At 69.5% G+C, this 115343-nt stretch carries 105 protein-coding genes and 1 pseudogene (2 of these 106 only partly in view); 55 read left to right on the top strand and 51 right to left on the bottom strand.

Features of this window, described 5'->3' with window-relative positions:
• From ABD808_RS08235 to pglX, 10 genes are all read left to right on the top strand, one after another.
• Positions 1-266, top strand: the 3' portion of a protein-coding gene (locus ABD808_RS08235; RefSeq protein WP_344892280.1) for a hypothetical protein. 64 nt of this gene lie to the left of the window's left edge; the window shows 266 of its 330 coding nt (coding positions 65-330); its start codon lies off the left edge, out of view; the stop codon is at positions 264-266.
• Positions 266-898 carry a nucleotidyl transferase AbiEii/AbiGii toxin family protein gene (locus ABD808_RS08230; RefSeq protein ID WP_344892277.1) on the top strand — a complete coding sequence of 211 codons (633 nt, stop codon included), beginning with the start codon at positions 266-268 and terminating at the stop codon, positions 896-898. The genes ABD808_RS08235 and ABD808_RS08230 overlap by 1 nt, the downstream gene beginning before the upstream one ends.
• Before the next feature lie 874 nt (positions 899-1772).
• Complete coding sequence (locus ABD808_RS08225; protein ID WP_344892275.1) at positions 1773-3116, top strand: hypothetical protein; 1344 nt, start codon at positions 1773-1775, stop codon at positions 3114-3116.
• Positions 3117-3299: 183 nt separating this feature from the next.
• The gene (locus tag ABD808_RS08220; protein ID WP_344892272.1) at positions 3300-4082 is read left to right on the top strand and encodes an alpha/beta hydrolase; all 783 of its coding nucleotides are present in this window, start codon (positions 3300-3302) and stop codon (positions 4080-4082) included.
• A gap of 4 nt (positions 4083-4086) precedes the next feature.
• Complete coding sequence (locus ABD808_RS08215; RefSeq protein ID WP_344892269.1) at positions 4087-5559, top strand: class I adenylate-forming enzyme family protein; 1473 nt, start codon at positions 4087-4089, stop codon at positions 5557-5559.
• Between the two features lie 21 nt (positions 5560-5580).
• Positions 5581-6225, top strand: coding sequence for a GlgC family sugar phosphate nucleotidyltransferase (locus tag ABD808_RS08210; RefSeq protein WP_344892266.1), 645 nt, complete (start codon positions 5581-5583; stop codon positions 6223-6225).
• A 4-nt stretch (positions 6226-6229) separates the two neighbouring features.
• Positions 6230-6523, top strand: a complete 294-nt coding sequence (locus tag ABD808_RS08205) for a phosphopantetheine-binding protein (protein ID WP_344892263.1) — start codon at positions 6230-6232, stop codon at positions 6521-6523.
• Between the two features lie 167 nt (positions 6524-6690).
• Positions 6691-7446, top strand: a complete 756-nt coding sequence (locus ABD808_RS08200; protein WP_344892260.1) for a hypothetical protein — start codon at positions 6691-6693, stop codon at positions 7444-7446.
• A 220-nt stretch (positions 7447-7666) separates the two neighbouring features.
• Positions 7667-12082, top strand: a complete 4416-nt coding sequence (pglW, locus tag ABD808_RS08195) for a BREX system serine/threonine kinase PglW (RefSeq protein WP_344892904.1) — start codon at positions 7667-7669, stop codon at positions 12080-12082.
• Positions 12083-12137: 55 nt separating this feature from the next.
• On the top strand, positions 12138-15803 hold the full coding sequence (pglX, locus tag ABD808_RS08190; protein WP_344892257.1) for a BREX-2 system adenine-specific DNA-methyltransferase PglX: 3666 nt from the start codon (positions 12138-12140) through the stop codon (positions 15801-15803).
• 68 nt (positions 15804-15871) lie between these two features.
• Here pglX and ABD808_RS08185 read toward each other — a convergent pair whose 3' ends face one another.
• Entirely contained in the window at positions 15872-16297 is a 426-nt protein-coding gene (locus ABD808_RS08185) for a hypothetical protein (protein WP_344892254.1), read from the bottom strand.
• A 552-nt stretch (positions 16298-16849) separates the two neighbouring features.
• Between ABD808_RS08185 and ABD808_RS08180 the strand changes: the two genes are divergently transcribed.
• The 3 genes from ABD808_RS08180 to ABD808_RS08170 all read left to right on the top strand — a co-directional run bounded on the left by ABD808_RS08180 (position 16850) and on the right by ABD808_RS08170 (position 18927).
• A complete protein-coding gene (locus tag ABD808_RS08180) occupies positions 16850-17674 on the top strand; it encodes a helix-turn-helix domain-containing protein (protein WP_344892251.1) in 825 nt (274 codons plus the stop codon).
• On the top strand, positions 17671-18030 hold the full coding sequence (locus tag ABD808_RS08175) for a DUF397 domain-containing protein (protein WP_344892248.1): 360 nt from the start codon (positions 17671-17673) through the stop codon (positions 18028-18030). Before ABD808_RS08180 ends, ABD808_RS08175 begins: the two co-directional genes overlap by 4 nt.
• A 501-nt stretch (positions 18031-18531) precedes the next feature.
• Positions 18532-18927, top strand: a complete 396-nt coding sequence (locus ABD808_RS08170; protein WP_344892245.1) for a hypothetical protein — start codon at positions 18532-18534, stop codon at positions 18925-18927.
• Positions 18928-19084: 157 nt separating this feature from the next.
• Here the strand turns inward: ABD808_RS08170 and ABD808_RS08165 are convergent, their stop codons facing one another.
• On the bottom strand, positions 19085-19237 hold the full coding sequence (locus tag ABD808_RS08165) for a hypothetical protein (protein WP_344892242.1): 153 nt from the start codon (positions 19235-19237) through the stop codon (positions 19085-19087).
• 1130 nt (positions 19238-20367) lie between these two features.
• Between ABD808_RS08165 and ABD808_RS08160 the strand changes: the two genes are divergently transcribed.
• The 6 genes from ABD808_RS08160 (at position 20368) to ABD808_RS08135 (ending at position 25783) form a co-directional block, all read left to right on the top strand.
• Entirely contained in the window at positions 20368-21651 is a 1284-nt protein-coding gene (locus ABD808_RS08160) for a hypothetical protein (protein ID WP_344892239.1), read from the top strand.
• Positions 21638-22087 (top strand): hypothetical protein, encoded by a 450-nt coding sequence (locus tag ABD808_RS08155; protein WP_344892236.1) that lies wholly within the window; start codon positions 21638-21640, stop codon positions 22085-22087. Before ABD808_RS08160 ends, ABD808_RS08155 begins: the two co-directional genes overlap by 14 nt.
• 98 nt (positions 22088-22185) lie before the next feature.
• The gene (locus tag ABD808_RS08150; protein WP_344892233.1) at positions 22186-22572 is read left to right on the top strand and encodes a hypothetical protein; all 387 of its coding nucleotides are present in this window, start codon (positions 22186-22188) and stop codon (positions 22570-22572) included.
• A 465-nt stretch (positions 22573-23037) separates the two neighbouring features.
• Positions 23038-23550 (top strand): peptidase inhibitor family I36 protein, encoded by a 513-nt coding sequence (locus tag ABD808_RS08145; protein WP_344892230.1) that lies wholly within the window; start codon positions 23038-23040, stop codon positions 23548-23550.
• Positions 23551-23607: 57 nt separating this feature from the next.
• Positions 23608-24855, top strand: coding sequence for a NucA/NucB deoxyribonuclease domain-containing protein (locus ABD808_RS08140; RefSeq protein WP_344892227.1), 1248 nt, complete (start codon positions 23608-23610; stop codon positions 24853-24855).
• Positions 24856-24982: 127 nt separating this feature from the next.
• Entirely contained in the window at positions 24983-25783 is an 801-nt protein-coding gene (locus tag ABD808_RS08135; RefSeq protein WP_344892224.1) for a hypothetical protein, read from the top strand.
• A 404-nt stretch (positions 25784-26187) separates the two neighbouring features.
• Here the strand turns inward: ABD808_RS08135 and ABD808_RS08130 are convergent, their stop codons facing one another.
• A complete protein-coding gene (locus tag ABD808_RS08130; protein WP_344892221.1) occupies positions 26188-26826 on the bottom strand; it encodes a hypothetical protein in 639 nt (212 codons plus the stop codon).
• A gap of 347 nt (positions 26827-27173) precedes the next feature.
• Here ABD808_RS08130 and ABD808_RS08125 point away from each other — a divergent pair, with 347 nt between their 5' ends.
• From ABD808_RS08125 to ABD808_RS08100, 6 genes are all read left to right on the top strand, one after another.
• Entirely contained in the window at positions 27174-27551 is a 378-nt protein-coding gene (locus ABD808_RS08125) for an SH3 domain-containing protein (protein ID WP_344892218.1), read from the top strand.
• Positions 27552-27769: 218 nt separating this feature from the next.
• A complete protein-coding gene (locus ABD808_RS08120; protein ID WP_344892215.1) occupies positions 27770-28312 on the top strand; it encodes a hypothetical protein in 543 nt (180 codons plus the stop codon).
• A 710-nt stretch (positions 28313-29022) separates the two neighbouring features.
• Positions 29023-29391 (top strand): DUF6086 family protein, encoded by a 369-nt coding sequence (locus ABD808_RS08115; RefSeq protein ID WP_344892212.1) that lies wholly within the window; start codon positions 29023-29025, stop codon positions 29389-29391.
• A 41-nt stretch (positions 29392-29432) separates the two neighbouring features.
• A complete protein-coding gene (locus ABD808_RS08110) occupies positions 29433-29888 on the top strand; it encodes a hypothetical protein (RefSeq protein ID WP_344892209.1) in 456 nt (151 codons plus the stop codon).
• A 107-nt stretch (positions 29889-29995) separates the two neighbouring features.
• Positions 29996-30244 (top strand): DUF2283 domain-containing protein, encoded by a 249-nt coding sequence (locus ABD808_RS08105; RefSeq protein WP_344892207.1) that lies wholly within the window; start codon positions 29996-29998, stop codon positions 30242-30244.
• A gap of 1808 nt (positions 30245-32052) precedes the next feature.
• Positions 32053-32337 carry a peptidase inhibitor family I36 protein gene (locus tag ABD808_RS08100; RefSeq protein ID WP_344892204.1) on the top strand — a complete coding sequence of 95 codons (285 nt, stop codon included), beginning with the start codon at positions 32053-32055 and terminating at the stop codon, positions 32335-32337.
• A 19-nt stretch (positions 32338-32356) separates the two neighbouring features.
• Here the strand turns inward: ABD808_RS08100 and ABD808_RS08095 are convergent, their stop codons facing one another.
• A complete protein-coding gene (locus tag ABD808_RS08095) occupies positions 32357-32611 on the bottom strand; it encodes a hypothetical protein (protein ID WP_344892202.1) in 255 nt (84 codons plus the stop codon).
• Between ABD808_RS08095 and ABD808_RS08090 the strand changes: the two genes are divergently transcribed.
• From ABD808_RS08090 to ABD808_RS08055, 8 genes are all read left to right on the top strand, one after another.
• Positions 32610-32963, top strand: coding sequence for a hypothetical protein (locus tag ABD808_RS08090; RefSeq protein ID WP_344892200.1), 354 nt, complete (start codon positions 32610-32612; stop codon positions 32961-32963). The genes ABD808_RS08095 and ABD808_RS08090 overlap by 2 nt on opposite strands.
• Entirely contained in the window at positions 32903-33784 is an 882-nt protein-coding gene (locus tag ABD808_RS08085; protein WP_344892198.1) for a NucA/NucB deoxyribonuclease domain-containing protein, read from the top strand. Before ABD808_RS08090 ends, ABD808_RS08085 begins: the two co-directional genes overlap by 61 nt.
• A 69-nt stretch (positions 33785-33853) precedes the next feature.
• Complete coding sequence (locus ABD808_RS08080; protein WP_344892195.1) at positions 33854-34759, top strand: hypothetical protein; 906 nt, start codon at positions 33854-33856, stop codon at positions 34757-34759.
• Between the two features lie 282 nt (positions 34760-35041).
• Complete coding sequence (locus ABD808_RS08075; protein ID WP_344892192.1) at positions 35042-35734, top strand: peptidoglycan recognition protein family protein; 693 nt, start codon at positions 35042-35044, stop codon at positions 35732-35734.
• Positions 35735-35874: 140 nt separating this feature from the next.
• Positions 35875-39783 (top strand): BREX-2 system ATPase PglY family protein, encoded by a 3909-nt coding sequence (locus tag ABD808_RS08070; RefSeq protein ID WP_344892189.1) that lies wholly within the window; start codon positions 35875-35877, stop codon positions 39781-39783.
• Complete coding sequence (pglZ, locus tag ABD808_RS08065; RefSeq protein WP_344892186.1) at positions 39780-42572, top strand: BREX-2 system phosphatase PglZ; 2793 nt, start codon at positions 39780-39782, stop codon at positions 42570-42572. Before ABD808_RS08070 ends, pglZ begins: the two co-directional genes overlap by 4 nt.
• The gene (gene brxD, locus ABD808_RS08060; RefSeq protein ID WP_344892184.1) at positions 42569-43885 is read left to right on the top strand and encodes a BREX system ATP-binding protein BrxD; all 1317 of its coding nucleotides are present in this window, start codon (positions 42569-42571) and stop codon (positions 43883-43885) included. The genes pglZ and brxD overlap by 4 nt, the downstream gene beginning before the upstream one ends.
• Entirely contained in the window at positions 43882-45969 is a 2088-nt protein-coding gene (locus ABD808_RS08055; protein WP_344892182.1) for a DEAD/DEAH box helicase, read from the top strand. The genes brxD and ABD808_RS08055 overlap by 4 nt, the downstream gene beginning before the upstream one ends.
• Before the next feature lie 458 nt (positions 45970-46427).
• On the opposite strand, the gene ABD808_RS08050 is transcribed toward ABD808_RS08055, so the two are convergent.
• A complete protein-coding gene (locus ABD808_RS08050; protein ID WP_344892180.1) occupies positions 46428-46916 on the bottom strand; it encodes a GyrI-like domain-containing protein in 489 nt (162 codons plus the stop codon).
• Positions 46917-47146: 230 nt separating this feature from the next.
• Between ABD808_RS08050 and ABD808_RS08045 the strand changes: the two genes are divergently transcribed.
• Together ABD808_RS08045 and ABD808_RS08040 are read left to right on the top strand one after the other, a co-directional pair.
• Positions 47147-47542, top strand: a complete 396-nt coding sequence (locus tag ABD808_RS08045) for a hypothetical protein (RefSeq protein ID WP_344892178.1) — start codon at positions 47147-47149, stop codon at positions 47540-47542.
• A 277-nt stretch (positions 47543-47819) separates the two neighbouring features.
• Complete coding sequence (locus tag ABD808_RS08040; RefSeq protein ID WP_344892175.1) at positions 47820-48197, top strand: SH3 domain-containing protein; 378 nt, start codon at positions 47820-47822, stop codon at positions 48195-48197.
• Between the two features lie 140 nt (positions 48198-48337).
• Here the strand turns inward: ABD808_RS08040 and ABD808_RS08035 are convergent, their stop codons facing one another.
• The 35 genes and pseudogenes from ABD808_RS08035 to ABD808_RS07865 all read right to left on the bottom strand — a co-directional run bounded on the left by ABD808_RS08035 (position 48338) and on the right by ABD808_RS07865 (position 83977).
• Entirely contained in the window at positions 48338-49279 is a 942-nt protein-coding gene (locus ABD808_RS08035) for a PLL family lectin (RefSeq protein WP_344892172.1), read from the bottom strand.
• A gap of 150 nt (positions 49280-49429) precedes the next feature.
• The gene (locus ABD808_RS08030) at positions 49430-49978 is read right to left on the bottom strand and encodes a DoxX family protein (RefSeq protein ID WP_344892169.1); all 549 of its coding nucleotides are present in this window, start codon (positions 49976-49978) and stop codon (positions 49430-49432) included.
• Positions 49979-50112: 134 nt separating this feature from the next.
• A complete protein-coding gene (locus ABD808_RS08025; RefSeq protein ID WP_344892166.1) occupies positions 50113-51072 on the bottom strand; it encodes a Gfo/Idh/MocA family protein in 960 nt (319 codons plus the stop codon).
• Complete coding sequence (locus ABD808_RS08020) at positions 51069-52442, bottom strand: NDP-hexose 2,3-dehydratase family protein (RefSeq protein WP_344892163.1); 1374 nt, start codon at positions 52440-52442, stop codon at positions 51069-51071. The genes ABD808_RS08025 and ABD808_RS08020 overlap by 4 nt, the downstream gene beginning before the upstream one ends.
• 29 nt (positions 52443-52471) lie before the next feature.
• Positions 52472-53776 carry a lipopolysaccharide biosynthesis protein RfbH gene (gene rfbH, locus ABD808_RS08015; protein WP_344892160.1) on the bottom strand — a complete coding sequence of 435 codons (1305 nt, stop codon included), beginning with the start codon at positions 53774-53776 and terminating at the stop codon, positions 52472-52474.
• 19 nt (positions 53777-53795) lie between these two features.
• Complete coding sequence (locus ABD808_RS08010; protein WP_344892157.1) at positions 53796-54752, bottom strand: NAD-dependent epimerase/dehydratase family protein; 957 nt, start codon at positions 54750-54752, stop codon at positions 53796-53798.
• Entirely contained in the window at positions 54742-55725 is a 984-nt protein-coding gene (gene rfbB, locus ABD808_RS08005) for a dTDP-glucose 4,6-dehydratase (protein ID WP_344892154.1), read from the bottom strand. Before rfbB ends, ABD808_RS08010 begins: the two co-directional genes overlap by 11 nt.
• Complete coding sequence (locus ABD808_RS08000; protein ID WP_344892151.1) at positions 55722-56789, bottom strand: glucose-1-phosphate thymidylyltransferase; 1068 nt, start codon at positions 56787-56789, stop codon at positions 55722-55724. Before ABD808_RS08000 ends, rfbB begins: the two co-directional genes overlap by 4 nt.
• A gap of 63 nt (positions 56790-56852) precedes the next feature.
• Positions 56853-57935 (bottom strand): methyltransferase, encoded by a 1083-nt coding sequence (locus ABD808_RS07995; protein ID WP_344892148.1) that lies wholly within the window; start codon positions 57933-57935, stop codon positions 56853-56855.
• Positions 57936-58315: 380 nt separating this feature from the next.
• On the bottom strand, positions 58316-59704 hold the full coding sequence (locus tag ABD808_RS07990) for an FAD-binding oxidoreductase (RefSeq protein WP_344892145.1): 1389 nt from the start codon (positions 59702-59704) through the stop codon (positions 58316-58318).
• A 258-nt stretch (positions 59705-59962) separates the two neighbouring features.
• Positions 59963-61015 (bottom strand): methyltransferase, encoded by a 1053-nt coding sequence (locus tag ABD808_RS07985; protein ID WP_344892142.1) that lies wholly within the window; start codon positions 61013-61015, stop codon positions 59963-59965.
• Between the two features lie 33 nt (positions 61016-61048).
• On the bottom strand, positions 61049-62557 hold the full coding sequence (locus tag ABD808_RS07980) for an FAD-dependent monooxygenase (RefSeq protein ID WP_344892139.1): 1509 nt from the start codon (positions 62555-62557) through the stop codon (positions 61049-61051).
• Between the two features lie 87 nt (positions 62558-62644).
• On the bottom strand, positions 62645-63046 hold the full coding sequence (locus ABD808_RS07975; RefSeq protein ID WP_344892919.1) for a Rossmann-fold NAD(P)-binding domain-containing protein: 402 nt from the start codon (positions 63044-63046) through the stop codon (positions 62645-62647).
• Positions 63047-63131: 85 nt separating this feature from the next.
• Positions 63132-63200, bottom strand: a pseudogene (locus tag ABD808_RS07970) (hypothetical protein); the annotation flags it as partial.
• Positions 63201-63224: 24 nt separating this feature from the next.
• Positions 63225-63701 (bottom strand): flavin reductase family protein, encoded by a 477-nt coding sequence (locus tag ABD808_RS07965; RefSeq protein WP_344892136.1) that lies wholly within the window; start codon positions 63699-63701, stop codon positions 63225-63227.
• Positions 63702-63767: 66 nt separating this feature from the next.
• On the bottom strand, positions 63768-64598 hold the full coding sequence (locus ABD808_RS07960) for an SDR family oxidoreductase (RefSeq protein WP_344892133.1): 831 nt from the start codon (positions 64596-64598) through the stop codon (positions 63768-63770).
• Positions 64595-65425 carry an NAD(P)H-binding protein gene (locus ABD808_RS07955; RefSeq protein WP_344892130.1) on the bottom strand — a complete coding sequence of 277 codons (831 nt, stop codon included), beginning with the start codon at positions 65423-65425 and terminating at the stop codon, positions 64595-64597. The genes ABD808_RS07960 and ABD808_RS07955 overlap by 4 nt, the downstream gene beginning before the upstream one ends.
• Before the next feature lie 10 nt (positions 65426-65435).
• Complete coding sequence (locus ABD808_RS07950; protein ID WP_344892127.1) at positions 65436-66560, bottom strand: acyl-CoA dehydrogenase family protein; 1125 nt, start codon at positions 66558-66560, stop codon at positions 65436-65438.
• A gap of 12 nt (positions 66561-66572) precedes the next feature.
• Entirely contained in the window at positions 66573-68348 is a 1776-nt protein-coding gene (locus tag ABD808_RS07945) for an FAD-binding oxidoreductase (RefSeq protein ID WP_344892124.1), read from the bottom strand.
• A gap of 2 nt (positions 68349-68350) precedes the next feature.
• On the bottom strand, positions 68351-69856 hold the full coding sequence (locus tag ABD808_RS07940) for an MFS transporter (RefSeq protein ID WP_425548903.1): 1506 nt from the start codon (positions 69854-69856) through the stop codon (positions 68351-68353).
• Positions 69857-69984: 128 nt separating this feature from the next.
• Positions 69985-70581 carry a dTDP-4-dehydrorhamnose 3,5-epimerase family protein gene (locus tag ABD808_RS07935; protein WP_344892118.1) on the bottom strand — a complete coding sequence of 199 codons (597 nt, stop codon included), beginning with the start codon at positions 70579-70581 and terminating at the stop codon, positions 69985-69987.
• Between the two features lie 7 nt (positions 70582-70588).
• On the bottom strand, positions 70589-71860 hold the full coding sequence (locus tag ABD808_RS07930) for a nucleotide disphospho-sugar-binding domain-containing protein (protein ID WP_344892115.1): 1272 nt from the start codon (positions 71858-71860) through the stop codon (positions 70589-70591).
• 9 nt (positions 71861-71869) lie between these two features.
• Complete coding sequence (locus ABD808_RS07925; RefSeq protein ID WP_344892112.1) at positions 71870-72346, bottom strand: nuclear transport factor 2 family protein; 477 nt, start codon at positions 72344-72346, stop codon at positions 71870-71872.
• Between the two features lie 21 nt (positions 72347-72367).
• Complete coding sequence (locus tag ABD808_RS07920) at positions 72368-73900, bottom strand: FAD-dependent monooxygenase (RefSeq protein ID WP_344892109.1); 1533 nt, start codon at positions 73898-73900, stop codon at positions 72368-72370.
• Between the two features lie 19 nt (positions 73901-73919).
• Positions 73920-75356, bottom strand: a complete 1437-nt coding sequence (locus tag ABD808_RS07915; RefSeq protein ID WP_344892106.1) for an FAD-dependent monooxygenase — start codon at positions 75354-75356, stop codon at positions 73920-73922.
• Positions 75357-75545: 189 nt separating this feature from the next.
• The gene (locus ABD808_RS07910; RefSeq protein ID WP_344892103.1) at positions 75546-76337 is read right to left on the bottom strand and encodes a 4'-phosphopantetheinyl transferase family protein; all 792 of its coding nucleotides are present in this window, start codon (positions 76335-76337) and stop codon (positions 75546-75548) included.
• Entirely contained in the window at positions 76334-77293 is a 960-nt protein-coding gene (locus ABD808_RS07905; protein ID WP_344892100.1) for an aromatase/cyclase, read from the bottom strand. The genes ABD808_RS07910 and ABD808_RS07905 overlap by 4 nt, the downstream gene beginning before the upstream one ends.
• Positions 77294-77305: 12 nt before the next feature.
• Positions 77306-78085, bottom strand: a complete 780-nt coding sequence (fabG, locus tag ABD808_RS07900; protein WP_344892097.1) for a 3-oxoacyl-ACP reductase FabG — start codon at positions 78083-78085, stop codon at positions 77306-77308.
• 114 nt (positions 78086-78199) lie between these two features.
• Complete coding sequence (locus tag ABD808_RS07895) at positions 78200-79060, bottom strand: alpha/beta hydrolase (protein WP_344892094.1); 861 nt, start codon at positions 79058-79060, stop codon at positions 78200-78202.
• Complete coding sequence (locus tag ABD808_RS07890; RefSeq protein WP_344892091.1) at positions 79060-79326, bottom strand: acyl carrier protein; 267 nt, start codon at positions 79324-79326, stop codon at positions 79060-79062. The genes ABD808_RS07895 and ABD808_RS07890 overlap by 1 nt, the downstream gene beginning before the upstream one ends.
• 55 nt (positions 79327-79381) lie before the next feature.
• The gene (locus tag ABD808_RS07885; protein WP_344892088.1) at positions 79382-80596 is read right to left on the bottom strand and encodes a ketosynthase chain-length factor; all 1215 of its coding nucleotides are present in this window, start codon (positions 80594-80596) and stop codon (positions 79382-79384) included.
• On the bottom strand, positions 80593-81864 hold the full coding sequence (locus tag ABD808_RS07880) for a beta-ketoacyl-[acyl-carrier-protein] synthase family protein (protein ID WP_344892085.1): 1272 nt from the start codon (positions 81862-81864) through the stop codon (positions 80593-80595). The genes ABD808_RS07885 and ABD808_RS07880 overlap by 4 nt, the downstream gene beginning before the upstream one ends.
• On the bottom strand, positions 81861-82190 hold the full coding sequence (locus ABD808_RS07875) for a TcmI family type II polyketide cyclase (RefSeq protein WP_344892082.1): 330 nt from the start codon (positions 82188-82190) through the stop codon (positions 81861-81863). Before ABD808_RS07875 ends, ABD808_RS07880 begins: the two co-directional genes overlap by 4 nt.
• A 240-nt stretch (positions 82191-82430) precedes the next feature.
• Positions 82431-83249, bottom strand: a complete 819-nt coding sequence (locus ABD808_RS07870; RefSeq protein ID WP_344892079.1) for a hypothetical protein — start codon at positions 83247-83249, stop codon at positions 82431-82433.
• A gap of 17 nt (positions 83250-83266) precedes the next feature.
• A complete protein-coding gene (locus ABD808_RS07865; RefSeq protein WP_344892076.1) occupies positions 83267-83977 on the bottom strand; it encodes a response regulator transcription factor in 711 nt (236 codons plus the stop codon).
• A gap of 697 nt (positions 83978-84674) precedes the next feature.
• On the opposite strand from ABD808_RS07865, the gene ABD808_RS07860 reads away from it, so the two are divergent.
• The 3 genes from ABD808_RS07860 (at position 84675) to ABD808_RS07850 (ending at position 87167) form a co-directional block, all read left to right on the top strand.
• Positions 84675-85154 (top strand): XRE family transcriptional regulator, encoded by a 480-nt coding sequence (locus ABD808_RS07860; protein ID WP_344892073.1) that lies wholly within the window; start codon positions 84675-84677, stop codon positions 85152-85154.
• A gap of 189 nt (positions 85155-85343) precedes the next feature.
• On the top strand, positions 85344-85829 hold the full coding sequence (locus ABD808_RS07855; protein ID WP_344892070.1) for a hypothetical protein: 486 nt from the start codon (positions 85344-85346) through the stop codon (positions 85827-85829).
• Positions 85830-85919: 90 nt separating this feature from the next.
• Positions 85920-87167 carry an MAB_1171c family putative transporter gene (locus tag ABD808_RS07850; RefSeq protein ID WP_344892067.1) on the top strand — a complete coding sequence of 416 codons (1248 nt, stop codon included), beginning with the start codon at positions 85920-85922 and terminating at the stop codon, positions 87165-87167.
• Here ABD808_RS07850 and ABD808_RS07845 read toward each other — a convergent pair.
• Both ABD808_RS07845 and ABD808_RS07840 read right to left on the bottom strand, forming a co-directional pair.
• The gene (locus ABD808_RS07845) at positions 87117-87542 is read right to left on the bottom strand and encodes a VOC family protein (RefSeq protein ID WP_344892901.1); all 426 of its coding nucleotides are present in this window, start codon (positions 87540-87542) and stop codon (positions 87117-87119) included. The genes ABD808_RS07850 and ABD808_RS07845 overlap by 51 nt on opposite strands.
• A 72-nt stretch (positions 87543-87614) precedes the next feature.
• The gene (locus ABD808_RS07840; protein ID WP_344892064.1) at positions 87615-87839 is read right to left on the bottom strand and encodes a hypothetical protein; all 225 of its coding nucleotides are present in this window, start codon (positions 87837-87839) and stop codon (positions 87615-87617) included.
• Between the two features lie 290 nt (positions 87840-88129).
• Between ABD808_RS07840 and ABD808_RS07835 the strand changes: the two genes are divergently transcribed.
• From ABD808_RS07835 to ABD808_RS07800, 8 genes are all read left to right on the top strand, one after another.
• Positions 88130-88612, top strand: a complete 483-nt coding sequence (locus tag ABD808_RS07835) for a carbohydrate-binding protein (protein WP_344892061.1) — start codon at positions 88130-88132, stop codon at positions 88610-88612.
• Positions 88613-88744: 132 nt separating this feature from the next.
• Entirely contained in the window at positions 88745-89494 is a 750-nt protein-coding gene (locus ABD808_RS07830; protein WP_344892058.1) for an SDR family oxidoreductase, read from the top strand.
• Positions 89495-89537: 43 nt separating this feature from the next.
• Positions 89538-89738: a hypothetical protein gene (locus ABD808_RS07825; RefSeq protein WP_344892055.1), complete on the top strand. Its 201-nt coding sequence runs from the start codon at positions 89538-89540 to the stop codon at positions 89736-89738.
• 12 nt (positions 89739-89750) lie between these two features.
• Positions 89751-90713 carry an alpha/beta hydrolase gene (locus tag ABD808_RS07820; protein WP_344892052.1) on the top strand — a complete coding sequence of 321 codons (963 nt, stop codon included), beginning with the start codon at positions 89751-89753 and terminating at the stop codon, positions 90711-90713.
• Positions 90710-91435 (top strand): alpha/beta fold hydrolase, encoded by a 726-nt coding sequence (locus ABD808_RS07815; RefSeq protein WP_344892049.1) that lies wholly within the window; start codon positions 90710-90712, stop codon positions 91433-91435. Before ABD808_RS07820 ends, ABD808_RS07815 begins: the two co-directional genes overlap by 4 nt.
• A 114-nt stretch (positions 91436-91549) precedes the next feature.
• The gene (locus ABD808_RS07810) at positions 91550-92143 is read left to right on the top strand and encodes a class I SAM-dependent methyltransferase (RefSeq protein ID WP_344892046.1); all 594 of its coding nucleotides are present in this window, start codon (positions 91550-91552) and stop codon (positions 92141-92143) included.
• On the top strand, positions 92130-92762 hold the full coding sequence (locus ABD808_RS07805) for a phosphatase PAP2 family protein (RefSeq protein ID WP_344892043.1): 633 nt from the start codon (positions 92130-92132) through the stop codon (positions 92760-92762). The genes ABD808_RS07810 and ABD808_RS07805 overlap by 14 nt, the downstream gene beginning before the upstream one ends.
• A gap of 123 nt (positions 92763-92885) precedes the next feature.
• On the top strand, positions 92886-94874 hold the full coding sequence (locus tag ABD808_RS07800) for an NACHT domain-containing protein (RefSeq protein ID WP_344892040.1): 1989 nt from the start codon (positions 92886-92888) through the stop codon (positions 94872-94874).
• Between the two features lie 118 nt (positions 94875-94992).
• On the opposite strand, the gene ABD808_RS07795 is transcribed toward ABD808_RS07800, so the two are convergent.
• Positions 94993-96150, bottom strand: coding sequence for an FxsB family cyclophane-forming radical SAM/SPASM peptide maturase (locus ABD808_RS07795; RefSeq protein ID WP_344892037.1), 1158 nt, complete (start codon positions 96148-96150; stop codon positions 94993-94995).
• 137 nt (positions 96151-96287) lie between these two features.
• On the opposite strand from ABD808_RS07795, the gene ABD808_RS07790 reads away from it, so the two are divergent.
• The 4 genes from ABD808_RS07790 (at position 96288) to ABD808_RS07775 (ending at position 102731) form a co-directional block, all read left to right on the top strand.
• Complete coding sequence (locus ABD808_RS07790; protein WP_344892034.1) at positions 96288-96482, top strand: hypothetical protein; 195 nt, start codon at positions 96288-96290, stop codon at positions 96480-96482.
• Positions 96479-100246 (top strand): FxSxx-COOH system tetratricopeptide repeat protein, encoded by a 3768-nt coding sequence (gene fxsT / locus ABD808_RS07785; RefSeq protein WP_344892031.1) that lies wholly within the window; start codon positions 96479-96481, stop codon positions 100244-100246. The genes ABD808_RS07790 and fxsT overlap by 4 nt, the downstream gene beginning before the upstream one ends.
• A gap of 22 nt (positions 100247-100268) precedes the next feature.
• Positions 100269-101315, top strand: coding sequence for a hypothetical protein (locus ABD808_RS07780; protein ID WP_344892028.1), 1047 nt, complete (start codon positions 100269-100271; stop codon positions 101313-101315).
• Between the two features lie 183 nt (positions 101316-101498).
• Positions 101499-102731: a cation:proton antiporter gene (locus ABD808_RS07775; protein WP_344892025.1), complete on the top strand. Its 1233-nt coding sequence runs from the start codon at positions 101499-101501 to the stop codon at positions 102729-102731.
• Here ABD808_RS07775 and ABD808_RS07770 read toward each other — a convergent pair.
• From ABD808_RS07770 to ABD808_RS07760, 3 genes are read right to left on the bottom strand one after another with little or no spacing between them, the layout of a single operon-like run.
• Positions 102618-104894 (bottom strand): hypothetical protein, encoded by a 2277-nt coding sequence (locus ABD808_RS07770; RefSeq protein WP_344892023.1) that lies wholly within the window; start codon positions 104892-104894, stop codon positions 102618-102620. The two genes, ABD808_RS07775 and ABD808_RS07770, sit on opposite strands and share 114 nt — an antisense overlap.
• Positions 104895-104899: 5 nt before the next feature.
• Positions 104900-105865 (bottom strand): hypothetical protein, encoded by a 966-nt coding sequence (locus tag ABD808_RS07765; protein WP_344892020.1) that lies wholly within the window; start codon positions 105863-105865, stop codon positions 104900-104902.
• Positions 105862-106692 (bottom strand): hypothetical protein, encoded by an 831-nt coding sequence (locus ABD808_RS07760; protein ID WP_344892017.1) that lies wholly within the window; start codon positions 106690-106692, stop codon positions 105862-105864. The genes ABD808_RS07765 and ABD808_RS07760 overlap by 4 nt, the downstream gene beginning before the upstream one ends.
• Before the next feature lie 310 nt (positions 106693-107002).
• Between ABD808_RS07760 and ABD808_RS07755 the strand changes: the two genes are divergently transcribed.
• Together ABD808_RS07755 and ABD808_RS07750 are read left to right on the top strand one after the other, a co-directional pair.
• Positions 107003-107818 (top strand): SAM-dependent methyltransferase, encoded by an 816-nt coding sequence (locus ABD808_RS07755; RefSeq protein WP_344892014.1) that lies wholly within the window; start codon positions 107003-107005, stop codon positions 107816-107818.
• Between the two features lie 63 nt (positions 107819-107881).
• Positions 107882-108274 carry an acyl-CoA-like ligand-binding transcription factor gene (locus ABD808_RS07750; RefSeq protein ID WP_344892011.1) on the top strand — a complete coding sequence of 131 codons (393 nt, stop codon included), beginning with the start codon at positions 107882-107884 and terminating at the stop codon, positions 108272-108274.
• Between the two features lie 10 nt (positions 108275-108284).
• Here the strand turns inward: ABD808_RS07750 and dacB are convergent, their stop codons facing one another.
• On the bottom strand, positions 108285-109790 hold the full coding sequence (dacB, locus tag ABD808_RS07745; protein ID WP_344892008.1) for a D-alanyl-D-alanine carboxypeptidase/D-alanyl-D-alanine endopeptidase: 1506 nt from the start codon (positions 109788-109790) through the stop codon (positions 108285-108287).
• 75 nt (positions 109791-109865) lie between these two features.
• Between dacB and ABD808_RS07740 the strand changes: the two genes are divergently transcribed.
• The gene (locus ABD808_RS07740; protein ID WP_344892005.1) at positions 109866-110777 is read left to right on the top strand and encodes a universal stress protein; all 912 of its coding nucleotides are present in this window, start codon (positions 109866-109868) and stop codon (positions 110775-110777) included.
• A gap of 6 nt (positions 110778-110783) precedes the next feature.
• Here ABD808_RS07740 and ABD808_RS07735 read toward each other — a convergent pair whose 3' ends face one another.
• Both ABD808_RS07735 and ABD808_RS07730 read right to left on the bottom strand, forming a co-directional pair.
• Entirely contained in the window at positions 110784-111635 is an 852-nt protein-coding gene (locus ABD808_RS07735; RefSeq protein WP_344892002.1) for an SAM-dependent methyltransferase, read from the bottom strand.
• A 92-nt stretch (positions 111636-111727) separates the two neighbouring features.
• On the bottom strand, positions 111728-112330 hold the full coding sequence (locus ABD808_RS07730) for a TetR/AcrR family transcriptional regulator (RefSeq protein WP_344891999.1): 603 nt from the start codon (positions 112328-112330) through the stop codon (positions 111728-111730).
• Between the two features lie 139 nt (positions 112331-112469).
• Between ABD808_RS07730 and ABD808_RS07725 the strand changes: the two genes are divergently transcribed.
• On the top strand, positions 112470-112838 hold the full coding sequence (locus ABD808_RS07725; RefSeq protein ID WP_344891996.1) for an STAS domain-containing protein: 369 nt from the start codon (positions 112470-112472) through the stop codon (positions 112836-112838).
• A gap of 7 nt (positions 112839-112845) precedes the next feature.
• Here ABD808_RS07725 and dmpG read toward each other — a convergent pair whose 3' ends face one another.
• Both dmpG and ABD808_RS07715 read right to left on the bottom strand, forming a co-directional pair.
• On the bottom strand, positions 112846-113874 hold the full coding sequence (dmpG, locus tag ABD808_RS07720; protein WP_344891993.1) for a 4-hydroxy-2-oxovalerate aldolase: 1029 nt from the start codon (positions 113872-113874) through the stop codon (positions 112846-112848).
• A 49-nt stretch (positions 113875-113923) separates the two neighbouring features.
• Positions 113924-114820 (bottom strand): acetaldehyde dehydrogenase (acetylating), encoded by an 897-nt coding sequence (locus ABD808_RS07715; RefSeq protein ID WP_344891990.1) that lies wholly within the window; start codon positions 114818-114820, stop codon positions 113924-113926.
• 96 nt (positions 114821-114916) lie between these two features.
• On the opposite strand from ABD808_RS07715, the gene ABD808_RS07710 reads away from it, so the two are divergent.
• On the top strand, positions 114917-115343 hold the 5' portion of the coding sequence (locus tag ABD808_RS07710) for an IclR family transcriptional regulator (RefSeq protein ID WP_344891987.1). The gene runs 311 nt beyond the window's last position; the window shows 427 of its 738 coding nt (coding positions 1-427); it begins with the start codon at positions 114917-114919; its stop codon lies beyond the right edge, outside the window.

The following is a 115343-nucleotide window of genomic DNA, read 5'->3' as shown; positions in this document are numbered from 1 at the left end:
CGTTGGGAGAGTTGCAGGGTCCGGAGCACGGTGTGGTGGTGCTTCCGCTGGAACTTGCTTGGGGCGGGCGGACCGAGTTCGATCTCGATGACGACTATGACCGGGCGGCCGTCTACAAGATCGTGTTGGAAGAGGGCGGTATGGAGCATCAGCGGCGGCTGATCAACCGCCGGCTGCTGGTGAAGCACTGGGACGAGATCTTCCCAGCACGTCCGGTCCGGGCTCTGTGGGAGCGGCGCTTTTCCCAGCTTCGCCATGCCGCCTGATGGATCGCTTCCAACACCAGCTGGCTGGCCTTGCGCTGGAGGTCGTCGGTGACCGGGGTTTCGTGCTGGGAGGTGGGCACGCCGTTCAGATTCACGGCATGGGCGCGCGTTTTTCGGAGGACATCGACCTGTTCTCTTCTCGGCGTGGCACTCCGGGGCAGGTGGCCGACGACGTCATCGCCGGCTATCTGGGGCAGGGGCTACGAGTTGAGGTGGTCCGGCGTACTCCGGACCTCGTCCAGATGACGGTCGCCGATTCCGATGGCCATGCCTGCAAAGTGGATCTCGGGGTGTTCTGGCGGGCTCATGCTCCAGTGATACTGGAGATCGGCCCGGTGCTGCACCCCGACGATGCCGTGGCCGGCAAGATGGACGCCTTGTTCAACCGCTGGGCGCCGCGCGATTTCCTGGACATCGACGCGATCCTGGCCAGCGGGCGTTACAGCCACGACCGCCTCCTAGCCGTGGTGGCTGAGCACAATCCGGGCTTCGATATCGCGCTGTTCGCCGAGTCGCTCTCCTACCTGCACCGCATCCCCGACCGGGACTTCACCGCCTACGGCGTGCCCAGCGCGCAGATCGAGTCAATGAGAGAGCGATTCGCTGCCTGGGAGCGAGTGCTGTCACCGTAGGCGACACGCTGCTGCCACGCGGACTTGGTGCTGAGAGCGAGCGCTGATTGACTCCGTTGTCGGACGACATGTGACGCTCGCCGCAGTGGAGGGGCCGTTGTGACTGCGTTGACCGGGAACGGTAACCGACGGTAACGGATCCCACGACGATCAGAGGTGTCAGTTATGGGAGATCAGAACTGACTTGATCTTCCATGGAAGGGCTCCAGTGGGAGAGAAGATGTGACTCTGACCTGGCCGGATGCCTGAACCGCTGGTGCCGCTGGGGTGCCCGATCGTGTTCACACCGAAGAGGTCACTGGTTCGAGCCCAGTATCGCCCACCCAGATCAGGGCCACTCTGTTCATGAGTGGCCCTTTTTGATCAACACGGTCCTGGCCGCTCGCCGACTGGGCGGCCTGGTCCTCGCCTGGATCGCCGCCGCGCTCGCCCGTGTGATCAGGTATGCGCGCGGCCGAGGGCTCCGTGTAAGACCGGCCGCGGGCCGCTCGTAGACACGCAGCCGGGGAGAACCGCGGTGCCCGAGTGACCGCATTGGGCGGGCCGGCGGAGGTGCGGCGGTCCGTGCGGTGGGCAGAGGCTTTGGTCGTACTGGACGCCGCCCCCCTGACATTCGCACGGCACAGGGAAGGTGCGTGGCCCCGGCGGACCGGGATTGAGGGGTGCGCGCCCGATGGCGATGCAGCTCCTTGACAGTCCGGGGAGGTACGAGAACAGCCGTGTCGTCGGGTGAATCCGTCCGCCCCGAGCCGGATGCCGAAATGGGCTTTGGCGCCCGAAAACGGTCATGTGTGTCACGCTACCCACAGACTAGCCAGAAGGCCCTGTAAGTACGGGTGGAAAGTGGTGTTTTCACTAGTCGGGAGTCAGCGCGATGTCGGGAGCGGCGGGCGGCACGCAGGGGGGTGACCTCGAGGTCACTCGGCTTGAGCTGCGCACGATCGTGGCCGCGGATCTCGGCTGGGCCGTCGAGACGGAGGCGGCGGACGCGTTCCTTCGAGAGCGAGGACGGCCCGAGTGGCTGCGCACCATCGCGGTGTGGTTCACCGGGCCCGGCGCCGGGTTCGGGGCCCCTCGGGTCGAACCGCCTTCCTACGGCAGGAGCAACGAACACGGCCGCCAGACGTTCTCAGAGGAGTTCAGCGACTCCTATATGCCGCTGGTGAGCAGGCCGCAGTCTCCGGCCGACTACCTCGTCGGCTGTCTGACCTGGCGTCTCGACTGGCTGAAGGTCGGCCCGACCGGGGCTTTCAGTATCTGCGCACGGGCGGAGCTGCGCGGCGGGCCCGCCGACGCGTTGGAGGTGATCGAGAGCTACCACCAGTTCCGCCGGGACGTCCGGGACCGATGGCAGGACCTGGTGGCGGAGTTCCTGCGTTACTGGTCGTCCGCACTGTCGAGCTACCGGCTCGTCGACGACGCCCCCCGAGTCCTGCTCCGCCACACCGAGACCTATGACGTCGTCGATTTCGACTTCACCGTGGATGGGGCCGTCCGCCAGCCGAAGGATCTGTATCGGAGCGGGGAGGTCGCGGCCCTGCGAGCGCTGGCCGGGCTCACCCGGATGTCGCACGTCATGGACCGTTACAGCGAGGAGAAGGTCCGCGCGCTGGAGGAGATGGACCTCGGCAGTCGCCCCGACGAGCTGTGGATCGTCAACGTCGAACGGCTGACTCGGCACCATCCGGAGCATCTCAGTGACCGCGGGAAGCAGCTCTTTCTCGAGGACGTCGTCCGCGCCACCGAGATCATTCTTCATCAGCGGGTGACGCTGAAGTACGTCACCGACTGGGTGCGGCGCACGCGCGCCACCTTCCTGGACCGGCTGACGGCGGAGGAGGACGTGGCCGGTTCGCATTCGGTCATGCGCACCCTGCTTGCCCAGATCGCTTGGTCGAGTGACCTCTACTCCGAGACGCTCGCCGTACATCGCGACAGCGGCAGCTCGTTCTTCCGCACGATCGTCTCCCGGATCGCCGAGCTGAAGGAGGTCGACCTGTCCAGGGACGCGGTCTCCGGGAGCGTGACACGGATGCTGGAGATCGCCAGCGCGATCTTCCAGGAGCGCAGCGCCGCCGCGTCCGCCCGGTTGCAGGAGGTCAGCCTCTCGGTGGGCAGGGCCAGCCGCAATATCGGAATCGCCGCGGCGATCCTGGTGGTGGCCAGTGTGCTGCTCGCGGCCGCCCAGGTCTGGATGGCCGTATCCGGTCACGGCTGATCGAGGATAAACGCCAACTCCCAGCCGCTATTCCGCAACCATAAGACCAATGTTACGTTCCCAGCGCCCTTTGGTGTCCTTGGTCTCCTTGACGGCGATAAATCCAAGAGCCACACTCGTCAGCAAGGATGATATGCGTCGGGCAATGCCGGACCGGTATGAGCGGCGGGAGAGTTCATGTGGGTGAACGACCGGCTGACCAGCCGATACCATGAATCGCTCGCGTTGTCCGTGACCCGCGCGGACCCGGGGGCCCCGACCGTCATCATGTTCCCCGGGTTCACTGGTCTACGACTTAACGCGACCAACAGGGCGCTCACCGCGAAACTGGAGCCATACGGCATACGTTGTGTCGTGGGAGACCTCAGCGGCCATGGCGACAGCGGCGGAACAATCAGACAACAGACGATTGTCAAGGCAAGCTACGAAATCAACGATGTAGTCGATTATGTCCGTGACCGTTATTCGGTTGGACGCCTGGGGCTGCTCGGGAACAGCTTCTCGGGCAACGCGGCGATCCTCGCCGCGGCGCGCGTCGACGACGGGTTGCGCGCGCTTGCGCTGAAGTCCCCCGTCACCGAGTACACCGAGATGCGGCGGAGCCTGCTGCGCGACGAGGGCATGCGTCGCTGGCGCGAACAGGGCTGGATCGAACTGCCGGACGGCACCCTCAGTGACTACCGCTTCATCGAGCACGCCGACTCGGTCGACACCTACCGGGAACTCGCGAAGATCACCGCGCCGGTCCTCGCGATCCAGGGGTCGGCGGACGAGGAGATCCCACCCTCGGCCCGGCGACGGCTGGCCCGGGAGATGACGCAACACGGTAAGCGGTACCTCCTCATTAGCGGAGCGAACCACGATCTGCGCGATCCCCACTTCGGCGAAGTGATCGAGGCGTTAGCCGACTTCCTGACAGACAAGCTTCTTCAGCCGTCGGCCGCCAAGGTCAACGTGCCCTGCTGAGCCGATGGCCCTGTTGACGCCGGATACCGCCCGCATGCGCCGGGCCCCCGTCCTCGTACGGGACCTCCTGGCCCTCGCCGACGAACGCGGTTTCCGCCTGGAGGACGCCGCCGGCCGGGAACTTCCCGCCACCCGGGTGCGGCAGGCCGCCCTTGACACGGCCGGGCGCCTTGAGGACATCGCGGGCAGCGGCGACGGCGACGCCGTCCTCATCCGGGTGAACGACTTCGTGGCCAGCGCCATCGCGATGCTCGGCACGTGGATGTGGGGCGGCGTCCCGGTCCCCGTTCCGCTGACGGCGCCCCCGCCTTTCCTCGCGCAGGTCACGGCGGAGTGCCGGCCCGCCGCGCGTATCACCCCCGCCGGGACGGACCTGGCCGTGGCGGTGGGAGTCCCGGCCGGGGACCCGCCGAGCGCGCTGACATCGATGTCCGCAGCCCATGACATCGCCCTGGTGCTCTACACGTCGGGTTCCACCGGCACCCCGAAGGGGATACTCGTCCCGCCAGAGGCCGTGGACTTCTCCACGCGGAGCATCCAGCGCTATCTCGGCCTCACCGAATGGGACAGGATCGTCAGCCCCATCGTCCCCCACTTCGACTACGGTCTGTACCAACTCCTGCTGGCACTCGCCGCGGACTGTGCGCTGACCGCCGTCCCCGCTCTCTTCGTCGACGACGTCATCGACGTGATCAGGGACCGACACGGCACGGTGCTGCCGCTCGTCCCCTCGATCGCCGGGCCGCTCACCGCGCGGATGGCCGACCTTCGGTGCACGGCGGAGTCCGTCCGCCTGATCACCTCGACCGGTTCGCACCTCGGGACGCCGCTGATCGCGCGGCTCCGCGACGTGTTCCCCCGGTCGCAGGTCATGCCCATGTACGGGCTCACCGAGTGCAAACGGGTCTCCTACCTGGCGCCCCCTCTGGTCGACGGGAAGCCTGGCTCGGTCGGCCGTCCGATGTCGGGCGTGACCTGTCGCGTGGTGGACCCCGACGGCCGGACGGTGCCGGACGGCGAGACCGGCGAACTCGTCGTGCGCGGGCCGAACCTCGCTCTCGGGTACCTCGGCGACGAGCGGCTGACAGACCAGGTGTTCCGGCCCGTCTCCGGCGGTCGCGAGCTGTGGACGGGCGACCTGTTCACCCGTGACGCCGACGGCCACCTCTACCATCGGGGCCGTCGCGACGACCTCGTCAAGGTCGCCGACCAGCGCGTGAGCCTGCGTGAGGTCGAGGACGCGTTGCGCGCCGTTCCCGGCGTCATCGACGCCCTCGCGTGGGTGGACGGCGGGACGTTGAAGGCGTCCGTCGTCGCGGGACCGCCCGCCGGGGACGCTCGCTGGGTCAAGCGCGAACTGCGGCGTGGGGTCCGGCTGCCCGCGATGGTCCCCGCCGACGTCGTCGTGGCCGAGCGGCTGCCCGCCGGCCCTACCGGGAAACCGGCCCGGCCTCGTCCCGCTTCCGCGTACCACTGACCCGACAACCGGATAGGGATCATGTTGGAGGAGCTGTTCGATCCGGCCGAACCGCTGTGGACGGCGCTCGGTTCCGTGGCCCCGTGGGAGTTGCTCCTCGACGCCCCGGCGGTCGTCGCCGCGCTGTCCGCGCGCGGCCGCATGACCGACGGACCCGAACCGGTCATCCATCCGAGCGCCGTGGTCACCGGTTCCTACCTCGGTCCGGGCGTCCACGTGTACGAGGGCTGCACCGTCCGCGACAGCGTCGTGCTCGCCGGTACCACCATCGGCCATGCGAGCGAGGTCGCGCGGTCCGTGATCCTGCCGGACTGCATGATCCCGCGGTTCAACTACGTCGGCAGCAGCCTGCTCGGACGCGGGGTGAACCTCGGCGGCTCCACCCAACTCGCCTCGATGCGGTACGACCGTGCTCCCGTCCGGCTCTGCCTGCCGTCCGGGGAGGTCGAGACGGACCGGGAGAAGTTCGGCAGCCTGCTCGGGGACGGCGCGCGCGTCGCCTACGGCTGCCACGTGAACCCCGGGTCGGTGATCGGACGCGGCGCCCTCATCGGCCCGCACATCGACTGGCGCGGCTACTGCCCGCCGGAGGCCTCGGTCTTCCTCCGCCAGCGCACATTCATGTCACGCGGAAGGGGCGCCGACATGTTCCAGCGAGGTGAATGACGATATGGCGACGATCATGCCTTTCCTGGTGGACTGGGTCAGGGACTGGCGCCCCGACCTGGCGCACACCGAACTGCACGGGAACACCCGGCTGGTCGAAGACCTCGGCGTCGACTCCCTGGCTCTGCTCGAACTGGTGGCGAGTATCGAAGGGAGATTCAACGTTCGGATCCGCAACGAGGAATACCAGTCCAGAAAGACCTTCGGCACCCTCGACGGCATCGGCCAGGTGGTCGCCAGGGCGCAACTGGACGGCAGCGCGGGTAACGGCGGACGCGGCGACGGCGGCTCCCGGTAGCCGTCCGCCACCTACCTCGACGGAAGATGCCGCTGACGCTGGTGCTGTGGACGGCACGGTCGGAGTCCCTCCGGGCGCGTGGACCCAGAGGTAGGTGTAGGTGTTCCCGTCGGAAGCGTCGGAAGCGTCGGAAGCGTCGGTGGCCGGAGGTGCAGTACAGTTCGGGCATGGCCCACGACGAACCGTTCGGTGATTACTATGTGCCAATTCTTTCGGACGGTCACCGTCTTGTGGCATCAAGAAAAAACGAGGGCGCCGTCAGCGGAAATTCGTTCGATGACTCGGGTGCTCTTGGGCGTGTTGACTGGCGCCCCGTCGGCAAAGATGAAGTGCATTCACCAAGCAAGGCCGACACCGTGCGCAACGTGACCGTGGGCGTCGTGATGGGAGTTGTCGTGACCAGCGTCGCCATCAAGGCCGCGCCGCGTATCAAGAGCCGGTGGAACGACCTGAAGGCGAAGCGGAACAGAAATTCCGAAGCGAGTGAGGCTGACGGTCGAGCCGCTACCACCGAAATGGCAGATCTGAGCAGCACTGCGCCTGTGGACTTCCCCAAAGAAGTGGATGTCACGCTCGAAGATTTCAGCGTCAGCATGGACAGCGCAGAAGTTCAGAGACGTCTAATTGCGATTCTCGTCGCTGCGGCGTTCATCGCTGATCAGATGAGAGCACTGTCCAATGCCCGCACCGAAGATGATGGCGCTTCTCTGGACCTGAAGAGCACGATGGAGAAGCTCACAGCTCCGAATATCGTGGGCGGTATGAACCGAATGCTCGCGGCGAATTCTTCGCTGCTCGACGAGGAGACATCGGCCGAGATCATGAAGCTCTTTGGTGGCGGTCGCTTTGTTGACGGCCAGTACGTGCCGTTGCGGAACGCGAAGATCAAAGATGTGCTACGGCTGACTGACGGTGAGTTCTGAACCCGGAGTTCGTCGAACTTGGCCAGGAATCAGGTCAGCGTTGGTGTGGACGACCGAGGTGGTCGGCTGCTCCCGCAGGCCTGTCGAAGCGGTCAGGTGGCGGGTGGCCGGTTTTCGACACGGGGTGAGGGTGAAAGCGCTTCGGCGCGGGGTGGGCGTCGGTAGGATTTAGGCTCGCCCGGACCGCGGCGGGTGCGGGGAGTGTGTGGAGCGGAGGGTGATGGTGGGATCCGGCAGGCCCGTTCCGAGGCCGCCGAGGCCCGTCCGGCGATGGTTCCAGGAGAGGCAGTCCGACTTTCCCTGGGAGCAGGAGGGGCTGGATCACGTCAAGGGTCTGATGCCGGACGTGGAGCCGTACCGCGCCTGGGCCCTGTTCTCTTTCGTCGCTCCGTCGGGGCGGGTCCACGAGTGCGACCTGTTCGTGGCGACGCCCGGTGGGCTCTACCTCGTGGAGCTGAAAGGGCATCCGGGCCGCGCCGTCAACAACGGGGCGACGTGGACGTTCCATGCTCCCGACCGTTCGAGGACCATCCGCAACCCGCTGCCACTGACCGACTGGAAATCCAAGGAGCTGAAGAGCAGGCTGGCCTGGGCAGCGCGGGAGCTGGGTTTCTTCAGCGTCCGGGTGCCGCGGGTCGAGCCGGCGGTGTTCCTGTCCGCGCCGAATCTGGAGTCGGAGCTGGACGAGGTCCAGCGCACGCGGGTGTACGGCCGCGACGACCGGGAGACCGGCCTCGGCCGGATCTGGCACGACCTGCTCGGCCGCCCTCCGGAGAACGAACAGCGAAGGGTCGCGGAAGACTTCTCCAAACGCCTTCCGCAGATGCTGGAGCGGATCGGCATCACGCATTCCACGGCGCATCTGCGGTTCGGGGACGAGTGGCGCATGGAGCCGCGCGTGCTGGAGGCCGGGCCGCGTTGGGAGGACCGGCTGGCCGAACGGCACGACATGGTGCACGAGGAGGGCCGGGTCCGGATCTACCTCGTCAACCGGCAGGCGACGGACGAGGCGCGCCGGACGGTCGACCGGGCGGCCCGCCGCGAGTATCAGGTGCTCCAGGGCATCAACCATCCGGGTATCGCGCAGGCGGTGCAGATCCGCGAGCACCAGGGCGGTTCGGCGATCCTTTTCCGGCACCACCACCGTGACCTCCGGCTCGACTCGTATCTGGACGTGCACGGGGCGTCGCTCACCCCGGAGACGCGGCTCGCACTCGTCCGACAGCTAGCCGAGGCCGTCCGGTACGCGCACAACCGGTCGCTCTACCACCGGGCGCTGTCGGCGCGGTCGGTGTACGTGTCGGCGAAGGACGACGGGTCGCAGCCGGTGTTGCGCATCATCGACTGGCAGACGGCCGCGCGGGATTTCGACACCACCACCCCGATGACGATCGGCCAGTCCAGTCTGGACGCCGAGCTCGTCGACGACGCCGCGCTCGTCTACCTGGCGCCCGAGTTCGACCAGCCCTACCCCGATCCGGTGGACATGGACGTCTTCGGCGTCGGCGCGATCGCGTACCTGATCCTCACCGGCCACCCGCCCGCACCCGACCGCGCGACCCTGATCGACACGCTGCGCGACGCGGGCGGGCTGCACCCGTACGCGGTCGCGGACGGTCTCGGCGACCGGCTCGACCGGCTGGTGTTCGAGGCCACGCAGGGCGTCCCGGCGAACCGGCTGGAGTCGGCGGACCGGTTCCTCGCGGAGCTGGACGCCGCGGAGCAGGACGCCGCCGTCCCTGACGACGTGCTCGCGGGCGGCTGGGAGAGCACCGACCCTCTGACCGCGATGCCCGGCCAGGTCGTGGACGGCGACGCGGACGGGACATGGCGGGTCGAGCGGGTCCTCGGCTCCGGCGCGACGTCCCGGGCGCTGCTGATGCGCCGCGACGCAGACGACGAGGAGACCCCGCGGGACGGTCAGGGCCCGGGTCCGGAGCGGGTTCTGAAGGTGGCGTTGGACGAGGCGAAGGCGGGCCGCCTGGCCGCCGAGGCGGACGCCCTGGTCAAGGTCGGTGGCGGCGCGATCGTGCGGCTGCTGGGCGGACCGCGCCAACTCGCCCAGCGGACGGTGCTGGACCTGGAGTTCGCCGGTGACCGCACCCTCGCCGCCGTCCTCCACGACGACGGGAAGCTGACCTACCACCAGCTCGAGCGGTTCGGCAGGGACCTGTTCCGCGCCCTGGACCAGCTCGTCGCGAAGGGCGTGCGGCACCGCGACCTGAAACCGGAGAACTTCGGCGTCCTGCGTCGCGCCGACCGCACCTGGGAGTTGAAACTGCTCGACTTCTCCCTGACAGACGTGTCGGACCGCGATCCGACCGCCGGGACGCGCGGCTACCTCGACCCGTTCCTCGGCACCCCGAGCCGTCCCGATTTCGACGACCACGCCGAGCGGTACGCGGCCGCGGTGACGCTGCACGAGATGGCGTCGGGCGAACGTCCGCGCTGGGGCGATGAAAGGTCCGACCCGCGCACGGGCGACGACCCGCACCCGTACCTGTCGGCGGAGCTGTTCGAGCCCGCGCTGCGCGACGGGTTGACCGCGTTCTTCCAGCGCGCCCTGCACCGGAACGTGTCGGAACGGTTCGACACGTTCTCGCAGATGGAGGCCGCATGGCAGGACATCTTCCGCCGGGCGGACGCGACGGCCCCCGCGACCACGCAGGCGACGCTCGCGGGTGGCGACGCCGAGTCCGGGCTGAGCCCGGAAGAGCTGAAGGCCGCCCGCGACATCGCGGCGGAGGCGGCGACCCTGGAAACACCGCTGATCGCGACGGGCCTGTCGCCGCGTGCGATGGCGGTCGCGGCGGGCTTCAACGCGACGACCGTCGGGCAGCTCCTGGACGTCCCGCCGTACCAGATCTCGAAGGCGCGCGGCGCGGGCGCGGTCGCGAAGAAGGAGCTGAACCGGCGGCACAAGCAGTGGACGACCGCGCTGCGAGCGCAGCGCGGGCAGGGCCGGGGCACGGGGGACGAAGCGGTCGCGGGCCCACCGTCCGGCGGGGCCCTCGCCGGGACGCGCGTGGACGACCTCGCCGCCCTCCTGGTGTCCGCCGACGAGCGCAGAGGCTCCCGCAAGGGCGAGACGCTGCGGCTACTACTCGGCCTTCCGGACACGAGCGGCTCGATTCCGGACGACCCATGGCCGACGCAGAGCGCCGTCTCCAAAGCGGTCGGCATGACGCAGGCGACGGTGTCGCGGCACCACAACGAGGCCGTCAAGCGCTGGGCGGCGGCCGACTGGCTGACACCCGTCCGCGACGAAGTGGTCGCGCTGGTCCGGGGCCAGGGCGGAGTCACGACGGCCGCCGAGCTGGCGGACCTGCTGCGCGTCCGGCACGGCGCGGCCGACGCGCCGCCCGAGGTGACCGCGGCCCGCTCGCTCGCCGTCGTCCGCGCGGCGGTCGAGGCCGAGGCGTTCACCGGATCGGACGGTGACGACGGCCACGAACCCCGCCTGGACCGGCTGCGCCGGGCACGGCACGTCCTGGTGGCGCTGGAGTCGCTGCCCGGCACCGAGGACCCGACGCCCGCCGAACTGGCCGACTACGCCGCCGAACTCGGCGCCCACGCCGACGACCTGGCCAAACAGGACCCGCTCCCCGGCGGCGCAGAGGTGATCCGCGCGCTGCGCGCCCTCGCCCCGCCGGACGGGATGACCCCGCTGTCGGACACCCGCCTCGTCCGCCTGGCGTCCAGCGTCGCCACGGACGCGCTGGCCTCGCCCACCCTCCAGCTCTACCGGCGCGGGCTCGACCTGGCGAAGGCGCTGCGGCTGTCGCAGGCGGGCGCGGGCGTCCGGTTCCCGCAGGGCGTCACGCTCGGCGACCTGCTGACCAAGGTGCGCGCCCGGTTCCCCGACCTGGACGTCTACACACCGCCGCCCACCTACGTGGACGTGGAGGAGGCCCTGTCCGAGGCCGGGTTCCCACTCCGCTACGAACAGGCCACGGAGCGGTTCTTCCCGCCGACGCCGATCCGTCCCCGAACACCGTCCTCCAGCACCACGGCGACCCGCCTCGGCGCCGGTCTCGGCGCCCTGGACGAAGCCTTCGAGGACATCACCCACGCCAGACTCACCGCCGCCGCCCGGCAAGGCGGATTCGTCGCGCTGACGGTGCATATGAAGCGCCTCGCCGGTGTCGCGGACGCCCTCGCCGCCGCGTACCCGGTCGTCCCGGTCAACTTCGCAGACGTGTTCCTCACCGAGTTCCGCACTCTGACCACCGAGCACGGCACCGACTGGGGACAGGTGCTCCGAGCGGACGAACGATTCACCCGCACGGGAGAGATGCCCGGCGGGCTCCGCTCGTTCGTCGTCCGTGTCCTGGAACACACCGAGCAGCGCCTCCGCGAACGGGCCGCGCCGCCCCGGACGGTGCTGCTCCTGCACAACGCGGGCCTCCTCGCCCGCTACTTCGACGTCGGTGGACACAACCTGCTGACCGGACTACAGAACGCGGCACGCCGCCCATCGGACGCCCCCCACGGCCTGTGGCTGCTGTGCCCGTCCGAAGCTCCGCGCGCCACCCCGAACATTGATGGCCGGACCGTCGAGGCGATCGGCACCGCCGAATGGACCGTCCTGGACAAGGCTTTCCTCGCCCGCCTCCACGGCGGCCAGGCCGCCTGACCGGCGAACAACACGAACACAGACCAAGGGCACGACGAACGAGGGGACGGACCGAGTGAGCGTGGACAAGGCGGCCCTGCTGAAAGACCTCCGCAAGCAGGTCACCTTCCTTGAGGACGACCTGCGTGCGGACACCGAACCCGGGCAGCAGTTCCACGCCAAGCTCAAGGCCGAGTACGACCGCGCCCGCGAACACCAGCGGACCGCGCTGACGTTCGGCCAGTGGCGGGACGACCGGGTCACGCAGGCCGCAGTCGCCTGGATCCTCGCCACCGTTTTCGTGCGCTTCTGCGAGGACAACGACCTCATCGCCGAACCGTGGATCGCCGGACCCGGCGACCGCCTCGCCGAAGCCGACGAACGCCACCAGCAGTTCTTCCGCGACCACCCGGACAAGAATGACCGCGACTGGCTGATCGCCGCCTTCGACCACCTCGCCGACACCAACGAGACCGTCGCGGGCCTGTTCGACCGAGACCACAACCCGCTGTGGGAGCTGGAGCCGTCCTACGAGAAGGCCGCCGAACTGCTGAAGTTCTGGCGCCGCCTGGACGCGGACGGCCAGATCGTCCACGACTTCACCGATAAAGAGGACCTGGACACCCGCTTCCTCGGCGACCTCTACCAAGACCTCTCCGACCACGCGAAGAAGACGTACGCGCTCCTCCAGACCCCGGAATTCGTCGAGGAGTTCATCCTCGACCTCACTCTCGAACCCGCCATCAAGGAATTCGGCCTCGAACCGCCCTGGAAGCACAAGCCCACCGGCTGGCCCGGCGACGAGCCCATTGTCCATGGTCTCCGCACCATCGACCCGGCCTGCGGCTCCGGCCACTTCCTCCTCGGCATCTTCCACCGCCTCCTGGACAGGTGGAAGGCAGTGGACGTCCCCGGCCTGGACGACTGGGGCCGTATCCGCAAGGTCCTGGAATCCATCCACGGCTGCGACAAGAACCCCTTCGCCGCCGAAATCGCCCGCTTCCGCTTGCTTGTTGCCGCCCTGCACTCCGCAGGTGAAACCCGCCTCGACACCGCCCCCGTGTTCCCGATCAATGTGGCGGTCGGAGACTCTCTCCTCCATGGCCGTGGCGCGGAGAGCCAGACGGGAATGCTCTTCGGGGACGATGAGCAGTTCACCTATGCCACGGAGGACGTGAAGGACTTCGTACAGCGTTGCGATCTTCTCGGCGTGAACTCCTATCATGTGGTCGTCGGCAACCCGCCGTACATCGTCGCGAAGGACAAACAGGAGAACGAGAACTACAGGGCGTACAGTGCCGCGTCGGGCAAGTACGCGCTCTCAGTTCCCTTCGCACAACGAATCTTCGACCTAGCCATCCGGACGGGCGGCTTTGACCGCGCCGCCGGATTCACCGGCCAGATCACAGCCAACTCGTTCATGAAACGCGAGTTCGGCAAGAAGCTAATCCCCTGGCTCCACGAGCAGGTGGATCTATCCCACATCATCGACACGTCCGGCGCCTATATACCCGGCCACGGCACCCCCACGGTTATCCTCGCCGGCCGCAACCGCACCGCCCTCAAAGACGGCACCATCCGCGCCGCCCTCGGCGTACGCGGCGAGCCAGCCCAGCCGGAGGTTGCTGCTGAGGGCTACGTCTGGACAGCGATTGCTGACCAATATCGACGCCCAGGGAGCGAGTCGGAGTGGGTAAGTGTCGTAGACGTAGAGCGTTCGGTATTTGCGGTTTACCCATGGTCGCTCGCGGGCGGTGGGGCCGCTGGCGTTTTCGCCCTCGTGGACAACACCTCGCGTAGGCTGAAAGAATTGCTGGACGGGCCGATCGGTTTTGCGAGCTTTCCGGGGCAGGATGAAGCATTTATTTTCCCTCCTCGCTGGTTTGAGCGCATGAACATTTCCATATCCCTGGGGAAACCTCTAGTAACAGGGGATGTCATTCGTGACTGGCGAGAGCGTTGTGTTGAATATGCGTTGACACCGTATGATTCTAACCAGAGTGCTCTACCGTTGGAGTCAGCGAGTTCCTGGGGACGACACCTCTGGAGGCTACGGCGCGTTCTACAGTCAACGACGGGCTTTGGTGGGAAGACTCGAGATGATTCGGGCGAGCCGTGGTGGACCTGGTATCGATGGGTAGCGCAACGCTACAAGTCTCCGCTATCGATCTCGTTTGCTTTCGTTGCGACGCACAACCACTTCACTCTCAATCGTGGCGGCAATGCATTCAAGCAGTCCGCTCCTATCATGAAGTTGCTAAAGGATGCTGACGAACAGCCTTTTTTGAATCTGCTTGGCCTGCTCAACTCGTCCACTGCATGCTTCTGGCTGAAGCAGGTATGTCACGATAAAGGCAGTCAGTCTGGTACTGGCGGCTTCATGCATGATGAGTGGGAGCGTTTTTATGAGTTTACTGGAACAAAGCTTCAGGAATTTCCAATCTTGGTGAATAGTTCCCTGGTCTTGGGTGCTGACTTGGATGCCCTGGCGCAGGAACTTGACACGCTTGAACCACAACGGATCATCGCCATCTCGGTTCCGGAGCGAAGCTTGTTTGATGTCGCTCATGCGAAGTGGCTCAGCGTGCGTAATCGAATGATCGCTTTGCACGAGGAACTCGATTGGCAGGTCTATGGGGCTTATGGACTTCTCGATCAAAGCTCGATTGCAGAGCTGACTTTGGAAGATCCCGCCTCGGCGCCGGAGGTTCGGCTGGGTGAGCGGGCATTCGAGATCGTTCTCGCGCGCAGGGTCGCCGACGGGAAGGCGGAAACCGTTTGGTTTGATCGGCATGGATCGACGCCGGTGGCTGTGATACCGGACTATTGGCCGGAAGGCTACAAGCGAGTTGTTCAGGCTCGGATCGATGTCATCGAAAGAATGCCCAAGGGTATTGGTTTGATCGAACGGCCAGAGTACAAGCGGCGGTGGGCGGCGGGGCCGTGGGAGAAGAAGGAAAGGGCCGCCCTCAGAACCTGGGTTCTTGATCGGTGTGAACGGGAAGACCTGTGGTTCGGACTACGTGATGGGTTCCGGCAGCCGCGCATGCTAACGGTCAGCCAACTCGCCGATCAGTTCAAGGGCGATGCAGACATACAGAGTGTCGCCGCCTTGTACGCGACTGATCATCTCAACCGGCGCGACCTTCCATTGGCGAAGGTACTGGCGGAGATCATCGCAGACGAGCACGTCCCATATCTCGCGGTCATGCGCTACAAGCCTTCTGGCTTGCGGAAACATGAGGCGTGGGAGAACGTTTGGAATATGCAGCGTGAGGAGGACGACACCGGCAAGCGCCTCGACATACCGGTGCCGCCGAAATACGTGACGGGAGACTTCCAAACGTTCTCCTATTGGTCGCAGCGCGGTCGGTTGGACGTACCGAAGGAGCGGTTCATCTCGTATCCGGGGGCTAGTCCGGATGCGGATGACACCTTGCTTCTGGGGTGGGCTGGGTGGGATCACAAGGACCAGGCGCAGGCGCTTGCCAACCTCGTTAACGATCGGGCCGAGGTTGGGGCCTGGGATGCCGAGAAGCTCACGCCTTTGCTGGCTGGGCTTCATGAGGTGTTGCCGTGGGTGAAGCAGTGGCACGGCGAGGAAGATCCCGAGTGGGGTGGCGTTCCGGCTGAGGAGTTTGAAGGGTTCCTGCGAGAGCAGCTTGGTCGGTACGAGTTGGCGGAGCAGGATCTCAAGAGCTGGCGTCCGCCCGCGAAGGGGCGTGGACGTAAGAAGGCATGAGCCTTGGTAGGTGAGGGCCGCGCGGCCGAGGGGTGGGGGCTCCTCCCGGCCGCGCGGCGGCTTTGGGGTTATCGTCGCTTCCGCGTGTTGAGGACTCTCTGGATGAGAGTGTCCGGGTCTTCGGCGTTGACGATCTTCCACTGCGTTCCGCCGGGGACGATCGCCCACCACTCGTAGGTGTAGGCACCCCACCAGCAGACGACACCGGCGAAGCGTCGTTGTAGTTCGGCGATCGTCGGCGCGTGGGATGGGTCCGGCCTGGCAGGGGGAGGGGAGCACCGCTCCCCGGTTGCCTGCGTCTGGTGAGACCGAGCGGCGCGCACCGCCGTCACGTACGGGATCAGGATGCGAGTGACCCGCTTGGCGGCCTGGACTGGCTGGGTGTGTGGCGCGAGGTCCTCGCCTGTGCTCGACCTGTACCACCAGAGGCCCGGCGTCGTTCCGTGGACGAGCGTGACGCTCTCGCCGATGTTCGGCACGTCTCGGTCGAACACGTGGATGAGCGGGTGTGGGCCGTCGTATCGCGGCTCGGCCTGCCATCCTTCTCGGGCGACTTCTGTGGCAAGTCGGTCAAGATGGACCGTTATGGACGAAGCGGGAACGGCGCGGGGCGAGGGCTTGGGTTCGATCCACATAATCATTCACGAACCCACTTAGTGGGTTGGGACGTTGAGTGATGGGTCGCGCGTTTGTGCTCGACGGTTAGCGCCTTGTGTAGCTCTTCTGCGCTGTTGCGTATAAGGGTCGCTTCTACACCGGCCCTTGGGTCGTGCAGAGTGGCGACCCAGTCGCCGAGCTTTCCGTCGTGGCGTGTCGCGCGCCAAATGCGATGTCCCTGGAACTCCTCACGGAGTCGAGACAACGCCTGGTCAGCGGGGTTGACTGGCGTGTCCATGATCCTTTGAACTTTCGTCGCGATTTCTCTCCGTTACGGCTTCCCACCTTCCCGTAATCGAGCTATCTTCTGGAAGGGCAAGAAGCCCATCGAAGGCAAGTCCTCAAGTGTGTTTAGAAAGTCTCAGCACTTTCGGATCTTGGAGGCCACCATGCCCCGCCGTCCCCGAGACCCTGGCGTACCCTCGTCGCCAACTGAGTACTTCGGCGCAGAACTCCGGGCTTATCGTGAGACGTCCGGATTGTCCCGCCCACAGCTGAGTGAGAGGCTCGGATTCACCCCGCAGTGGATCGGCCAGGTCGAGTCAGGCAGTTCAGCCCCCTCAGACGAGTTCGCCATGGCGTGCGACACCTTCTTTGGGACGAACGGGACGTTCTTCCGTATTTGGGAATGGATTCAGGAACTCGGCAAGTTGCAGGTGCTGCCGCCTGGTTTCCGGCCCTACGCCGAGGCTGAGGGCGAGGCTTCCTACGTGAAGGCGTTTGCGCCCTTGCTTGTGCCCGGGCTGTTGCAGACGCCCGAGTACGCGCGAACGGTTCTGGAGGTAGGTCAACGGGTTGGAAAGCTTGAGGAGCTTCTTGCGGTTCGGATGGAGCGTCAGAGTTTGTTGATCAAGGAAGACGCGCCGTGGCTCCTCTTTGTGCTTAGTGAGTACGCTGTGCGCCGAATAGTCGGAGGTCGGGAGGTGATGTGTGCGCAACTCGAACGACTCCTCAGCTTGACAAGCGAATCGCATATCACGCTTCAGGTCGTCCGAGACGATGCCCCTGTCTACCAGGCGAGCGGATTCGTGCTCTTGGAGTTCAAGGAACGTGCCAGCATGTGCTACATGGACAGTGGGGGTGGATACGGGCCACTTCTGGAGAACCCTCGCGACGTGAACGAGCGTGCCGTAGCCTTCGATCAAGTGCGATCTGCTGCACTACCGGCTGGCGAGTCCGTGCGGTTCGTTCGCACGGTCATGGAGGGTCTATGAGCATGGTCAACCTGTCGTCTTGCATCTGGCGAAAGAGTAGCCGCAGCGATTCGTCTGGCGCGGAGTGCGTTGAGGTCGCGTCACTCCCTGTGGATTGGCAGAAGAGCAGGCACAGCGACTCCTCCGGGGGCTCATGCGTCGAAGTGGCGTCCATCGTGCCGGATTCGGGGACGGGGTGGCAGAAGAGCAGCAGGAGCACCAACACCGGAGATGCGTGCGTCGAGGTGGCGGACTTGGTGGCGGCGGTGGCCGTGCGGGATTCCAAGGACCCGGACGGGGCGAAGCTCGTGTTCGGCCCGGACGCTTGGCAGGCGTTCGCGGGCCGGGTCAAGGGCGGGGACCTTGACCTGACCTGATTCGGACCGATCGAGAGCCCTGGCTGTCACGTTGACGGCCGGGGTTTTCCTTGTCCGCACGTTGGAACGGCTGTGGGTCTGGTGCGTGAACGGGCCGTCCGCGGCCGCGGCCCGTGCCGAAGCTGCCGCCTGTGGCGGAAGCGGTGACGTCGCCGTTCGTCATCAAGCGAAAGCCCAACGAGGGGCGCGACGCCCGGTGAGCGTCAGGGGATGCGGATGACACGAGTCACCCCTTACGGGGAGGTAGCTGACCTATGTCCGACCGTTCGGGACCGGCTAGGCGATGAGGATGCGTGTCCACTGGACCGGCGGGAGCTAGACCCGTGTGGGGAACGTCAGGAAAGTCGCCAATCCCGGCTGGTCGCTCACCGTGTCCGGAGTGGGACGGATACGGGGATTTGGCTGCGGGTGGAGGCGGGAACCGTTTGACTGATCCGGCGTGGGCTGGATGAAACATCTTCGGTGCGGGGTCCGGACTGACACGGGTGGGAGGCGTGCGCCTTGGTAGCGCTGCTCCTCGTCCTCGCGCTGCTGATCGTGGTCGCGGTCATCGTCTCGTGCGTCTGGCTTGGCGGGACGGCACTGCGCGAGCATTCGGCGCGGCAGGCCGAGCGCCAGGCCCTTCGGCAGCAGGCTGTGCAGGAACTTCGGCTCCTGGATGGGCGAGACGGCCACCTCGCCTATGTCGAGCGCGTCTATCAGCGTGCCAGGACCGGCGCCAAAGCGATCATCGTCTGGGACGCCACCGGCAACCGGCAGGACGCCTGGTTTCACGACTGGCCCAACGTCCCTGCCGGGACCTACCTGCTCCTCGCCGGAACCACCGGTTACGGCCCGCACAACCACAACCCTCACGTCTACTACGTCCGCCCCAACCAGATCCTCACCATGATCTGAGCGGTACGGACTCCGGGGCCGATGGTGGACTTGCCCGAGCCCGCGCCGCCGGCCAACGCCAACAGCGGCACCGCAGGATCTGTCATCGCGAGCCCCCCGATTCCCGTAAGGATCGTGAGGTCGCAAGTGTCGTGACCGGCCCCCGCAGTATGCGTCTTTACCTGGGGGAACGGCGGTTCTGGGCGTAGGCCGCGGTCGCGGGCAGGACCCCTCCGGGGATCTCGCCTACGCCGGTGCCGAAGGTGTCGCTGGTCAGGGAGGCGGCCGGTGCCGGTTGCAGGACGTGGTGGCTGACGCCAAGCGCAGCCATAACAACAACACGCCGCATGTCAACGGGGGTGGCAGGGAGGTCGCTGCGGGATCAGGCCGTCCATCATGTGAGCTGGGCAGGCGCGGGGACGGGCCCCTTGCTCAGCATGGACGCCATGTCTTCCCGCCAGGCGTGTAGCAACGCGGCCCCGTACGTCCCGGGTAGCCCCCGCCGCCGCGCGACGCCGACCCGCTCTGACCAGCACCACCCCAGGAGCTCCGGGCGTGTCGAGTTGGCGGGCGTTGTGAGGCGGTGGACTGGCGGGGATGGCACGCGGATCGGTTGATTTGTTGGGTTGTGTATTCGGGTTCGTCTCGTTTGCGGTGGTTGTTGGGCGAAGTGGTTGCTTCTGCGCGTGCGGGCCGTGGAGTCGGAGGGCGGGGGCCGGTCCGGCCGGTTTCCGCGTGTGCGAATCGTGCGGGTGCGCGATTTCATAATGGGTGGTGTGTCCGGGATGTCGGCCCCGCGCGTTGTGGGCACGCCTGGCGGACGGTTCGGTCTGGGCCGGGTCGCCTTTCCTGGTGGGAAGGGCCGCGAGCGTGGGCGTGGAGCGGGGCAACGGGACCGACACCCCCACTGAGACGGGCGATGAGTCCGGGGTGTCGGAGCGGGCTGGTGCGCCGCCGCCCGACAATCCGGGGTCGCCTGGGCAGCCGTCGCGGTTGGAGAGCCGGGCGCGTGCGCATGAAGCACAGGCGCGGGGCGAGGACAAGGACCCGCCAGGTGGGGAGCGCGAGGACGAACCGCGAGCCGCCACCGGGACGCGCGAGAGCAGCAGGGACCGTGACGCCGGTAGCGGTGCGGGCGGGTCCGAGAGTGGACGAGTCGAGCGGCCCGCCGGGCGTGAGCGGTCCTCCTGGGAAGTGCCGGGGTCGCCGGGGCCGCCGTCCCGGTTGGAAGGCCGGGCTCCTGCCCGGGAGACACAGCCGCGGGGCGCGGGCAGGGACACCGCCGCCACGGCGGGTCAGGGACGCGACGTCACCCAGGCCGGTGGGCAGGCGCGCGGGGGCGCCACGGACCGTGCGGCCGGTAGTGGTGAGGGCGAGGCCGGGGGTGGGCGGGTCGAGGCGCGTGGGTGGCCGTATCGGGACATGCCGGGGCAGCCGGGGCAACCGTCTCGGTTAGCGAGTTTGGCTCGGGCGCGCGAGGACGCTGCGCGGGGTACGACGCCGGAGAGCGGGACGGGTGGGCGGTCCGAGGAGCCCGGGCGGCGAACCGACGTCGCTCAGATCCAGGCCGAGGACGGTGGCGGCACCGGTGCGCGGGTGACCGGCGGCGCGGCCGGTGGTGGGCGTGAGGGAGCGTCCGGGTCTGAGCGCGACGGTGTGACCGGCGGGCAGGTCGAAACACCCGGGCGTGAAACCGATGTGGGCGACCTCCAGGAGGAGGACGCCACGCGGGACGGCGGCGCTACCGGTGAGCCCGGCCAGGTGGCGGCCGGTGGGCGAGTCGCCGAGGGTGAGCGGTCGCGGGCCGTGGAAGACGAGCCGTTCGCCGGGCAGGACATGGCCGAGTCCGATACCGCTGATCCCCTCGACGAGGCGGGTCCGACCCGGCCCGATCGGGTCGCCCCAGCGGCGGATCGGCAGGAGACGCGGCCGGATACCGCGTCCGGCGAACCCGGGCAGCCCGCCGACCGTACGGCGCGGCCGACAGCGGCCGCCGAACGGTCAACGTCCGCCCCGGACGGGACCACCGGCGACACGCCGTCCCCACCCGACGACCAGGACACCGCAGCTGATGAAAAGACCGGCGGGTCACGGGACGTTCGCGTGGACAGCGACGCCCCCGACGCCGACCGTGGTGGGAAAGCCGAAGGCGACGGCGGTGACCCGGAGCCGACCGAGACCGGCGAGACCGATCCGGCGGACGCCGCCAATCCCATACTCACCGATGTGCGGCTCGACGACGACGGCCGGGTGCGCATCGAACCCCGGTACGGACGGGAACAGGCCGCCGAGGCCGCACCCGCCCGAACCGAGACAAGAGACCCGGCGGGATTACCCACCCGCGAACAGCTCGACCCGGCCGGAGCACAAGCCGAACCCGGACGCGGTGAACTCCAGGACCCGAGCGACGACCCCGCCGACCGCGACCCCCGCGACCGCGACCCCGAGAGAACAACTCGTCGAAAGAATTTTGTTCTTGAGTCCATCAGTAGATCCGGTGACATCGAGAAGGTGGTCAACAAGGCGGCCGAACGCACTTCTGCCAACATGGACAGAAAGCCGCCAACGGGTCAGCCATCCACCGTCCGCGACACGAGTCAGAGCACGGACCCTGCAAATCCACCGGTAAAAGTTGGTAGCGTTACATTCGGATTCCTGGGGGTGGCCATCGTGGCAACCCAGGCTGCGCGTTGGACGGCCGGAAAAGTGAGAGAACTGAGAGGACGACGTCATGCCGGTGACTGACGGCCAGGCGGCCGCGCTCCATGCACTGCTTTCAGGCCAACTGGAGGAACATTCGAGGATTATAGGCCAACTCGACAAGGCCACCATCAACGTCGGGTACCGTGCGCTCCTCGCCGCCGGGTTCTTCGAGGCGGTCGAACGCCGCTTCATCGTTGATGGTGAGGAGGCCGACAATGCCGCAATCATCGACTTTGTCGCCTCGATCCGAGCAAGGACCGACAAAGGTCCTGACGTCATCAAACCGGATGTCGCCGAACGCATGATCTCGCATGTTCTGGACCGGGAGCCCTCAATATCCGATATCGACGGCGATACGGCAGTCGAACATCAGGTAGCCTTGTTGATGGAGTTGATCAACGATGCGCAACTGAGTGAATCCGCGCTCACTGAGTTCATCGCCAAGGTCCGGGCCGACGTCGACGAAATGATAGAATAGTGGACTATTCTATCGTCGAAATTCGTGCGGAGAACATTCTCGGCCTGCGGTCGTTTCTGCTGGAGGGGCCAGGGGCGTGGTAGCCGCTTCTTGGTGGGATGCGGACGGACGAGACCGCGGCAGGCTACATGACGCTGCTCTACGGAGCTTTCTGCGTGGCGGTACGGCGGAGGTTCTCGCCGCGGTACACGGTCGGTGAGATCGTCCGTTTCGTGGCCGATATGCGAATAGCGGCCGACGAGGACGCGGGGATGATCAATGCGCTCGTCGCCGAGGAGATGATCCGCGAGGCCGTCGGCGCACAGCCACTTCAGGACAGCGGCCCCGACGACGTGGAGACAGTCCTTCAAGCGGAGATATTCACTCTGTTCTACCTCCTTGCCGAGGCGGACTACGACCGGGCCGGGTTGGAGCAGTTCATCGACGAGGCCACGGCCTACACCAGGACATGGCTCGCGGCGCGGCGGGCTGTGGCGGGGGGCTGAAAGGGGTGGTTGTGCCGGGTGAGTTGACTTGCGGCGTGTTGTTGTTTTCGCCCTTGTCGCATGTCAGTCCTGCGACACCCTGCGCGATCACCCTGTGACCCGATCCACACCGTCTCACGATCTGAGAATGCGGGCAGCCCTGCCGAGACCCCCTCACAAATCCCTCTGAGGATCTCGTCCCGCCCATGCACACACAACGGCCGGCCGCTTATCCGCAACTCCCGTCAATGACCACCGAGATCATCCCTCGAGTGATGCATCGACCGGTTGAGACCGCCCGCCGCACCGACGCAGAGGTGCGTACACCCCGATGGGTTTACGCCTTTAGGTGGCCAGATGCTGCCCGTCCCAGGTGAGAGCGGAAGTCGCTACTGCCTGGGCAATTGACTCCTTGTTATGCAAAAAGTGTTGATCTATCTTTGAGTGCGAAGAACCCATCCAGTGCTCAACGAGCCAAGGGAACGCATGAGAACCAGCCATGTCACCGGAAAAGTCGCTGTCGTCGCAGGCGCCACTGCTGGCGTTGCGTTATTCGCCGCGCCGGCGCAAGCCACCACCGGCGTGCGGGCCGATGTTCAGTGGAAAGTCGACCAGGTCATCGCAGAGCACCCGGGCGCCCGGCAGACCGCGCCAGGAACAGTTACGTTCGCCGATGGCGTCGTACTGACAATCCCCACCGCAAGTACCGCGGGGGTATGCGCCACCGGCGCTTATTGCTTCTATCAGGATACCAACTACCGGGGCCGAAAGCTCACCTTCAGGGACTGCGCCAACAATGGCCTGTGGCAGTACCTCACCGATTATGGGTTCGGCAACAAGACATCCTCCTGGCAGAACTTCACCAAGCACACCGTGGTCGTGTACGACCAGAACGCCACGCCCCCCGCGCCACTGTGGAACGAGACCCCCGGCGGAGAATCAGTGAATGTCGGCGGCGAAGACAACAAGGCCGATGGCTTCCAGACCTACTGCGGCTGAGGGCAGGCGATGAGACGCAAACGGACGGCCGTGTGGGTCACTTCCCTTACGGTCTGTATGACCCCGACCCTGTCGGCCTTCACGCCAACTCCCTCCGACTCCACCGCCCCCGCGTCTTCGTCGAGTAGGGCGATCTCACAGGAAGCACGCGAAGCGTTCGCCGCTGCTCCGAAGGAGCGAATGCCGAATGCCCCCAACTGCAGCACGGGGCGTGACAAGGACGGCGTGGCGGTACAGCTGTGCCTGGAACCGGTGAACCCGGCGGACGCCCCCGCCCCACCGCCGCTCGACCCCGAGGCCACCGCCGACCCGGTGCCGCCACCGATATGCTATACGAAGCCCGGAGAGGTCAACTACGACCGCTTCCACGCATGCCAGCAAAGCACCATCAGGGTCAAGCTGACGAAGCAGGGGCTCCCCGCGCCGATCATCTCGTGGATCTGGTGGGCGACATGGGAGACCTTGAACAGAGGGAACCGGTCCTGGAAGATGCAAGTGGGCCTGCGGCCCTACGATATGCCGGGGGATCTTGTCCGCGCCAAACCGGAAATCGCCCTGCGGGCACTGTGCACGCAGCACTGCGACCTGCCGGATGCGGAAGAGAAGTCCGTCTCGACCAACAACAAGTACGTCTACTTCGACGGACAGGACATTCTCTCTTCCGGCAACCGTATCTCCTACTCAAGTCCCTGGATCCGCATTGTCTATACCCTGCACGACGTGACAATGAATCCACCGAAACAGACCCTGGACCTGAGCACACCCTTCAACATTCGCTGCGACAGTGAGGCCTACATCGGCAGCAGGGGCGGCTGCGTCCACTACATGGGGCATGATGCCATCCCCATCTACTATCTCGACTACCAGGGCCGTTACCCCGACATCGCCAAGAATGCGCTTTACGGAATGACCGACGGCGACCCGGTCAAACATTACGGAAACATCCAGTACGGCAACCCGCTGACCCGCGAGGACCCGCACCTGATTGATACCCACCGCAACTCGATCTGCACCTCCCGCATCAGAGCGAAGGCATCCGCGCTGGGGCTGTCCTGCGACGAGTATCCATACGCCGCCAGCGAGCAGGGCGGCAGTGGCAACGAGCGATTCTCCTGTGCCTTCGCCGATGAAGATCAGAACGAAGGGCAGGGCAGGGACATGGACGGTCGGTTCTTCGTGCCCAACCGTGTCTTGCCAGCACGCAACGAAGTGGGGACACCCTATATTCCCGGGGACGCCTTCTGGGTGTGGGTGACCAATGCGCCCGACGATCCGCCAGCAGTGAAGCAATGCAGCACCTACTGATGATCCCAGTTCCCGGTCGAAGCTGACCATTGATGGCCAGGGTGCAGCCGAAAACTGTACCCTGGCCGTCCGTCTTCCCGTCCACGGTAAGGGTTTTCCTGTGACGACTTCTCATGAAGCCTGGCCTGTGACCCTCAGCGCGTCTCAGGCCGATTCCGTCATCATGGTCGCTTCAGAGGAGGCTGTCGTGGAGGCCGAACGGGGTGACCCTCGCGGCGTCGGCGACGACTGCTCAGCGATCAGGCGGGCTGTCAGATCGCAACGGAGGCAGAAAGAAGGGCAGGTTGAAGTAGCCCTCACGGCCAGGCAGTGGGACGTTGCCGTCGCGGCCATAGACTGGGCCGTCCTACGGGCGGTGCGGGACGGCGAGGCGGAGTTCGCCGATGCTTTCACCGAAGCTCGCGATGCGGTACTCGCGCAGGCCGCCGAACACCTGCCCGTTCACATTCGGCAGGAGGTCACGGCACGGCACCGGCTCACCGTCGGTGACGCCTACGGATACATTCTCTTCCAGCCTTCTTGGCGCGGATCATACGGCTTCGGGAGGATCGACGAGTCGATGCTCGACGGCTACAACACGCCCTTCCTCGATACAATCGGCGTTGGCAAGGCCGTGGCCGTCCAGGTGCGCACCGGCGAGGTGGACGTCGAGATCCGAGTCCTGCCAGCGGCCCCCGAAGCCGACGACGATTCGTGGGAAACGACGGCCGAGATCACCCAGCAGTGGACCAATTTCCCCTATCCCGAACTGGTCCTCGCGGTCCCAGGCAACGAAGGAACGGTCCTGTGGGACCTGGCTACCGAGCTGTGGCCGCACATCACCTACCGCATGCGGCTCAGCGTCAACTCCGGTAACCGCGACGCGGAAGCGCACCTGGTGCGGATGTGGCCAGACCACGCGGCGCCGCCGACCGTGGTACAGCGATAGCCGTCCAATCGACGTCGCCGAGGAAGTGGCCGCACATCACCGGTTGGCGAACGCGGAGCGCGGCGGCGGGTTCGTCGCCTAGGGCTGAGCGCATTCTCAAATGTTGAGACCGAGGGCGATCAGCGGATGTTCGAAGTCGTCGCGAGCCCAACGGGTTCCTTCGGCGATGTTGGTGAAGCCGAGCAGGCATAGCGCACCGATCGCCTGGCTGCGCATGACGGCCAGGATCGAGAACTTGAATGGTGCGGATCTCCTGGCGGCCGTGGCGACGGTCGTAGGTCATCCAGCCGACCGGGACCTCCTTCCAGCCGACCGGGTTGGAGCAGTTCATCGACGAGGCCACGGACTACACCAGGACATGGCTCGCGGCGCGCCGGGCTGTGGCGGCGGCTGAGAAGGGTCGCTCAGCAGGGATGCCACGTCTTCCCGCCAGGCGCGTAGCAACGTGGTCCCGTGTAGCCGGGGTAGCCTCCGCCGCCGTGCCCCCCGCCGTCTCCGCCACCGCTCGACTTCGACGGGGGTCGCGGTGCCTTCACCGGGCGCTTGGGCTTCGGCTTGGGTTTGGGCTTCGGAAACGCGACCTTCCATTCTCTCGTGCCGTGATGAAGGACCACACTGCTCCCGCTCGCGATCCCGCCCGCGCAGAAGCTGATGCGGCCGGTCCCCTCCTCCCCGGGAAGGAGGTCCCAGTCGATGGTCAGGGACTTCGCCACCGAGCGGACGGCGCCGCCCTTGGCGGTGACCAATCTGAACGGGGAGGGGAATTTGTGGTACGTCCCGCCGTCGAAGGAGGTGTCTCTGTTGTTGGTCACCAGCACGTACGCGATCGCGCAGTTGTCGCCGCCCACCCGCTTACCCGTCACAGAGGTGACGGTGTAGGCGAGAGGCTCCGCGCCCGAGCTGGGTGACGCGGTCGGTGTCGTCACCGCGCTCACGTCATCGCCCGTCGAACTGTCGCCCGCAGTCGCCAGACAACTCGCGAGAAGACCGAAGACACCGACGACCGAGGCGATCAGCGCGAATCGCTCCTTCTCGGAACTCACGCCGCGAGCATAGCGGTCGGCGCCGGGCTCGTCCCGCCGGAAACCAGGCCCTGACCTGGCCGGATCGCGCCTAGCCGCACCAGGACGACCCGCACGTCCACCACTTCGCGGCGATGCCGACGTCCACGCCGGTGTCCGGCCGTGAACAGAGCCCCCGCACAGCAGGTGGAGCTCCCCGCCCCAAGGCCCCCTACCTCGTGATTTGACGCACTGTAGCTGAGTAATCGCGTTAAGTCATGACCGGGCGCGGAAGGGTGCCGCGACCGGCCGGGCAGATCCTGCACCGGCAGCAGCGGAGGCGGACGCCGCCACGCCGCTTGCTGCGACGAGAACACACGGGAGAGCTCATGAAGCAGCACTACAAGATCGCAACCGTGCTGGTGGCGGGCATCACCGCGATGGGCGCCCTTGGCACGCCCATCGCCCAGGCCGCACCGGCCGGGCCGCCTGCCGTGCACGGCCCGGCGGTGCCTGCGGGCGGGCCCGACTTCTATCCGAAGGGGAAGGTCATCTCGCACTCGAGGCTGGCGATCCGCGCCAAGCCGACCACGAACTCGATGAGATACGGCTGGCTGCGTCCCGGGGAGATCGTCGACATCAAGTGCTGGTCCCGTGGGCAGTCGGTGCAGGGCAATCGCCGATGGTACCGGCTGGGCATCAGCACGCCGGAGTGGGTCGCGGGCAAGTACATCAAGATCATCAAGGGCCGGGTGCAGCACTGCTAGCACGAACCGCCGCCGGAACGGTCCGGTAGCCGTGGGCCCGCCGAGGCCAGGGAGACGGCCTCGGCGGGCTCGGCCACCCTCCGCCCAGAAAACCGTCCCGCCCGCAGCCCTCACCTTGCGGTCCGCGAACCCCGGCCGGTCGTCTCCCGCGCCCGAGGCGGGCCGGATGCGGGGATTCGCCTGCGGGATAGGCCAGGGAACCGTTTGACTGATCCGTCGTGGACCCGATGAAACGTCCAAGACCTGCGGCGGCCCAAATTATGACTGATCTCCATTCGCGAACCAGTAAGAGAATATTCGTCACCTATCATACGTACCAAATTCTCGACACCGACCTACCTGTCTATCCTCGGAGCCTTCCCGAGGAGAACAGCCTGGTCGTGGTGGAAACAAACGGCATCGCCATCACTACCGGTCTGCACTCCGGCTGGGTGGCCATCACCGTCGAACGGTGGGCATCGGCCCCCGAGTGCGACCTCGAAGCCTGGGAAGACGTGGTTGAAACACCAGTCATATGGACGAACCCGCAGATGGAACTCTGGGGTGAAGGCGAGGGGGGAATCCTGATCATCCCACCGTCGCAAGCGCCCGGCAACTATCGGCTTAGAGTTCATGCCAGAAATCGGGAACGGCGAGAAATTGAGCGACACGGGGAGTTGCCGGAAGGACATCTCCTGCAACTCTGGCCGTCTCCGCCGAAAGCCTCCGAACTCCTCAAGCTCACGTCCAGATACGGAATCCGGCGACTCGCGAAATCTTGATCAGACGCCTGGACCCAGGGCTATAGCGCTGACGACCCGTTGTCCGCCCGCCCGGAACCGGATGGACAACGAGGATGGGTATCGACCGGCCCAGCGGGACCGAGAAGCGCCTGGACGACATCGGGAGAGTCCCAGCCCAGGACCGTCCGCCGCCCGACCGGCCGGGACAGCCCGGCTACCCGTCTCGGCTGGAGAGCCGTCGCGCCGCTCGCGAAGCCGCGCTCGTCACCCAGCAGGACTCGCAGGACGCGGGCCAGCCACCCGAGGCTGCCGAGAAGTCCGATCATGACCAGCCCACCCAGGCCGAGTCCGCCATCGGGGAGGACGCGGCGGACTGCGCGGGAGTTTCGTCGGAACAGCGACGAACAGAACCGCCTGGAGGGAAAGCGAGACCACGTCGTCGACGACCCGGCCGACCCCCGGCAAGACGATAACTGATATCGACCAGATCGAAAACGGAGTGCTTTGGGAAGAAAGGAGCGCGACCGGTGCCAGCGATATCGACAAATGGACGGGAAAGCATATTGACAAGAAGTTCGCTTCTTATCTCGAAGCCCGTCGGCATCTGGTCGGCTACGAAGACGCGCCGATCGGTTTCCGTTTCACTGATGCTGGCGTCGCCCCCGAATTTTGGCCTGCGGTAGAGTTCGCGGTGGAGCGGCTGCGGGCTTCCCACCGTGAGGTACGCGGATACTTCTGGAGTGGTCATAGTGGGCTACATCTTCGACATCGACGACGAGACCGTGTGGAGCCCGTCGCTGCGTGCGGGCGCGCTCTACGTCAGCCTGGCCGAGGCCATCGCGCCTTCGCTGGGGCGGTCGACGGGGTTGAACGCGATAGCCGAAGACATGTACGACATCAACCTCCCGACCTTTTGTGACTTCACACGCACGCTACTGGCTGACTATTGTTCCACAAATCACGCCGTTATTCATGAAATGGTCCGTGGCGTACTCCTTGCTTCGCTGGTAATGCTGCGCCCTGGCGGTATCAACCTGTCCCCCGACAACGAGGAGCCGGAGAGCATCTGGTCGGCCCTGCCAGGACTCGCCCGGTCAATGCCTACGAACGCGTCATAGGTCTTCCCAGGCGACGGGGACGCGCCGCGTGTGACGTCCTGTTGGATCTGCTGATCGACCGGCTGGATGGCAAGGCCATGGTCTTTTTCGAGCCGCGCGGTGCGGAAAACCTCTACGGCCTTTGTCGGTGCCGCGGTCTACGCTGCGGCGGTGTGAAGGAAACTCAAGTGGTCGATGCGTTCCGCAGGTGGCTGACGTCCGGGGCCTGGACTCTGGTCACGCCGACGGACAAGCACACCGACGTCGAGGCCGTCCGCGGTTCGGAGCGCCTCATCTGTGAAGCGAAGGGCCGCACGTCGGCCGCCGGGCTGGACTGCGACACCGCGTACGGCCAGTTGCTCCGGCGGATGACCGATCCCTCCCCGGCCGTCCGCTACGCCGTGGTGGTGCCCACATCCGCGCTGACCGCGGCGCTGAGAGTCCCTCGATGGGTCCGCGACGCGCTCCGGTTGACCGTGTACGAGGTGCGCGACGACCTCACGGTCGCGACGCACTGACGCCGTATGAGGCCTCCGGTGTCGCCAAGACGTCAAGCCGATTCCCTCCTCTCCGCCGAACTGGGCTGCTGCGATGATCCCAATACCCGTCCCAGCAAGGAGAGCGCGTGGCTGAACTCAAAGTGACTTATGACCAGCAGGCCAACGCCGCTTACATCTACTTCGAGGACCCCGCCCGGCTAGAGCGCCGGGGGCCGATAGCAAAGATGTACCCGTGCGATCCCATCGCCGTCGATGGAATGATCAACCTCGACTTCGACACGGAGGGGCGCGTGATAGGCATCGAAATCCTGGACGCCCGCTCGAAGCTGCCGCCGCACCTGCTCGACGCCGCCGAGCGCTTGGACCAGGGGTAAGCCGTTCGGTGAGAACTTCCTGATCCACGCAACCCCGAGCCCCCGATGCCACAAAAGTGGGAAGCGATGGTACGCAAGTTCACGCGCAGATTCGACCCTCAACAGCCTCGGAACTTTGGGGCCGAGGAATTCGACCCTCATCAGCACTCCTCGAAAGAGCCGATCCCCCGCATTCCCCTGTTCAGGGTGCAGCACCGCCAGCGCGAACAGGCACGGCCGGAGGGACGGCCGCGATCAGAACGGTCCACTGACCGTAGCTCGCCATGGCAGCCGCCTCTGCCCGATCGATGAGGGCGGGCCGATGCCCGCCCTGCCCACAATGCCTCAGCCCATCTCCGAGGCAAGCGGGCCCGGCGACGTCGGTCCGCCGAGCGGTTCGACCCGTGGTCGTGGCGGCATGGCGTCGATGAAGTAGAGGGTGCGCCGCCCGCCGCCCAGGACGAGTACCGGCGCCGCGCCCGCGAACTACCGGGCCTCACCCCGGAGACCGGGTGCCGCCCAGGCGTTCAGCGCCGCCGACGCAAGCGGAGGCAGCGAGGGGACTGAACTCGGGTGACCGTCCCGCAGACTGATGTTCCCTACCCGCCGCCCAAGTAGGCGCCGCGGCGACCCTCCGCACACCCTGGCCGCACCGCCCCATACGAGCCCCGACACCGCAAGGCGAACGGGTGCCGTCCGCTCGGGAGGGCATCCACGTCCGACCACGACGAACGCGACGCGACGACCCACGACGAGTCCACCGGCACCACCGGTCCCCGGACCACCGACACCGCGACGGCTCGCGGCTTGGATACTGTCGTGGGCGCTACGTACGGGTGAGTCCGGGTTGGCGGGCATGCAGGTGCCCCCCCGTCCACGGTCGAGCCGAGCCGACGGCACAGCCCTCACGATTGATTGTGCAGGGACGACCACTACCCTCGCATAAAAGCCGCATTCGCGGTGTCTCCCAATGCGGAGTTCACTTTCAGGACTTCGTGGTTCGGTGAATCGGCTCCCTGCGAGTCTCCCTTTAGGAGACCTGGCCAGGCGGCACAGGCGCGCTCGAAACAGCGAGCCTCGGGCTTCGGCTCTGCCAGTTCGAGAGCGCCGGAACGTGCGCCACTGTGGATCGGACACAGGTCGAAGGCTCCTGCTTTCGGAGGGCATCAGTTGCTGACCCGGTGTCGATAAGCAGGTGTGTGCGGCAACGTGACGGGTGAAAGCGTCGCCCAGATCAGAGATTCGGCTCTGACCGTAATCGAAGGCAGCGCCCGCCGGCTCGGCGGCCCCTCGATCCGGTCCTGCCAATGGTCGGGAGAAGACGGGCCCCGACCTCGTGTAATGCCGAATCCGGATGCGCCGGCGAATGTGGTCGACGGTTGACAGTCTCTCCCGGTTTACCTCTGAGCATGACCTGATCTTGCCACTGTCTCGACACGCGGTATAACTCCAGGTCGTCCGCTTGGGAAAAGTTCATGGAATGGCGACGGTGTTGATGGAATCCAGATATGTACCTACGGTCGGTGGTGCGAGATCATTCGACATTCTGTCCATACACATTCGATTGCACAGAGTAGTTATCGACCAGAGGGAGATACATGAAGACTCGTCAATTCGCTTAGGTCATCGCCATGGGCGCCGCCGCCTGTGGCGCCGTTACCGGCGCATTAGCCGCTCCCGCCGGCGCCGTGACCATCCCAGGGGCCGATGGGACGCAGCAGCAGGTCGATCAGCAGATCGTTCACTACGGAGGAACTCAGACTGCGCCGAACGAGGTCTCCTACCAAGGGGGTAGTGTCAAAGTCGTTTTCCCGGTAGGCGTTCGGGCCATGGCGGCTGCCTGCCCGAGCGGCTGGTACTGCTTCTACGAGTCCAAGAACTTCGGGGGGCGACGGCTCCAGTTCCGTGACTGCGGTGGGACGCAGTACCTGACCAACTATGGATTCGGGAACCAAACCACTTCGTGGCAGAACACCACCAAGCACACGGTGTACGTCTACGACAACGCCGCTACCCCGCCCACGTACATGTGGACTGAAGAACCCACCACGGCAGCGCTACAGGTCGGCGAAACCTTCGACGACCGCGCCGATTCCTTCTACACCGGCTGCTGAGCGGGTGTGCTGTGAGATATCACGCGCGAAAGCTCACAATCGCAATCGGAGCCGTACTCGCGCTGGCGTTGAGCGTGACCGCCACTCCAGGGGCGTCTGCGACGCCGAGCCCCTCGGTGAGTCTCTCGACCACGCCGTCGCCGTCGACCGAGCCGCCCACCACGCCGTCCGAGGAGACGCCCGCTGACTCGTCACGACCGCCCAGCGCTCCGCCATCGTCGCCCGACCCCTCGTCACGGTCGGCAAAGGCGATGCCATCGAAGCCCTCCGACATGGCGCAAACGTTCACGGAGTTGGGCTGTGAGATCCCGAAGAACAGCCGCACCAAGGTCGTCGCCTGTTTCACCAAGGCGAACTACGAACCGGTGACGCCCGCTGCGGGAAGCGCTGCGATGCCGAGTTGTCCGGCGCCGTCCAACAAGGACGAGGTCTACTGGACACGGACATACGCATGCTCGCACGTGAAAGAGATAGGGTTCTTCTATTCCATCACCGATCGGAAGCTCCTCGGTTCCGCGGCCTCCAACGTCGCTTTCGAGGAATGGCTGGATCCCGCATCTCGCGCATGGAAGCGCACGGTATATTATCAAAATATTATCAAAACCTCTACGTTACCGGTGAGCTGAATCCGTACGGTCACACCACGCAGCTGTCGATCGACTGCGCGGCCGTGGGGTGCGGCAGCCCCGGATTCTTCACGTTCGTCGCGAAGAAGAATGTCGTCCAAACGGGCACGCATTTCATGGAGTCGCCTGGTCCGACGATCGCCTACCCGGAGCCGCAGACGAAGGTGCTCGTCAGCTACCCGCGTGCCACGATTGAATGGTCGGGCGGGAAGCCGTGGACGCATGTCGGCCCGCCCACCGGTATCCGCTGCGACAGTCTCAAGGATGTCGTCTCCACGAACAAGCCGGGGTGTGTCTACTATTGGTACACCCCGACCTACGTGGTCGACTTCCTGGGGCCGATGCCGAACATCGCGCGGAACATCCTGTACGGGCAGCTGGCGCTGCGCACCCGACCCGGCTTTCCCGGAACGGACAGCATACCCGGCGGGCAGGTCCTCGTGCGTGGCCCGAGGGAAACCACGGATCCCGACAACCCCACCGGGAAGATCGAATTCGACAAGCTGAGCCGTGACGTCGCATGTCCGAAGAGTATTCCGAGACCGCCGGGACAAAACTGTGACGAGTATCCTTTCGCGTCGACCTGGCAGGGTGCCCACTGGGTTCCGGCGACCGAGTGGACATGCAAGTTCGTACCGAAGGGCGAAAACGATTTCCAGGGAGGCGACATCACCAAGTTCTTCAACCAGAACCGGCTGTGGCGCAACCCCACCGGCAAGGTCATCGACTCGACCGGGCGCAAACAAGGAGCGTTCTGGGTGTCGGTGACGAACTCGTCGACTACGCCGCCGTCCTTCAAACAATGCCAGGATCACATGTGATCGCCCCATAGTGCTCACCCGCGCCATCCGGCGGAAATGTCCGCCGGATGGCGCGTTACCCATACGGAAGTGTCAGCGCAGATGAGCCTCTTGTATCCGATCACGTTCGCTCTCGAAGAACGCCACGTTCTCGTCGGACTCCTGGACAATACGGGCTCGGGTCTTCTGGAGGAGGGGCACGCGGCGGAGGGCGCCGCGTACGGGGCGGCATTCCAGGAGTTGTGGGACCACACGAGCCATCCCACGATCGATCTTCCTTCCGGCACCATCGTCACGGTGTCGCTGACAGCTGATCACTGGGCGCTGCTCGCCGGTTCTCTAGACGTCGACGCGTTCCAGTTCGCCCGGCGTCATCCGGAAGAGTCCGCGCTCGAACTGCGGCTTCGTGACCGCATCATCGAGACGCTCGGCGACGCGATGCCCGCACTGGCACTGCCAACCGCACCAAAACGGGATGATGTCCGCGTTCCAGTCGGTGAGGTGGGTTGGTACCGGCTTGACAGTGCGCTGGATGCCGCTGAAGAGGTCCTCATACTCGGGGAAGGCACGGACTACGACGCGTGGATCAATCAAGGCAACGGGCTCATGGTCGGCTACTGCGTCGTGACCGGCACCCGTGATGGCTCCATCGATGTGACCGCCGAACTGCTGGATGGCGCACCGCCCCTGGAGACCGGGTCATGGGATGACATCGCCGAAGGCTCGCTGTCATTGCGGACCGTCGCGATCCCGGGGCCGCCACCGGAGGCGAACATGCTCGTGGCAGCCGTGCCTGGCCGAAACGCCGTCGCCCTCTTCGAGCTCGACCCTGTCTGGCCGTCCACCTGCATGTTCCGCGTCCGGGTGAGCGTCCGGAACCGTGATGCGGGCACCGGCGAGCACCACCTGATCCAGATGTGGCGGGCGCCGTCCGCGCCCGAGAAGCTGATCAAGGGAACCGACCTGACCGGCCGCCGGCGCCGTCTCGCGCCATGAGCCTCAGCGACGTGGGCAGCAGGGCTGCTTCATGGTTGCCCGCCACGATGGCACGGCCTTGGCGGACGTTCGATCGGCGTTCACCGACGCGCGCGTCGGCCCAAACGGCCCCGGCAACCGGTCCCGGGGAGCCTCAAGTCGAAACGAAGGATGGAAAGGAAGCGCTCGTGCCCGCAGATATCTTTCTGACTCGTCGAAGTGTGCTCGGGGGGCGCGACCATGGCGGTCGGGAGCGCGTTGCTCAGCTCCGTGGCAGTTCCGTTTCCGGCGTCGGCGCAAGTCATGCCACCCATCCACGACCGCGCCGAATGGCAGGCGCGGCCACCGAAGGTGGCCGCGACCGTGCTCGACCGGGCACCCGACAACATCGTCGTGCACCACACGGCGTCGCCCAACTCCGCCGACCAGTCGCTTGAACACGCCTTCGAACTGTCCCGGTCGATCCAAAGCTTCCACATGGACGATCGCGGTTGGGACGACATCGGCCAGCAGCTCACCATCAGCCGTGGCGGCCATCTCCTGGAGGGTCGCAACCGCACACTTGAGGCCATCGGCACCAGACGCCACGTCATGGGTGCGCACACCCTCGGCCACAACGATCACACGATAGGCGTCGAGAACGAGGGCACCTACATGACCGAGGAGCCCACCGACGAGCTCTGGACGCAACTCGTCGCGACCTGCGCGTGGCTGTGCGATGTCTACCAGCTTGACCCGCACACGGCGATAGTCGGGCACCGCGACTACAACCAGACCGCATGCCCCGGCGATACCCTGTACGCGCTCCTGCCGGAACTGCGTGACCAGGTCGTCGGGAGGCCAGGTCGGCGACGCGCGGCGAGCGCCCCGGTCGAACCCAGCGGGCTACCCGGACCGCGTCACACCTTCGACCACGGACCGGCTCTGGGATCCGGGGAGCTCACCCGCCAGCCCCACCGCCCTGGACCGGCACATCGACGGGACCGCGGAGCCTGACCTGCTCCGGTCACGTTCCGGGTGACGTCCGGTGCGGCGCAAACCTCATCGCCAACGGGGTACGGCGAACTCCGCGCGGGACTATCTTTGAGCCTTGCCGATAGGGGCGTGCGCGCTGGTGAGGCGAGGGGAGACGACGGGTGGCGGAACTGTACCTGCGGGACGTCCTGGACATTCCCGAGGAGGTCCTCGCCGGTGACTACAAGGTCGAGCTGACCGGCGGGTTCGACGAGGTCGACCAGCGCATCGACGAGTACGTCGTCACCGACCAGCTCAAGCAGGCGTTCCGCGAGTCGCTGGGCATGGTGAAGGCGTCGGTGCGGGGCGGCAAGTCGAACGCGGCCTACCTGCACGGGTCGTTCGGCTCCGGTAAGAGCCACTTCATGACCGTGCTGTACGCGCTGCTGGAGAACCATCCGACGGCGCGGCGCAAGGTGGAGTTCCAGGACCTCGTCGCCGAGCATGACGGCTGGCTGCGCGACCAGAAGTTCATGATGGTGCCGTTCCACCTGGTCGGCGTCACCGACCTCGACTCGGCGATCCTCGGCGGGTACGCGGCCGAGGCGCGGCGGCTCGGGCTGGCCACCCCGCCCGTCCACCGGTCCGACGCGATGCTGCGGGACGCGCGCAGGCAACGCGAGTTCCTCGCCGACGACGCCATGTTCGCCCAGTGGCTCGGCGGTTCCGCGCCCGCGCGGCCCGAGCCCGACGACGATCTTCCGAACCTCGATCTGGGCGGTGTGGCCGCCGCTCGGTGGAGCACCGCCGAACTCGACAGAGCGCTGGAGGCGCCGCCCGGTGACCCGCTGCGCGCGGCGCTGGAGTCCGCGCTGCTGGACGGGCCGTTCTCCACCTACGCCTACGGGGCGCGCGGCGCCGCCGGGACCTACCTGCCGCTGGAGAACGGCCTCGCCGCGATGAGCAGGCACGCCCAGCAGCACGGCTACACCGGGCTCATCCTGTTCCTGGACGAGCTGATCCTGTGGCTCCAGGCGCACATGTCCAACCAGCAGAAGGTGAACAACGAGGTCAGCAAGCTCGTCAAGCTGATCGAGTCCGGCGACAGCGACCGTCCGGTGCCGATCGTGTCGTTCATCTCCCGGCAGCGGAACCTGTCCCAGCTCGTCGGCGAGGACGTGGTCGGCGCCGACGTCAAGAACCTGGAGGCGGCGGTCCAGTACCTCGCCGGGCGCTTCAAGGTCGTCAACCTGGAGGACCGCAACCTCCCCGAGATCATCAAGAAGCGGATCCTGCGCCCCAGGGCGGGCATGGAATCCGTGCTCGACGAGGCGTTCACCAAGGTCGAGTCGTACAACGCCGCCGTCAGGGACGCGCTGCTCGACGCGCACGGCGCCACCCAGGCCGACTGGAACGACTTCCGTGACGTGTACCCGCTGTCGCCCGCGCTGCTCAACGTCCTCGTCGCTCTGGCCGGGGCGCTGCAACGGGAGCGCACCGGGTTGAAGCTGCTCAACACGATGCTGTCGCGGCGCCGGGACGACCTGCGGCTCGGTGACCTCGTCCCGCTCGGCGACCTGTGGGACGTCCTCGGCCACGACGTCGGCGAGGCGTTCACCGACCACCTCAAGCAGGAGGCCGAGACCGCCCGGCACTTCCACGCCAAGGTCCGCGCGCACCTGCGGGAACGGTACGGCTCGGAGGAGCACAGAGACTTCCGCGCCGACGACCGGATCGTCAAGACGCTGATCCTGTCCGCGCTGGCGCCCGACGTCTCCGCGCTCAGCAGGCTCACCGGCGCCAGGCTCGCCGCCCTCAACCAGGGCTCGATCCAGTCCCGGCTGTCCACGCCCGGCAGCGTCGTCGGGACCCGGCTGCGGGAACTGATCGCCGCCGGGTTCGGGGAGATCCGCGCCGACGGGGACCACGACCCGGTGTTCACGCTGCACCTGTCCGACCTGGACGTCGAGCCGCTGCTGGAGCAGGTCGGCGACCAGGACAACCTCGGCGCCCGCCGCATCTGGGTGAAGAACCGGCTCTGGGAACTGCTCGGCGTGAGCGACACCGGCGCGTTCGTCTCCGAACGCGACGTCGTGTGGCGGGGCAGCAGACGGACGGTCGAATTCGTCTTCGAGAACGTCCGCGACCCGGCGGCGCTGCCCGACGAGCAGTTCAGGCCCTCGGTGGAGGGCCGGATCCGGTTCATCATCGACTACCCGTTCGACGTGCGCGGCAAGTATCCGAGCGACGACGCGGGACGGGTCGACGAGCTGCGCCGCGACGGCTTCGAGGCCGACTCCCTCGTCTGGCTGCCCGACCACCTGTCCACGCACAAGGCCAACCAGCTCGGACGGCTCCTGAAGATCCGGTACCTGCTGGAGCGCGACCGGCTCGACGACTACGCCTCGCACCTGGCCTCGGACCAGCGCATCCGCGTCCGCCACCAGCTCCAGGCGCAGGCCGACAACCTCGCCTCCCAGCTCACCGCCCTCCTCCAGCAGCTCTACGGCATCTCCGGGGGCGACGACGGCAACGTCTCCGCCGAAGTCCAGGACGGACAGCATGTCCTTTCGCTGCGGCCCGGCCACGAGCGGCCCCGCCTGCACGGGGGCGCCGGGTTCGAATACACCATGCTCGCTCTGGCCGACAGCCTGTACTCCAGGATCTACCCCAAGCACCCCGACCTGGACCTGACGCACACGCGCAAGGCCGTCACCCCGGGCGAGCTCAGGACCGTCCTGTCCTGGATCACCAAGGCCATGGAGGACCGCTCGGGCCGGACGGTCGTCGACCGTGACAAGCTCGGCCTGCTCAAGCGCATCGTCCATCCCCTGGAACTCGGCGAGGTCCACGATGGGCCGTTGAACGTCTCCTACGAATGGCGGCGGCGGATCGACCAGCTCGCCGCCCGCCACGGCCGTGCCGGTGGCGACTACCCCGTCGAAGAGATCCGGCAGTGGATCGCCGAACACGGGTGGACGGGTCTCGACAAGTCCGTCTCCAACCTCGTCATCGCCGTCTACGCACTCCTCGCCGACCGTGACTGGGTGCTCAACGGCGGCAGGCCCGAACCATTCCCCGGGCTGGAGGCGGTCGGCAGCGGCTGGGCCCTGCGCGACCAGCCCAAACCGTCCGACCAGCAGTACGCCAAGGCGCGGGCGCGAGTCGCCGCCCTGTTCGGTATCAGCGTTCCCGAGACCCTGTCTGGCCGGAACGTCCGGGGCCTCGCCGAGCACATCCGCGAGAAGGTCCGCGACCTGGAGGCGCCCGTCAACGACGTGCGCAGGGCGCTGGAGGCCCACGCGCCGTCCCTCGGCATCCAGGATCCGGACACGCCGCGCCGCCGCTCCGCCCGGCACGCCGCCGACCTGCTCGCCCGGCTCGCCGCCGTCCAGGACCAGAACACCCCCCTCGTCCAGGCGTTCGCCGACGCCGACTACGACATCTCCGACCCGGTGCTCGGCGCCGCTCTGGTGTCCGCCCCGGCGGTGCTCGGCGCTCTCGGCGGCGTGCAGTGGGGAGTGCTGGACGGCGTGGCCGCATTCGCCGGTCGTGGCGACAGTGTCGGCGAGCGTGCCGAACGGCTCGTCCAGGAGGTCACCGAGGCCGCGCGGGCGGACGAGTTCGTCCAGAGCCTTCCGCCCGCTCTGGAGGCCGCGAACGAACGGGCCGTCGCGCTGCTCACCGAGGCGAGCAGACAGCCCCGGCCAGAGCCCGAGCGGGGCAATTCGGGCCAAGGCAATTCGGGCCAAGGCAATTCGGGCCAAGGCAGTGCGGGGCCGGGCGACGATGTGGGGCAGGGCGCGGGCCAGGTCAGCCTGACCGACCACGGTGACCCGACGATCCCCTCGAGGGCGGACGGCGCGTCCGGCGGTGCGGAGGCCGGTGTGCCGCATCCACGGACGTCCACCGGGAACGCCCCCAGCCACGGCCGCAGGCGCGTCGAGCCCGCGCACCTCGAACGCGCGCTCGGCGAAGCCGTCGCGGGCATCGAGGCGGAAGTACGGGCGTTCGCCGCCGCCAACCCGGGCGTCCCCATCGACATCGCGTGGCAGCCCGCCGACGATCCCGACCGGGAGCCCGGCAGATGAGCACTCCTCCCGTGATCGACCGGAGAGTGCTGGAGGCGCTGCTCGACATCGAACTGCCGAGACGGAAGGCGGGCGACAGCGCCCGGCTCGTCGTCGTCCACGGCCGGTACCGGGAAGGGGCGCCCACCGAGTTCACCATCCGCTTCGGTGATCACCAGCGCCGTGTCCGGGTGAGCGATCAGACGTCCGTTCTCGGCGCCGTGGACGCATGGGAGTCCCACACGTCCGGGGCGACCAACGGCTCCGACGCGATCCTGGTCATCACGACGGGGATGGACGATCACCACCTCGGCGCGGACCTGCGCGCTCACGCCCTCGGCCGCCGCGCGCTCAGCGTCGACCGGGCGGAGATCGTCAAGCAGCGGTTCGGCGCGGCGGACCTTGACCCGCGCATCCGCCAGGAGCCGTGGCTGATCGACGCCCTGCTGGACGCCGAGCCCTCCGACGGCTGGCGCCGCCACCCGGCGGGCGCGCCCTGGCGGCGCAGCGGCGGTTCCGTGCTGACCCGGGACGCCGCCGTCCACGCTCTCGTGAGCGCCCGGCTCGACCTGTCGAGCCTTCTTCTGGGGCTCGGTGAGACCTCCGGTCACAGCGACATCGACGTCGACTCCCTGCTCGCCTGGTCCCGGATGCCCGGCGCCGCCGTCCGCTACGCCGAACTGGTGGCCGGTGAGCGTGCGGGCATCGCCGCGTGGCTGCGCGAGAACGTCGGGGACGCCGCGACCGTCCTGCTCGCACTCGTCGAGGCCGGCAAGGGTGAGGACGCGATGGCCCTCGGCGTCGTCGCCGCCGTCCTCACCGACGCGGCGCGCACGGCCGAGGCCGCGCTCGCCGTCGGTGGCCTGTTCGCGGGCGTCACCCACGACACCGGCGAACTCGGCGCGTTCGCCTCGGCCGTCCAGGGCACCCTCACACGTTGGATCGGAGACGCCGCGTCCGAACGGCGCGGGCACCAGGCCGCCCGCGACCGGGTCATGGCCGTGCTGGACCGTGCCGACGAACTGGCCGCCGACGTCGGGCTCGGACAGGCCGTCGCAGGCCACCCCTTCCTGCCCTCCGGGCTGGACGCCAGGCTCCGCGCCTTCGCCGCCGCGCTCCCCGAAGCCCCGCAGGCCGCCGGTGACGCGCTGAACGCGGTCATGGATCACCGGCTGGCCGACCTGTTCGCGGATCGCTGCGGCGTCGCAGCGATGGCGGCTCGCCTCCGGCGCTGGCTCGACGCGCCCGGCGCCACCGACATCGCTTCCGTCGCCGCGGGCGTCGCCGGACAGGTGACGGAGTGGGGATGGGTCGACCGGGCCCTCAACGTGCTCTGGGGCGGCGACCCTGGAAACGACCCCGTCCTCGGGCGGGCCTACCAGGAGATATACGTGGCCGCGGTGAACCGTCGTGCGGCACTCGACGCGGATTTCGCCGCCCGGTTGTCTGACTGGACTACCACGGCGAGCGCCGAAGCGCCGGGCGGCGCCCTCCTCGTGGAGTCGGTGATGGACGAGGTCGTGCGGCCGCTCGCTCGTGACGCCGCGCCGCTCGTCCTGGTTCTCGACGGCATGAGCGCCTCCGTCGCCGCCCAGCTCGGCGAGGAACTCGCGCGCGGCGGACGTTGGCTGGAGATCTCCGCCGCACCCGGTGCGCGCCGCGGCGCCGTCTCGATGATCCCCTCGGTGACCAGAACGAGCCGCGCCTCCTTGCTGTGCGGGTCTCCGACCGTTGGGGGGCAGGCCGCCGAGCGTACGGGCTTCGACGCCTTCTGGAAACGCCGTCGCACGCGGGCGGCGGTGTTCCACAAGTCCGACATCCCGGGTGGGCCAGGGCAGCGGCTCGCCCGGCCGCTCCTCGACGCGCTCGCGGGCGACGGCGTCGTCTGTGCCGTCCTCAACACCATCGACGACGCTCTCGACCACGACCGGGAAGGTGACCGGACCGGCTGGCGGACGTCCGATATCACCTTCCTTACCGATCTGCTGAACGCCGCCCGGGACTACAGCCGTCCCGTCGTGCTCGTCTCCGACCACGGACACGTCCTGGAACGCGGGGGCAAGGAGCTGACGGCCGCGTCCGGCGCCGGATCGGCGCGTTGGCGGACCGGCGAGCCGGGGAAGGACCAGCCGGGGGAGGGCGAGATCGAACTGGCCGGACCCCGTGTTCTGGAGGGCGGAGGCCGGGTCGTCGTCCCATGGCGCGAGGACATCCGGTACACCCCCCGCAAGGCCGGCTACCATGGCGGTGCGAGCCTTGCCGAGATGACCGTGCCGCTGCTCGTCCTCGTCCCGTCCGTCGACCTGGTGCCCAAGGGCTGGTCGATCCTGCCGCCAGAGAAGACCGTCCCCTGGTGGTGGGGCGACCGGGAGGCCCCGCAGGCTCCGCCGGAGGCCACGACTCCGAAGGCGGCGGCACGCAGAACCCCGGCCCAGAAGGACGTACTCTTCACGGTTGGTGAGCTCGCACCAGCCCCGGCGGCTGCCGCCGTAACGCTCGGTGTCCGGGTCACTCGCTCGCCCGTGTACGCCGACCAGCGGAAGTATCTGCGCAAGGCCCCTGAGGCTCGGCAGGTCGCCGCGGTCATCGACGCGCTCGCGAACGCTGGGGGCCGCCTGTCGACCGCCGCCGTCGGGGCGGCCGCGGCGGCCGCCGGAGGCCGGGCACCGCGCGGCGCCGACCTGTTCATCACGGCCGTACAGCGACTGCTCAACGTCGAGGGCTACCCCGTCCTCGGGCTGAGCGACTCCGGCGCCACCGTCACACTGGAGACGGCACTGCTGCGCGAACAGTTCGGGGTGGACGAGTGACGGACGCACGGATGCAGGCCAGCGCCGTCCGCCGCCGGGAGGTCATCGACGCCCTGCGGCGCGGCACCGTTCCGCGCGGCGGCCTCGACCTGTTCGCCGTCGCCCTGGACAGGTTCGCGGGCGCGCTGGACGCGGAGATCGCCGCGGTCGGCAAGGGAGGCTCGGCGTTCCGCGCCATCCGGGGCGAGTACGGGTCAGGCAAGACGTTCTTCGCCCGCTGGCTGGGGGAGCGGGCCAAACGCGCGGGGCTGGCCGTCGCAGAGATCCAGATATCGGAGACCGAGACGCCGCTGCACCGGCTCGAGACCGTCTACCGGCGCCTCACCGAGCGGCTCACCACCGCCAGCCACCCCGAGGGGGCGCTTCGCGCCGTCGTCGACCTGTGGTTCTACACGCTCGAAGAGGAAGTCCTCGACGCGGAACAGGTCGCCGAAGACGACGCTGAAGGGCTCGCCCTCGCCGTCGACGCGCTGATGGAACAGCGGCTCGCCGACGTCGCCCGGACCACGCCCGCGTTCGCCGCCGCGCTGCGCGGCTACCGGAAGGCGTCTGAGACCGGTGACACCGCCACCGCCGAGGCGCTGATCGCCTGGCTCGGCGGGCAGCGGTCGGTCGCCGCGTCCGCCCGCCGCGCCGCCGGCGTCCGCGGGGACCTCGACCATTTCGGCGCGCTCGGCTTCCTCCAGGGGCTGCTCACCGTGCTGCGCGACTGCGGTCATCCCGGGCTCCTGCTCGTCCTGGACGAGATCGAGACGTTGCAGCGCGTCCGCGGCGACGTCCGCGAGAAAGGGCTGAACGCGCTGCGGCAGCTGCTGGACGAGATCGACGGCGGACGCTTCCCCGGCCTGTTCCTCGTCATCACGGGTACGCCCCAGTTCTTCGACGGCCGTCAGGGGGCCCAGCGGCTCGCACCACTCGCCCAGCGCCTGGCCACCGACTTCACCACCGACACCCGCTTCGACTCCCCACGGGCCGTCCAGCTCCGGCTGACCGGCTTCGACCTGCCGAAACTGGAGGAACTCGGGCGTAACGTCCGTGATTTGTACGCCGTCGGTGGCGCCGCGCGGATCACGGCCCGCGTCGACGACGCCTACATCCGCGACCTCGCCGCCGCTGTCACCGGCGGGCTCGGCGGCAAGGTCGGCGTCGCGCCCCGCGTCTTCCTGCGCAAGCTCGTCGCCGACGTCCTCGACCGCGTGGAGGAGTTCCCCGACTTCGATCCGCGCCGCGACTACGCGCTCACCGTCTCCGCGTCCGAGCTGAACGAGACCGAACGCAACGCCGCCGGAGACGTGCCGCTGGATCTGCCGTGACCGTGCCCGTCGACCGGCTCTCCCCGTCACTGACGCATCACATCGTCAACACTCTCGGCTGGCGGTCGCTGCGCCCCCTCCAGGAGGAGTCCATCGGGCCGGTGCTCGACGGCGACGACGCGGTCCTGCTCGCCCCGACAGCGGGCGGAAAGACCGAAGCCGCCGCGTTCCCGCTGCTGTCGGCGATGGACTCGGGCGGCTGGACGGGGCTGTCCGTGCTTTATGTCTGCCCGCTGAAGGCCCTGCTCAACAACCTGCTGCCGCGTCTGGAGACCTACGCGGGCTGGGTCGGCCGCCGCGTCGCCGCCTGGCATGGTGACGTTCCTGAGACGGCACGGCGCCGCATCCGCACCGACCCTCCGGACGTCCTGCTCACCACCCCCGAGTCGCTGGAAGCGATGCTTCTCAGCGTCAAGACCGATCAGCACCGCCTTTTCGCCGACCTCCGCGCGATCGTCGTGGACGAGGTCCACGCCTTTGCCGGGGACGACCGGGGTTGGCATCTGCTGGCCGTCCTCGAACGCCTCACCCGCATGGCCGGGCGTCCTATCCAGCGCGTCGGGCTGTCCGCCACGGTGGGCAACCCCGCCGAGCTTCTCACCTGGCTCCAAGGCTCCAACCGTGGACCGGCGCGCGTCGTCGTCCCCGAAACGGCGACCGTCCGGGACGACGTCGTCGAGCTCGACTACGTCGGATCGGTGCCCAACGCCGCCACCGTGATCGCCGCACTCCACCGGGGTGAGAAACGCCTGGTGTTCTGCGACTCCCGCCAGCTTGTCGAGGAACTCGGCGCCGCGCTGCGCTCCCGTGGAGTCACCACCTTCCTGTCGCACGCGTCCCTCTCACTCGACGAGCGCCGCCGCGCCGAAGAGGAGTTCGTCGAGGCCCGCGACTGCGTCATCGTCTCGACCAGCACCCTCGAACTCGGCGTTGATGTCGGAGACCTCGATCGCGTCATCCAGATCAACGCTCCGCAGACCGTCGCCGCGTTTCTGCAACGTCTTGGCCGTACTGGACGGCGACCGGGGGCCACCCGCAACTGCCTGTTCCTGACTCTTGACCAGGACTCGCTTCTCTCCGCGGCCGCGCTGATCCTGCTGTGGAGCCGCGGATACGTCGAACCGGTGCAGGCACCCCCAGAACCACGCCACATCGTCGCCCAGCAGTTCCTCGCTCTCTGCCTGCAAGAGCACAAGGTTGGGAACCGGCTGTGGGTCGAACACTGGAATGGGCTGCCACCCTTCGACCGCAGTGCCGAACCGATTGTGCGCCACCTCGTCGAACACGGCTACGTGGAGCGGGACGGCGACTATCTCTTCATCGGGCCCGCCGCAGAGGAGAAGTTCGGCCGCCGCCACTTCATGGACATGACCGCCGTCTTCACCGCGCCTCCCGAGTTCACCGTCCTGTCCGGCCGCCAAGAGATCGGCCGAACTGACCCGATGCTTCTCACTGAGCGCGTCGAAGGCCCTCGCGTCCTCCTGCTGGCGGGCCGCAGTTGGCAGGTCACCTGGATCGACTGGAAACGCCGCCGCTGCTATGTCGAACCGTCCGACCGGCCCGGCAAGGCCAGGTGGTACGGCACGGCCTTCAGCGGATCGAGCTTCGCCCTCGCTCGCGCGTGCCGGGACGTTCTCCTGGGCGCCGACCCCCCCGTCGGCATGACCGAACGAGCCGTCCGCCATCTTGCCAGGACGCGTGAGGCCGCTACCTCCACCGTGCATCCCGGCGGCACCGTCATCAGCCGCGATGGCGACGACGTTCGCTGGTGGAACTGGGCAGGCTACAAGGCCAACGCAGTCCTCACCGCCACCCTTTCCGGGCTGACCGATGAGAACCAACGCTTCGAAGACGAGTGGGTACGCCTGCGCCCCGACCTCACCCGCGACATGTGGAAGGTCGCCACCGCCGACGCCGCCGATCGGCTTTGCCTTCCCGACATCGACGAACGCGCACTCCGCGGCCTCAAGTTCAACGAGGCGCTCCCGGCCCGGCTCGCCGTCGCCACCCTCGCCGCCCGCCTCGCCGACCTGGACGGCGCTCTCATCGCCCTCACCGACCCGGCCCGCTTCATCACGACTTAAGCGTAGCCGGATGAAGAGCGAGGATGACCGCTTCTCACGAAGCGCTCCAATCTCCACAAGCAAGGTGAGGCAAGCCGAGCCACCCGACGCTGGAGTCAGGCCCGCGTGGACCTTTCTAGCTCCCCTTCACCCTTTCGTGCGGCCTGCAACTGGGCATCGAATGCTTGAGGAAACTAAGGGAGGTGGGCGTGGTCACCAACGAGGAGTTCGAGAAGAAGGCAGAGCTGCTCGACCGCGTCTGATCAGCCCGCCGCACGCGAGACGTGCCCGGCCCCTGGATCATTGCTTTGGTGGGCTTGCCTTGGATATTCAGGTTGGCCAAGCGCCTGCGGCGGTGGTGGACTTTGTGAAATCTGCGAAGGTGGGCCGCCCGCTGACCCACGGCCAACTCGCAGACCGTTTCGGCTCGCTGCGGTCATGCGCATCGGCCCCACGGTGTCCGTGGGGCCGATGATGTTTCAGGGGTGGTCGGCGAGTTTGAAGGTGAGCTGGGTCTCCCAGTTGGTGGGGTCGGGCTCCTGGGTGGGGTCGGTTTCGTAGATCTCAAGGCGAGCGGCCCACCGGTCGTTGGTGACGTCCCAGGTCAGTTGTTTGGTCTTCGCCCAGTCCAGTAGCTCGGTGGTTCGGTTCAGTAGACCGTCGGGGTGGCCGGTGTGGGTGAGGGTCGCGTACGGACCGGCGGGGAGCGTTCCGGCGAGGACCTCGCCGTCAGTCTCGACCAGTGCCGGGACCGGGATGCCCGCCTCGATCTCCAGTTCGCCGTTCATGTCGATCACGTTGTACTTGAGGAAGGGCGTTCCGGCTGGAACGATTCCGCGCGCGCCGAGCCAGCCGAAGAGTTCCGGGATCCGATCGGCGACCTCGCTGATGGTCCGCATCGTGACCCGCCGCCTGATCGCCACGTACGGCTGCGCGGCCCGTTCCTCGATGTTGGGTTTCGTGGTCATGGACAAACCGACTGTCCAACCCCACAGAACTCATCGGTCACACCCGGTCCTCATGGGAGGGGTCAGCCTGTGTTGGGGGCCGTGGTGGGTTCTGTCCTTCGTCCGATGTGGGGCGGATGTGTGGATTTGGCTGCGGGGTGGAGGGGGTAGCCGTTTGACTGGCGTGCCGTGGGTTGGATGGAACGTTGTCAGCGCGGGGCTTGGATTGGTGCGGCTGGGAGGCGTGTGGCGTGGTAGCGCTTGTCTTCATTCTCGTTCTGCTGGTCGTGTTCGCGGTTATCGTCGGCTCTGTCTGGCTTGTCGCTATGTCGGTGCGCGACCACTCGGCGCGGCAGGCCGAGCGTCAGGCGCTTCGGCAGCAGGCCGTCCAGGAACTTCGGGTCGTGGACGGGCGAGACGGGCATCTGGCCTACGTTGAGCGCGTCTATCAGCGGGCCAGGACCGGGGCCAAGGCGATCATCGTCTGGGATGCGACCGGTAACCGGCAGGACGCTTGGTTTCAGGACTGGCCCAACATCCCGGTCGGGACGTATCTGCTCCTCGCCGGGTCCACCGGCTATGGCCCGCACAACCACAATCCTCACGTCTACTACGTCCGGCCCAACGAGATCCTTACCATGATCTGAGTGGTGTGGGGCGAATCCCCGCGAAACGGGATCATCTGGGCGTGGGTGGGGCTGTCGGCGTTTGTTGGGGTGTGATCAGCGCCGTCGGTTAGTAGTCGGGCGGGATTTGGCCAAAAGTCCGCCTTCCTTGTGAGCTAACACTCTGTGTCTGGGTAATTGCGGTAAGTCGTGGCCGGGTGCGGTGGGTGCCGGGGTCGGCCGGACGGACCCTTACCGGCAGCCGTGGTTGCGGACGTCGCAGCGCTGCGTGCCGGTCGAGAAGCGCAGAGGAGATTTCATGAAGCAGCACTACAAGATCGCAACCGTGGTGGTGGCGGGGATCACCGGTACGGGCTCGCTTGGCGTGTCCATCGCGCAGGCCGCACCGGTCCAGGCGCCTGCGGTGCACGGTCCGGCGGTGCCTGCGGGCGGGCCCGACTTCTATGCGAAGGGGAAGGTCATCTCGCACTCGCGGCTGGCGATCCGCGCGAAGCCGACCCGGAACTCGACGAGATACGGCTGGCTGCTTCCGGGTGAGATCGTCGATATCAAGTGCTGGGCGCGTGGGCAGTCGGTGCAGGGTAATCGCAGGTGGTACCGGCTGGGGATCAGTACGCCGGAGTGGGTCGCCGGTAAGTACATCAAGATCGTCAAGGGCAAGGTGGAGCACTGCTAGGACGGTTTCGTGATCGCGGGCCCGTCGAGGTCGGGGAGATGGTCTCGGCGGGCTTGGTCGTTGAGGCGGCGGTCTGTAGCGGGCTGTTGGATCGTTCCAAGTTGGGTGGTTGGGGTGAGCCCTGTTGGTTGGTGGTGGGGTTATTGGGTGCTTTGGAGGTAGGCGAGGTGTAGGTCGCCGTCGTGTTCGCTTAGGGAGGGGTGGGAGGTTGCGGCGGGGACGTGTTGGGGTGGGCCCCAGACGATTGCGCGGAAGCCTGTTCCTGCGGTCGAGAACGCGCCCTGGACCCAGCACAGGCCGCCTTCGCGTCCTGGAATGACCAGGTGGAGTCGGCCTTTGTGCGTTCGCATCGCCAGACCGGCGGGGGTGTTCAGGGCTTCGTTGCCCAGCTCGGAGACGGGTGTGTAGCCGGAGCCGTTGAAGTACAGGGTGCGGATCGCTCCGCCGCGACGGGGGGTGGCCAGTAGGAGGTGGTCGTCCAGGCTGACCAGGGCGGACGTGTTGATCGTGTCGATGTGGCGGGCGGGGACGACGCGGGCTTCGTAGCGGTCCGCGTCGGGGAGGTATTCGTTCAGGCTCGCGGTGCTGTCGTTGTGGAGTTCCAGCAGCCACAGTGTTCCACCGTCGTCGACTGTTAGGTCGAGTTCGGTGGCGGGGAGGCCCTTGCGTTTGGACGTTCGCCATTGGCCGTCGGGGGTCAGGTGGGCCCAGCGGAGCATCAGGTCTGTAGGGTCGCAGTAGGCCAGTTGCAGAAGGCCGTTGTGGGAGGCGACGGCCGGTCTGCGCCAGGTGCGTACTGGTTGGTTATCGGCCGTGATTCTGGTTGGGGTGCTCCAGCCGCCCGGCTCGCGCCAGGTGGCGTGGTGCAGGTGGCCGTCGTTGGCGAACACCGCATGCAGCTTTCCGTCGGCGTGGGAGGCCAGCGCGGGTGGGGCGGTGATGTTCCAGCCGGGGTCGGGTAGGTCGGACCAGCGGCCGCCGCGCAGCACCTTGTGCTTGCCGGTGAACGGGGCACGCCACGGGTTCGGGCGCGGCCGTGTGGACGTTCCCGACTCCATGGGCTCGGCGCCGGTCTCGGACACTCACACCTCCAGCGGATCATTCTGATTCGAGCCGTGATCGCCTGTTGATCCTGCCATGCCGGACGTCGCGTGTTGCGGGCTCGATGTTCGACGGGGCCCCGGGCCCACCGGGTGTCAGTCCGTGTGGGCCCGGGCCGGTTCCGAGGTCTTCTAGATCCACTTGATGAGGAGGGGGACCAGGGCCGCACATGTGGCGAGGACGACGCTGCCCGCCGCCCAGGGCAGGCCCTCGCGCTGCCACGGGCGTCCGGCGTCGAGGGAGAAGCGGCCCGGGCCGGTGAAGGCCATCGTGGTGGCGACGGTGGCGTAGAGCAGTGCGGGCTCCCAGCCGGTGGCGGTGAGGAGGCCGCCCTTCCAGGTCTCGGAGATCGCGTTGATCATGGTGCCGAGCATGATGGCGGCGGCGAGCGGGGTGAGCAGGCCCGCCGCGATGAGCAGGCCGCCGGTCATCTCGCTGAGGCCCGCGACGACGGCGAACAGCTTGCCGGGCTCGTACCCGGAGAGGGCGAACAGGGCTCCGGTCTTGTCGAGGCCGAAGCCGTCGAACCAGCCGAACAGCTTCTGCGTGCCGTGTCCGGCCAGCAGTAGTCCGAAGACCACGCGCAGTGCGAGCAACCCGAGGTCGCGTGCGGTGGTGGTCTGGGGTGCCGTGGGGGCCACCACCGGCTTGTTCGTTGTGGGGTGGTCGATCTTTGTCATTTGCTTTTCTCCGGTGTTCCTGGAGAGATCGATACTGTCGGGCATACGCCCGGGACCGCCGACGGATTACCGGTCATCGATCTGTGAATCTGCGTCGGAAATCAGGAGATCTGGGAGCCGATCAAATATGTGGGTCAGGACGATCGGCGACGCAGTTCGTCCAGCAGCGCGGCCTGTCGCGAGATGGTGTCGGCGGGAGGCGTGGCGGCGCGTATTTCGGCGACGAAGGCGGAGACTGTGGCGGTCACCTGGTCGGCGGCTTCGAGAGTGATGCGGTCGGTAAGGGTGCCCTGGTTAAGTTCGATTGCGGGGGTGAAGTCCGCGGGTAGCGTGAAGGCCCGGTCTACTGAGATTCGGCCCTTGCTTCCCCAGAGTTCGTAGCGGGAGACGTAGGCGTTCTCCATGCCGAAGGTGATCTGGGCGGTTACGCCTTCAGGGGCGCGTAGGAGTGCGGCGCCGGAGGTTTCGACGCGGTGATCACGTCTTGTTGTCAGGTGCGCGGCTACGACTTCGAGTTCGGGTCCTAGGAAGTGGAGGGCGGCGCGTAGGGGGTAGTAGCCGATGTCCAGTAGCGCGCCGCCGCCTAGGTCTGGGTTGTAGCGGATGTCGCCGTCGGCGGGGGGTGGGATGGTGAATGCCGAGTGGAATGCCCGGAGTTCGCCGATCGCGCCCTCGGTTACTAGTTGTTGGACCTTGGTGTGTTGGGGGTGATGGATGAACATGACGTTCTCCATCAGGGTTAGGCCTTGATTTCGGGCCAGGTTCAGGAGTTGCTTGGTTTGGCGTGGGTCTGTGGTGAGGGGCTTTTCTGCTAGGACGTGCTTTCCGGCGGTGAGGGCGGTCTCGATCCATTCGGAGTGGAGGGCGGCGGGCAGCGGAATGTAGACGGCTTCTATTTCGGGTTGGTTCAGGAGTTCCTTGTAGCCTGTTACTGCGCGGCAGTCGAAATGGGCTGCGGTTGAGCTTGCCTTGGCTGGTGTGCGGCTGGCGACGGCTACGAGGTCGATCTCCGGGGCGGCGGCGAAAGCCGGGAGCATTCGGCGTAACGCGATGTCCGCGCAGCCGATGACGCCGAGGCGGATCGGTGGTTTCATCGAAGTCCGATGGCGTTGAGGCAGGCCATCAGGGTGCGGGCCTGGACGTTGACGTAGTGGCCGTGTCGGACTAGGGAGGCGAGTTGGGCCAGGGTCAGCCAGGCGTAGCCGGGTGGGGGGTCGATTTCGTCGGCCTCGATCACCAGGTAGCGGCTTTCGGCGTTGAGGAAGCGGCCGCCTTCCTCTGAGTGGACGGCCTCATAGCGGATGCGGTCAGCCTGTAGTGCTGTGTCCAGGAATGGCGGCTGGTCCCTTTTGTCCAGGTGGGCGTAGTTCCCCGGGACGCACTGGACGGTGGGGCCCAGCTCGATGGTGTCGAGGAATCCGGCCTCGACTCGGGCGCTCACCAGGGCGTGGGGGACGCCGTCGAACTCGTGGGTCAGGAAGGCGGTGACGCCCAGGCCGACCGGCTCGAACAGGGGCTGGGACCAGCCGGTGACCTCGCGGTTGCCCGCGACGACGTCCACTCCGACCACCTTGAAGTAGCGGCCCGCCTCGTGTTCGATCGCGCTTTCGCCGGTCTTCCAGCCGGGGAGGTGCTTGAGCGGGACCCGTTCTATGCGGACGTCGTGCCGGGATCGTTCCTCGGTGATCCAGGACAGCAGCTGGGTGTCCGACATGAGGGCGTTCGCGCTGGAGTCTGTATGCGGTGGGCAGGACAGGACTGTGCGCGCGTCCATGTTGATCACGTTGTCGCGGTGGAGGAGTTCGTTGATCTGGCCGAGGGTGAGCCAGCAGAAGTCGTCCAGCAAAGGCACGTCGCCGGTGGCTTCGACGATCATATTGCGGTTGGACTTTCGGAAGAACCACGAGCCGTGTTCTGATTGCAGGACGTCCGCGACGACTCGTCCGCGTTCGGGGCCTACGAAGTATTCGAGGTACTTCACGGCGGCGCCGCGGTGGGCCTTGGTGTAGTTGCTGCGGGTCGCCTGGACGGTCGGCGACAACTGCAACAGGTTCCGGTTGCCCGGCTCCATTTTCGCCTGCATGAGGAAATGTAGTACTCCGTCGAACTCCTTGACGAGGATGCCGAGGATTCCGACTTCGGCCTGCTTGATGATCGGCTGGTGCCAGTCCGCGTAGGGGCCGTCGCCGTAGGGGCCGTCCATCTCGGTGACGTGCAGGCCCTCGACGGTGAAGAACCGTCCGCTGCGGTGGACGAGGTTGCCCGTGGCCTCCTCGAACGACCAGCCGTCCAGGTCGGCGAACGGGACGCGCTTCACGTGGAATTCATTGGCCCGGCCCCGTTCGGCCAGCCATTCGCCGAAGTCGCCGGTGCTGAGGTGCGCGCCCCGAGTGGTGGCGGCCGACAACGCGAAACGGTCGGCCAGTTCCGCGTCGTGGCGCGGCTGCAAGATGGGAGAAGGCATTCGATAACTCCGTATGACCGGGGTGTGGCCTAGCCGCGTGCGGCGACGAACTCCTTGATCGAGGACGTCACGTAGTCCAGCATCTCGTCGGTGAGCGCCGGGTAGACGCCGATCCAGAAGGCGTGGTTGGTGATGATGTCGCTGTTCGTCAGTTCGCCCGAGATCCGGTGCGGCTGGTCGATGTAGGCCGGGTGCCGGGTCAGGTTTCCGGCGAACAGGCGGCGGGTGCCGATCTTCCGGTTCTCCAGGAAGGCCACCAGTTCGGCGCGGCTGAACGGCGCCTCGGGCTCCACCGTGAGCACGAATCCGAACCAGCTCGGGTCGGAGCGGGGTGTCGCCTCGGGGAGGACCAGGCCCGGGACGCCGTCCAGGCCATTCCGCAGCCGTTGCCAGTTGCGCTTTCGGGCGTCGATGAATTCGTCCAGCTTGGCCAGTTGGGTCAGGCCCAGGGCCGCCTGGATGTCGGTCGCCTTCAGGTTGTAACCGACGTGGGAGAAAATGTACTTGTGGTCGTATCCGGCGGGCAGGGTGCCCAGCTGGTATTCGAAGCGTTTGAGGCACTTGTCGTTCTCGCCGGGCTCGCACCAACAGTCCCGGCCCCAGTCGCGCAGTGACTCCACGATCCGGGCGAAGGCCAGGTTCGAGGTCAGGACGCAGCCGCCCTCGCCCGTGGTGAGGTGGTGCGCCGGGTAGAAGCTGACGGTGGTCATGTCGCCGAAGGAACCGGTGAGCTTCCCGTCGTACAGCGAGCCGACCGCGTCGCAGTTGTCCTCGATCAGGAACAGGTCGTGGTCCTCGGCGAGCTGGGCGATCTCGGTGACGGGGAACGGGTTGCCCAGCGCGTGCGCGATGATGATCGCCCGGGTCCGTGGGCCGATCGCGGCCGCGACGCGGTCGGCCGTCGCGTTGTAGGTGGCTAGGTCGACGTCCACGAAGACGGGGACGAGGCCGTTCTGCAGGATCGGGTTGACCGTCGTCGGGAAGCCCGCGGCGACGGTGATCACCTCGTCGCCCGGCCGCAGCCTGTGGTCCTCCAGGGTGTGCGAGGTGAGCGCCGACACGGCCAGCAGGTTCGCCGACGAACCGGAGTTGGTCAGGTGGGCCTTGCGCCGGGTCAGTCGCCGCGCGAAGGCCGACTCGAACTTGCGGGAGCTGCGTCCGGCGGCGATGCGCATCTCCAGCGCGGCCTCCACCAGGGCCGTGCGGTCCGACTCGTCCAGGACCGCGCCGGACGGCCAGATCTCCGTGACGCCGGGGACGAAGGCCCGTTCCTGCGAGACCTCCTGGTGGTACTTGCGGACCTCGTCGAGTACCTGTTCCTTACGGTCGCTCACGGCGCTTCCTCTTCCCCGTTCAGTGTGTGTTGGTCGTGACACCGAGCGGTGGGTGCTCCGCCGGTAACACGTGTGCGAGCAGATCGCGCAGGGAGTCGTCGAGCGTTCGGCGCGGCCGCCAGCCGAGGAGCCGTTCGGCGCGCGCGATGTCCAGGCACTGCCAGGCGACGTCGGTGCGTGAGGGCGGGCCCTCGGCGTCCTCGACGATCGGGATCTCCAGGCCGCTGAGCGCGACCATCCGGTGGATCAGGTCCCGCATCGGGACCGCCTCGCCGCGGCCCACATTGATCACCCGGCCCGTGACGGCATGGCTCGGTGCGGTGGCGGCGGCGATCACCGAGGTGACGGCGTCGCCCACGTCCACCAGGTCGCGGGCCGCGCGCAGCGGTGGGAGCCGCAGCTCGGCGGCCTTCCCGGCGCGTGCCGCCTCCGCGAGATCGGCGGCGACCCGGCCGAAGAGACTGCCCTCCGGGACTCCGGGGCCGATGACGTTGGCGAGCCGGAGGACCACGCCGTCGACGTTCCGTTCGGACGTGGCGTGAAGGACGGCCTGTGTGGCCTGGAGTTTGGTGCGTCCGTAGGGGGTGACCGGGGCCGGTTCGTGGTCTTCGCTGGTGGCGGCGTCCTGCGCGCCTGCTCCGTATTCGTGGACGCTGCCTAGTTGGACAAGACGTATCGGGTTTCCTGACAGCGCCGCGATGAGGCGCTCGACCAGTTCGGCGTTGCCTGCGGCCATCTCCTTCTCGTTTGACCGCCAGGCTCGGCCCGCCGCGTTGACCACCACGTCGGCGCCGGTTTGTTCGACGAGGTTGGCGAGTTCGTCCGGCGGTGTGGTCAGCAGGTCCAGGCACAGGGGAGCGGTGCGGGACACCGGGTGGACGCGGGCGCCGCGCGCCGCGAAGGCCGCGTGGATGTGGCGGCCCAGAAAGCCGGTGCCGCCGAGGACGACGACCGAGAGCCCGGTATCAGGACGCATGGTTGGCTCCGTGCTTGACGGCCTTCCACCAGGCCGGGTTGTCCCGGTACCAGGCGACGGTCTCGGCCAGGCCGTCCTCGAAGCCGATGCGCGGCGCGTAGCCGAGCTGCTCGCCGATCTTGGACTCGTCGATCGAGTACCGCAGGTCGTGGCCCTTGCGGTCGGGAACCCTCCGGATCATCTCCTCGCCCGAGCCGGTCAGCTGAAGGAGCTTCTCGGTCAGGGCGAGGTTCGTGTACTCGTTGCCGCCGCCGATGTTGTAGATCTCGCCGGGGCGACCGTGGTCGAGCACCAGGTGGATGCCCCGGCAGTGGTCGTCCACGTGCAGCCATTCGCGGACGTTGCGCCCGTCGCCGTACAGCGGGACCTCGCGTCCCTCCAGAAGGTTCGTGACGAACAGCGGGATGAGCTTCTCGGGATGCTGGTACGGCCCGTAGTTGTTTGAGCAGCGCGTAACGGACAGGTTCACGTCGTGTGTGCGCCAGTACGCGCGGGCGACCAGGTCCGAGCCCGCCTTCGAGGCGGCGTAGGGGGAGTTGGGCGCCAGCGGCCACTCCTCCGTCCAGGAACCCTCCGCGATCGAGCCGTACACCTCGTCCGTGGAGACGTGCACGACCCGTTCGACGTCGCTTTCCAGCACGGCGTCCAGCAAGGTCTGGGTGCCCAGGATGTTCGTGCGGAAGAACTCGCCCGCGACCTGGAGGGAGCGGTCGACGTGGGTCTCGGCCGCGAAGTGGACGACGGCGTCGTGGCCGGGGACCAGGTCCCGCATCAGGTCGCGGTCGCAGATGTCGCCACGGACGAACACCAGCCGGTCGTGCGACGGGGGCAGGTTGCTCCGGTTGCCCGCGTAGGTCAGCTTGTCCAGGGCTGTGACCTGGGCGTCCTCCCAGCCCGGATACTCGTCCGCGAGCAGTCTCCGGACGAAGTGGGAGCCGATGAAACCGGCCGCTCCGGTGACCAGGATCCTCATGCCACGACCTCCACCCGCGCGTGGTCCCCGACGACCAGGCGGTGATGGTCCGCGCCCCGGCCGGTGGTGCCGACGGACGCGGCGCGTCCGATCAGCGAGTCGCGCAGGTCGCGGACGCCGGTGACCGACACCTCGTCCAACGCGATGGAGCCCTCAAGACGGCTGCCGGTCACCCGGCAGCCCCGGCCTAACGAGGTGTGCGGGCCCACCCGGCTCCTCTCCACGACGGTCCCGGCGCCGATGATCGCCGGGCCCTCGATCCGGGACCGTAGGACGCGCGCCCCCGCCTCGACCACGACCTCGCCGACGAGGACGCTGCCCGCGTCGACGTGCCCCTCGACGTGCCCGGTCAGGCCGTCGAGCAGGTGACGGTTGCAGGCCAGGACGTCCTCGACCGTCCCGGTGTCCTTCCAGTAGCCGCCGTACTGGCTGGCCCGGACGTCCGCACCGGACGAGACCAGCCACTGGACGGCGTCGGTGATCTCCAGCTCGCCGCGTTCACTGGGCTCGATGGCGTCCACCGCCGCGTGGATGGCGGGCGTGAAGAAGTACACGCCGACCAGCGCCAGGTCGCTGCGCGGCTCCCGCGGCTTCTCCACCAGGCGCAGCACCTCGCCGTCGGGGCCGAGTTCGGCGACCCCGAAGGAACGGGGGTCGGGCACCTTGTACACGACGACCTGCGCGGCTGGACGGTGCGCCGCGAACTCGGCGGCGATGCCGGTGACGCCGTCGGGCAGCATGTTGTCGCCCAGGTACATCACGAAGTCGTCTTCGCCGAGGAAGTCGCGGGCGATGGACACGGTGTGCGCCAGCCCGCGCGGCGCGTCCTGGTGAAGGTAGGTGATCCGCAGACCGAGCCGGGAGCCGTCGCCGAGCACGGCCTCGATCTCGGGCCCACGGTCCCCGACGACGACACCGACCTTCGTCACCCCCAGGTCCCGGACGGCCCGCAGCACGTGCACGAGGACGGGCGTGTTCGCGATGGGAATGAGCTGCTTGGGCATCGAGTAGCTGAACGGCCGCAGGCGGGTCCCGGACCCGCCCGCGAGCACCAGAGCCTTCATCGAGAGGTCCTTTCGGTTGGTCGGCGCGCGGTCAGGCGCGCGTCAGGCGCGCTTCGGGCCGCGTCAGGCGGCCGTGGCCTCGATGAGGCAGAACAACCCGTGGGGGCCGCCGAGCCGGGTCACGGACGCGATCGCGAGACCCGCCCGGCGGCAGACGTCGTCGAACTCGGCGCGGGTGCGTTCCCGGCCGCCCCAGTTCACCAGCATGTTGAGGTCACCGAGGTAGAGGCCGACGGACTGGGCGTCGACGGTCTCGGCGAGGACGGGCTCCACGATCAGGACGCGCCCGTCCGCCGGAAGCGCGTCGCGGCAGTGCCGCAGGATCGTGACGCACCGGTCGTCCGGCCAGTCGTGCAGGATGCTCTTGAGCAGGTAGACGTCGGCGCCTTCGGGGACCGACGCGAAGAAGTCGCCCGGCACCACCGAGCAGCGGTCGGTGAGGCCGTCGCGCCGCATGGTCTCCGGCGCCTGGGCCAGGCCGTCGGCGGTGTCGTAGAGGATGCCCTTGAGGGACGGGTGCTCCCGCAGGACGGCGGCGAGCAGCGTCCCGTCGCCGCCGCCGAGGTCGGCGACCGTGCCGAAGCGGCCGAAGTCGAAGGAGCCCGGCAGGACGGCCGCGGTGGCGCGGGTCGCCTGGCTCATCGCCTCGTTGAAGCCCGCGTAGCGTTCCGGGTTGTCCTTGAGGTAGCTGAAGAAGTCCTTGCCGAAGACCTTCTCGAACGAGGTGTCGCCGCTGCGGACGCTGTCGGGCAGGTGCTCCCAGCCCGGAGCCATCAGCCGCTCCATGAACGCGGACGAGGTGACCAGGGACGTCATCGCGCCCGGCTTGGTCGAGTCGAGCAGGGTGCCCGCCGACGTCACCGAGAAGGTGCCCGGCGCCGTCTCCGTGAGGAGACGAAGACCGGCCAGGGCGCGCAGCAGCCGGAGCGTGGCCTGCGGATCCGTACCGGCGTCCACGGCCACGGCGTCTGCGGTGCGTTCCCTGTCGCCGATCAGTTCGATGACCCCCAGCTCGATGGCCGTGTGCACGGTCTGCGCCGCCAGGCTCCCGAACGCGAGCTGGACGATGTAGCCGCGGTCGTCGATCGCCGCCGCCCGGCCCTCGTCGCGCGCCGGGGCGGGCACGGTCGTCGATTCCTGTGTCATGAACGTCCTCCAGAGGAGTTGGGCCCGCGGCATTCGCTGGCGCGCACGGGTCGCTGTGTCACGGGTGTGGCGGGACGGGGGGACGGCGGGCAGCCGGGCACGCAAGGGTTGGCGGGCGCGCGCAAGAGCAGGCGGGCGCGTGCAGGGACAGGCGGGGGGCGCGGGGCTGGGCCACGGGGGATCGGGGAGGGGCGGGTCACGGCGGTGGCGCGCGTGAAACCCAGAAGTGGGGGATGCCGACAGGCGGCATCCCCCACTCGACTGGCTGGGCCGTCGCCCTGGCGCGTCATCTGGAAGAGGATGAGCGCCGGGTCTTCAGGGGCGACGGTTTTCGGTCCTGGCCGACCGCCGGAGCGTGGCTCGGCGCGGCCGGTGGACCCTTATGACGTGGCGGGCACGATGTTGTGGTTGGAGCGGAACACGTTGGTCGGGTCGTACTTCGCCTTGATCTGGGCGAGCCGTTCGCCCGTGGCTCCGGGGTAGACCGCCTCGCGCACCTGGTCGTGGCCCACGTCCATGATGAAGTTGACGTAGGCGTTGGAGTCGGACTGCCGGATGGCGGTCATGAACTCGTCCAGCCAGGCGGCGTGCTGGTCGGCCTCGGCCGGGTCGGCGTAGACGGCCGAGAGCAGGACCATGATCTTGCTCTGCCGGTGCGCGAAGGCCGTGGCGTCGGACGGCACCCGCGCCATGGCCCCGCCGAGCACCCGCATCTGCGCCCCGGCGAGCATCGCGTTCGAGGTGGAGACGCGGTCCAGGATGGTCTCGGCGGTCGCGCGGTCGACCCGGTCGACGAACAGGTTGTGCGACACGGAGATGGGGTGCTCCATGGGGTCCGCCGGCGGGAACATCCCGGGGTAGGGGATGGCCTGCACCATGTCGGCCAGCGGCGGGGCGATCGCCCGGAACCGGCCGATGACCTTCTCGCCCTCCTCGGCGGGACCGGCGTAGCACATCATCGCGAGCAGGATCGGCTTGCCGTGGTACTCGGCGGGCACGAACGGGAACGGCGGCGCCGTCCACACGTTCACGATCGTGGACAGCTCGTCGGGGGCGGCCTCGGCCGCGGCGATGAACGTCTCGATGATCTCGGGCGTCACCGGGAGGATGAGCATCCCGCCGTACACGCCGTCGAGCTCGTGCAGCCGGAACTTGAAGCGGGTGACGACCCCGAAGTTGCCGCCGCCGCCCCGGATGGCCCAGAACAGGTCGGGGTGGTTGTGCTCGTCGACCTGGAGCAGTTCGCCGTCGGCCGTGACGATCTCGGCGGCCAGCAGGTCGTCGATGGTCATGCCGTGCTTGCGGGACAGGTAGCCGATCCCGCCGCCCAGCGTGATGCCGCCGACGCCGACCTGCGTGCCGTCGCCGAATCCGGTCGCGAGCCCGTGCGCCGCGGCGGCTTCGGTGTACTCCCCGGCGGTGAGGCCGGTCTCGGCCCAGGCCGTACGGGCCTCGACGTCGATGTCGAGCGCCTTCATGTTGGCGAGGTCCAGGACGACGCCACCCTCGCAGACACCGTGCCCGGCCGGGCTGTGTCCACCGCTGCGGACGGCCAGCGTGAGCCCGGTCTCCCGCGCCAGCCGCACGACGCGCGCCACCTGGTCGGCGGTCCTTGGACGCAGGATGACCGCGGGCCTGCGGTCGACGTCGCCCGCGTACACGGCGCGCGCGGTTTCGTACTCGGCGTCATCGGGCCTGATGACCTGCCCGTACTGCTCATCGGTGAGCTCCCCGATCGACAGGGGCGCGCGGCCGAGAGGTGCTGTCACAGAGTGACTCCTTAATATTCCTAATACGAGTTGTTGGTCCGTTCCGGCTGATCCGGACCTATCTTGTGGACGTTCGGACTATGCCACCGACACCTTTCCGTGTCAAGCCAGAGGTGAAACGTTCGATCAAACTCTGTCAAGGCATCAAGGCGGCTGTGACGGCGTACGGAAATCTGCGTTTCCGGTGGATTCCGAGACACTCGAATAACGGGTGGACCGGGTGAGGTCGCGGGCCACAGAACGGTCCGCGACTTTTCATTATGATTTCACGAGGGTGAGCACGCGCGCGCCGTAGGCGAGGGCGTCCGAGACGGAGACGATCCGCATACCCGCGGCGTCCGCGAGTTCCTGCCACTGGTCGTGCGTCCGCTCGCGGCCCCCGAAGTAGGCCATCATCCGGATGTCGCCGCTCGTGAATCCCGGGTCCGGCTTGGCGGGCGACTGTTCGGCGCACTCGATGAGGAGCAGGGAGCCGTCCGGCTCCAACGCGTCCGTGCAATTGCGGAGAATGCGCACGGCGTCCTCGTCCGACCAGTTGTGCAGAACGAACGACAACGTGATCAGGTCGGCGGTCGTGGGCAGCGGATCGAAGAAGCTGCCGTCCACGACGGTGATCTTGTCGGCCAGTTCGGCTTTCTCGAACTTCGCGCGCGCCCGGGCCGCCGGTCCGGGGAGTTCCAGCAGCGTCGCGTTGATCTCGGGTCGCTTCGCCAGGACGGTCGCGATCAGATCACCGTCGGCGCCGCCCACATCGAGGATATGCCGTACCTCGGACCATTCGTGCAGTTCCACGGCCTCGTTGAAGATTCGCTGTTGGCCGTGCGCCATCAGGTCGTAGAAAGTGGCGCCGAGGGTCGGGTCGTTCGACACGTCGTCCCAGAATTCAGTGCCGTATCGCGTCTTGTAGACGGCGCCGCCGTCGTGCACGGCCTCGAAGAGGTGAATGAGCGCCAGGTCGGCCCGTCCGATCATGTGCGTCGGGTCGAGCCACCCCACCTGGGTCGCCGGGTGGTCGTGGGCCAGCAGCTCGCCGAGCGCGGTGGGCTCGAAGTGATTCGGCGCGGACTCGGCCAGCACCTCGACGGCGACCAGGTGGCGGACCAGCCTGGCGAGGGTGTCCCTGTGGGAGTCGGTCACCTTCGCGAGCGACTCCAGGTCGTGGGCGCCGTCGTTGATGTGGTCGACGAGCCGCAGGTTCGCGGCGACCCGCAGCGCCATCGGGGTCACCAGGTCGGCGAGGCGCATCAGCGTGGCGAACTCCGGGGGCAGTTCCGCGACGGCGGGGGAGGACGTCGGTTCATCCGTGGACATGCGATTCTCCAAAGTGAAGGGTTCCTGAGCAGGTCAGTGGTCGCGGGCGGGGCCGAACCACCTGGTGAGCGCCGCTCTGAGGTCGGCGGTCTGGTGCGCGGTGGGGTCGGCCGAGGCGACCCAGGCGACATGGCCGTCGGGGCGGATCAGGACCGCATCGGGGGCGGGGGCGTCGCCGATCACCGGGTAGGTCCAGTGGTCGTCCTGGCCCTCCGCCTCGACGTGGTCCACGCGGTCCGTCCAGCCGTCCAGGGCGGCCCGCAGGTCGGGTCGTCCCGTGAAGTCGAGGAGGACGGGCCGTGCGTCGTGCAGCAACTCGAAGACCCGCGACTTCCCAGACGCTGACTCGAGGTCGAGGTCGGGCATCCGGCGGCCTAGGGCCGGATGCCCGACGCCCAGCGGGTAGCGAAGGTCGAGTTGCGTGCAGACGGCGCCGAGGTAGCGGTTGACGTCCTCGATGCCGATGAGGGCGTTGAACACGTCGCGGAGTGCCTCGGTCTGGGCGTCCGGGCGCCAGAGGGCGGTCTGCGCGCGGGTGCTGCCGAGCATGCGGTCGGCGGCGAGGTGCCGTTCGGTGTGGTAGCTGTCCAGCGTCTCCTCGGGCGCCTGCCCGCGGACGACGGCGGCGAGTTTCCAGCCCAGGTTGACGGCGTCCTGGAGGCCCAGGTTCATGCCCTGCCCGCTGGACGGGAAATGGATGTGCGCGGCGTCCCCGGCCACCAGGACCCGGCCCTCGCGGTACCGGTCGGCCTGCCGGGCCGCGTCGCTGAAGCTGCTGAGCCAGTGCGGGCTGTGCATGCCGAAGTCGGTACCGGCGATCGTGACGCAGGCTTCGCGCAGCGTGTCCAGGGTGACCGTGGCGTCCCGGCTCGTGACCTTGTCGAACTCCATGGTGATCACCCGGTGCATGCCGGGCTGGTCGGCGTCGAAGATCATGAAGGAGCCGTTGTCGCGGCGGCCCTCGGCGCCGAACACGATCCCGGCGGGCGGGTCGGCGAGCGTGACGTCGCCCATCAGCGCCGTCACCGTCGCCGGGGTGCCGGGGAAGTCGATACCGGCCAGCTTGCGGACGGCGCTGCGACCGCCGTCACAACCCACCAGGTAGCGGGTTCGTAGCCGTTCGGTGCCCGCGTCCCCGGTGAACTCCACCTCGACACCGGTCTCGTCCTGGGACAGGCCGGTCACCTCGGCGGACCAGCGCAGCCGGACGCCCAGCTCCAACGCGCGCTCCTCCAGGAGCCGTTCGACCTGCGACTGGTGGATGGCGAGCGCGTGCGGATATCTCGTCGGGAGGTCCGAGATGTCGAGCGGGAGGAAGGAGAAGTGCGCGAACGGCCCCTTCCGGCCCTCGGCGAGGAAGCGGTCCACGATTCCGCGCTGGTCGAAGAGTTCCACGCTCCGGGCGTGCAGGCCGCCCGCCCGCGACTCGCCGGTCCGTTCCGCGAGTCGTTCCAGGATCAGCACGTCCACTCCGGCGAGCCGCAGCTCGCAGGCGAGCATCAACCCGGTCGGGCCGGCACCGGCGATCACCACATCCGTCACGGGTGCACCTCTCTTGTTCCGCATGAGACTGCTTGCAGGGGGAGTTGTCGTGTGTTGGAGGCGGGCACGGGCCGATGCCCGCCGCGCCTACCGGAAGTCGGCCGCGTGCTCGGCGGCCCACTCGTCGAACGTGCGCGCCGGTCGGCCGGTGACCTGCTGGATCGCCGGTGAGACCTCCGTGGGCAGACCGATGAGCCCCGCCTGGAACCTGAGGTTCGTCTCCACGAAGGCGGCCGGGACCCCGCTCCGGACCATGCGCTCGCGCGCGACGTCCGGCGGCACCTCCTCATATCGGACCGGACGTCCGATGGCCGCGCCGATCCGCCGGGCCTGCTCGGCCTGGGTGAGGGCCTCGGGTCCGGTGAGGACGTAGCGTGCGCCCGCGTGCCTGTTCGCGTGGCCGTCTGCGAGGAGCACGCGGGTGGCGACGTCCGCGATGTCGCGCTCGTGGACGAGTGCCATTTCGAGTTCGGCGAACGGCCCGCGCACCACGCCGTCCCCGCGGATCTCCGGTGCCCACCGCCTCGGCGCCGGACGGCAGGCGGGCCGCCGAGGGGTCACGGGTCAGCGCGCGGACGGACGCGCCAGAGGCGAGCAGTCGGTCAACGACATGGCGACCGACGTTGCCGGTCGCCCCGGTCACGAGGAACACACGGACACCTCCATGTCATCGTTCGGCGAGGCTGGAGTAACGGCCGGAATGGAAGACCAGGGGCCTTCCGTCCGCGCCCATGGACCAGTCCAGGGCGTCGGCGATCACCAGTTCGTGGTCGCCTTCGACCTGGACGGTCCTGATCCGGCAGTCCAACCAGCCGAGTCCGTCCGCCGTCACGGGGCGCCCGGCGGGAGTGCGGGCCCAGTCGCGGCCCGCGAAACGGTCCGTGTCGCGGGCCGAGAACGTCCGGCAGACCTCTTCCTGCGCGTCGCTGAGGATCGTGATCGCGAAACCGCCCGTGGCGCGGATGGACGGCCACGTGGTCGAGGTCAGCGCGGCGCAGAACGCGACGAGCGGCGGGTCCAGCGACACGGAGGTGAAGGAGTTCACCGCCATGCCGACCGGCCGCCCGTCCGACTCCGCCGTCACCAGCACCACTCCGGTGCTGAAGCATCCCAGTACGTCGCGGAAACTGCGCTGGGTCAGCACTGTCGAGCGCCCCCTCCCGGCTTGTGGATGTCAGCCGTGTTCTGGACGTCAGCCGTCTCCCGGACGTCAGCGGAACAGGTCGGCGTTGTCGCGCGCCCATTCCGCGAACGTCCTCGCGGGCTTCCCCGTCACCGTCTCGACCGCGGGCACGACCCGGGTCTCCATCTCGTTCGGGCTGCCGATGAACTCCAGGGTGGCGGCCACGATCTCGGCGGGCATGTGCGCGCTCATCTCCCGCTCGGCGCTCTCGGCGGTGATCTCCTCGTGGCGCAGTGTCCGGCCGATCGCCCGGCCGATCGTCTCCACCTGGTGGACGGGCGTGATCGGCTCGGGGCCGGTGAGCGTGTAGGACTCGCCCGCGTGCCCGTCCTCGGTGAGGGCGACGTGGGCCACCGTCGCGATGTCGCCGGGGTGGATGGTGGGCAGTGCCACCCGCGCGAACGGCGTGCGCACCACGTCGCCCACCGCGAGCTGGGCTTTCCAGGCCCGGGTGTTGGTCGCGAACTGTCCGGGACGCAGGAACGTCCATTCCAGCCCGGACTTCTCGATGGCCTGCTCGGCGTCACGGTGCATCCGGCCGATCAGGGATTCCGGACGGCTCTCCACGGCGAGCGTCGACAGCAGCACGACTCGTCGCACCCCCGCGGCGGCCGCCTCCTCAAGCACGGCGGTCTCGTTCCCGGACCTCATGAGGAAGACCGCGTCCACACCGGAGAACGGCTTGGCCAGTGACTGCGGCGAGCCGAAGTCGCCCTTGACCACGTCGACGTCGACGTCGGCGGGGAGCGCGGCGCGCGCCGGGTCACGGGTGAGGGCCCGGACGGCGACGCCCTCGGCGCGCAGGTGCCGCAGGAGTTCGCCGCCGACGTTGCCCGTGGCACCGGATACCAGAATCATGACGTCACCTTTCGGAATGCGTTGGCGTGGTCGGACACCCACTGGGCGAAGGTCAGCCCCGGCCTCCCCAGGAAGGGGGCGACCGGCGAGAGCTCGTGCGGGCGGCCGACCAGCTTCGCGAACATCCGCAGCCGCGCCTCGACGGCGTGCGGGGGGATTCCGGCGTGGAGCCACTCCAGCCGCGCCTCGTCGTGGGTCAGCTCCACGAAGCGGACCGGCTCGCCGGTCACCTCGCCGATGATCCGCGCCCGGTCGCCGTAGCTGAGCGACTCCGGCCCGCTGAACAGCGGCGTCTCGCCCACGAGGTCGTCGGTCAGCAGCGCGCGGGCCGCCACCGCCGCGATGTCGCGCTCATGGACGGGGGCGGTCTGCGCGTCCCTGAAGGGCGAACGGGCCAGGCCGTCGGTCCTGATCTGCTCGGCCCATTCCAGCGCGGTCGCCGCGAACCCTCCGGCCGGACGCGGGAACGTCCACTCCACCCCGGCGTCCACGATCTGGCGCTCCAGCTCCCGGTGCTTCACGCCGATCATGTTCTTGGGGTCCTCGTCGAGGACCGAGTAGGACGACAGGGCGACGATCCGGCGGACCCCCGCCTCCCTCATCCGCGCGATCGGCTCGGCGGCTCCGCCCGGGAACGCGGCCGTGACGAGGAAGACGGAGGTGACGCCGTCCAGCGGCAGGTCGGCGGTGGCGGCCACCTCCACCTCGGCGGGCAGGTCGGCCGAGGCCGGGTCGCGGCTGAGCGCCCGCACCTTCTGACCGGCCGCGAGCAGCTCGTCCACCAGCGGGCGGCCGACATGCCCGGTGGCTCCGGTTACCAAGATCATTGTTGTCCCTTCAGGACGGTCCGGCGATGCCCTGGAGGCCGAGGGTGTAGGCGAGTCCGGCGGGCTCGAACTGCATGACCGCGTGGCTGGCGACCGAGCGGACGTCCCGCCAGTACCGGCCGAGCGGGTGCCCGACGTCCTGCGCCCGGGTGCCGCCGATCCGCAGCAGCCGGTCGGTCGCGCCGACCAGGATCTGGAGCGCGAGCGCGCAGTCCCTGCGGTTGCGGTTCGCGAGGTCCGTCGTCACGACGTCGCCGTCCGCGACGGCGGCGGCCCGTTGCAGCAGCAACTCGGCCGCGTCGATCTCGGCGGCGGACCGGGCGAAGTCCACCTGGTACGCCTGGCCCGCCGCGGCCCGGGGGCCGGTCGGGGCGACCGCCACCAGCTCCGCCGCGAGCGCGAGCGCGCCCCGCGCGGCACCGAGGACGGGGCTGACGAACATCAGCCCGCTCACGGCCGGGTTCGACAGCTTGGTGTACCCCGGCAGGCCCACCAGCTCGCCGCGCATCGCGTCCTCGCGCAGGCAGGTGCGGTGCTCGGGCACGAACACGTCGTCCAGGACGAGCGTGTGGCTGCCGGTGCCCCGCATGCCGAGGGACGACCACGTGTCCTCGTACGTGTAGTCCTCGCGCGGGATGGCGAACAGTCGCATCGGCTGGCCCTTCGCTTGCGGGCCGGGCGCGGGGCCGGTCAGCAGCGCCCAGTCGAAGTGGTCGACGCCGCTGACGTAGGTCCAGGACCCGGTGAGGCGGTACCCGCCGTCCACCGGGACGACCGTGCCGAGCGGCTTGAAGACGATCGCCGCCGCCGTGTCGGGGCCGTCCGCCCAGATGTCGGCCTGACCCGGCTCCGGAAGGCAGCAGACGTACCGGGCGGAGTAGGCGGCGACGCTCGCGAGCCACGCCGTCGAGGGGCACTCCTCGGCCAGCTTCGCCACCGCCGTGGTCAGCTCCGCGTGGCTGCGCTCGGCCCCGCCCCACCGGGACGGCACCCGCCACCGGACGAACCCGGCGTCCACCATCGCCCGGATCACCTCCGGGCTGACCCGGCGCTCGGCGTCGGCCTGCGCGGCCTGCGCCCCGGCCAGCTTGGCGACCTCGATCATCGCCGCCTCGGTCTCAGTTGAGAGTGACACGCTGTGCCCCTTTCACGCCCCGTCGCCGACGGGTCGGATGTTGTGGTTGACGCGGAACAGGTTGTGCGGGTCGTACTCGGCCTTCAGCTCCGTCAGCCGCCGGTGGTCCGACTCCGAGTAGGCGCGCCGAACCCGCTCGGGGTCGGAGTCGTGGTCGAACAGGAATCCGGGCAGCAGGGCGCCGGTGTCCCACGGGCGCAGCCGGTCCAGGACGTCGTCCGCGAGGCCGCGCGCCGGGGCCGTCTCACCGTCCGGGAGCGGCACCCGCACCCAGAGGAGGAACGCCGCGTCCCTGGCGTCCACCGCGTGGGGGCGTGCGGGTGGACGGCTCAGCGCCCCGCCCAGGTGCCGCAGCTCGATACCGGGGAACAGCCCTTCGGGCGCCGACGCCGGGTCGATGAACGAGACCAGCGCCTTGACCGCGACGTCGGACGGCTCGTCCAGCAGCGCGCTGCGAAAGTGCACCCTGACCGGGTGCTTCGGGTCGTGGTGCAACTCGGTGATCTGCCGGTACGGGGTCGCGGCGACGGTGTCGGTCTCGGGGGCCAGGGCGCGGAGCGGTTCCACTAGCCGGGCGCCGTGCGTCTCGTCGCCGGTGTAGACGATGTGCACCTGCACGAGTGACCGGCCGCGCACCTCGTCGGGCTGCTCTGGGACGTCCGGGAGACGAACCAGCGTCACCGACGACGACATCTCGTCCGGTTGCTCCTTGGCCCAGACCAGATAGGACCGCACCACCAGCGCCGCCTGCGCGGGGTCCTCGCCCGCGTAGCAGAGTTCGCCCGCATAGACGCTCGACAGCGGCACCAGGTCGATCTCGGCGGACGTGACCACGCCGAAGTTGCTGCCGCCGCCCCGCACTGCCCAGAACAGGTCGTGTTCCTGGGTCGGCGAGACGGTGCGGACGCTGCCGTCCGCCGTGACGACATCGAGGGAGCGGACGTGGTCGGCGGCGAAACCGTGCGTGCGGCAGGTCAGCGGCAGCCCGCCCCCGGTCAGGTAGCCCATCACCCCGACCTGTTCGGACGAGCCGCACAGCGGTGCGAGGCCGTGGTCGGCGGCGGCGCTGATCACCTCGTCCCACCGCAGCCCCGCCCCGATCCGAGCGGTGCGGGCCTGCGGATCGACCGACAGTTCCCGCAGTTCCTCGGTCGCGATGAACACCGCTCCGTCGGCGGGCACCGACCTGCCGTGCCCGGTCGACTCCACCGCGATCGGCAGCTTGCGCGCGGCGGCGAACCGGACGGCGGCGGATACGTCGTCGGCGTCGGCGGCGACCACGATGGCGGCGGGACGGTGCTCGACCGTGAGCAGCCAACCGGAACCGGCCTCCTCGAACCCCTCGTCCCCCCGGTGGAGGGTGCGTCCGCGCATCGGCGTGCCCAGGCTTACGAGGTCGTGCCAGGGGGCGGGTTCGTCGGCGATCCGTTCGCCCGCGGACTCGGCCGTGGTGGTGTGCACCAGCGTGCCGTCGGGGGTGTAGATCTTGGCGCTTCCGGTGCCGGTGTGCGTGGTGTTGTTCTTGAGATGGGCGTCGACATGCGCCCGTACTTCTCCCGCGTGGCCGCTCACCGGGGTGAACGTCTCTGTCAGTTCGTAGGTGAACCGGCCCGGCTCCCCGGCGGCCCAGGTGCCGACGCCCACGGTGACGGGGGTGCGCAGCGCGATCGTCCCGTCAGGCGCGAAGGAGATGACGTAGGGGTCGGTCTGATTGTCGTGGGTAACAGAACCGGTCCAGACCCCCACTGGAGTCTGGACCGGTTCGGTCGCGGAGTTCGCTTCCAACATTGTCAGTCGTCCGCCTTCTCTAAGGGCTTCGGCGCACCGTCCGTCTCCGGACCGGCGGGCGCGCCCGGCATCTGGGCGTTGCGCATCAGGGTCGCGGCCGCGACGGCCAGCAGCGCGGCGAGCACCGCACCGGCGATCGCGATCGTTTGCAGGCCGTTCACGAACGCGTCGCGGGCCACCGCCAGCAGCCGGGTCTCGTCGGCGGCCGACAGCGTGCGGGCGACGTCCACCGCGGCGGCGAGCGTGTCCTTGGCCGCCTCGCCGACCGGGGCGGGCAGCCCCGGCGGGAGCCGGTCGGACAGGTCGCCCCGGTACACGGCGAAGGCGACGCTGCCGATCGCCGCGATCCCGAGCGCGCTGCCGAGTTCGGAGCCGGTCGAGGCCATCGCGGCCGCGGCACCGGCCCGCTCGGGCGGCGCGGCCTGCACGATCAGCCCGGTGCCCAGCGAGATCATCGGGCCGATCCCGAGGCCGATGACGGCCGTCCCGCCCACCGCGAGGTAGAGGTCGGACGGGCCGTCGACGCGGGCCAGCACCACCATGCCGAGCCCGGAGACCACCATGCCCCCGCAGAGCAGGGTGCTCAGTTTCATCCGCTGGGCGAGCGCTGGCCCCGCCATGGCGCCGATCGTGACGCCCACCGTGATCGGCAGCGACCACAGCCCGGCCTGGATCGGGGACAGGCCGCGCACGAGCTGGAGGTACTGGAGGACGAGGAACTGCGCCCCGGCGTTGAGCGAGGTCGCGAGCAGCAGCATGCCGAGCGCGGTGACGAACATGCCGTTGCGGAACAGCGCGAGGTCGACCAGCGGCTGCCGGAGTTTGCGCTGCCGCGAGACGAACAGGGCTCCCAGCGCGAGGCCGATGACGATCCCGGCGCTCGACTCCAGGGTCAGGCCGTCCGCGGCGACGCGCTTGAGGCCGAAGATCAGGGTGAGCATCCCGAGGACGGACAGGATCGTGCTGACGGCGTCCGGACGCGCGACCGAGCGGTCCCGGTATTCGGGCAACAGGATCGGCCCGAGGATGATCAGCAGAATCATCACCGGAACGCCGATCAGGAAGACCGAGCCCCACCAGAACCATTCCAGGAACGTGCCGCCGACCAGCGGCCCGATCACCATGCCGAGGGCGAAGAAGCCCGTCCAGGCACCGATCGCGGCGCCCTGCTGCCGCGGGTCCTGGAACATGATCCGGATCAGGGAGAGCGTGGACGGCATCAGCGTGGAGCCCGCGATGCCGAGCAACGCCCTGGACGCGATGAGCATCGTCGGGTCGACCGCGAACGCCGACAGCGCGGAGGCCACCGCGAACGCGACCGCGCCGATGAGAAGCAGCCGCCGCCGTCCGATCCGGTCGCCGATCGCGCCCACGGGGATGAGGAACCCGGCGATGAGGAACCCGTAGACGTCCACGATCCACAGCAGCTCGGTGTTGCCGGGACGCAGGTCGGCGGTGAGCGTGGGCAGCGCCAGGTGCAGCACCGTCAGGTCCATCGCGATGAGCATGGTGGGGAGCGCCAGGACAGCCAGCCCCAGCCATTCCCGTCGGGTCGCCTGCGGTGCAGCTACCGAACCGACGTCGGTACCCAATAAATCCCCCTGCGTTGTCTGGTGAATGACGGAACCCTGGAACCCTAGGGCCCGCCGTCAGTCGGGCTCAGCGTCTTTTGCCACTCTGCGAGCGACCCCGAGTCGATCGCGGAATGTACCCCGGGTGCATTCGCATCCTTTTCCGACATAAGTGGTTTTTCGCTGAACCCCCAGGGGAGCGCCAGGACGGGGTCGAGCGGGTTGATGTCGATCTGCGTGCCGGGCACATATCGCGTCGAGACTACGTAACAGATACATGCGTCGTCGGTGAGCGACAGGAATCCGTGTGCCACGCCTTCCGGGATGTACACGGACCGTCCGGACTCGGCGTCCAAGAGGTTCACGTGGTAGGCGCCGAAGGTGGGCGAACCCACCCGCAGGTCGACGACGATGTCGCGGAGCGCCCCGCGCACGCAGGTGACGTACTTGGTCTGCCCCGGCGGGACGGCGACCCCGTGGAGGCCGCGAAGGGTATTTCGCCGCGACATGGAATAGTTGATCTGCGCTGGCCGGAACGGCTGCCCGGTGACCGCCTCCACCTCCTCGGCGCGGAATGCCTCGAAGAACGCGCCCCGCTCGTCGGAGATCAGCTTGGGAGTGAACACGAACGCTCCCGGCACCCGGGTTTCTGTTACGTCCATGTCCGGCTCAGTCCCGGCGGCGGAACTGCGCGGCCATCCGTTCCAGCACCGGGACGATCTCGCCGGGGCCGGGGGCGGCGGACATGTCCGCGTGCACGGCGGCGGCCCCCCGCTGGAACGACGGCTCGGTCAGCATCCTGGACAGCTCGTCGCGTACGCGCGCGGCGGTCAGGTCGCCGCTGTTCAGCACCACGCCCGCGCCCCTCGACTTCAGGTAGCGGGTGCTGTTCAGCGCGCTGCCCAGCTCCTCCATGATGATCATTTGGGGTACCCGGTGCGCGGCCGCGGCGAAGAACGTGCCGAAGCCGCCGTGGTGGACGACCGCCGCGCAGGTCGGCATGACCTGGGTGAGCGGCAGGTAGTCGAAGATCCGCACGTTGGCGGGGATGCGCGCCGTGTCGCCGCCCAGCTGGTCGGCGTTGACCGTGGCGACCACCTCGACGTCCATGTCCGCGACCGCCTCGAAGGTCGCCATGACCCGGGCGTCCGGGCCGTCGTGGACCGTGCGTCCGGTGACGCCCAGCGACAGGCACACCCGGGGCCGCGACGACGGCCGCCGCAACCACTCCGGAACCGGGGCGGCGCCGGTGTACGGCACCCACCGCATGGGGATCCGGCGCAGCCCGTCAGGAGTGGGCAGCTGCGGGGGCATCGGGTCGACGGTGAAGTCTCCGAACAGCAGGTCGTCATCGAACTCATGGCCGAACGGCTCGAACACCGGTGCCTGGAGCGCGGCCAGGGGGTCCTGGTCGGCGGTCACCCCGGACGCGGGGTCGGCGACGCGTTCGGCGAAGCGCCGACGGACCCAGCCGGAGTAGTCGGGGCCCCACATCATCCGGGCGGACGCGGCGCCGCACTCGCGGGCCGCGACCGACCCCGCCGGGCAGGCCGGATCCCAGATCACCAGGTCGGGACGCCAGGTCCGGGCGGCGGCGACGAGGGCGGCGGCGAGTTCCTGCCGTCCGTCCTCGTCCGGGTGGTACCGCTTGTACGCGGCCGCCATGTAGTAGCGGGTCGCCCGCCAGAGCTGGGCGAACTCGGAACCGGCAGGGAAGCCGAGTGCGTCGCTGAAGCGGTCGAGTTCCGCGTCGGTGACCGTCGGCGGGGACGTCGGTTCGCCGAGCCCGACCGCCGTGAGCCCGGTCGCCGTGATCTGCTCGACCAGACCGTCGTTGCTGGCCACCCGCACCTCGTGACCGGCGCTCTGCAACGCCCATGCCAGCGGGACGCTGGGGTACAGATGGGCGGTCAGGGGTGCGACCGCGAAAAGAATCCGCATGTGGAGTCCCTAGCTGTCGTGGACGGCGCTGTCGGAGTCGCTGGCGCGTCCCGGGGGAGTGCCGCGGGACCAGACCACCTCGAACGCGAGCCGTTCGAAGCGCCAGCCCGCGTCGGTCCGGACCGCCTCGCCCTCGAAGCGGTCGCCGACCTGGAAGGGCTCGGGCGTCTCGTCGCGGTGCAGGTGGGTGGCGATCAGGTTTCCCCGCACCCGTGCCCGGTCGCCGTCGATTTCGACGGCGTGGCCTGCGGCGACATGGTGGGTCCGACGCCACTTGCCCATCATCGCGGCGGTGAACTCGGCCATGCCGGGCACGCCGTCATGACCGCCCATCGGGAACTCGAACCTGCCGTCCTCGGTGAAGACCGACCGTGCCCAGGTGTCGTCGAACTCGGCCTCGTCCAGCCCGGCCAGATAGCGGTCGACGAGATCCTGGACGCCGATCCGGTCGACGAGCAGGTGCAGTGTGTCCGCGTCGTGTGGCATGTGAGTCGTCCTCCCTCGGCCTCAGTTCGCGGGGACGGCCGGGGGGCCGAACCAGCGGGCCAGGGCGTCGGTCAGGTCGTCCCGCGCGCCGGGCGCGGCCCAGGCCACGTGCCCGTCCGGGCGCACCAGGACGGCGTCCGCCTGCGGGAACCCGGCGTCGGCGGCGGGCTTGGCGGTCACCACGTCCACCCGGTCGGCCCATGGCCGCGCGGACCGCCGGACCGACTCGTCGTGGGCAAGGTCGAGGACGAGCCCGCGCCCGCCGCGTAGGAGCGGGAAGGCCGTGGTCGTTCCCTCCTCCATGGCGAGTTCCAGATCCGGCATACGTAGCCCCAGCAGCGGATGGTCGCCGTCGCCCATCGGGTAGCGGATCTCCAGCCCGCTGACCATTCCGGCCAGGTGCCGGTGGACGACGTCGTGTTCGGTGAGTTCGCCCATCACGTCGCGGAGCGGCTGCATCGCGGAACCGCCCAGGAACAGGAGCCCTTGGGCACGGGTGTTGTCGAGCAGCCGACTGCCCACCGCGTGCCGTTCGTCGTGGTAGGTGTCGAGCAGCGTGTCCGGGGCCTGGCCGCGGACCACGGCGGCGAGTTTCCAGCCGAGGTTGAAGGCGTCCTGGATACCGGTGTTCATGCCGAGCCCGCCCGCCGGGAGGTGGACGTGCGCGGCGTCCCCAGCGAGCAGCACCCGCGACCGGCGGTACTCGGTCGCCAGCCGGGTGGCGTCGCCGAACGCGCTCACCCACAGCGCCTCGCCCTGGCTGATGTCCTCGCCCGTGAGCCGCTGCCAGCCGGCGGCGACCTCGTCGAACGTCGGCGGCGCGGTGCGCCGCTGCGGGGGAATGTCGCGTTCGCACACCACGACCCGGTCGATCCCGTCGCCGATGCGGGCCGACATCGCGACGCCGCCGGGCAGCCACTCGCCGATGAAGCGCGGCCGGATGTCGCAGCCCCGCACGTCGGCGAGGAACAGTTCCAGGGTGGCGGGGGTGCCGGGGAAGTCGAAACCGGCCAGCTCGCGGACCGTGCTGCGGCCGCCGTCGCACCCGACCAGGTACCGTGCGCGCAGCGTCAGCGGTCCGTCCGGCCCGTCGATCTGGACCTCCACGGCGTCGCCGGTGTCGGTCAGGCCGACGACGGTGTGGCCGCGGCGCGGGTCGCAACCGAGGTCGGCGACCCAGCCGCGCAGCATCGTCTCGGTGTGGACCTGCGGCAGGTCCACGACGGCCGGATGGGCCTCGGGGAACACTCCGAAGTCCAGCGGCAGCCCGCCGAAGTGGCCTCGGGTGGTGGTCTCGAGGGGGGCGCCCAGCGCGTCGAACCTGTCGACGAGGCCGCGCTGCGCGAACACCTCCATGGTCCGTGGGGTGAAGCCCAGCCCGCGCGATTCGGTGGTGGGTTCGGTCAGCCGGTCCAGGACGATGACCTCGACCCCGGCGAGGCGCAGCTCTCCCGCGAGCATCAGCCCGGTCGGCCCGGCGCCGACGACGATGACCTCGGCGTCCAGCGCTGCGTCCAGTGCGGTGTCCAATGGGGCGTCTAGTGCGGCATCCATCAGTGGTCTCCTGTCCAGGTCAGGGGTTCGGGGCGCCGAACCAGCGCTGAAGCGCGGCGTGCGGGTCGGCCGTCCCGTCGTCGACCCACGCGACGTGACCGTCCGGGCGGAGCAGGACCGCGCGGACGTCCGTGTCGCCCTCGGCTGACACAGTGCGGACGCGGTCCGCCCAGGCGGCGGCCGTCCCGGGCGGCAGTCCGGCGGTGAGGTCGAGCAGCACGCCGTGGCCGGTGCGGAGCAGCTCCGTGGTGCTGGACGGGCCGTCCTCCGTGGTCAGCTCCCAGTGCGGCACCCGGCTCCCGAGCAGGGGGACGGCGCCGTCGTCGGCGTAGCGGACGTCCAGGCCGCTGACCATCCCGGCCAGCCGTCCGACCACCTCGTCATGGCCGAACAGCTCGGCCATGACCCCGCGCAGGGGCTCCACCTCCGGGCCGCCGAGCAGCAACGTGGCCTGCGCCTCGATGTTGCCCAGCACCCGGCTTCCGACGGCGTGTCGTTCGTCGTGGTAGGTGTCGAGCAGGCCGGGCGGCGCCCAGCCGCGCATCCGCGCCGCCAGCTTCCAGCCCAGGTTCACGGCGTCCTGGAGGCCCAGGTTGAGGGCCTGGCCGCCGACCGGCATCTGCGCGTGGGCGGCGTCCCCGGCGAGCAGCACCCGGCCGAGGCGGTACCGCTCGGCGAGCCTGCGGGCGTTGCCGAAGGCGTTCAGCCAGATGGGCTCGCCCGCGCCGATGTCCTCGCCGGTGACCCTCGCCCACGTGGCGGCGACCTCCGCGAACTCCGGGTCGCCGGTGCGTGGCGCGGCGTCCGCGCCGAACTCGTGCACCATGACCCGGGTGACGCCGTCGGGCCGCCGGTGGGCGATGGCGAGGCCGCGCTCGTGGCGTTCGAACCGGCGGTCGGGGACGTCGATCCCGGCCACGTCGGCGCGCAGCAGCTCGCGGGTCGCGTCCGCCCCTGGGAAGGGGAAGCCCGCGAGCCGGCGGACGGTGCTGCCCTCTCCGTCGCATCCCACCAGGTAGGCGGCCCGGATCCGGACCGCGCCCTCGGGCCCGACTGCGTCGACCTCCACCCCGGACTCGGTCTGCCGCAGGCCCACCAGCTCGTGGCCGCGCAGGACGACCGCGCCGAGACCGGTCGCCCAGTCGCCGAGAAGCCGTTCGGTTCGGGCTTGCGGGACCTTCCACAGGCCCGGGTACCGGCTGTCCAGCCCGCCGAAGTCGAGGCCGATCCCGCCGAAGTGCCCACGCATGTCGTTGGGCACCGGGCCCAGAGCGTCGAGGAGCCCGCGCTGGTCGAAGATCTCCATGGTGCGCGCGTGCAGGGTCGACGCCCGCGATTCGGTGGTCGGGGCCGGCAGGCGCTCCAGGAGCACCACGTCCACCCCGCCGAGCCGGAGCTCACCGGCGAGCATCAGCCCCACCGGGCCCGCGCCCACCACCACGACCTGTGCCTCCACCGTCGCCCCCACCGGTCGGTCACGAGCAGTTCAGTTGTTAATTCCGGTGAATACAGAGCACCGGACAATGACATCAATGTTCTTCGGTGCCCGCGCCGGATTCAAGCGGGTGAACCTGAGAACGAGCCGCAGTTCGTCAGGAATTCCACAGCCGCCGACGTCGTTTTCCAAGATGACGTCAGAACAACGTCAGATCGGCTCGGCGACCCCATTCGGGAAACCGTCGTCAACGATCATGACGTCGCCCTCCCGGCGCGCGACGGCGGCCGGATCCGCGTGCCGCGTCCACCCCTCGGGGAGCCCGCGCAGCGAGACTCGGTGAACGTCGGATCCGCGCAGCGCGAGCGCGGCGGCGTAGCCGGGGTCGGCGGGCAGATCGTCCACCAGCCAGCCATCGGGACGCGCCGCCGCGTCTCCGTCGCCGAGGTAGTCGGCGGCCGGACCACGGCCGAGCCCGGTCCCGAGGCCCTTGAGGTAGGCCTCCTTGCGGGTCCACAGCCGGGCGAACGCGGCGGGGCGCCGCTCGGGCGGCACCCCGGCCAGGTCCGCGCGCTCCCGGACGTGCAGGCGCGGTGAGCAGACCTCCACGGTCGCGGCGGACGGGACGCGCTGCACGTCCACCCCGACCGGGACGGAAGCCACCGCGACCAGCGCCACCCCATGCCCGTGCGACAGGGAGAAGTGCGGCGGCGGGACGTTTCCCGGCGACCCGTCCAGCACCACCGGCCTCCCGTGCGGCGCGGCGCACCGCGGGCAGGGTGCCCGGCCAAACCGCACGTCCGCCGGGCCGACGCCCAGGTACCGGGCCAGGATCCGGCGCAGCGCGACGTGCGCCGACACGTACCTGGCCCGGTCCCGAGGGTGGACGAAGGCACCGGCGCGCTTTCGCTCCCGGTCGTCGAGTTCGTGCTCGGGGCCGCCGGTCCAGGGGCGGCGGAGGATCCAGACGTCCGCCTCGCCGGGCCCGGCGGCGAGCGTCACGGACGCGCGCCCTCCGCGTGGCCCTCCGCATGGGTCTTCGCGTGCCCGAGTGTGGCGAGGCTGTTGGTGCTGAGCGCCGTGTGGACGTACTCGCGGGCGTCGCCGACCGTCGCGTTCTCACCCAGGACGCGGGCGATGTTGGCCGGGTTGAGCACCACAGTGTGCTGCGACGAGGCCAGGACACCGCCCTCGTTCTCCTGGAACGTCCAGTAGCCGGTGTGCAGCGACAACAGGGCGGGCAACGTGACCTGCTTGTACGCGATCTTCTGCGCGGGCAGGCACACGCGGTACGACTTGGTGGTGTGCGTGGAGCCGTCCTTGGCCCGGGTGTCCATCTCCAGGGTCTGGAGCCCGGGGGAGGGCTCCTCCAGCCGGACGGTCGCCACGTGCGGCAGCCGCTCGGCCCAGCGGTCCGCCTCGTCGATGAAGTCGTAGACGTCCTTGGCCGACCCGTCGATCTGGACGGAGTCCTCGAAGGAGAAGGTCAGCTCCTCGGCGGCGTGCGCGGCCTCCACGTTGTCCTTCAGCGCGGCCAGCTCCGAGCGGGAGTTGCGGTCGACCGCCCGGTCGATCCAGGCCAGGCCGTCCGGGTCGTCGTCGATCGCCCGGTAGTCGTGCAGCAGCCGGACCCGGGACTCGGTCTCCGACAGCGGCTCGATGATCCAGGTGCCGCCCATGGCGGCGACCGGCGGCGCGGACACCTCCTGGCGGAAGGTGATGCGCAGTTCGTCGGCGTCCAGCGTCCGGTAGGAGGTCCAGGTCTTGGCGGTCTCGTTCGCGGTCGCCCAGATCTGGATGCGTTCGTCGCCCGCGCCGCGTTCGAGCTGCTCGACGTGGATGGTGGGCGGGAAGATCCGGGGCCAGTTCGCCACCTCGGCGAGCAGCCGGTACACGGCGGCGGCCGGAGCCGAGATCGTGATCTCGTGCTCCACTTCCCGCGGTCCCTTCTGGTCCATGGTCGGTCTCCTCTAGAAGTTGCCGAGGCCGCCGCAGACGTTGATCGCCTGGGACGTGATCGAGGCGGCGGTGTCGGAGGCCAGATAGCCGACCAGTCCGGCGACCTCCTCGGGGGTCGAGTAGCGGCCGAGCGGGATCTTCGCCTGGAACTTCTCCAGGATCGCGTCCTCGGTCGTCTGGTAGGCGGCGGCGTACCCGGCCCGGACGCGCTGGGCCATCGGCGTCTCCACGTAGCCGGGGCAGACCGCGTTGACCGTGATGCCGGTGGGCGCCAGCTCGTTGCCGAGCGCCTTGGTGAACCCGACGACACCGTGCTTGGACGCCGAGTACGGCGCGCCCAGCACCACGCCCTGCTTGCCCGCGGTGGACGCGATGTTGATGATCCGGCCGTGGCCCCGCTCGCGCATGCCGCCCGCGTTCAGAACGGCGCGGGTCGTTCTGAACACGCTGTTGAGGTTGGTGTTGATGACGTCCTGCCAGAGCTCGTCGTCGATGTCGGCGGTCACGCCGCCGCCCGACCGGCCCGCGTTGTTGACCAGGACGTCGACCGGGCCGAGCGCCTTGACCGCCGCGCCCACGAACGCCGCGACCTCCTCGTCGGACCGCACGTCCAAGGCCGTGCCCGCGGCCTCGAAGCCCTCGCCCCGCAGCTCCTTGACGGTCCGCGCGACATTCTCGGCGTTGCGGGCGCCGACGAACACGTGGTGGCCCTGCCCGGCCAGCGTCCGCGCGGTGGCGAGGCCGATTCCGCTCGTCGCGCCGGTGATCAGCGCGACCCTCTGTCCTGACATCTCCTCGACTCCATTCACAGACAATTATCCGACCCTGTCGTTCATCTTCTTCGAAATTCGCCGGGCCCTCAATGCGCCGAACCTCAATTAATGGTGCACTCTTTCAGGGGAATGTCAGAGAAATGATTCGTCCCGTCCCGCGCACCGCGCCGGGGCCAGGCATGCCTCGAAGAATCCGAGTGCCGCGAGATGGTAGGCGCGGGCCGTCCAGCCGAGGCTCAGGTTGTGGGCGCCGTCCGGCACCCGGTCGACGACGACCCGGGGTGCCGAGGTGAACCACGTCCGCAGGTCGGCGACCGACCGCTCGTCGTGGTGCCACCACGACTCGTGCTCGGCGAAGGTGAGGCGCACCGGCACGCGGACGCCCGCCGCGACGTCCCGGAAGGCCGTCGGCCAGCCCGGCACGTCCGCCAGCTCCCGTGGGGGCACCGGCGCGACGATGTCCTCGCTGCCCTTGAGCGTCCCCGGCGGGTAGAGGCGCAGCGGGCCCCAGTTGCGGCGCCACGCCCGGCGCCGGAGGTCGCCGGTGTCGGCGGCGTAGCGGTGGCCGCAGCCCGAGACGTCGACGCCCAGCAGGCCGGAGCCGAGGTCCCGGGCCGCCGTGAGCGCCACCTTCCCCCCGAACGAGTGGCCCAGGAGGAAGAGGCCCGCTCCCGTGTCGTGCTCGGCGGAGAACGCGGCGAGCGCCGCCAGCAGCGTGCCGGCCTGCTCCTCGACGGTCTGGCCGTCGGGGAGCGGCCGGGTGGACGCCCCGTAGCCCGGCCGGTCGACGGCCAGGACCGAGAAGCCCAGCCGGGAGCCGAGCGTCAGCAGCGACACGTCCGGATGGGCGGGGCCGTGGAAGTAGCCCGCGCTCATCCCGAGCCCGTGCAGCGCGACCACCGTCGCGGTCGGCGTGCCCCCCTCCGGCTCGCTGAGCAGCGCGGACAGGGCGACGCCCGCGGCGTCCAGCGTGATCGCGCGGGGCCGGGTCATCAGGTCGCGGCGGATCCGGCGAGCGCCTCGTTGACGGCCTCCACCAGCACGGCCGGGGTGTGCTCGATGGCCAGCAGGTCGTCGTCGAGCGTGACGCGGTACTCGCGCTCGATCCGGCTGCCGGTCTCCAGCAGCGCGAGCGACTCGTAGCCGAGCGCCTCGAACGTCGTGCCGGTGATGTCGCCGTCCAGGTCGACGGACTCGTCGGCCCCGGCGGCCTCCCGCAGGATGCGTTTGAGGTCGTCAAGGGTGAATGCGTTGGACATAGCCGTTCCTTTCGTCGTGGTCAGGGGGCTCGTCGTGGTCGGCGGGCCGGTGCCGTCAGTCGGCGGCGCGCAGGACGACCGCGGAGTTGAAGCCCAGGTGGCCGCGCGCCAGGACGAGGGCCGTGCGCACCTCCGCCGTGCGGGGCTGGTCGGTGACGAGGTCCAGCCCGTATTCGTCGAGCGGCTCGACGTTCACCGTCGGCGGGATGAGGCCCTCCTCCATGGCGAGCAGAGCGGCCGCGAGGTCGAGCGGCGCGGCACCGGAGTACAGGCGGCCGGTCATGGTCTTGGGCGCCGTCACCGGGACGCCGCCCTCGCCGAAGACCGCGCGCAGCGCCGCGGCCTCCGCCCGGTCCAGTTCGGGGACGGCGGCCGCGTCGGCGAAGACCACGTCGACGTCGTCCGGACGGACCCCGGCGTCGGCCAGCGCCAGCTCGACGGCCTTGCGCAGCCCCGGCTCCTGCCCGCTGCCCGGCTTCGGGTCGATGGTGGCGCCGTGCCCGGCGACCCTGCCGTAGACCTTCGCGCCACGCGCCCGCGCCGCGTGCTCGTCCTCCAGGATCAGGATCGCGCCGCCCTCACCCGGCACGTGGCCCGAGGCGTCCCGGTCGAACGGCAGGTAGGCGCGGAACGGGTCGTCGACCGTGGTCAGCCGCCCCCCGGCCATCTGCGCGACCCAGCCCCACGGGCACAGGGAGGCGTCCACGCCGCCGGTGACGATCAGCGGCGTGCCCTTGCGGATCTGCCGCCGGGCCTGCGCGAGCGCGTCCAGGCCGCCCGCCTGGTCGCTGACCACCACGCCGCTCGGGCCCTTCATGCCCTGGCGGATGGAGATCTGGCCGCTGTTGACCGCGTAGAACCAGGCGAACGACTGGTAGGCGCTGACGTACTCGCTGCCCTTGCTCCATAACCGTCGCAGCTCGTCCTGCCCGAACTCGAAGCCGCCGGACGCGCTCGCCGTCATCACGCCCATGTCGAAGGCGGGCAGCTCCCCGGGGACAACCCCGGCGTCGGCCAGCGCCCAGTCGGCGGCGACCAGGGCGAGCCTCGTCATCCGGTCGGTCTGCGGAAGCAGCCGGTTCGGCAGATGGTCCTCGGCGCTGAAGTCGTGGATCTCCCCGGCGAGCCGGGACGGGTACCGCGACGGGTCGAAACGGGTGATCCTGTCGATCCCGCTCTTGCCGACCCGGGCGGAGTACCAGAAGTCCTGGACGCCGAGGCCGATGGGGGAGACCAGGCCCAGCCCGGTCACCACGGCCGACGCTGTCATGCGGCGCTCCTCTCCGGACGGGCGAGCACCATGGCGCTCTGGAACCCCCCGAACCCACTGCCGACGCTCAAGACCGCATCGGTGGTGTGCTCGCGGGCGACGAGCGGGACATAGTCGAGATCGCATTCGGGGTCCGGGGTGTGCAGGTTGGCGGTCGGTGGCACCACGTTGTGGGTCATGGCCAGGACCGACGCCGCGATTTCGATGGAGCCGATGGCGCCGAGCGAGTGCCCGACCATCGACTTGATGGAGCTGACAGGCGTCCGGTAGGCGTGCTCGCCGAGGCTGCGCTTGAACGCGGCGGTCTCGTGCCGGTCGTTCTGCTTGGTGCCCGAACCGTGGGCGTTGACGTAGTCGATGGCCGTCGGGTCCAGGCGGGCCTCGTCCAGGGCCGTCCTGATGGCCTCGGCCATCTCCAGGCCGTCCGGGCGCAGGCCCGTCATGTGGTAGGCGTTGCTGCGGGTGGCGTACCCGGCGACCTCGGCGTACACGTGGGCGCCGCGGCGGCGGGCGCTGCCCAGCTCCTCCAGGACGAAGAACGCCGCGCCCTCGCCCAGCACGAACCCGTTGCGGGTGCCGTCGAACGGCCGGGACGCCCGCTCCGGCTCGTCGTGCCTCGGGGTGGTCGCCTTGATCGCGTCGAAGCAGGCCATCGTGATCGGGGAGATCGGCGCGTCGGACGACCCGGCGACCATCACGTCGGCGGTGCCCTCGCGGATCAGGTCGACCGCGTAGCCGATCGAGTCGATGCCCGAGGTGCATCCCGTCGACACGACGGTGCTCGGGCCCTCGGCGCCGACCGTCCAGGCGACCTCGGCCGCGAACGAGCTCGGGACGAAGTAGTCGTACAGGTGCGGAAGCGCGTACTCGTGGTCGACGAGGTCGAGCCGTCCGCCGTCGCTGACGACCCGGTACTCCCGGTCCAGGCCCATCGTGGCGCCGACCGCGCTGCCGACCGTCACGCCGACGCGGTACGGGTCGTGGCCCTCCAGGTCGAGACCGCTGTCCGCCACGGCGGCGCCCGCCGCGACGACGGCGAACTGGGCGGCCCGGTCCATCCGGCGGATCTCCTGCGGGCCGAGCCCGTAAGCCTCCGGATCGAAGTCGATCTCGGCCGCGACCCGGGACCGGAACGGGGACGGGTCGAAGAACGTGATCCCCCGGGTCGCGGTGCGGCCCTCGCTCAGCAGCGACCAGAAGGCGTCCCGGCCGAGGCCGCCGGGGGCGAGCACCTCCACCCCCGTGATGACCACGCGGCGGTCGGTCATTCCCCGGCCTCCCAGTGGTAGAAGCGGCTGGCCATCGCGTCGGCGGGCGACCGCCACGTGGCCGGGTCGTAGGCCTCGATGAACGGCTTGAGGTCGGCGCTGATCCGCACGAAGCGCGGGTCGGTCTTCGCCTCCTCGATCCGGTCGCCGCCGTTCTGCCCGTCGAAGTCCTGGAGGTGGAAGTACAGCCCCCTGTAGGTGAACAGCTCACGGCGGCGGGTGCCCATCCGGTGCGGCATCTCCGTGGCGTCGAATTCGGCGAAGAGCCGCGCCACCTCAGCACTCGAACCCAGGTCCATCCGGGCCACTATCAGATTGCTGTGCATACGCCCTCCTCATTCTTTGACCTCGCGGCCGACGGCGTCCCCCGGGCATGCGCGATCGGCGCACCACAAAAGGGGGGAAGGAAGTCAGGAAGCGGTTCCGAAGACAGAGCACCGGACCTTGGCCCAAGTATTCTTCGGCGGCAAAGCCGATCTCAAGACCGGAAAAGAAAGAAACGTTGCGGGATCTGCAGGCGTTCTACGGTTGTGTTCGCGGATTTCCAGGCGGATGTCAGGGACTCGTCAAATCCGCGGCCGGTCGCCTTTCTCGGCGCGGCGGGCGAAGCAGGCGTGGACGTCGCTCTCGGCGTAGTAGGTGCGGCCCGCCCGGGTGACGCGGCGCCACTTCTGCTCGCTCGCCAGCCGGTAGACGGTGCCGGACGGCGTCCGCCACAGCCGGGAGATGTCCGCCGCGGTGAGCCAGCGTTCGGGGGCGGCGGGCTCCATCTCGCGGCGGAGGCCCGTCCACTGGGGGCCGTCCCACGCGTGCGCGGGGTCGGCGTCGCACCGCACGCGCGTGCCGTGGCCGGGCCGGATGGCCGCGGTCAGCTCGCCGCCGCAGCCGGGGGCCGCGCAGGGGCCGACGACGATGCGCCGGACCGGTTCGCGGTGCGCGGTCCGGCGGGCGGACCGCGCCACCCGGGCGATCTCGGCCGTCAGCTCGCCCGCGGCGGGATGCGCGGCCAGCCAGTCGACATGGTCCAGCAGGAAGCGGGCGAGGAGCGCGACGTCCCGGCGCGGGGCGGGCAGCCGCCGCTGCTGCGCGACGAGCCCGCTCCAGGACGCCAGCACGGCCAGGATCTCGGCGCGCGCCTCGACCGCCGCCGTGTTCAGGGCGAGGCCGGGCAGCGGGCCGCCGCTGGTCTTCTCCCGCAGCCCGGCCGCCGCCCCCACCTCCAGCGCCGAACCGCAGCCGCGGTAGAGGGCGGGCAGCGTCCCGAGCAGGCCGGTCAGGGTGTCGAGGCAGGGACGGCACAGCCGCCGCCGCTGCCCCGTCCCGGTCAGGCGCCGCCCGCAGCCGTCGCCCTCGCACAGCCGCGCGTCCCCGCTCGATCGTTCCATTTTCAACCGTTCCATTTTCAACCGTGCCCCAGCCGGAAGCCGACGCCCCGGACGGTCAGGATCCACTCGCTGGCGCCGAGCTTGCCGCGCAGGCTGCTGACGTGGGTGTCGATCGTGCGCCGGGAGCACGAGTCGCCCCACACCTGCGCGATGATCTGCTTGCGGGTGATGACGGTGCCGGGCCGGGAGGCCAGCAGGTAGAGCAGGTCGAACTCCTTGCGGGTCAGCTCGACGGTCGCGCCGTCCACGGTGACCTGGCGGGCCGCCGAGTCGATGCGGAGCCGCCCGTTCGCTAAGTCGCCGGAGACGGGCCGGGGCTTCGCCCGGCGCATCACCGCGTCGATGCGGGCCACCAGCTCGCGGAACCCGTAGGGCTTGACGAGGTAGTCGTCCGCGCCCGCCTGGAGGCCGAGGACCCGGTCGAGTTCGCTGCCGAGGGCGGTGACCGCGATCACCGGGACGTCGCCCGCGGCCCGGATGCTGCGACAGACCTCCAGGCCGTCAAGGTCGGGAAGTTCGAGATCGAGGAGGACGAGGTCGGCGTCGCCGAACAGCCGGAGCGCATCGGCGCCCGTGCGCACGCTGTCGACCTGGTGGCTGTGCCGGCTCAGGCCCCGCACCAGGGTCGCGGCCTCGCCGACGTGGTTCTCCACGACGAGGATCCGCAGCCCGTCAGCCTTTCCTCGGTGCGCGGGCAGGGCGTGGGCCGCGTCAGGGAGCACTGTCATCGCGGTGGGATTCCTTCCGGCTTGGGCGTTGAATCTGGTCTGCTGGCACGACGGGGAGACGAGTTGAAATGTCAATGACATTGGAGGGGATCGCAGGCGCCATGACCCGACGGAATGCGACGCGTCTCCCCGTCTCCGGGCATGAGAAGGCCCCGTGCACGCGTCATCAGGACGCGCCACAGCAGAAACAGCCCGCAGCGAAGTGAACACGGCGCCCCCCGATCGCACCGTAGACGTTCAGTAATTGCTAGCTGGACGAAGCCAGTTCGGCCCGGAGAGGCGGCTCGACCACGAACTCGGCGAGCGTCCCGGCGACACCGGGCCTTGGCGGCTCGTTCAGTGACCCGTCATTCCCGTGGGATTCGCTGGTCGATCCAGTGAACATTGGTCACACCTGGACGGTCGAGCTGAGACAACAGCGAACACCGCATGCTTCACCGGCTCCCCTCATCAACACGTGCCGAGTGGCCGGGCCCGCCGCCCGGCCCTGGACGTCCACCACGTCCCACGACTCCCCCGAACCCCGTCTGCTGACGCCGAATCGTCACATAGAGGTGAGATTACAGCGTTTGATATCACATAAAAGTGATTGTTATCCTAAGGAGGATCTTGAGGTGGTGTCAACCAGGTCACTTCCGGTCAACGGTTGAAGCGGGGTGATTCAGGGTGTCGATCCGACAGCGGAAGGGAGTATCGGGTGGCAGGGAGCGGTTCGCCCGACAACGAGACCAGAGCCGAATCGTCCGAGCTCTCGCTTGCCGAGAAGATCGGCTTCTTGTTCCGCACCGTGCATCCGGCCGGACGCGGCCCCTACTCCTTGCAGGAGGCGGCCGACGGGATCACCGGTCTCACCGGTGAGAAGGTGTCCCACAACACGTTGTGGCGACTGCGCACCGGCAAGAACAACAACCCCACCAAACGCGTCCTGGAGGGGCTGGCCGCCTTCTTCGAGGTTAACCCCGCCTACTTCTTCGACGACGAGGCGTCCAAGGTCATCGAGAACCAGGTCGAACTCCTCGCCATGCTCCGCGACACGGGGGTGCGGGGCGCCCAGATGCGAGCCTTCTTCGACTTGTCACCCGGTGCCCAGAGCATGATCAGTGACCTGATCGAGGCGACCGCGCGGCTGGAGCGGCAACGCCGTCAACAGCCGGACAATCCCATGGCCGCCGAATAGGGCGGATGCGGCGGGCGGGACGGTTGTGGCAAGATTAGCTGGCTGGGAATCGACTTCTATCGCCTAGAATGGTCAGCGGCCTGGCAAGGGCGGGGTGCCCCCAGGGCCACGGGGATTCAATGGGGGAGCGGTAGCATGCTGACACGTGCTCTGCGGCGACGATGTCGCGCTTTAGTCGATGCTCTGGACGTGCCGGTCCCCTGGGATCTGGAAGAGTTCTGTGCCCGCGTCGCCGAACACACCGGACGGGTGCTCACGGTGATGCCGCCGATCCCCGCCGTTCCCGGCGGGCCCTGCGGTCTGTACATCCCCACCGACGGCGCCGACTACGTCTTCGCCGTCGGTGGAACGAGCCGTTACCACCGCGAACATGTGCTCCTGCACGAGGTCGGCCATCTGCTGTGCGGGCACAAAGGTGGCGCGCTCCAAGCGACCGACCTCGCCGAATATCTGGTTCCTGGGCTGGACGCTGGCATGGTCAAGTCGATGCTGGGCCGAACCGCCTACAACGACGTCCAGGAACAGCAGGCCGAATACTTCGCCACGCTCGTCATGTTGCGCGCGGCGTGCCGGGACGGCGCCTGGCACGGAAACCCTGGAGTCTCCACCGATCCCGAGATCGCGAAGGTTTTGACGAGGCTTCAGGGTAATTGGGGCAACGGCCGCGCGATATGAACCTCGGGTGGGTGATGTCTCACCGGACATTTCCATCAGGCGGCCCACTCTCCCCAGGGGTGACATATTAACGTCGTCTTATTCAGCGTCGTGTTCACCGCCTTCGTCTCAGCCGCCTGCAAGGGCCGGGATCTGCGACGGGGATCATCGCAACCGGGGCTGGGCGCGTTATGCCTGTTGCTGACGACGCTGGGTCTCGCGTTCGCCCTGCTGTCCGACACCGCGCAGGATTTGGAGAACACGCTCTACCCGAATCTCGGCCGACTGCTGTCGAATATCTGCGCGCTGCTGGCCGCCCTGGGCATCGTGTCGCAGCGGCTCAGCGTCAGCCATTCCCCCGAGGTCGCGAGAGCCAAGATCCGCAGACGGGTCGTGTTGTTCTCCGTCAGCATTGTCACGATGACGGTCCTGTTCCTCAGCAGCCCCCTGCCGGTCACGGTCGGCGAGTTCGCCAACCGCTATCCCGAGCGTCCCGCACTGGTCGGCTACAGCCTCATCTTCGTGGCGGGATTCGGCTCCGCGATGATCGACCTACTGATTCTGTCGGCGCGATTCGCCTGCCATGCCACTCGTCCCGCACTGCGGCTCGGGTTACGGACGGTGGGCGTCGGCGCGGCGATCGAACTGGCCTCTCTCGCGGAGGGGACGGTGTTCATCATTTCCCAGGCGGCGGGCCTGCCCTCGCCCACCCCCGGCCATGACGAGCCCTGCACGTCGGTGTTCACGCCCGCGGGTTGTGCGTTCGCGATCGGATTTCCCTCACTGGCCGCACTGCTGATCATCGTCGGGATGAGCCTGCCCGCATGGGGCCCGGCGCTCGCCGCACCCGTGCGCTGGGCCCGGGACCTGCGCCTCCTGCGGCGGCTCTACCCCCTCTGGGACGCCCTGCACGAAGTGTTCCCGCACATCGCGTTGCCCGCGTCACCGTCCGCCTGGCCGCGCTACCGGCTCCAGCGACGAGTCATCGAGGTCCACGACGGGCTCCTGGCGCTACGCCCCTACTACAGTTCGGACGCCCGTGACGCGGCCCGGCGCCTGGCGGACGAGGTCGGCGGCGGCAAGGCCGAGGCCACCGTCGAGGCCGCCGTCATCTCCGGCGCCCTCCACGCGCGCACGACGGCCGTCGGCGAGCCCCCGCCGCCCCCCGACCAGGACGAGGCCCGCCAGGAGACCGACCTGATCAGCGACGCGACCTGGCTGGCCCAGGTCGCCGAAGCCTTCGTCACCTTCCAGACCGAACGACCCCTGGCCCGACCGGACGACGAGGCCCGGCATCAAGGCCGTGTCTCACCCGGTCTGTTCGGCCAGGCCGACGATGATGCCCGAGGGGCCGCGTAGGTAGCAGAGCAGGTAGACGTTCTCGTAGTTCGCCACCTCGCCGAGGAGTTCGGCGCCGTGGGGGCGCAGCCGGGCGATGCTGTCGTGGATGTCGTCTACGGCGAACATGACGCGATGCAGGCCCACCGTGTTGGGCGGCGGCTGCGGCGGCTCGGCCCCGATCGCCACGGGGGCGTGGTACTTCGTCAGCTCCAGCTTGCTGTGCCCGTCCGGGGTCCGCATCATCGCGATGTCGGTCCGGACCCCGTCCAGCCCGACGGTCTGGTCCGCGAAGGGACCTTCGATCTCCCCCTTCCCCTCCAGCTCCATCCCGAGCTCGGTGAAGAACGCGACGGCGGCGTCCAGATCGTTCACGACGATGGCGACATTGTCCATCCGCTGAATGGCCATGTCCCGATCCTAGGGATCCGCTGGACGAGTGCGCCGGAGTCTAAGGAATCGGGGTGTTCATGAGGGGCGGCGTCGTTCTGTTGTGACGAAGCGGAGGACCGTGTAGGCCATTGTCGCGGCGGCCGCGGTGCAGACGACTGCCTGGCCGATGATTTCGATGGTCGGGTTCCTGCCCGGGGGAAGCAGCAGCACCTGGACGGTGGCGCCGAGCGGGACGACCAGCTTCGCCAGGAGCCCGGCGGAGCCGGGGCGGGGGGTACCAGTGGACGGGCCCGGTGCCACCGTCGGCTCGACCGCCGATTAACGATCATGGCCCTTTTCTACTCCATACCGGACGTGGGGGTACCTCGTTGTTGGTCGGCGCGGGGCCCTGGTTGCCTCGGTAGTCCGGCGCCGTTCATCTGGATGACACGGTTTGCGGACTGTGTCACTATTGTCGGCGCTCGGCAGCTGTCACCGGGGAATCGACTGCGGGCCGCGGGAGTAACGGGAGGTCGGGTGCGCGGGACGGGTGTGCGCGAACGAGTGCGGGTCGGCTGATGGCCCACGCGCGTCCTCCGGTCAAGCCCCCCGTGCGGCGACGGTACGGGGTGCTCGGCGCCGTGCTCACGATCGTGTTCCTGCTGGCGGTGGGGTACGCGGCCGTGGAGTACGCGGATCGGTCGTCCGGAAAGCCGGGCGCGTCTCCCGCCACGGGAACGGCAGGCGCGGGCCCGGAGGGCGGGTCTTCCACACAGAACCCGGGGTCGTCGGACGATCCGGTCGGGGTCGGGCAGAAGAAGTCCGCTTCGCCATCGCAGACGCCGACCACCACCACGCCCACTGCGTCCAGTGCCACGCCTTCGCCTTCGTCGCCGTCCACTACCGGACGCGGCACGCCCAGGACCACGCCGCCCCAGCGGGGGATCGACTCTCCCGCGTGGACGGTCGGCGTCAGGTACCGCGCCGGCGACAGGGTGACCCATGGGGGCGCGGCCTACGTGTGCCGGCAGGGGCACACCTCGCAGGCCGACTGGCCCCCTCAGGACACCCCCACGCTCTGGAGTCCCGCCTGAAAGTGACCCGGCCGGGACGCGCCGTGGCGGCCGTCAATAAATCTTTAGCCGGGGTTGTCACAGGGCGGACCGTTTTGTTGTCTTAGCTGGTGGTTGGGACTGCGACCGGCGTCCCGGGATCAGGAGTCAGTAATGAAGATCGTCGTCATTGGTGGTACCGGCCTGATCGGTTCGAAGCTTGTGGCGAGACTCGGTGAACTGGGTCATGAGGCGGTGCCCGCCGCGCCGAACACCGGCGTCGACACCCTCACCGGCGAGGGGGTCGCCGAGGTGGTGGACGGCGCGTCCGTGGTGATCGACGTGTCCAACTCCCCGTCGTTCGAGGACGCCGCCGTCCTGGAGTTCTTCCGGACGTCCACCGGGAACCTGCTGGCGGCGGAGGAGAAGGCCGGGGTCGGCCACCATGTCGTGCTGTCGGTGGTGGGCGCCGAGCGGCGGCCCGACATCGGCTACTTCCGGGCGAAGAACGCCCAGGAGGCGTTGGTCGAGGAGTCGGGGATCCCGTTCTCGGTCGTCCACGCGACGCAGTTCTTCGAGTTCGCGCACCGGATCGCCGACGAGGCCACCGACGGCGACAAGGTCCGCATGCCGCCGGTCCTTTTCCAGCCGATGGCGGGTGACGAGGTCGCCCAGGCGGTCGGCGCGGCGGCGGTGGGCGCGCCGCTGAACGGGCGGATCGAGATCGCGGGGCCCGAGCGGTTCCGCATGGACGAGTTCTTCCGCACGGCCCTCACGGCCTGGGGCGACCCGCGCGAGGTGGTCAGCGACCCGCACGCGCGGTACTTCGGGGGCGAGATGCAGGAGCGCAATCTCGTGCCGGGCGAGGGCGCGACCTTCGGCAAGATCAAGTACGCCGACTGGCTGGCGTCCGCCACCAGCTGACGCCCGGCCCGATCACGATGCGACGACAGCGGAGGAACGAACCATGAACGCCCCCAGCGACGACTTCGAGGCCGAACTCGAGGCGGAGATCGAAGCGGAAATCGATCTGGTCGTGTCGAGCGAGCCCGAACGGGCCACCGAGACGCCCGCCTCGGAATGGCTGTTCGACCCGGTCGAGGCCGAGCAGGAAGAGGTCGAGTTGCGCGGCCTTCTCGGCGCCGTCGAAGAACTGGAAGGTGACTGAAAGGAGAACACCGTGAGTGCGATAGTCCTGGAGCCGGCGGCGCGGGAGTTCGCCGACGCCACGTCCCAACCGCCGTTCCTGTACGAGATCGGAACCGACAACGCCCGCCAGGTGCTGGACGACGTCCAGTCCACCCCGGTCGACATGCCCGAGGTGACCGAGCGATGGACCATCGTCCCGGCCGAGGTGGGTGACGTCCAGGTCCGGATCGTGAAGCCCGCCGGGGCCACCGGGTCGTTGCCGACCGTCCTGTACATGCACGGCGGCGGGTGGATCCTCGGCAACGCCGGGACCCACGACCGGCTCGTCCGGGAACTGGCCACCGGCGTGGGCGCCGCGATCGTCTTCGTCGAGTACGACCGGTCGCCCGAGGCCCGCTATCCGGTCGCGATCGAGCAGGGCTACGCGGTCGCGCGGTGGATCACCCGGGAGGGGGCGGACGAGGGGCTCGACGCCTCCCGGCTGGCCGTCGCCGGGGACTCGGTCGGCGGCAACATGACCGCCGCGCTGACCATCATGGCCAAGCGGCGCGGAGACGTGCGGTTCGTGCACCAGTCGATGTACTACCCGGTCACCGACGCCGCGCAGGACACCGACAGCTATCACGAGTTCGCCGACGGCCCCTACCTGACCGCCCGGGCCATGGCCTGGTTCTGGGACGCCTACACCATCGACCCCGGCGAACGCGCCGAGGTCACCGCGTCGCCGCTGCGCGCCACGCTGGACGACCTGGCCGGGTTGCCGCCCGCGTTCGTCATCGCGGACGAGAACGACGTGCTGCGCGACGAGGGCGAGGCCTACGCGCGCCGCCTCACCGAGGCGGGGGTGCCCACCACCAGCGTCCGCTATGACGGCACGTTGCACGACTTCATGATGCTCAACCCGCTTCGCGCCACCCGCGCCTCGCGGGCCGCCACCGCGCAGGCCATCGAGGTGCTGAAGGCCGCGCTGCACTCGTCAGGGGGAAGCCGATGACCACGCCGGAACAGCCCGTCATCGTCCTGGTCCACGGAGCGTTCGCCGAGTCGGCGAGTTGGAACCGCGTCATCACGCGCCTGCACCCCGAGGGGCTCCGCGTCGTCGCGGCGGGCAACCCGCTGCGCGGGCTGGTGAGTGACGGCGCCTATGTCCGCGACATCGTCAACAGCGTCGGCGGGCCGGTCGTCCTTGTGGGGCACTCCTACGGCGGCATGGTCGTCACGCAGGCGGCGGCCGGGCATCCGGACGTCCGCGCCCTCGTCTACGTCGGCGCCTTCACCCCGGCGCAGGGGGAGAGTGCGCTGGAACTGTCGGCCAAGTTCGAGGGCAGCACACTCGGGGAGGCGCTGGTCGCCTACCCGGTCGCGTCCGGCGGCGACGAGGTGCGGATCGCGGACGACAAGTACCACCACCAGTTCTGCGCCGACCTGGACGCCGCCGAGGCCGCGCTGATGGCCGTGACCCAGCGTCCGGTGACGCAGCAGGCGCTCACCGACGGGCTGGACGTCGGCGAGGAGCCCTGGCGCACGAAGCCGTCCTGGTTCGTGTTCGGTGAGCGCGATCTCAACATCCCGGCCGAGGCGGTGCGTTTCATGGCCGAACGCGCCGACGGACGTGTGATCCGCGAGGTGCCCGGCGCGTCGCACGCGATCGCCGCGTCCCAGCCGGACGTCGTCGCCGCCACCATCCTCGACGCCGTGACCGCCACCCTTCATTGACAAACGGAAAAGCGGGAGCCGGTTGCGGTCACGGCGCCCGCTTTGTCGTTGTTCACCCGAGGTGCCGGACGGGACCGACGTTTCCGTTCGTGATTAATTCGGTACCTTGTGTGGATGGGTGATGGAGCGATCCTTTTCCGGGAGTTTCTGCGCTTTCCTTTTCAGGTGGGCGCGGTGCTGCCGAGCTCGGCGTCCCTCGCGGCCGTGGCGGCACGGCCCGTGGCGGACGACGGGGATCCCGTCGTCGTCGAACTCGGACCCGGGACGGGGCCCATCACCCAGGCCGTCCAGAACCGGCTCGGTAAGCGCGGGCGGCACGTCGCGGTCGAGGTCAACCCACGGCTGGCCGGGCTGCTGGAGCGACGCTGGCCGGACGTGACGGTCGTGCGCGGCAACGCGGTTCGCCTGCCGGAGATCCTCGCCTCGCTGGAGCTGACCGCCGACGTGGTCATCAGCTCCCTCCCGTGGGCGTCGTTCGGCCACGACTTGCAGGAACGGTTGCTCGCCTCAACCTTGGCCTCGCTTGGTGACGACGGCGTGTTCACCGCGTTCGCCTACGTCCACGCCAAGCCGCTGCCACCGGCGGTGCGGTTCCGGCGGCGCCTCGACGACCTGTTCGAGGAGGTCGAGGTCAGCCGCGTCGTGTGGTGGAACGCTCCGCCCGCGGTCGTGTACATCTGTCGCGGACCGCGACGTGACCATCGCTGAGCATGTGACCGGCGGCGGCGTCCATCGGCAGAGCGGCCGCGACATCACGCTGATGCTGGGGCTCGCGGCGGCCGTCGGCGCGCTCTACCTGCTCTACCACCCGCTGAACCAGGGTCCGGCGCGCATCGACCTGAAGACTCCGCCGGACGAGCACATCCCCCTGGTCACGCCGTTCGTCGTGCCCTACGTGTCGGTGCTGCTCCTCGGCCCGCTGACGCTCACGACGCTGCTCGTCGTGGACGCCCGCCTCGCCAAGTCCGCTCTGATCGCGGTCGTGCTCACGCTGGTAATCGCGTATGTCTTCTACTGCTTCGCCCAGACACATGTGCCGCGTCCGGTGGTCACCGGTGGTGACGTCTTCTCGCGGGCGTTGCGCGGTGTGTACGGCAACGACGAGCCCTACAACTGCTTTCCGAGCCTGCACAACGCGTTATCCGTCATCATCGCCGTGCACTGGTTGCGTCTCACCCCTCGGTTTGGTCGTTATGTCGCGGTGTGGTGTGGGCTGATCATGGCGTCGACGTTGCTCGTCCACCAGCACTACGTGGCCGACCTGGCGGGCGGGGCGGCGGTCGCGGTCGTTTCCTGCGGTGTCGGACTGCGCCTGAGCCGCGCCTGACCTGAAGTGGCCACGCGGGTGCGACCGCCGGGCCGTCGCGGCACTCTGGGGGCAAGTGAACACGCACAGTGACTGACTGGTGGCGCCAGCGTGAGACGTCCCTCCTTTCTTGGTAGCGGCCTCATGGCCGTTCTGGTGATCCTCGTGATCATCGTCCTCCCGCTCTTCCACGAGGCGGGCGGCGGGTTGCTCCCCGAAGACTCCATCCGGCGTCACCGCGTCTGGTTCTGGGCGTTGTTCGGCCTGGTCAGCGGCTTGGCCATGCTGCTGTACTGGCTGGAGCGGCACTGCGCCGGGCCCGAGAACCCGCCGCCCGGCGAAGGCCCGCTGGACCGCGCGCTCGGCCGCCTGTCCCGGACGGTCGACGACTACTGGCGCAGGGAGGCCGCCCGGCGCGGCATCGGCGACCACGACCTGCCCCTGCCGCTGCGCTGGAGCGTTCGGTCGCCCGGCGGGACGTCCGAACGGTTATCGGGCACGGGCACCATCACCGAGTCGATCGTCGCGGCGTACCGCGGCTCGACGGGCCGGATGGTGATCCTCGGCGAGCCCGGAAGCGGCAAGTCCGCGCTCGCGATGATCCTGACCCGGGGGCTGGTGAAGGCCGACGACACCGAGGAGCCCGTGCCGGTCCTGGTGTCGGTCTCGGGATGGGATCCGGCCGAGCAGGAGTTGGAGACCTGGATCGCCGACCGGATCGCCGACGACCACTCCTACCTGCGTTCGACGAGCGTCTACGGCAAGCAGGCCCCGGCCCGGCTGCTGGCGCTCGGAAAGATCATCCCGGTACTGGACGGGCTGGACGAGCTGCTGCCCGGCCCGCGGACGCTCGCGATCCGGTGCGTCGGCCGCTCGACCTTCGACTCGTTCGTCCTGACCTGCCGGTCGGCCGACTACGCCGACGCCGCCCGCACCGGCGGCGCGCTGGTCCGCAACGCCACCGAGGTCCTGCTCGAACCGCTGCGCGCCGACGACGTCACCACCCCGTTCTTCCACGACTACGAGACCGGGCAGCGGCGGCGCTGGCTGCCGGTCCTCGACCGGCTGCACGCGGGCGACGACGCGGCGCTGACCGAGGCGTTCGACACGCCGCTGATCGTGTCGGTCGCCCGCGACATCTACCAGAACCCGCCCAACGACCCGGTGGAGCTGCTCGACCAGCACCGGTTCCCGACCGCCGAGGCGATCCGCGCGCACGTCCTGCGGTCGCTGGTCCCGACCGCATTTCCCGTCGACCTGTCGCGCGAGGCGCTGCGACGTCCCGACGCCTGGGACGGCCGCCACGCCGAGCGCTGGCTGCGGTACCTGGCGCGCGGCCTGGAGGAACGGCAGCTCGTCGACATCCGGTGGTGGGAGCTGCCGCTCCTCGCGCGCCGCTCCGAACGGATCCTCGCGTGCGTCGCGGGCGCGGTGATCTCCGGCCTGCCGGTCGGCCTCGGCGTCGGGGCGATCTTCAGCCCGGGGTGGGGGCTGGCGGCGGGGCTGGTGTGCGCGGTGCTGCTCGGCGCGTGCAGCGCGGGGACGCTGCCGCCGCCGTCGGAGTTGCAGTTCCGGGTGCGGCTGAGCTGGGCGCCGTGGCTGAGCGGGCTGGCGACCGCGGGCGTCGGCGGCGCCGCCGGGTGGGTGATCGACGGCAGCCTCGGGTTCGGCACCCTCGCGGCGCTCGGGATCGGGATGCCGGTCGGCCTCGGCTACGGGTTCGCGCAGCCCGCCACGACCGTCCGGCCGACCAGCCCGCGCCGGATGCTGCGGCAGGACAAACAGGTCGCGCTCGTGTTCGGTCTGCTCTACGCGGTCACCACCGGCGCCGTCACCGGCGTCACCGTCGGCCCGCTGTTCGGCGTCGTGTTCGGGGCCGGGTGCGGGCTGGCCGGGGGCCTGCTGTACGGGCCGATCTGGCTGCTGGCGTTCCAGACCGAGAAGGTCGGCGTCATCGCGTGGCTGCACTATGTGCTGATCCGGCTGCTCCTCGTTCCCCGGGGGCGGATGCCGCGCCGCACGATGGCCTTCCTGGAGACCGCCCACCAGCGCGGTGTGCTCCGGCAGGTCGGGACGATCTACCAGTTCCGCCACTCCGACCTCCAGGCGAGCATCGCCGCCGGAGGCAACTGAAATTGTGATCGGCGCCGGTCGGCCGCGACCGGCACCACGATTCGTTTCACTGTGGAACTATTCTTGGCCGTTCCAAAAACCGTCCACACCGCCTCGGGCCGGCTTTCGGTGGACGGTCCTAGCGTTTTACGGAGAGGGCCGAGACGAGAGTCAACCGTATGTGCTGGAACAGCTGATCGAGATCGGCGCAGAACACCGAACGGTGGTCGAAGCCGGAGCCCTCGCGGTACCGGTGGGGAAACAGGCCTCCGCCGCACGTCCGCGCCCAGCGGCAGGGAACGCATTCGCTCGGGATTCCGTGGACCCCGCGCTGCCGCGCCACGGTGAGCGGATGCCGTAGTGCCGCGTCGAAGTCGTCATGGAAGACGTCCAGACCGAGGTCGGCCGCGTTCTCGTACGCGACGGCGAGAATGTCGGACTGCTCGATGGCGCCGTCGGTCTCCACCACCACGGTCGCGGCCGGGGTCGTCCCGACGCCCTCGACGGCCGACTCGCCGCCCAGCAGGACGTTGACGATCTCCTCGAACAGCCGGATCCGGGTGCGGCGGACGGGCGCGCCGAACCACTCGTCGAACACGGGGATCAGCCACCGCGCGTACGCGCCCGGCGGGCCGGGCGGCGGCGCCGACCAGGTGGCGTGGGGGAGCAGCAGGTCGATCGCCGGGGGGTCGAACTCCAGCAGCGCGGCGTAGGCGTCCAGCGGGTCCTGATCCAGGTCGATGACGCAGAGCAGCCCGCCGAACAGGTGCCGGAACTCCGGCGCGGTGAGCTGCGCGAGGCCCCGCGCGACCCGGTGGTGGCTGCCGCCGCGCGGGCCCGGACGCGCCCGGTCGTGGGCTTGCGCGTCGCCGTCCAGGCTCACCCCGACCCGGATGCCGAGGTCGTCGAACAGCCGCAGGAAGTCGCCGTTCAGCAGGGTCCCGTTGGTCTGGAGCGAGAAGCGGGTCTCGGCCGCGTCGCCCACCTGGTCGCGGACGGCGCGGACCACGTACCGCAGCCGGTCGGGACCGGCGAGGAGCGGCTCGCCGCCGTGCAGCACGACCGAGACGTCCCGCTGCCCGTGGGCGCGCGCGTGCTCGCCGATCCGGGCCGCCGCCGCGTCGGCGACGCGGGCGGTCATCACGGGTGGACGGCGCCGCCAGCGCTGGTCGGCCATCGTGTACAGATAGCAGTAGCGGCAGGACAGATTACAGCGGCTGTGGACCTTGAGTATGAACTGCTGAAAGGGAGTCGCCGCCGGTTCCGGCCGGTGTCGGCCAATATGACGGTCGATCATGAACCGAGTCTAGTCGGGCCGGGTGAATCGGTTAGTGTCCCGTGACACTACTTCGCGTCCAATTCCGCGGGAAGATGCCAGAAAAGGACGCGCAGTGCCTACGATGGTGACCAGGTCTGGACACGGGTGGTGAAGACATGGCGGAACCCGCGCGACGGGCACTGGTCGACCTCTCCGAAGCCGACCTGGCGGCATTGAATCCCGCGAGGGGATCCGTTCTGGAACACGCGCTGGAGCGGGTGCGCCGCGAACGGGACCGGGACATCTCCGAATACGCCAGCTTTATCAACACGACGGATCTGCCGCGGCGGGGACGGGACGAGGACGAATGAGCACGCGGTCGACGTCCCGGCATTCCGAATGCGTCGCGTTCCTCGCCGGGAGCACCGGGCTCGGCCGGACGGCCGTCGTGGCGAACCTCGCGCTGATCCTCGCGGGCGCCCGCAGGAGCGTCCTCATCGTCGACTGGAGCGGTGGGCCGTTCGACGCCAACGAGTACTTCACCCGGTTCGGCGTCGGGCCGTCCGCCGAGACCACCACGCTCGCCCAACGGTTCGACGCCCTGACCGACGGCCGGGGGAGCTGGCGGGCCGCGCGGTTCCAGCCGCCCGGCGACATCGGCCCGATCGACCTGGTCATCCCGCGGGTCCGCGACGACGAGCCGCTCCCCGGGGTGCCGCGACGCGAACCCCTCGACGACGTCGTCGCCCGGCTGCGTGCCGCCCTGGACGGGTCCGGCTACGACTACGTGCTCATGGACGCGCCCACCGCCCCGTCCGACGAGACCCTCGGCCTCATCGCGCGCGGCGCCGACCAGGCGGTGGTCCTCTTCGAGCCGAGCCGGGTGTCGGTCGCGAAGGCCGTGGGGATCGCCGAGACCATCGCGCCCGGCTCGGTCGCGAGCATCCGGGTGCTGCCGCTGGAGGTGCGGGGCGGGGCCCGCGCGGAACGCGGCCGCCTCCCCGAGGATCTCGTCGCCCAGCTGTTCGACGACTTCCTCCTGGACGGCGACGAGCCGATCCTGCGGGTGCCGTTCGTCGAGGAGCACGTCGACCGGCGGCTCCTCGTCGCGCTCGCCTTCGAGCCCGACTCGGCACCGGCCGCCGGTTACGCGCGGATCGCCGCCGAGGTGACCCGCGGCGAGGTGACCGGCCCGCCCGAGCTCACCGCCGAGCTGCGCGGCAACTACCGTGCCGCCCTCGGCCTCGACGAGCCCCGCGACACCGAGCGGGTCACGATCGTGCACTGCTGGCCGGACCGCCGGTATGCCGACTGGGTCCGGGCGCGGCTGCTGGAGGCGGGTGCGGACGGCGTCCTCGCCCGTCCCGGCGCGATGCCCGAAGGCCGCGCCGTCTGGATCGTGTCGCCGGGGCTCCTCGCCGCGCTGCCGGACGGCCTGCCCGACCGCGACGGCGACCTCGCCTGCCTGGTCGGCGGCGTGGGGGAGGAGGCCGTCCCGCCGTCGGTGCGGTCGCTGTCGCTGGAGGGCGGCACCGCGGGCCAGGCGGGGCTGCGGCTCCTCGGCAGGCTGGCGCTGGTCACCGAGCGGCGCAGGCCGCCGACCGGGACGTTCCGCCCCCGCTTCCCGGGCGAGGAGCGGCTCGGCCCGCCGGTCACCAACGTCACGGTCCCGCGCGGGCGCCCCTTCGCGGGCCGCGTCGACGACCTGGCCCGGCTCCGCGACCGGCTGCTCGCCGACACCGACGGCTGCGAGCCGTACCTGCTGGAGGGCCCGCCGGGCATCGGCAAGACCGAGACCGTCCTTGAGTACCTGCGCCGCTTCGGCGACGACTACGACCTGATCTGGTGGATCCCGGCCCGCACCCCCGACCTGGCCAGGGTCGCGCTGGCGGAGCTGGCGGGCGAGCTGACCGACGCGTCGGGCGGTGACCGCGCGGTCGCCGCCGTCGCCAGGCTGCGCACCCACGCCGAACGCTGGCTGCTGGTCTACGACGACGTCGACGACCTCGCCGCACTGAAGGACCTGATCCCCGCCGGTGGCCGCGGCCACGCCCTGGTCACCGCCAGGACAGCTCCAGAGTCGGGCGAGGGGAGGGCCGTCGAACTCGGCTGTAACGTTCCGAACGGGCTGCCGTGCACCCGCGACCGGCTCGCCCCGATCGACACCGCCGACGCCGCCGCGCTGTTCCGCGACCGGGTCAAGGGCCTCACCGCCGAGGACGCCAAGGCCGTCGCGCAGATGCTCGACGGGTTGCCGCTGGCGCTCACCCTCGCGTCCGCCTGGCTGACCGAGACCGCGGCCTGGCTCGCCGCCACGTCGCTCTCCACCGAGCAGGCGGCGGCCTGGGCCGCGTCCGAGTACGGCGCCCGCCTCGGCCGCCATCTCGCCGAGCGGGACATGGACGTCTCCGCCGCCGCCCTTGAGGTAACGCTGCGCACCCTGGAGGACCCCGGCGCCGAACAGCCCATCGCCCGCGTCGCCGTCCGGCTCCTCGAACTGTGCGCGTGGCTCGCCCCGGAGGGCGTCGGCCATCGGTTGCTGACCACGGTCCCGTTCCTGGCCGCGCTCGAAGCGGCGGCGGGCGAGGACGACGGCGCGGTGATCGCCGCCAACAGCATGGTGCTTGACGAGGTGATCCAGACCTGTGCCCGGTTCGGGCTCGGCCAGGCGCTGTGGAAGCGCACGGCGCTGTTCCGCGTGCACCGGTCGGTGCAGGAGCTGCTCCACGGCAGGATGGCCAGTGCCGGGATCGCCGAGACCCGCCGCGCCCAGGTGCTGGAGGCGCTGGGCCGGGCCGCGCCGCCGATGGTGGACGGCGCCGCCAACGCCGACGCCGAACGGTTCGCGGAGTTGCGCAAGCACCTCGGCCCGTCCGGTGCCGCCGACAGCACGTCCCTGTGGTCGCGGCGCTGGCTCGTCAAGCAGTTGCGCTTCCACTACCACACCAGCGACGAGGCGGGCGCGCGCGAGCTGCTCGCCGTCGCCGACCGGGTGCTGAACGGCTGGCCCGAGGACATGCACACCGGGCGGCTGCTCGGGCAGATGGCCAACGTCCGCAGGCTCCTCGGCGACTTCGCGGGGGCGTACCGCGACGGTGAGCGCGCCCTGGCGATCCTGCGTTCGCTGGGCCCGACCGCCGAGTCGTGGACGCTGGACGGGCTGCGCGGCAGGTCCGCCGACCTGCGCGGGCTCGGCCGCTTCGCCGAGTCGCTGGGCGAGATCCAGGGCGTCTACGAGCGGTTCCGGCAGCTGTTCGGCGACGAGCATCGCGAGACGGTCGTCACCAGGATCAACCTGGCCGAGTCGGCGTACCTGATGGGCCAGTACCCGCTGGCGCTGCGGACGGCGAGGGCGGCATGGGACCGGCGCAGGGCCGAGTTCGGCGAGCTCGACTGGATCGCGCTGCGGATCGCCCGCCGCGTCGGCGACTACCAGGGCGCGCTCGGCGACTGGCAGGGCGCGCGGACCCTGCTCGACCGCGCCTACCGCTTCGCCCGGGGCCACGAGTCGCCGAACCGGCTCGCGGAGCTGGAGGCGCTGCGCAGCCTCGCGGTCGCGCAGCGCTGTGCCCGGGGGCTCGACCCGGGCCGCCCGCACGAGCTGATCGCCACGGCGCTGCGCGGGCTGCGCGCCCTGCTCGGCGCCGACCACCCGAGCGTGCTCGCGACCGAGCTGAGCTACGCCGTGGAGCTGGCGATGGGGGACGAGCCGGGACGCGCCGCCGAGCACGCCGAACGGTGCCGCGCCGGGTTCGCGTCCGTCTACGGGGACGGGCACCCGCTCGTCCAGGTCTGCCGGGTCGACCTCGGCGCGTTCCGGCTGGAGGACGGCGCGCCCGACGCGCTGGAGATCCTCCAGGACGCGCGGTCCGCGCTCACCGACTCGCTCGGCGAGCAGCACCCCTGGTCGATCGTGGCGGCGGTGCACGAGGCGCGGGCGCTGGTCGGCGCGGGCCGCTCCGCCGCCGCCGAGGAACTCCTGGAGGTCACGGCGGAGGACGCGGTCGACTTCCAGGGCTCCGAGCATCCGTACAGCGTCGCGGCCGAGGACACGCTCCAGGACGTGCGACAGAAGCGGGGACGCACCCCCGGCCGCCCCCGCGTGCCGGTCTACCTGGACGTGCCGTTCATCTGACGGGGGACGAGGAGGCAACGAGATGAACACGCCGAGCAGGCCGCCGGAGGACGTCAACCAGTCCTCGGCGCCGGGGCTCGCCGCCGACGGCCGCACGGTCGACGAGTTCCGCCGGTGGGTCTGCCAGCAGGGCGCGCCGCACCATCTGGCCAAGTACAACCGGGGCACCTACGAGGTCGCCGTCGACGTGCTGGACGACCCCGCGCTGGCGGACGTCCCCGGCGCCTCGCCGGACCGGCGCGACCTGTACCAGGCGGCGGGCCAGCAGCTCGGCTTCATGATGACCGCGCTCGACCGGGAGCTCAGCGACGCCGAGACCGGACGCCTCATCCGCCTGGTGCTGCACGCCGAGCAGGGCGCCCTCTACAGCGTGGAGGTCACGCCGCGCAACTACGTGCTGGGCATCGTGTTCGGGCTGGCCGCCGCCGCGCGCGGCGAGTCGCCGACCTCGCTGCCGCGCTGCGCGCTCGTCCGCGAGGCCGACATGTTCGTCAGCGGCCTGGCCAGCGTCCTGCGCGACCGGCTTGGCCTGCCGAACGAGAACCCGGGCGGATGGCTGTCGCGGCTGCGGGAGGTCGAGGGCGGCAGGACGGACACGGCGCCGTTGCCACGTCCGTCCCGCGCGACCGTGCCGAGCACCTGGGGCTCGATGGGCGCGCACGCCGACCGGCTGGCGCGCGAGCTCGACCCGACCGAGGTGGTGTATCTGGCGCGCTGCCGTGACGCGCGGGTGCTGGCGGAGGCCGACCTGTTCGAGGACGACCGGGTGGCCGCCGCGCGGCCGCCGGGGGAGCCCCCGCAGCGCACCCGGTCCTACTACCGGCGGCTCGCGGAGGAATGCGCCGTCTACGCCCGGCAGCTCGGGCAGGTCGCGCGGCAGGCGGTGCGGGGGCGGATGCTGCGGGTCGTGCTGGACGTCGAGCAGGGCGCCGTCTACTACTACCGGCTCGGCCCGGCCGACTACCTGATGGGCGTCACGCTCAACCAGAGCCGGGTGAGCGAGGCCGACGAGACCATCGGAGATCTCGCGGCCGAACTTCTGCGCGAGGGAATCCGTACGCAGAGGTGATTGCCGCGACTTCCGGGCCCGTTTACGATCACGGGGGGTCGTTGGATCGACGCCGGAGTTCCGGGTGAGAGGCAAGGGCCAATGACGGTGCGTTTCGGCTTGATGCTCGTCATGGTGGCCTTGGGGACGGCGTTTGGCGCGATTTCCGGGCGTGTCACCGACATTCTGGACAGCCCCATTTATGTGCCATTTGTAACCCTATTGCTGGCGGTCGGGCTTTATGGCAGTACTCGGTCCATTGACCTGCGCCTGCTCCGCTCCGATCTGCGGACCGTCGTCCTGGCCGTGACCGTCGGCGTGCTGCTGAAGGCCGCGATCACCACCGGGGTGATGATGCTGCTGTTCCGCGACCCGGCCTACCTCGTGCTCGGTGTCGCGGTCGCGCAGATCGACCCGCTGTCGGTCGCCGCGCTCGGCGAGTCGTCCCGGCTGTCGCGCCGGGGGCGGGGCCTGCTGCTGGCCTGGGCGTCGTTCGACGACCCGGTCACGACACTGCTGACCATCTACGCGGCGGCGCTCGCCCTGCCGTTGCAGCCGGACGGGACGAGCACGCGCCACGACCTCGGCGGCGGCACCATGTTCACCGTCGACCTGGCGGGCAACCTGGCGTTGGCGGCCGCCGCGATCCTGATCTACTGGCTGGCCCGCCGGTTCGCGCCACGGCTGGAGTTGCCCGCCGCGTTCGCGGTGCTGGCCGCCGTGTTCGCGGTCGGCGTGTGGCAGACGTGGGTGCTGGCGGTGGCGCTGGTCGGGCTGTGGGTGCGGCCGGCGCTGCGGTCCCGGCCGGAGGCGGTCGGCCGTGTCATGAACGGGGCCGTCGACATGGCGTTCCTGTTCGCGGCGCTGATGCTCGGCGCCGTGCTGACGCTCGGCGCCTCGCCGCTGCCCGGCCTCGTCCTCGGGGTCGCCGCGTTCGCCGCGCACGCGCTGGTGAGCCTGCCGCTGACCCGGTCGCAGACCGGCGAGGACAAGCTGCTGCTGGCGGTGGCGCAGCAGAACGGCATCACCGCGATCATCCTGGCGCTGCTGCTGGAGCCGCTGTTCGAGGGGACCGTCGCGGTCGTCGCGCCCGCCATCCTGGTGATCAACCTGCTGTATCTGGCGAGCAACCGCCTGCACGACCGCCGCCGCCCGCCCAGCGCGCTCGCCCCCGACGCGGACGACTCCGTCCCAACTACCGAAGCCCCGACGACCGAAGCCCCAACCACCAAGGCCCCAACCACCGGAGCTCCGCCCGCAGACGTCCCAAATGCCGACGTCTCGGAGGGGGCGCGTCCACTGGAGGACGAGACGTCCTCGCGTTCAGGTCCGTCCGAAGGCGTTGCGGACCCGGTAGCCGAGATCGGTCAGCAGCGCGTGCGGGTCTGCCTTACGAAGTTCCGCGGACCGATACCCGGCGGTGGACGGATAACGTGACTGCGGGTCGGCCGTCTGAGCCGTCAATGTGCCGAGCAACTGAATCGGCAGGTAGTCCAGCACGGTCTCGTAGTTGCGGCACAGGACGTTCAGGTCGGCGCGCTGCGCGGCGGACGGCGAGCCGTCGAGCCCCCGATACCAGCCGCGCACCGCGCCGCGGAACGCGACGATCACCGACTCGGCGATCGCGGCGACCCCGACCGCCCGCACCATCCCGTGGTTCTGGAGCCGCAGCAGCATCCCGGTGGGGACGCCCGACCGCTCCTCGCTGAACATCTCGTCGAGCGCGGTGTCGAGGCCGCTGAGCTCCTGGAGCGCGGCGAGCACCTCGGTGAACATGCGTTCGGCGCCGTCCGGCAGCGGCTCGTCGGGGGCGCCGCGCCCGGCCTCCTGGATCCGCCGGGTCAGCTCGGCGTGCTGCCGCTCGGACGCCGCGCGCATCGACTCGACCTGGAAGGCGATCATCTCCACCAGGTTCTGGGTGCTGCTCTGCGCGGTGGCGAGGCGGCTGACCCCGGCCCGCACCATCCGCAACTGGTCGTCGCCGACGACGGCGGCCTCCAGCTGCTCGGTCGTCCGGTTCATCAGCCAGGCGAAGTCGTCGGAGAACCGCTCGGCGGTGAAGGTCAGGGCCGGTTCGGTGACGTGGTCCTTCAGCGCCTCGCGGGCCGGGTCGGCCAGGAAGCCGTTGACGATCACCGCCGTGTGCGAGCCGGGCGCCGTGGACCGGACGGCGTCGGCGTCGGCGTTGATGTCCTCGGCGTCGCTCGCCAGGATCAGCGAGCCGGTCACGAACAGGGCGCAGCCCGCGTCGGCGGCCGGGATCCAGTACGGCGCGCGCGGGCCGTCGACCCCGTCGACGGGATGGTTCGTGTGGAACGCCCGGCCCTGCTTGAGCAGCTCCTGCTCGATCCGGTCGCGGACGGCGTCGTCGGGCGTGACCGGGCCGCGCGCCGCGTCCTCGACCATGGTGGTGGTGACGTGCCCGCTCTCCAGCGACTCCCGGTAGCAGGTGTGGCAGATCTGCACGACCTTGCGGGCGTTGCGCCCGGCGAGGTAGGCGATGTGGTCGGCGATCGGCTCGGGGAACGGGCCGAGCCCCGAGCTCACCTGGCGCCGCCGTGGTGACCCCTCCGGGGGCATCGACGCGTAGTGGGTCCGCGCGATCGCGGCGCGGATGTACTCGTGCACCTCGTCGCGGGACATGCCGTCGGTCTGGAGGTCGGCGCTCAGCCCGTGCTCGCGCCCGTGCCTGCCGACCGCCGTGCGGATCTCGGGGAGGCCGGACAGGATGAGGCAGACGCCCTGCCCGACCATCAGCTCGATGAGCCGTTGCAGCTCGGTGACGGTGTCGGGGTTCGGGGGACTGGAGCTCGGCAGCGCCTTCTCCAGTTGGTCGAAGGCCAGCACGAGATGGCGGCGGCGACGGCGGTGCAGCAGCGTGATCACGCCCATCGCCTGGAGCGCGCGCACCTCGTCGTTGATGTGGCTCTGGATCCCGCGTTCCACGAGCAGCGGGCTCGGCTTCTGGCCGCGCAGCCATTCCCACACCGGTTCGCGCAGGTCGTCGCGGAGCATCAGGACGAGCGCGGTGCCGAACTCCTCGTTGCGGGTGACCTGCGCCAGGTCGTCGTTGAGCCGGGCGAGGAACTCGCTCTCGGCGAGGTTGAGCTGGGAGACGAACCGCTGCGGGTCGATGTCGGCGGTGCGCAGCCGCCGGGTGATGTCGGCGGGGAAACCGGTCTCCTCCAGGGAGTCGGCGATGATGTCGGCGTAGTATTCGCGGACGCGGTCGACCATGACGTCCCGGTCGAACCGTTCAAGGAAACCCTGCCGGTAAAGGCTGAGGAAATCGCCTTTCTTCGCGTCGACATAGACGGGTTTGGCGTCGTTGCCCGGCCGTTTCAGTGCGCTGCGCAGCAGATCGTAAATCAGGTGCGTCTTGCCGCTGCCGTGCTCGCCCGCGACCAGAAAGGCGACTCCCTTGTCGTCGCGCCGCCCGAAATAGCCGTCGAGCAACTCTCTGGCCCGCCTGATCGCCGGTGTCTCGACGCTGACGACCTCGTCTGGCGACTCGTAGTCGTGCGCCTCGGCGGCGGCGAGCGCGGGGAAGGGGTTGTCATCCATCGGCGGCGCGCCGCCGCCCTCGCCGGGTGCGGTCACGACGATCACCCCTCCCGCCCCGCTGGACCATGTCGAGTATATTGCCGCTGAATATGGTGCTCCAGGTCGGCCAGCCTGATCACGTTTCCGGCGGGCCACGGGTTGCTCGAATAATGAGCATAGACATTGTACAATAATGTCTGTATTGCTCCAATAGGAAACAATTGGGAGCCTCCAAAGAGCCGTTCGACCGCGTCGACATCGAGGTCGGGAAAGTCCTGCCCGCGTCCGGGCACGTCGATCCTGGTGCGGGCGAACTCCGCCGCGTCGCCGGGATTGAGGAGGCCGACCCGCAGGTGCAGCGGGCGCGCCTCGTCCTGGGGCTGGTCGGGGACGCCGGGCAGATCGCGCAGCGTGGTCTCGGCGAAGATCAGCAGCTTGCGCGAGGTGCCCGACCAGTAGTGCTGGACCTCGATGGCGCGGTCCGTGCGCGGCGTCCGGACGATGAGGACGGCGCCGTCCCGGACGGCGTCGCTCACCGCGCGGGTGAAGTCTTCGGGATACAGGGACCGCCCGGTGCCGTAGGAGCGGGGCGCCTGGTACACCTCGGGGTCGAAGACGCTCTGGTTGCCCTCGACCTTTGTGCGAAGCCGCTCGGCGACCATGAACGCGCGCTCGTCGGCCGTCACGCCGGGCCCCTGCCCGATGCCGGTCAGCGGGACCGGCATGACCCGGGCCCCGGCCTTGTCCAGAACCCGGGCCGCCAGGTCGGCGCACCGGTTGATCAGCGACGTCTTGCCGGAGCTGGACGGGCCGGACACCGCGACGAACAGCCCGCGGTCCTGGAGGTTGCCGAGGGTCCCTAGAACCTGGGCGAACCGGTCGAAGCACGCTTGCGTGCCGTCGACGTCGACATGGCACTTGCGGCATTCGTTCCCGCAGGCGCAGACCAGGGGCGGGGCGGACGTGAAGGGGTCGTCGCCGCGCGCGAGCGGGTTCCGTTTAGGTTCGGTCCTGTTCGGCTCGGTCATGGCCGCCGCATCCTGCGGGAACGGCCGGGCCAGGGGCGTTCCAGCGTCGCCGCGATCTCCAGCGCCCGCCCGTTCACCTCGTCGAGACGGCGCTGGAAGGCGGTCACCCGCTCGCCGCGCTCGGTGCGGCCCGCGGGCCAGGCGAACTCGCGGATGTCCCGGTCGAGTTCCTTGGCCGCGTCGCCGATCGAGGCCGGTCGCCGCCAGGTGGGATGTCGTCCCGCGATGCGGCGGAGTTCGGCGGTGAACACCTCGAGCGGCGCGTCCATGGCGCCTTCGAGGGTGCCGCCCTTCAGGTCGCGCCAGCCGTCCAGGCACGCCCGGCACGCGCGGTAGTGGGCGCCCGCCGCCGCGTGCAGGTCGCCCGCCGCCCGCATCGCGGCGGTGCGCCGGTTGAGGAACAGCGTGGAGCCGAGCGTGAGCACCGCGCCGAGCACCACGGCGATCACGCCGACCATGGCGGTGACGAGGTCGACGACCCACTTCGGCGCCGGGGCGTCCGGCTCGGGGAGCCTGCGCTCGGCGGCCAGCGCGGCGCAGGTCCGCTGGAAGGCGGCCGGGTCGCGGCGGCTCCACTGCGCGGCGGTCAGCCCGGCACCCCCGGAGAGCGGGACGAGATGCTCCGCGTCGCGCCCCGCCCGCGCCGTTCCCAGCGTGACGGCGGCCTCGACGAGGGGCCGGGTGTTCTCGGGTTCGAGGCAGTACAGGGTCCGGGCGTCGGCGGCGGGATCGGCCTTCGCCGGGGTGGCCGACGCACCGGCCACCGCTCCGAGGACGACCTGGCCCACCAGTACCGCGAGCATCAGACGGCCGACCTGCCACCACATGCAGGCTCCTCCTGCTTTCGCCCCTCGCGGGCACGATAACCCGCGCGAGCTTGCAGGATAAGGGGCCGGCATGACGCTATATGAGATTTTTCGTAAGGCCACTTCTGGTCTGCTGACCCGTCCCAGCTGAGACGGGTAAAGAGAGGATTCAGCCACTCGACCGCTTACCTCTGATATTGGCGTTTTGTCGGAATGTGTCGATGGTCGTGATCAGGCCCGGCGGCCCGCTCGCCCCTTGCCAGCACGGCGTTACGATGCACTCGCCCGGCGCGCGGACGCCGGTCCCGAGCGACCGTCAGACGGAGGAGACATGGTGGACGACGGCACGCCCGAAATCGACACCACGCCCGAAATCGACACCACGGTCGCCCATCCGGCCCGGATCTGGAACTACTGGCTGGGCGGCAAGGACAATTATCCGGTCGACCGCCTGATCGGCGACCAGACGACCGAGGTCTATCCGGAGATCGTCCAACTGGCCCGGCACCAGCGCGCCTTCCTCGGCCGCGCCGTGCGGCACCTCGCCGGGGAGGCCGGGCTCAGGCAGTTCCTCGACATCGGCACCGGGCTGCCCACCGTCGACAACACCCACGAGGTCGCCCAGCGGGTGGCGCCCGAGTCGCGCGTGGTCTACGTCGACAACGACCCGCTCGTGCTCGTCCACGCGCGGGCACTGCTCACCAGCGCCCCCGAGGGCGCGACCGACTACGTCGACGCCGACCTGCGCGACCCCGCCAGGATCCTCGCCGAGGCCGGGCGGACGCTCGACCTCACCCGTCCGGTCGCGATCAGCCTGCTCGGCATCCTCATCTTCGTCCAGGACGACGACGAGGTCAGGTCGATCCTGCGGCGGCTGCTGGACGCCGTCCCGTCCGGCAGCCATCTGGTGATCACGCACACCACCAACGCCGTGCACGGCGAGCGCACCGACGAGGCGGTGCGCGTCTGGAACGAGGGCGGTTCCGTCCCCATGCTCGTCCGCACCCCGGAGACGATCATGAGTTTCCTGGACGGGCTGGACGTCCTCGCGCCCGGCCTGGTGTCGCTCACTCGCTGGCGCCCCGAACACACCCCCTTCGAGGAGCCCGAAGTGGACGAGTTCTGCGCCGTCGCCCGCAAGCCCTGACGGCGACCGAGCGCCACGCGGAGTCGCCGAGGACGCTCAGCACGGCGGGCGCGAGGACCAGCAGTGATCGGGTCCGTGCTGGCCGATCCGCGTCCCGGCGAGACCCCGGCCGAACTGCTCGTCCGCGCGGTCCGGACCGTCCTTGGCTCCGGCGCCGACCTCACCGGCCGGGCCGCGCGGCAGCGCGCCGAGCTGATCCGGCGCACTCCCGCGTTGCGGGTCGGCGCGCTGCGCAAGGTCGCCGCCGGGCAGCGGGAGATCGCCACCGCCCCGCGGGCCGCCTACGCCGACGAGCTTGACCCGCTCGTCGCGTCCGCCCTGGTCGGCGCCGTGGTGGGCGCCCTGGTGGCCGCGATCGTCACGCTCTACTCCGATCCGGCGCTGGACGACGTCGTCCGCAGCCCCGAACGCATGCGGCAGGAGCTGGACCGCGCCGTCGTCACGGCCGGGAACTAGGCGCGCACGGCTAGGGACGCATGCCCCGGGCCCAGGTGGGTTCGAGGTCGCCGGTGCCGGACGGCGCCGCTCGACGGCGGGAGGTGGCGTGGCCCTCGGCCAGCCGGACGGCGATCGCGTCCTCGATGTCCTTGGGCGCGGCGCCGGAGTAGCGGTTGAAGACGCTGGAGAAGATCAGCCCGCGCCCGCCGGGCCCGGTGACGTAGCCGGACAGGGCGGTGACGCCGGTCAGCGTGCCGGTCTTGGCGTGGACGTTCCCCGTGGCGGCGGTGCCCCGCATCCGGTTCGCGAGGGTTCCGCCGATCAGGCGGTCGGGCCGTCCGGCGACGGGCAGCGCCGCGTACCAGGCCGGGAACCACGGCTGCCGCCGCGCGCTCCGGAGAAGGGTGCTGAGCTGCGTCGCCGTCGTGCGGTTCGACCGGGCCAGGCCGGAGCCGTCCGTCATGGTCACCTGGGAGGTGTCCACGCCGAGCCGGGCGAGGTAGCCGGTGACGGCGGGCAGCCCGGCCGTCCAGGTGCCGCGCCCCCGTTCCTTCCGGCCGATCGCCTTGACCAGGGCCTCGGCCATGACGTTGTTGCTGAGCTTCAGGAACGGTCTGGCCAGCCGCGACAACGGCATGGACGTGTGCGTCGCGATGGTCGTGGCGTTCGCGGGCGCCCGGCCGCGTTCGGTCGTCCCGGACACCCGCACCCCGTGCGCGCGCAACGCGCGGCGGAACACGTCGGCCGCGTAGAGGGTGGGCCGCTCCACCGTCCGCAGGACGCTGGACTCCGGCGCGCCCTCCGGATGCGAGCCGGTGATCACGATCGTGTCGGAGCCGTTGTCACGGTTCACTTCGAGCGTGGACGGCGAGCCCGCCCGGCCCGTGGTGGCCCGGTTGTCGATCCGCACCGTGCCGGTGGCCGGGCTGAGCGAGGCCCTGACCGGCTCGCCGCGCCGGGTCGCGGCGACCGAGACACGGATCGAGCCCGCGTCGAAGTCGGCGTCGGGGGAGACGGTCAGCGCGGACGTCCGTCCCGCGTAGGCGTACTGGAGGTCGCCGGACTGCCAGCCGTCCGGGACGCGGTCGGCGTCGAACCAGGTGTCGTCCGCGACGAGGTCGCCCCTGACCTCGGTGATGCCCGCGTCGGCGACGTCACCGGCGAGCCGGTCGTAGTCGGCGGCCCGCATGGTCGTGTCGCCGGTGCCCCGGAGATAGAGGTCGCCGCCCGCGGTGCTCACGGTCGTCCGGAACCGGTAGCCGGTGCCGAGAAGGCCGAAGGCGGCCGCCGCCGTGTTCAGCTTGTTGTTCGACGCGGGCATGACCGGCCCGTCGCCGTGGCGGTCGTACAGGACCCGGCCGGACGCGGCGTCGCGGACGACGACGTCCACCGCCGCCCCGCTCAGCCGCGCGTCCCGCAGGACGGCGTCCAGATCACGGGCCAGGTCACTGTCCGGAGCGGCGAGGGCGGGCGCGGCGCCCACGAGCGCGCTTGCGCAGATCAGCGCGACGACCCCGGCGGTACGGGTGATCATGTCGCCGGAGTGTAGGGGGGTGGGCTTCACCAACACGCCGGATACGCGCAGACTTGGTAGAAGGAGGGCAGGCATATGGACGACGGAGAAAGGACCAGACGACCGCACGTCCTGTTCGGTTACGACGGGACGGCCGCGAACGGCGCCGCGCTGCGCTGGGCGGTGGAGGAGGCCCGGCGCCGCGACCTCGACCTGGTGATGTGCCATTCCTGGCACTGGCCCTACGCGCGGGGCCATGAGGACCGCGACGCCGAGACGATCATGAAGCGGGCGGGGGAGAACCGGTTGCAGCGGGGCGTCCGCCGGGCCCGTGAGCTGGGCGCGCCCGGCGAGGTGCGCGGACGCCTGATGCGCGGGCCCGCGGTCGACGCGGTGCTGGAGGCGTCCGTCGGAGCGGAGCTGATCGTGGTCGGCGCGAACGAGCGCCTGGAGGAGGGCGGCACCGCGCTCGAGGTGCCCGCGCGGGCCGACCGTCCGGTGCTCGTGGTCCGGAACGCGGACCGGCCGGGCAGCCCGCCGAAACGGGTCGTGGCGGGTGTCGACGGGACGGCGCGCTGCGACGCGGCACTCGGATTCGCCTTCGAGGAGGCCGCCCTGCGCGGCTGGGACCTGCACGTCGTCTACGGCTGCTGGGAGCCCGGCGCAGTGATCGACTACGAGCTGGCGCTGTTCAACGACCGGGAGCTGCTGGAGAAGACCCGCGCCGCCGAGCTGGAGGAGGCCGTCGCGCCGTGGCGGGACCGGCACCCGGAGGTCACGATGACGGTGTCGCTCCTGCTGGAACGCCCCTGCGAAGCACTCCAGGACGCGGTGCGCGACGCCGGGCTGCTGGTTCTCGGCGACCGTGGCACCGGGTCGTACCGGGGGGTGTGGGGGGTCGCCCCCCCACCGGAGACGGGTTCTGACCCTCTCGGCGCCACCAGTACCGGGATGCTGCGCAGCGCCCCGTGCCCGGTCGCGATCGTTCCAGGGCGCGCCGCGCGGTGACGTCAGTTACGGCTTGCGGAGGACGCCGCCGTACTCGTTGATGTCGCGCCCCAGCCGCGACGCGCCCGCGTAGGGCCGCAGCTCGGCGGGGACGGGCGCGAGCGGCGGCTGGTTCGGGTCGGGACGCCAGTCGCCGAGGTCGACCAGGCCCGGCTCGACGACCTCCAGCCCGTCCGGCAGGAGCGCGTTGACCTCGGCGCGGTCGCGGGTCTGCCAGCGCAGCCCGGCGGCGGTCGAGCGGCCGTCCATGTCGCGGGCGCGGGCGCGGTCGGCGGAGACGACCTGGCTGAACGCCAGATGGCTGCCCGGGGCGGCGCGGTCGATGGCCGCGCCGAGGACGCCGCCCGGGTCGTCGGCGTCGACTAGGTGGTGGCCGATCGACAGGAACAGGACCGCGACCGGCTCGTCGAAGTCGATGAGCCGCTTCACGTCCGGGTGCGCGAGGATCGCCTCCTGGTCGCGCATGTCGGCGGTGATCACGGCGGTGGAGCCGTCACCGGCGAGCAGCGCGCGGGCGTGCACGAGGACGATCGGGTCGATGTCGACGTAGACGACCCGGGCGTCGGGCAGGAACCGCCGCGCGACCTGGTGCACGTTGTCGTCGGTCGGCAGCCCGCAGCCCATGTCGAGGAACTGCCGGATGCCCGCCTCCTGCGCCAGGTATCGGACGGCCCGGTACAGGAACAGCCGGTTCTGCCGGGCGACCTCGATCATCTCGGGGAACTCCGGCAGGTTCTTCAGCATGAACTGCCGGTCGACCTCGTAGTTGTCCTTGCCGCCGAGCGCCCATCCGTAGATGCGGGCGGGCGTGGGCACGTCGTAGGGGATCTCGGCGGGAACGTCCTCGGCTGCGGCCACCGTGTCCTCCTAGCGTCCGAAAGGCGAACTTCTCCTACAGTTTTAGACTATCGGCGAGTCGCGCGCCGCGCGCGCCGCAACCGCAAAAACGATCATGGTTTTCCGACCAGCGCGGCGGTGGCGGACAGGGCGGGGTCGGCGGGCACCCCCGGATCGAGGATCAGCTGGAGCATCAGGCCGTCCAGCAGCGCGGTCACCAGCATCGCGGTGCCCTCGCGGCGTTCGGGCGGCCAGTCCGGGCACAGCTCCTCCAGGCGGGTGGCGACGCGGCCGCGCACGGCGCGCGTCCAGTCGCGGCGCTCGGCGCCCATCCGCGGATCGCGTAGAGCCCTGACCAGCAGTTCCGCCGCCAGCCTGAGGTTGCGCTCCCCGGCGACCATCTCCGGGACGAGGGCGCGCAGCGCCTGCACCGCCGCCGGAGTGTCGGGCGCGGCGAGCAGCGCGCCGACCACCGGGTCGACGATCATCTCGCTGGCGCGCTGCGCCACGGCGACGTGCAGCCCGGGCAGCCCGTTGAAGTAGTGGTGCAGCAGACCCGGCCGGATCCGGGCACGGTCGGCGACGGCCCGGGCCGTGATCGCCGACCAGCCGCCCTCGGCGAGCAGATCGAGGCCGATCCGGACCAGTTGGTCGCGGCGCGCCCGCCCGCGAGGCGTCGACGCGCTGCGCACGCCGGCGGGGTCCTCGTCGGTCATGCCGCCCAAGCTATCCCAATGGTTGCACCGTGCAAAGATCGTCTGCGGGGAGTCGGAGGTTGGGTCTGCGACCGCGGGCGCGGTGTGCGAGGATGATCCCCCCATGACAAGGCGTGCCGGTCCCGCTCGGAGGCGTGAGGTGAGCGAAGACGCGGTGGCCGCCATGCCCATGTCGATCGACATGACGATCGAGCGGGGCTGCATCGTGGTCCGGCTCGGCGGCCATCTCGTCGTCGACAACGTGCCCCGGCTGAACCGCTGGCTCGCCCGCATCGGCAAGCTGGAGGGCCGCGTCCTGGTCGCCATGGACCTGCACGGCGTCGTCGGCTGCGACGCGACGGGCGTCGACGCGCTCGTCGACGGCGCGGGCCGCATCCGGCAGGCGGGCGGGTTCGTGATCGCCGCGCACTACCCCGACACCTGCGCCGCCTTCGCGGGACGCGACGTGCTGGAGACCCGCGCCACCGTCGACGACGCCATCGCCGAACTCCACGCCTGGGCCGTCTGACCCGCGCTCACCCGGAACGTTCGCGCTCGGCGACCAGTTGCAACGCCACGTCGATGATCATGTCCTCCTGACCGCCGACGTATCCGGCCTCGCCGACCCGTTGCAGGATCTCGTGCGCCGGGACGTCGTAGCGTTCCGCCGCCCGCTCGGCGTGCAGCAGGAAGCTGGAGTACACGCCCGCGTACCCCTGCGTGATCGCGCCCCGGTCGGCGAACGGCAGCCGGTTCAGGAACGGCTTCACCACCTCGTCGGCGGCGGCCAGCACGCCCTGCACGTCCACCCCGGTCGGGACGCCGAGCCGCTCGAACGTCGGGACCAGCACCTCGGTGGGGGAGTTGCCCGCGCCCGCGCCGAGCGCGCACAGCGCCCCGTCGATCTGAAGCGCGCCGTTCTGCTGCGCCAGGACGGAGTTCGCGACACCCAGCGACAGGTTCTGGTGGCCGTGGAAACCGACCTGCGCCTCGTGCCCGATCTCCTTCACCAGCGCGCTGATCCGCTCCTGCGCGTCGCCGAGGACGAGCGCCCCGGCCGAGTCGACGACGTAGACGCACTGCGCGCCGCCGTCCACCATGATCCGCGCCTGCTTCGCCAGTTCGTCCGGGCCGATCCGGTGCGACAGCATCAGGAACCCGACGGTCTCCATCCCGAGGTCGCGGGCGGCGGCGAAGTGCTGGAGCGACACGTCCGCCTCGGTGCAGTGCGTCGCGATCCGGGCGACGGACGCGCCCGCGCCGTGCGCCAACCGCAGGTCCTCGACCGTGCCGAGCCCCGGCAGCAGCAGGACGGCGATCTTCGCGCGGACGGCCTCGTCGACGGCGGCGGCGACGAGCTTGACATCGTCCTCCAGCGAGAACCCGTAGTTGAACGAGGACCCGCCGAGCCCGTCGCCGTGCGTGACCTCGATGACCTCGACCCCCGCGCTGTCCAGCGCGTACACGACCCCGCGCACCTGCTCCTCGGTGAAGCGGTGCGCCATCGCGTGACTGCCGTCCCGCAACGTCGAGTCGGTGATCCGAATCTTCTGCTGCTCCGTCATGCCTGCTCCCTGTGGGGGGACGACCCCCACGCCTCCCGGTTCGCTTCGCTCATGCCGTGACCTTCCCGCGCGCAAGCTGCTCGCCCACGCGGGCCGCCGCGGCGGTCATGATGTCGAGGTTCCCCGCCCACGTCGGCAGGTGGTCGCCGTTGCCCCGGACCTCCAGGAACACGGCGACGCGGGCCATCCCGTTCCAGATGTCGCGCGGCTCGTCGAACTGCGGCGCCGCGCGCAGGGCGTACCCGGGGACATACGCCTGCACCTCGGCGACCATCGCCTCGATCGACGCGGTGACGGCCGCGGCGTCGGCGTCCGGCGGGATCGCGCAGAACACCGTGTCCCGCATGATCATCGGTGGCGTCACCGGGTTCAGGATGATGATCGCCTTGCCGCGCCCGGCGCCGCCGACCCGCTCGATCGCCCGGGCCGTCGTCTGCGTGAACTCGTCGATGTTGGCGCGGGTGCCGGGCCCGGCGGAGCGGGACGCGATGGACGCGACGATCTCCGCGTACGGCACCGGCACCACCGACGACACGGCGTGCACGATCGGGATCGTCGCCTGCCCCCCACACGTGATCATGTTCAGGTTGGGCGCGTCGGCCAGCGTGCCCAGGTTCACCGGCGGGCACACGAGCGGTCCCGCCGCCGCGGGCGTCAGGTCGATCGCCGTGATCCCCGCCTCCGCGTAGCGCGGCGCGTTCGCCAGATGCGCCTTCGCGGACGTCGCCTCGAACACCAGGTCGGGCAGGGTCGGCTGGGCCAGCAGCCAGTCCACCCCCTCCGCCGACGCCGGGACGCCGAACGCCCTGGCCCGTTCCAGACCGTCCGACTCCGGGACGACCCCCACCATCGAACGGACGTCGATCAGCTCGCTGCGCATCAGCTTGACCAGCAGGTCTGTGCCGATGTTCCCGGGCCCCACGATCGCCGCGGTCACCCTCTCCATGGGCCTCCCCCTCCTTCTCTCGGCGCACGGGGAGCCTCCCCCGCCCGGGACGACGCGGGCAAGGCCGCCGTCCCGCCTGGTGGGACACTTCCCCGTATGGCACCTTCCGGCTCGTTCCTCGGCCGCGCCGTCGCCCTGCTGTCCGCGTTCCGCGCGGACGACGACGACCTCGGCGCCGCCGAACTGGCGCGTCGCAGCGGCCTGCCGCGATCGACGACGCACCGGCTCGCCCTCGACCTCGTGGAGGCCGGGCTGCTCGAACGGCGCGGCACGCGGGTGCGGCTCGGCCTGAAGCTGTTCGAGATCGGGCAGCGGGTGCCGAGACAGCGGGTGCTGCGGGACGCCGCCGTCCCGCTCATGTCCGACCTGCGGGAGGCGACCCGGCAGACCGTGCATCTGGCGGTGCTGGAGGGCCGCGAGGTCGTCTACCTGGAGATCCTCGGCTCGTCCGGCGGGCCCCGGCTGCCGTCGCGGGTGGGCGGCCGGCTGCCCGCGCACGTGACGGGCGTCGGCAAGGCGATCC

It is taken from the genome of Actinomadura meridiana (assembly GCF_039537545.1).
Taxonomy (GTDB): Bacteria; Actinomycetota; Actinomycetes; order Streptosporangiales; family Streptosporangiaceae; genus Spirillospora; species Spirillospora meridiana.
Note: the sequence above shows the minus strand (reverse complement) of the source record. Positions and strands in the feature narration are given on the sequence as shown.

What these genes read in the sequence shown, in the direction of transcription:
- ABD808_RS08230 (WP_344892277.1), top strand. Translation starts at nt 266, where the DNA reads ATGGATCGCTTCCAACACCAGCTGGCTGGCCTTGCGCTGGAGGTCGTC.
- ABD808_RS08225 (WP_344892275.1), top strand. Translation starts at nt 1,773, where the DNA reads ATGTCGGGAGCGGCGGGCGGCACGCAGGGGGGTGACCTCGAGGTCACT.
- ABD808_RS08215 (WP_344892269.1), top strand. Translation starts at nt 4,087, where the DNA reads ATGGCCCTGTTGACGCCGGATACCGCCCGCATGCGCCGGGCCCCCGTC.
- ABD808_RS08210 (WP_344892266.1), top strand. Translation starts at nt 5,581, where the DNA reads ATGTTGGAGGAGCTGTTCGATCCGGCCGAACCGCTGTGGACGGCGCTC.
- ABD808_RS08205 (WP_344892263.1), top strand. Translation starts at nt 6,230, where the DNA reads ATGGCGACGATCATGCCTTTCCTGGTGGACTGGGTCAGGGACTGGCGC.
- ABD808_RS08200 (WP_344892260.1), top strand. Translation starts at nt 6,691, where the DNA reads ATGGCCCACGACGAACCGTTCGGTGATTACTATGTGCCAATTCTTTCG.
- pglW (WP_344892904.1), top strand. Translation starts at nt 7,667, where the DNA reads ATGGTGGGATCCGGCAGGCCCGTTCCGAGGCCGCCGAGGCCCGTCCGG.
- ABD808_RS08180 (WP_344892251.1), top strand. Translation starts at nt 16,850, where the DNA reads ATGCCCCGCCGTCCCCGAGACCCTGGCGTACCCTCGTCGCCAACTGAG.
- ABD808_RS08175 (WP_344892248.1), top strand. Translation starts at nt 17,671, where the DNA reads ATGAGCATGGTCAACCTGTCGTCTTGCATCTGGCGAAAGAGTAGCCGC.
- ABD808_RS08165 (WP_344892242.1), bottom strand. Translation starts at nt 19,237, where the DNA reads ATGGCTGCGCTTGGCGTCAGCCACCACGTCCTGCAACCGGCACCGGCC.
- ABD808_RS08155 (WP_344892236.1), top strand. Translation starts at nt 21,638, where the DNA reads ATGCCGGTGACTGACGGCCAGGCGGCCGCGCTCCATGCACTGCTTTCA.
- ABD808_RS08150 (WP_344892233.1), top strand. Translation starts at nt 22,186, where the DNA reads ATGCGGACGGACGAGACCGCGGCAGGCTACATGACGCTGCTCTACGGA.
- ABD808_RS08145 (WP_344892230.1), top strand. Translation starts at nt 23,038, where the DNA reads ATGAGAACCAGCCATGTCACCGGAAAAGTCGCTGTCGTCGCAGGCGCC.
- ABD808_RS08140 (WP_344892227.1), top strand. Translation starts at nt 23,608, where the DNA reads ATGACCCCGACCCTGTCGGCCTTCACGCCAACTCCCTCCGACTCCACC.
- ABD808_RS08125 (WP_344892218.1), top strand. Translation starts at nt 27,174, where the DNA reads ATGAAGCAGCACTACAAGATCGCAACCGTGCTGGTGGCGGGCATCACC.
- ABD808_RS08100 (WP_344892204.1), top strand. Translation starts at nt 32,053, where the DNA reads ATGGCGGCTGCCTGCCCGAGCGGCTGGTACTGCTTCTACGAGTCCAAG.
- ABD808_RS08090 (WP_344892200.1), top strand. Translation starts at nt 32,610, where the DNA reads ATGGCGCAAACGTTCACGGAGTTGGGCTGTGAGATCCCGAAGAACAGC.
- ABD808_RS08095 (WP_344892202.1), bottom strand. Translation starts at nt 32,611, where the DNA reads ATGTCGGAGGGCTTCGATGGCATCGCCTTTGCCGACCGTGACGAGGGG.
- ABD808_RS08085 (WP_344892198.1), top strand. Translation starts at nt 32,903, where the DNA reads ATGGAAGCGCACGGTATATTATCAAAATATTATCAAAACCTCTACGTT.
- ABD808_RS08075 (WP_344892192.1), top strand. Translation starts at nt 35,042, where the DNA reads ATGCCACCCATCCACGACCGCGCCGAATGGCAGGCGCGGCCACCGAAG.
- pglZ (WP_344892186.1), top strand. Translation starts at nt 39,780, where the DNA reads ATGAGCACTCCTCCCGTGATCGACCGGAGAGTGCTGGAGGCGCTGCTC.
- ABD808_RS08050 (WP_344892180.1), bottom strand. Translation starts at nt 46,916, where the DNA reads ATGACCACGAAACCCAACATCGAGGAACGGGCCGCGCAGCCGTACGTG.
- ABD808_RS08040 (WP_344892175.1), top strand. Translation starts at nt 47,820, where the DNA reads ATGAAGCAGCACTACAAGATCGCAACCGTGGTGGTGGCGGGGATCACC.
- ABD808_RS08030 (WP_344892169.1), bottom strand. Translation starts at nt 49,978, where the DNA reads ATGACAAAGATCGACCACCCCACAACGAACAAGCCGGTGGTGGCCCCC.
- ABD808_RS08025 (WP_344892166.1), bottom strand. Translation starts at nt 51,072, where the DNA reads ATGAAACCACCGATCCGCCTCGGCGTCATCGGCTGCGCGGACATCGCG.
- ABD808_RS08020 (WP_344892163.1), bottom strand. Translation starts at nt 52,442, where the DNA reads ATGCCTTCTCCCATCTTGCAGCCGCGCCACGACGCGGAACTGGCCGAC.
- ABD808_RS08010 (WP_344892157.1), bottom strand. Translation starts at nt 54,752, where the DNA reads ATGCGTCCTGATACCGGGCTCTCGGTCGTCGTCCTCGGCGGCACCGGC.
- rfbB (WP_344892154.1), bottom strand. Translation starts at nt 55,725, where the DNA reads ATGAGGATCCTGGTCACCGGAGCGGCCGGTTTCATCGGCTCCCACTTC.
- ABD808_RS08000 (WP_344892151.1), bottom strand. Translation starts at nt 56,789, where the DNA reads ATGAAGGCTCTGGTGCTCGCGGGCGGGTCCGGGACCCGCCTGCGGCCG.
- ABD808_RS07995 (WP_344892148.1), bottom strand. Translation starts at nt 57,935, where the DNA reads ATGACACAGGAATCGACGACCGTGCCCGCCCCGGCGCGCGACGAGGGC.
- ABD808_RS07985 (WP_344892142.1), bottom strand. Translation starts at nt 61,015, where the DNA reads ATGTCCACGGATGAACCGACGTCCTCCCCCGCCGTCGCGGAACTGCCC.
- ABD808_RS07960 (WP_344892133.1), bottom strand. Translation starts at nt 64,598, where the DNA reads ATGATTCTGGTATCCGGTGCCACGGGCAACGTCGGCGGCGAACTCCTG.
- ABD808_RS07955 (WP_344892130.1), bottom strand. Translation starts at nt 65,425, where the DNA reads ATGATCTTGGTAACCGGAGCCACCGGGCATGTCGGCCGCCCGCTGGTG.
- ABD808_RS07945 (WP_344892124.1), bottom strand. Translation starts at nt 68,348, where the DNA reads ATGTTGGAAGCGAACTCCGCGACCGAACCGGTCCAGACTCCAGTGGGG.
- ABD808_RS07940 (WP_425548903.1), bottom strand. Translation starts at nt 69,856, where the DNA reads ATGCTCATCGCGATGGACCTGACGGTGCTGCACCTGGCGCTGCCCACG.
- ABD808_RS07935 (WP_344892118.1), bottom strand. Translation starts at nt 70,581, where the DNA reads ATGGACGTAACAGAAACCCGGGTGCCGGGAGCGTTCGTGTTCACTCCC.
- ABD808_RS07930 (WP_344892115.1), bottom strand. Translation starts at nt 71,860, where the DNA reads ATGCGGATTCTTTTCGCGGTCGCACCCCTGACCGCCCATCTGTACCCC.
- ABD808_RS07925 (WP_344892112.1), bottom strand. Translation starts at nt 72,346, where the DNA reads ATGCCACACGACGCGGACACACTGCACCTGCTCGTCGACCGGATCGGC.
- ABD808_RS07920 (WP_344892109.1), bottom strand. Translation starts at nt 73,900, where the DNA reads ATGGATGCCGCACTAGACGCCCCATTGGACACCGCACTGGACGCAGCG.
- ABD808_RS07905 (WP_344892100.1), bottom strand. Translation starts at nt 77,293, where the DNA reads ATGGACCAGAAGGGACCGCGGGAAGTGGAGCACGAGATCACGATCTCG.
- fabG (WP_344892097.1), bottom strand. Translation starts at nt 78,085, where the DNA reads ATGTCAGGACAGAGGGTCGCGCTGATCACCGGCGCGACGAGCGGAATC.
- ABD808_RS07895 (WP_344892094.1), bottom strand. Translation starts at nt 79,060, where the DNA reads ATGACCCGGCCCCGCGCGATCACGCTGGACGCCGCGGGCGTCGCCCTG.
- ABD808_RS07890 (WP_344892091.1), bottom strand. Translation starts at nt 79,326, where the DNA reads ATGTCCAACGCATTCACCCTTGACGACCTCAAACGCATCCTGCGGGAG.
- ABD808_RS07885 (WP_344892088.1), bottom strand. Translation starts at nt 80,596, where the DNA reads ATGACAGCGTCGGCCGTGGTGACCGGGCTGGGCCTGGTCTCCCCCATC.
- ABD808_RS07880 (WP_344892085.1), bottom strand. Translation starts at nt 81,864, where the DNA reads ATGACCGACCGCCGCGTGGTCATCACGGGGGTGGAGGTGCTCGCCCCC.
- ABD808_RS07875 (WP_344892082.1), bottom strand. Translation starts at nt 82,190, where the DNA reads ATGCACAGCAATCTGATAGTGGCCCGGATGGACCTGGGTTCGAGTGCT.
- ABD808_RS07870 (WP_344892079.1), bottom strand. Translation starts at nt 83,249, where the DNA reads ATGGAACGATCGAGCGGGGACGCGCGGCTGTGCGAGGGCGACGGCTGC.
- ABD808_RS07865 (WP_344892076.1), bottom strand. Translation starts at nt 83,977, where the DNA reads ATGACAGTGCTCCCTGACGCGGCCCACGCCCTGCCCGCGCACCGAGGA.
- ABD808_RS07845 (WP_344892901.1), bottom strand. Translation starts at nt 87,542, where the DNA reads ATGGACAATGTCGCCATCGTCGTGAACGATCTGGACGCCGCCGTCGCG.
- ABD808_RS07830 (WP_344892058.1), top strand. Translation starts at nt 88,745, where the DNA reads ATGAAGATCGTCGTCATTGGTGGTACCGGCCTGATCGGTTCGAAGCTT.
- ABD808_RS07825 (WP_344892055.1), top strand. Translation starts at nt 89,538, where the DNA reads ATGAACGCCCCCAGCGACGACTTCGAGGCCGAACTCGAGGCGGAGATC.
- ABD808_RS07815 (WP_344892049.1), top strand. Translation starts at nt 90,710, where the DNA reads ATGACCACGCCGGAACAGCCCGTCATCGTCCTGGTCCACGGAGCGTTC.
- ABD808_RS07810 (WP_344892046.1), top strand. Translation starts at nt 91,550, where the DNA reads ATGGGTGATGGAGCGATCCTTTTCCGGGAGTTTCTGCGCTTTCCTTTT.
- ABD808_RS07800 (WP_344892040.1), top strand. Translation starts at nt 92,886, where the DNA reads ATGGCCGTTCTGGTGATCCTCGTGATCATCGTCCTCCCGCTCTTCCAC.
- ABD808_RS07795 (WP_344892037.1), bottom strand. Translation starts at nt 96,150, where the DNA reads ATGATCGACCGTCATATTGGCCGACACCGGCCGGAACCGGCGGCGACT.
- ABD808_RS07790 (WP_344892034.1), top strand. Translation starts at nt 96,288, where the DNA reads ATGGCGGAACCCGCGCGACGGGCACTGGTCGACCTCTCCGAAGCCGAC.
- fxsT (WP_344892031.1), top strand. Translation starts at nt 96,479, where the DNA reads ATGAGCACGCGGTCGACGTCCCGGCATTCCGAATGCGTCGCGTTCCTC.
- ABD808_RS07780 (WP_344892028.1), top strand. Translation starts at nt 100,269, where the DNA reads ATGAACACGCCGAGCAGGCCGCCGGAGGACGTCAACCAGTCCTCGGCG.
- ABD808_RS07765 (WP_344892020.1), bottom strand. Translation starts at nt 105,865, where the DNA reads ATGACCGAGCCGAACAGGACCGAACCTAAACGGAACCCGCTCGCGCGC.
- ABD808_RS07760 (WP_344892017.1), bottom strand. Translation starts at nt 106,692, where the DNA reads ATGTGGTGGCAGGTCGGCCGTCTGATGCTCGCGGTACTGGTGGGCCAG.
- ABD808_RS07755 (WP_344892014.1), top strand. Translation starts at nt 107,003, where the DNA reads ATGGTGGACGACGGCACGCCCGAAATCGACACCACGCCCGAAATCGAC.
- dacB (WP_344892008.1), bottom strand. Translation starts at nt 109,790, where the DNA reads ATGATCACCCGTACCGCCGGGGTCGTCGCGCTGATCTGCGCAAGCGCG.
- ABD808_RS07740 (WP_344892005.1), top strand. Translation starts at nt 109,866, where the DNA reads ATGGACGACGGAGAAAGGACCAGACGACCGCACGTCCTGTTCGGTTAC.
- ABD808_RS07730 (WP_344891999.1), bottom strand. Translation starts at nt 112,330, where the DNA reads ATGACCGACGAGGACCCCGCCGGCGTGCGCAGCGCGTCGACGCCTCGC.
- dmpG (WP_344891993.1), bottom strand. Translation starts at nt 113,874, where the DNA reads ATGACGGAGCAGCAGAAGATTCGGATCACCGACTCGACGTTGCGGGAC.
- ABD808_RS07715 (WP_344891990.1), bottom strand. Translation starts at nt 114,820, where the DNA reads ATGGAGAGGGTGACCGCGGCGATCGTGGGGCCCGGGAACATCGGCACA.